Source organism: Pseudomonas sp. 14A, assembly GCF_018132745.1.
Taxonomy (GTDB): Bacteria; Pseudomonadota; Gammaproteobacteria; order Pseudomonadales; family Pseudomonadaceae; genus Aquipseudomonas; species Aquipseudomonas mercuritolerans.
The window spans coordinates 228,911-344,253 of sequence record NZ_JAGRQJ010000010.1; the positions used below are offsets into that span (position 1 = coordinate 228,911).

92 protein-coding genes, 3 tRNA genes, 3 pseudogenes and 2 riboswitches (2 of these 100 running past the window's edge) are annotated in these 115,343 nt (G+C 58.4%); of the genes and pseudogenes, 47 read left to right on the top strand and 51 right to left on the bottom strand.

Features of this window, described 5'->3' with window-relative positions; all coding sequences use genetic code 11:
• Positions 1-1,982 carry the 3' portion of a fatty acid cis/trans isomerase gene (locus PS14A_RS11170; protein WP_212616179.1) on the top strand. Its footprint begins 313 nt before the window's first position, so only the last 1,982 of its 2,295 coding nucleotides appear in the window; its start codon lies off the left edge, out of view; the stop codon is at positions 1,980-1,982.
• A gap of 124 nt (positions 1,983-2,106) precedes the next feature.
• Here the strand turns inward: PS14A_RS11170 and PS14A_RS11175 are convergent, their stop codons facing one another.
• Positions 2,107-6,573: an SET domain-containing protein gene (locus PS14A_RS11175; protein WP_212616180.1), complete on the bottom strand. Its 4,467-nt coding sequence runs from the start codon at positions 6,571-6,573 to the stop codon at positions 2,107-2,109.
• A 266-nt stretch (positions 6,574-6,839) separates the two neighbouring features.
• Here PS14A_RS11175 and nfuA point away from each other — a divergent pair, with 266 nt between their 5' ends.
• Positions 6,840-7,424, top strand: a complete 585-nt coding sequence (gene nfuA, locus PS14A_RS11180) for a Fe-S biogenesis protein NfuA (protein ID WP_003225494.1) — start codon at positions 6,840-6,842, stop codon at positions 7,422-7,424.
• 139 nt (positions 7,425-7,563) lie between these two features.
• Here the strand turns inward: nfuA and cobM are convergent, their stop codons facing one another.
• From cobM to PS14A_RS11200, 4 genes are all read right to left on the bottom strand, one after another.
• On the bottom strand, positions 7,564-8,310 hold the full coding sequence (gene cobM / locus PS14A_RS11185; RefSeq protein ID WP_130911563.1) for a precorrin-4 C(11)-methyltransferase: 747 nt from the start codon (positions 8,308-8,310) through the stop codon (positions 7,564-7,566).
• 77 nt (positions 8,311-8,387) lie between these two features.
• Positions 8,388-8,801: a cobalamin biosynthesis protein gene (locus tag PS14A_RS11190; RefSeq protein ID WP_130911562.1), complete on the bottom strand. Its 414-nt coding sequence runs from the start codon at positions 8,799-8,801 to the stop codon at positions 8,388-8,390.
• Entirely contained in the window at positions 8,798-9,499 is a 702-nt protein-coding gene (locus tag PS14A_RS11195) for a CbtA family protein (RefSeq protein WP_212616181.1), read from the bottom strand. Before PS14A_RS11195 ends, PS14A_RS11190 begins: the two co-directional genes overlap by 4 nt.
• A gap of 11 nt (positions 9,500-9,510) precedes the next feature.
• Positions 9,511-9,708, bottom strand: a complete 198-nt coding sequence (locus tag PS14A_RS11200) for a CbtB domain-containing protein (RefSeq protein ID WP_137213437.1) — start codon at positions 9,706-9,708, stop codon at positions 9,511-9,513.
• A 122-nt stretch (positions 9,709-9,830) separates the two neighbouring features.
• Positions 9,831-10,050, bottom strand: a riboswitch (cobalamin riboswitch).
• 842 nt (positions 10,051-10,892) lie between these two features.
• A riboswitch (cobalamin riboswitch) is annotated at positions 10,893-11,105 on the top strand.
• A 98-nt stretch (positions 11,106-11,203) separates the two neighbouring features.
• On the opposite strand from PS14A_RS11200, the gene cobW reads away from it, so the two are divergent.
• From cobW to PS14A_RS11225, 5 genes are all read left to right on the top strand, one after another.
• On the top strand, positions 11,204-12,268 hold the full coding sequence (gene cobW / locus PS14A_RS11205) for a cobalamin biosynthesis protein CobW (RefSeq protein WP_249121250.1): 1,065 nt from the start codon (positions 11,204-11,206) through the stop codon (positions 12,266-12,268).
• Positions 12,269-12,271: 3 nt separating this feature from the next.
• Positions 12,272-16,120: a cobaltochelatase subunit CobN gene (cobN, locus tag PS14A_RS11210; protein ID WP_212616182.1), complete on the top strand. Its 3,849-nt coding sequence runs from the start codon at positions 12,272-12,274 to the stop codon at positions 16,118-16,120.
• A gap of 216 nt (positions 16,121-16,336) precedes the next feature.
• Positions 16,337-17,347, top strand: coding sequence for an AAA family ATPase (locus PS14A_RS11215; RefSeq protein WP_212616183.1), 1,011 nt, complete (start codon positions 16,337-16,339; stop codon positions 17,345-17,347).
• Complete coding sequence (locus tag PS14A_RS11220; protein WP_249121272.1) at positions 17,320-18,012, top strand: VWA domain-containing protein; 693 nt, start codon at positions 17,320-17,322, stop codon at positions 18,010-18,012. The genes PS14A_RS11215 and PS14A_RS11220 overlap by 28 nt, the downstream gene beginning before the upstream one ends.
• Before the next feature lie 357 nt (positions 18,013-18,369).
• Positions 18,370-19,929: a TerC family protein gene (locus tag PS14A_RS11225; protein ID WP_130911296.1), complete on the top strand. Its 1,560-nt coding sequence runs from the start codon at positions 18,370-18,372 to the stop codon at positions 19,927-19,929.
• Positions 19,930-19,964: 35 nt separating this feature from the next.
• On the opposite strand, the gene PS14A_RS11230 is transcribed toward PS14A_RS11225, so the two are convergent.
• Both PS14A_RS11230 and PS14A_RS11235 read right to left on the bottom strand, forming a co-directional pair.
• Positions 19,965-21,041: a GGDEF domain-containing protein gene (locus PS14A_RS11230; RefSeq protein ID WP_212616185.1), complete on the bottom strand. Its 1,077-nt coding sequence runs from the start codon at positions 21,039-21,041 to the stop codon at positions 19,965-19,967.
• Between the two features lie 115 nt (positions 21,042-21,156).
• The gene (locus tag PS14A_RS11235; protein ID WP_137213441.1) at positions 21,157-21,588 is read right to left on the bottom strand and encodes a thioredoxin family protein; all 432 of its coding nucleotides are present in this window, start codon (positions 21,586-21,588) and stop codon (positions 21,157-21,159) included.
• Positions 21,589-22,046: 458 nt separating this feature from the next.
• Between PS14A_RS11235 and PS14A_RS11240 the strand changes: the two genes are divergently transcribed.
• From PS14A_RS11240 to PS14A_RS11275, 8 genes are all read left to right on the top strand, one after another.
• Complete coding sequence (locus PS14A_RS11240) at positions 22,047-22,895, top strand: transporter substrate-binding domain-containing protein (protein WP_016774493.1); 849 nt, start codon at positions 22,047-22,049, stop codon at positions 22,893-22,895.
• Positions 22,896-22,946: 51 nt separating this feature from the next.
• Positions 22,947-23,609, top strand: a complete 663-nt coding sequence (locus PS14A_RS11245; RefSeq protein WP_024012746.1) for an amino acid ABC transporter permease — start codon at positions 22,947-22,949, stop codon at positions 23,607-23,609.
• Positions 23,610-23,618: 9 nt separating this feature from the next.
• Positions 23,619-24,281, top strand: coding sequence for an amino acid ABC transporter permease (locus tag PS14A_RS11250; RefSeq protein WP_212616186.1), 663 nt, complete (start codon positions 23,619-23,621; stop codon positions 24,279-24,281).
• The gene (locus PS14A_RS11255; RefSeq protein WP_130911292.1) at positions 24,278-25,069 is read left to right on the top strand and encodes an amino acid ABC transporter ATP-binding protein; all 792 of its coding nucleotides are present in this window, start codon (positions 24,278-24,280) and stop codon (positions 25,067-25,069) included. The genes PS14A_RS11250 and PS14A_RS11255 overlap by 4 nt, the downstream gene beginning before the upstream one ends.
• 31 nt (positions 25,070-25,100) lie before the next feature.
• On the top strand, positions 25,101-25,487 hold the full coding sequence (locus PS14A_RS11260) for a RidA family protein (protein ID WP_130911291.1): 387 nt from the start codon (positions 25,101-25,103) through the stop codon (positions 25,485-25,487).
• 210 nt (positions 25,488-25,697) lie between these two features.
• Positions 25,698-26,462, top strand: a complete 765-nt coding sequence (locus PS14A_RS11265) for an IclR family transcriptional regulator (RefSeq protein ID WP_110646502.1) — start codon at positions 25,698-25,700, stop codon at positions 26,460-26,462.
• A gap of 38 nt (positions 26,463-26,500) precedes the next feature.
• Positions 26,501-27,715, top strand: a complete 1,215-nt coding sequence (locus PS14A_RS11270; RefSeq protein WP_212616187.1) for an amino acid deaminase — start codon at positions 26,501-26,503, stop codon at positions 27,713-27,715.
• 134 nt (positions 27,716-27,849) lie between these two features.
• On the top strand, positions 27,850-28,773 hold the full coding sequence (locus tag PS14A_RS11275; RefSeq protein ID WP_212616188.1) for a sugar kinase: 924 nt from the start codon (positions 27,850-27,852) through the stop codon (positions 28,771-28,773).
• Positions 28,774-28,898: 125 nt separating this feature from the next.
• Here PS14A_RS11275 and PS14A_RS11280 read toward each other — a convergent pair whose 3' ends face one another.
• Entirely contained in the window at positions 28,899-29,174 is a 276-nt protein-coding gene (locus PS14A_RS11280) for a peptidylprolyl isomerase (protein ID WP_007912322.1), read from the bottom strand.
• A 52-nt stretch (positions 29,175-29,226) separates the two neighbouring features.
• Positions 29,227-31,764, bottom strand: a complete 2,538-nt coding sequence (locus tag PS14A_RS11285) for a PAS domain-containing protein (RefSeq protein ID WP_212616189.1) — start codon at positions 31,762-31,764, stop codon at positions 29,227-29,229.
• Between the two features lie 110 nt (positions 31,765-31,874).
• On the opposite strand from PS14A_RS11285, the gene PS14A_RS11290 reads away from it, so the two are divergent.
• On the top strand, positions 31,875-32,984 hold the full coding sequence (locus tag PS14A_RS11290; protein WP_137213445.1) for a PilT/PilU family type 4a pilus ATPase: 1,110 nt from the start codon (positions 31,875-31,877) through the stop codon (positions 32,982-32,984).
• Between the two features lie 131 nt (positions 32,985-33,115).
• Positions 33,116-36,871, top strand: a complete 3,756-nt coding sequence (locus PS14A_RS11295; RefSeq protein WP_212616190.1) for a hypothetical protein — start codon at positions 33,116-33,118, stop codon at positions 36,869-36,871.
• 48 nt (positions 36,872-36,919) lie between these two features.
• Here the strand turns inward: PS14A_RS11295 and PS14A_RS11300 are convergent, their stop codons facing one another.
• The 10 genes from PS14A_RS11300 to PS14A_RS11345 form a co-directional block, all read right to left on the bottom strand.
• Positions 36,920-38,875 carry an acetoacetate--CoA ligase gene (locus PS14A_RS11300; RefSeq protein ID WP_212616191.1) on the bottom strand — a complete coding sequence of 652 codons (1,956 nt, stop codon included), beginning with the start codon at positions 38,873-38,875 and terminating at the stop codon, positions 36,920-36,922.
• 150 nt (positions 38,876-39,025) lie between these two features.
• On the bottom strand, positions 39,026-39,799 hold the full coding sequence (gene hbdH, locus PS14A_RS11305; RefSeq protein WP_212616192.1) for a 3-hydroxybutyrate dehydrogenase: 774 nt from the start codon (positions 39,797-39,799) through the stop codon (positions 39,026-39,028).
• Between the two features lie 7 nt (positions 39,800-39,806).
• Complete coding sequence (locus PS14A_RS11310; RefSeq protein ID WP_212616193.1) at positions 39,807-41,198, bottom strand: GntP family permease; 1,392 nt, start codon at positions 41,196-41,198, stop codon at positions 39,807-39,809.
• Positions 41,199-41,471: 273 nt separating this feature from the next.
• Positions 41,472-42,887: a sigma 54-interacting transcriptional regulator gene (locus PS14A_RS11315; RefSeq protein WP_212616194.1), complete on the bottom strand. Its 1,416-nt coding sequence runs from the start codon at positions 42,885-42,887 to the stop codon at positions 41,472-41,474.
• Between the two features lie 144 nt (positions 42,888-43,031).
• Complete coding sequence (locus PS14A_RS11320) at positions 43,032-44,606, bottom strand: ABC transporter ATP-binding protein (protein ID WP_212616195.1); 1,575 nt, start codon at positions 44,604-44,606, stop codon at positions 43,032-43,034.
• A gap of 9 nt (positions 44,607-44,615) precedes the next feature.
• Positions 44,616-45,638, bottom strand: a complete 1,023-nt coding sequence (locus PS14A_RS11325) for an ABC transporter permease (RefSeq protein WP_212616196.1) — start codon at positions 45,636-45,638, stop codon at positions 44,616-44,618.
• Positions 45,638-46,699, bottom strand: coding sequence for a microcin C ABC transporter permease YejB (locus PS14A_RS11330; RefSeq protein ID WP_212616197.1), 1,062 nt, complete (start codon positions 46,697-46,699; stop codon positions 45,638-45,640). The genes PS14A_RS11325 and PS14A_RS11330 overlap by 1 nt, the downstream gene beginning before the upstream one ends.
• Entirely contained in the window at positions 46,699-48,567 is a 1,869-nt protein-coding gene (locus PS14A_RS11335; RefSeq protein WP_212616198.1) for an extracellular solute-binding protein, read from the bottom strand. Before PS14A_RS11335 ends, PS14A_RS11330 begins: the two co-directional genes overlap by 1 nt.
• Positions 48,568-48,698: 131 nt before the next feature.
• Entirely contained in the window at positions 48,699-48,980 is a 282-nt protein-coding gene (locus tag PS14A_RS11340; RefSeq protein ID WP_016774509.1) for a peptidylprolyl isomerase, read from the bottom strand.
• A gap of 94 nt (positions 48,981-49,074) precedes the next feature.
• Positions 49,075-49,944 carry a triacylglycerol lipase gene (locus PS14A_RS11345; protein WP_130909668.1) on the bottom strand — a complete coding sequence of 290 codons (870 nt, stop codon included), beginning with the start codon at positions 49,942-49,944 and terminating at the stop codon, positions 49,075-49,077.
• A 334-nt stretch (positions 49,945-50,278) separates the two neighbouring features.
• Between PS14A_RS11345 and PS14A_RS11350 the strand changes: the two genes are divergently transcribed.
• Complete coding sequence (locus tag PS14A_RS11350) at positions 50,279-51,358, top strand: hypothetical protein (RefSeq protein WP_212616199.1); 1,080 nt, start codon at positions 50,279-50,281, stop codon at positions 51,356-51,358.
• Positions 51,359-51,410: 52 nt separating this feature from the next.
• Here the strand turns inward: PS14A_RS11350 and PS14A_RS11355 are convergent, their stop codons facing one another.
• Positions 51,411-52,484, bottom strand: coding sequence for a 3-deoxy-7-phosphoheptulonate synthase (locus PS14A_RS11355; RefSeq protein WP_130909662.1), 1,074 nt, complete (start codon positions 52,482-52,484; stop codon positions 51,411-51,413).
• Positions 52,485-53,090: 606 nt separating this feature from the next.
• Here PS14A_RS11355 and PS14A_RS11360 point away from each other — a divergent pair.
• From PS14A_RS11360 to PS14A_RS11385, 6 genes are all read left to right on the top strand, one after another.
• Positions 53,091-53,534, top strand: coding sequence for a GNAT family N-acetyltransferase (locus PS14A_RS11360; protein ID WP_212616200.1), 444 nt, complete (start codon positions 53,091-53,093; stop codon positions 53,532-53,534).
• Positions 53,535-53,661: 127 nt separating this feature from the next.
• Positions 53,662-54,303, top strand: a complete 642-nt coding sequence (gene uvrY, locus PS14A_RS11365; protein WP_212616201.1) for a UvrY/SirA/GacA family response regulator transcription factor — start codon at positions 53,662-53,664, stop codon at positions 54,301-54,303.
• A 2-nt stretch (positions 54,304-54,305) separates the two neighbouring features.
• Positions 54,306-56,129 (top strand): excinuclease ABC subunit UvrC, encoded by a 1,824-nt coding sequence (uvrC, locus tag PS14A_RS11370; protein ID WP_024012762.1) that lies wholly within the window; start codon positions 54,306-54,308, stop codon positions 56,127-56,129.
• A gap of 32 nt (positions 56,130-56,161) precedes the next feature.
• Entirely contained in the window at positions 56,162-56,722 is a 561-nt protein-coding gene (pgsA, locus tag PS14A_RS11375) for a CDP-diacylglycerol--glycerol-3-phosphate 3-phosphatidyltransferase (RefSeq protein WP_041478738.1), read from the top strand.
• Between the two features lie 60 nt (positions 56,723-56,782).
• Positions 56,783-56,858 (top strand) — tRNA-Gly (locus PS14A_RS11380).
• 46 nt (positions 56,859-56,904) lie between these two features.
• A tRNA-Cys gene (locus PS14A_RS11385) sits at positions 56,905-56,978 on the top strand.
• Positions 56,979-57,061: 83 nt separating this feature from the next.
• Here the strand turns inward: PS14A_RS11385 and PS14A_RS11390 are convergent.
• Positions 57,062-57,601 (bottom strand): GAF domain-containing protein, encoded by a 540-nt coding sequence (locus PS14A_RS11390; protein WP_016774514.1) that lies wholly within the window; start codon positions 57,599-57,601, stop codon positions 57,062-57,064.
• 488 nt (positions 57,602-58,089) lie between these two features.
• Here PS14A_RS11390 and PS14A_RS11395 point away from each other — a divergent pair.
• A tRNA-Leu gene (locus PS14A_RS11395) sits at positions 58,090-58,176 on the top strand.
• A 93-nt stretch (positions 58,177-58,269) separates the two neighbouring features.
• Here PS14A_RS11395 and PS14A_RS11400 read toward each other — a convergent pair.
• Positions 58,270-58,755, bottom strand: a pseudogene (locus tag PS14A_RS11400) (tyrosine-type recombinase/integrase); the annotation flags it as partial.
• Here PS14A_RS11400 and PS14A_RS11405 point away from each other — a divergent pair.
• Positions 58,755-59,356, top strand: a pseudogene (locus PS14A_RS11405) (terminase small subunit). The pseudogenes PS14A_RS11400 and PS14A_RS11405 overlap by 1 nt on opposite strands.
• A gap of 191 nt (positions 59,357-59,547) precedes the next feature.
• On the opposite strand, the gene PS14A_RS11410 reads toward PS14A_RS11405, so the two are convergent.
• From PS14A_RS11410 to PS14A_RS11425, 4 genes are all read right to left on the bottom strand, one after another.
• Entirely contained in the window at positions 59,548-59,940 is a 393-nt protein-coding gene (locus PS14A_RS11410; RefSeq protein ID WP_009049394.1) for a RidA family protein, read from the bottom strand.
• 232 nt (positions 59,941-60,172) lie between these two features.
• Positions 60,173-60,826: a hypothetical protein gene (locus tag PS14A_RS11415; RefSeq protein WP_110599395.1), complete on the bottom strand. Its 654-nt coding sequence runs from the start codon at positions 60,824-60,826 to the stop codon at positions 60,173-60,175.
• 46 nt (positions 60,827-60,872) lie between these two features.
• Positions 60,873-61,205, bottom strand: a complete 333-nt coding sequence (locus PS14A_RS11420) for a chorismate mutase (protein WP_042609810.1) — start codon at positions 61,203-61,205, stop codon at positions 60,873-60,875.
• 34 nt (positions 61,206-61,239) lie between these two features.
• Positions 61,240-62,091 (bottom strand): NAD(P)-dependent oxidoreductase, encoded by an 852-nt coding sequence (locus PS14A_RS11425; RefSeq protein WP_042609811.1) that lies wholly within the window; start codon positions 62,089-62,091, stop codon positions 61,240-61,242.
• A 118-nt stretch (positions 62,092-62,209) separates the two neighbouring features.
• On the opposite strand from PS14A_RS11425, the gene PS14A_RS11430 reads away from it, so the two are divergent.
• On the top strand, positions 62,210-63,070 hold the full coding sequence (locus PS14A_RS11430) for a LysR family transcriptional regulator (RefSeq protein ID WP_122704478.1): 861 nt from the start codon (positions 62,210-62,212) through the stop codon (positions 63,068-63,070).
• A 1-nt stretch (position 63,071) separates the two neighbouring features.
• Here PS14A_RS11430 and PS14A_RS11435 read toward each other — a convergent pair whose 3' ends face one another.
• Positions 63,072-64,583, bottom strand: coding sequence for an MFS transporter (locus tag PS14A_RS11435; RefSeq protein ID WP_249121251.1), 1,512 nt, complete (start codon positions 64,581-64,583; stop codon positions 63,072-63,074).
• 168 nt (positions 64,584-64,751) lie between these two features.
• Here PS14A_RS11435 and PS14A_RS11440 point away from each other — a divergent pair, with 168 nt between their 5' ends.
• Positions 64,752-65,510, top strand: a complete 759-nt coding sequence (locus tag PS14A_RS11440; protein ID WP_039760604.1) for an SDR family oxidoreductase — start codon at positions 64,752-64,754, stop codon at positions 65,508-65,510.
• A gap of 79 nt (positions 65,511-65,589) precedes the next feature.
• On the top strand, positions 65,590-66,096 hold the full coding sequence (locus PS14A_RS11445; protein WP_042609814.1) for a nuclear transport factor 2 family protein: 507 nt from the start codon (positions 65,590-65,592) through the stop codon (positions 66,094-66,096).
• Here PS14A_RS11445 and PS14A_RS11450 read toward each other — a convergent pair.
• Positions 66,068-67,456 carry a heavy metal sensor histidine kinase gene (locus PS14A_RS11450; protein WP_212616202.1) on the bottom strand — a complete coding sequence of 463 codons (1,389 nt, stop codon included), beginning with the start codon at positions 67,454-67,456 and terminating at the stop codon, positions 66,068-66,070. The two genes, PS14A_RS11445 and PS14A_RS11450, sit on opposite strands and share 29 nt — an antisense overlap.
• Entirely contained in the window at positions 67,429-68,124 is a 696-nt protein-coding gene (locus tag PS14A_RS11455; RefSeq protein ID WP_039760267.1) for a heavy metal response regulator transcription factor, read from the bottom strand. The genes PS14A_RS11450 and PS14A_RS11455 overlap by 28 nt, the downstream gene beginning before the upstream one ends.
• Positions 68,125-68,339: 215 nt before the next feature.
• Here PS14A_RS11455 and PS14A_RS11460 point away from each other — a divergent pair, with 215 nt between their 5' ends.
• From PS14A_RS11460 to PS14A_RS11475, 4 genes are all read left to right on the top strand, one after another.
• The gene (locus PS14A_RS11460) at positions 68,340-68,948 is read left to right on the top strand and encodes a hypothetical protein (RefSeq protein WP_042609816.1); all 609 of its coding nucleotides are present in this window, start codon (positions 68,340-68,342) and stop codon (positions 68,946-68,948) included.
• Positions 68,949-69,019: 71 nt separating this feature from the next.
• Positions 69,020-69,640 carry a cytochrome b/b6 domain-containing protein gene (locus PS14A_RS11465; RefSeq protein ID WP_125926835.1) on the top strand — a complete coding sequence of 207 codons (621 nt, stop codon included), beginning with the start codon at positions 69,020-69,022 and terminating at the stop codon, positions 69,638-69,640.
• Positions 69,637-70,407 carry a molybdopterin-dependent oxidoreductase gene (locus tag PS14A_RS11470; RefSeq protein ID WP_212616203.1) on the top strand — a complete coding sequence of 257 codons (771 nt, stop codon included), beginning with the start codon at positions 69,637-69,639 and terminating at the stop codon, positions 70,405-70,407. The genes PS14A_RS11465 and PS14A_RS11470 overlap by 4 nt, the downstream gene beginning before the upstream one ends.
• 1,044 nt (positions 70,408-71,451) lie before the next feature.
• Positions 71,452-75,330, top strand: a complete 3,879-nt coding sequence (locus PS14A_RS11475; RefSeq protein WP_212616204.1) for a hypothetical protein — start codon at positions 71,452-71,454, stop codon at positions 75,328-75,330.
• 132 nt (positions 75,331-75,462) lie between these two features.
• On the opposite strand, the gene PS14A_RS11480 is transcribed toward PS14A_RS11475, so the two are convergent.
• The 3 genes and pseudogenes from PS14A_RS11480 to PS14A_RS11490 all read right to left on the bottom strand — a co-directional run.
• Complete coding sequence (locus tag PS14A_RS11480) at positions 75,463-76,887, bottom strand: HEPN domain-containing protein (protein WP_212616205.1); 1,425 nt, start codon at positions 76,885-76,887, stop codon at positions 75,463-75,465.
• A gap of 261 nt (positions 76,888-77,148) precedes the next feature.
• Complete coding sequence (locus PS14A_RS11485; RefSeq protein ID WP_212616206.1) at positions 77,149-77,943, bottom strand: DUF6615 family protein; 795 nt, start codon at positions 77,941-77,943, stop codon at positions 77,149-77,151.
• 203 nt (positions 77,944-78,146) lie between these two features.
• Positions 78,147-78,338: pseudogene (locus PS14A_RS11490) on the bottom strand (IS30 family transposase); the annotation flags it as partial.
• Between the two features lie 205 nt (positions 78,339-78,543).
• Between PS14A_RS11490 and PS14A_RS11495 the strand changes: the two are divergent.
• The 9 genes from PS14A_RS11495 (at position 78,544) to PS14A_RS26765 (ending at position 90,497) form a co-directional block, all read left to right on the top strand.
• A complete protein-coding gene (locus PS14A_RS11495; RefSeq protein WP_212616207.1) occupies positions 78,544-79,665 on the top strand; it encodes a hypothetical protein in 1,122 nt (373 codons plus the stop codon).
• Positions 79,666-79,840: 175 nt separating this feature from the next.
• Positions 79,841-80,242, top strand: coding sequence for a hypothetical protein (locus PS14A_RS11500; RefSeq protein ID WP_169857510.1), 402 nt, complete (start codon positions 79,841-79,843; stop codon positions 80,240-80,242).
• A 617-nt stretch (positions 80,243-80,859) separates the two neighbouring features.
• A complete protein-coding gene (locus tag PS14A_RS11505) occupies positions 80,860-82,494 on the top strand; it encodes a Shedu anti-phage system protein SduA domain-containing protein (protein ID WP_212616208.1) in 1,635 nt (544 codons plus the stop codon).
• A gap of 451 nt (positions 82,495-82,945) precedes the next feature.
• Positions 82,946-84,289: a GTPase-associated system all-helical protein GASH gene (locus tag PS14A_RS11510; RefSeq protein ID WP_212616209.1), complete on the top strand. Its 1,344-nt coding sequence runs from the start codon at positions 82,946-82,948 to the stop codon at positions 84,287-84,289.
• Positions 84,290-84,498: 209 nt separating this feature from the next.
• Positions 84,499-85,242: a hypothetical protein gene (locus PS14A_RS11515; RefSeq protein WP_249121253.1), complete on the top strand. Its 744-nt coding sequence runs from the start codon at positions 84,499-84,501 to the stop codon at positions 85,240-85,242.
• Between the two features lie 2 nt (positions 85,243-85,244).
• Positions 85,245-86,102, top strand: coding sequence for a hypothetical protein (locus PS14A_RS11520; protein ID WP_212616210.1), 858 nt, complete (start codon positions 85,245-85,247; stop codon positions 86,100-86,102).
• A gap of 664 nt (positions 86,103-86,766) precedes the next feature.
• Positions 86,767-88,566 carry an effector-associated domain EAD1-containing protein gene (locus tag PS14A_RS11525; RefSeq protein ID WP_212616211.1) on the top strand — a complete coding sequence of 600 codons (1,800 nt, stop codon included), beginning with the start codon at positions 86,767-86,769 and terminating at the stop codon, positions 88,564-88,566.
• Between the two features lie 31 nt (positions 88,567-88,597).
• On the top strand, positions 88,598-89,713 hold the full coding sequence (locus tag PS14A_RS11530) for a caspase family protein (protein WP_212616212.1): 1,116 nt from the start codon (positions 88,598-88,600) through the stop codon (positions 89,711-89,713).
• A 655-nt stretch (positions 89,714-90,368) separates the two neighbouring features.
• Positions 90,369-90,497: a hypothetical protein gene (locus tag PS14A_RS26765; protein WP_282961466.1), complete on the top strand. Its 129-nt coding sequence runs from the start codon at positions 90,369-90,371 to the stop codon at positions 90,495-90,497.
• Between the two features lie 7 nt (positions 90,498-90,504).
• Here the strand turns inward: PS14A_RS26765 and PS14A_RS11535 are convergent, their stop codons facing one another.
• From PS14A_RS11535 to cyoA, 10 genes are all read right to left on the bottom strand, one after another.
• Complete coding sequence (locus PS14A_RS11535) at positions 90,505-91,842, bottom strand: MFS transporter (RefSeq protein WP_343287057.1); 1,338 nt, start codon at positions 91,840-91,842, stop codon at positions 90,505-90,507.
• 288 nt (positions 91,843-92,130) lie between these two features.
• Positions 92,131-92,805: a polysaccharide lyase family 7 protein gene (locus PS14A_RS11540; RefSeq protein ID WP_212616213.1), complete on the bottom strand. Its 675-nt coding sequence runs from the start codon at positions 92,803-92,805 to the stop codon at positions 92,131-92,133.
• Between the two features lie 27 nt (positions 92,806-92,832).
• Positions 92,833-94,008, bottom strand: coding sequence for an MFS transporter (locus PS14A_RS11545; protein ID WP_212616214.1), 1,176 nt, complete (start codon positions 94,006-94,008; stop codon positions 92,833-92,835).
• Between the two features lie 40 nt (positions 94,009-94,048).
• Complete coding sequence (locus PS14A_RS11550; RefSeq protein WP_130909772.1) at positions 94,049-94,291, bottom strand: DUF2934 domain-containing protein; 243 nt, start codon at positions 94,289-94,291, stop codon at positions 94,049-94,051.
• A 47-nt stretch (positions 94,292-94,338) separates the two neighbouring features.
• Positions 94,339-94,599: a metallothionein gene (locus PS14A_RS11555; RefSeq protein ID WP_130909773.1), complete on the bottom strand. Its 261-nt coding sequence runs from the start codon at positions 94,597-94,599 to the stop codon at positions 94,339-94,341.
• The gene (gene cyoE / locus PS14A_RS11560) at positions 94,592-95,617 is read right to left on the bottom strand and encodes a heme o synthase (RefSeq protein ID WP_212616215.1); all 1,026 of its coding nucleotides are present in this window, start codon (positions 95,615-95,617) and stop codon (positions 94,592-94,594) included. The genes PS14A_RS11555 and cyoE overlap by 8 nt, the downstream gene beginning before the upstream one ends.
• Positions 95,575-95,913, bottom strand: a complete 339-nt coding sequence (gene cyoD / locus PS14A_RS11565) for a cytochrome o ubiquinol oxidase subunit IV (protein ID WP_212616216.1) — start codon at positions 95,911-95,913, stop codon at positions 95,575-95,577. The genes cyoE and cyoD overlap by 43 nt, the downstream gene beginning before the upstream one ends.
• Position 95,914: 1 nt before the next feature.
• Positions 95,915-96,529, bottom strand: a complete 615-nt coding sequence (locus tag PS14A_RS11570) for a cytochrome o ubiquinol oxidase subunit III (protein ID WP_110599448.1) — start codon at positions 96,527-96,529, stop codon at positions 95,915-95,917.
• Positions 96,530-96,531: 2 nt separating this feature from the next.
• A complete protein-coding gene (gene cyoB / locus PS14A_RS11575) occupies positions 96,532-98,505 on the bottom strand; it encodes a cytochrome o ubiquinol oxidase subunit I (protein ID WP_039760284.1) in 1,974 nt (657 codons plus the stop codon).
• Between the two features lie 3 nt (positions 98,506-98,508).
• Complete coding sequence (cyoA, locus tag PS14A_RS11580) at positions 98,509-99,438, bottom strand: ubiquinol oxidase subunit II (RefSeq protein ID WP_110646534.1); 930 nt, start codon at positions 99,436-99,438, stop codon at positions 98,509-98,511.
• 320 nt (positions 99,439-99,758) lie between these two features.
• Here cyoA and PS14A_RS11585 point away from each other — a divergent pair, with 320 nt between their 5' ends.
• Positions 99,759-100,073, top strand: a complete 315-nt coding sequence (locus PS14A_RS11585; RefSeq protein ID WP_212616217.1) for a hypothetical protein — start codon at positions 99,759-99,761, stop codon at positions 100,071-100,073.
• A gap of 13 nt (positions 100,074-100,086) precedes the next feature.
• Here PS14A_RS11585 and galE (PS14A_RS11590) read toward each other — a convergent pair whose 3' ends face one another.
• Entirely contained in the window at positions 100,087-101,112 is a 1,026-nt protein-coding gene (gene galE / locus PS14A_RS11590) for a UDP-glucose 4-epimerase GalE (RefSeq protein WP_212616303.1), read from the bottom strand.
• A 319-nt stretch (positions 101,113-101,431) separates the two neighbouring features.
• Between galE (PS14A_RS11590) and PS14A_RS11595 the strand changes: the two genes are divergently transcribed.
• The 4 genes from PS14A_RS11595 to PS14A_RS11610 are packed head-to-tail and all read left to right on the top strand — an operon-like array spanning position 101,432 to position 106,708.
• The gene (locus PS14A_RS11595; protein ID WP_212616218.1) at positions 101,432-102,601 is read left to right on the top strand and encodes a glycosyltransferase family 1 protein; all 1,170 of its coding nucleotides are present in this window, start codon (positions 101,432-101,434) and stop codon (positions 102,599-102,601) included.
• Positions 102,589-103,761 (top strand): UDP-galactopyranose mutase, encoded by a 1,173-nt coding sequence (gene glf, locus PS14A_RS11600; RefSeq protein ID WP_212616219.1) that lies wholly within the window; start codon positions 102,589-102,591, stop codon positions 103,759-103,761. Before PS14A_RS11595 ends, glf begins: the two co-directional genes overlap by 13 nt.
• Positions 103,758-104,951, top strand: a complete 1,194-nt coding sequence (locus PS14A_RS11605; protein ID WP_212616220.1) for a beta-glucosidase — start codon at positions 103,758-103,760, stop codon at positions 104,949-104,951. Before glf ends, PS14A_RS11605 begins: the two co-directional genes overlap by 4 nt.
• Complete coding sequence (locus PS14A_RS11610) at positions 104,948-106,708, top strand: ABC transporter ATP-binding protein (RefSeq protein WP_212616221.1); 1,761 nt, start codon at positions 104,948-104,950, stop codon at positions 106,706-106,708. The genes PS14A_RS11605 and PS14A_RS11610 overlap by 4 nt, the downstream gene beginning before the upstream one ends.
• An 8-nt stretch (positions 106,709-106,716) precedes the next feature.
• Here PS14A_RS11610 and PS14A_RS11615 read toward each other — a convergent pair whose 3' ends face one another.
• The 8 genes in view from PS14A_RS11615 to PS14A_RS11650 are tightly spaced (at most 31 nt apart) and all read right to left on the bottom strand, a layout consistent with a single transcriptional unit that may run on beyond the window.
• On the bottom strand, positions 106,717-108,195 hold the full coding sequence (locus PS14A_RS11615; RefSeq protein WP_212616222.1) for a family 16 glycosylhydrolase: 1,479 nt from the start codon (positions 108,193-108,195) through the stop codon (positions 106,717-106,719).
• 30 nt (positions 108,196-108,225) lie between these two features.
• Complete coding sequence (gene galE / locus PS14A_RS11620; protein WP_212616223.1) at positions 108,226-109,281, bottom strand: UDP-glucose 4-epimerase GalE; 1,056 nt, start codon at positions 109,279-109,281, stop codon at positions 108,226-108,228.
• A 31-nt stretch (positions 109,282-109,312) separates the two neighbouring features.
• On the bottom strand, positions 109,313-110,731 hold the full coding sequence (locus tag PS14A_RS11625; RefSeq protein ID WP_212616224.1) for an oligosaccharide flippase family protein: 1,419 nt from the start codon (positions 110,729-110,731) through the stop codon (positions 109,313-109,315).
• A gap of 16 nt (positions 110,732-110,747) precedes the next feature.
• Positions 110,748-111,677, bottom strand: a complete 930-nt coding sequence (locus PS14A_RS11630; protein ID WP_212616225.1) for a glycosyltransferase family 2 protein — start codon at positions 111,675-111,677, stop codon at positions 110,748-110,750.
• Complete coding sequence (locus tag PS14A_RS11635) at positions 111,671-112,978, bottom strand: O-antigen ligase family protein (RefSeq protein ID WP_212616226.1); 1,308 nt, start codon at positions 112,976-112,978, stop codon at positions 111,671-111,673. The genes PS14A_RS11630 and PS14A_RS11635 overlap by 7 nt, the downstream gene beginning before the upstream one ends.
• 1 nt (position 112,979) lies before the next feature.
• Positions 112,980-114,086: a glycosyltransferase gene (locus tag PS14A_RS11640; RefSeq protein ID WP_212616227.1), complete on the bottom strand. Its 1,107-nt coding sequence runs from the start codon at positions 114,084-114,086 to the stop codon at positions 112,980-112,982.
• Complete coding sequence (locus PS14A_RS11645) at positions 114,083-115,162, bottom strand: glycosyltransferase (protein WP_212616228.1); 1,080 nt, start codon at positions 115,160-115,162, stop codon at positions 114,083-114,085. Before PS14A_RS11645 ends, PS14A_RS11640 begins: the two co-directional genes overlap by 4 nt.
• 11 nt (positions 115,163-115,173) lie before the next feature.
• On the bottom strand, positions 115,174-115,343 hold the final stretch of the coding sequence (locus PS14A_RS11650) for a WecB/TagA/CpsF family glycosyltransferase (protein ID WP_137213482.1). 538 nt of this gene lie beyond the right edge of the window; only the last 170 of its 708 coding nucleotides appear in the window; its start codon lies beyond the right edge, outside the window; its stop codon occupies positions 115,174-115,176.

Genomic DNA, 115,343 nt, shown 5'->3' on the forward strand with positions numbered 1-115,343 from the left:
TCGACGCGCAGGGCAGTCAGGCTGCGCTGATGGCACGGATGCTCGAACTTGGCCACAAGACGCCGCTGACGCCCAATGCCAAGCTGCCCGAAGACATTGTGCTGGGTCTCAATCGCAACAATCTTTGCGCAATGCCTGCCGAGTTCGACGGCTACGCCGGTGCGCACCCGAAAGAGGGTATGCCGCTGGCGGTCACCGGCCTGACCGATCAGCAATATCAGACCTTGCAGCGCTGGCTGGCGTCTGGCGCGCCGATTGACGAGCAGAGCCTGGCGCCGAGTGCGCAAGAGGCGCTGCAGATCACGCAGTGGGAAAACCTGCTCAACGCTCCCGGCGCGCGGCAAAGTCTGGTCGGGCGCTGGCTGTTCGAGCATTGGTATCTGGCGCACATCTACTTCAAGGGCGGCGAGCCGGGGCATTACTTCCAGTGGGTGCGTTCGCGCACGCCGAGCGGCCAACCGATCGACCTGATCGCCACGCGCCGCCCCAACGACGATCCGGGCACGCAGGTGTATTACCGCTTGTGGCGGGTGCAGGGGGTGATCGTGCACAAGACGCACATCACCTATCCGCTGAGCGCGGCGAAAATGGCCCGGATCAAAAGCCTGTTCTACAGCGGCAACTGGCAGGTCAACGCGCTGCCGGGTTACGGGCCGCAAAGCCGGGCCAATCCGTTTGCCACCTTCGAGGCGATTCCGGCGCAGGCGCGCTATCAGTTCATGCTCGATAACGCTGAATACTTCGTCCGCACCTTTATTCGCGGGCCGGTGTGCCGTGGGCAGATCGCGACCGACGTGATCCGCGACAACTTCTGGGCGCTGTTCCAGGCGCCGGAACATGACCTCTATATCACCGACCCGAACTACCGCGGCCAGGCCACGCCGCTGCTGGCGATGCCGGGGCAGAACGACGATGTCGGCAGCGTGCTGAGCCTGTGGCGCGACTATCGCGACAAGCGCAACGAATACGAAGCCCTGCGCCGCGACAGCTACGCCGATCTGCCGGCGCCGAGCTGGTCGACGCTGTGGGCCGGCAACGACAACGCCTTGCTGAGCATTTTCCGCCACTTCGACAGTGCTTCGGTGACCAAGGGTTTGATCGGTGAGGTGCCGCAGACGATGTGGCTGTTCGACTATCCACTGCTCGAGCGCACCTATTATCAGCTCGCGGTCAACTTCGACGTGTTCGGCAACGTCTCCCATCAGGCGCAGACCCGCCTGTATTTCGACCTGATCCGCAACGGCGCCGAGCAGAACTTCCTGCGCCTGATGCCCGCCGACTCGCGCGAGGATTACCTCAACGATTGGTACCAGGACGGCGGCCAGTTCAAGATGTGGCTCGATTACGAGGCGATCGACGACGACAAACCGACCGCGCTGAAACTCGACGAAAAAGACCCGAAACACGATTTCGCCATGCAGTTGCTGGCGCGCTACGGCGATCTGAATGCACGACCGGACCCGATCAACCGCTGCGACGGTGCTTATTGCTCACGGCCCAACATCGATCCGGCCCTGCAGAACGCCGAGCAGGCCTTGAGCCGTCTGGCCTCGCGACCGGCAGCGGGGCTCAAGGTTATCGACCAGTTGCCCGAAGCGACCTTGCTGCGTGTCGAAACCGCCGGTGGCAAGCGCGAGGTCTACAGCCTGCTGCGCAACCGTGCGCACAGCAACGTGGCGTTTTTGCTCGGTGAGTCGCGGCGCTATCAACCGGGGCTCGACACCTTGACGATCTATCCGGGCGTACTCACCAGTTATCCGAACTTTATGTTCAACGTTCCGGCACAGCAGGTGCCAGCGTTTGTCGATGCCATGGAAAACGCCAGGGATGCCAATCGGTTCGAAAAGATCGTCGAGCGCTGGGGCATCCGTCGCAGTCATCCGCAGTTCTGGCGATATTTCCACGATCTGAGCCAGTACATCCACGAAACCGATCCGGTGGAAGAGGGCGTGCTGGATATGAACCGGTACGAGAATCTGTGACCAGGCAAGAACAGGCTGTGAGCCTTGAGCTGTGGGCTACGTTGCCGCTGAGGATTGTTCATGTTGAATCGGGCGCCGACGATTCCTTCCAGCGCCCGAGCCTCAGCGGTCCGGACTACCGCGTTCAGGGCGTCAATGTTGGCCAATAAGCGGGGCCGTAATCAAGCAACAGCTCGGTGCCTGCCGGAATCTTTTCCCAGGCGACCAGAAAAACCATGTATTTGCCGACGTAAATCGCGCCTACGTTCTCAGTGCCTGTCCTGGCGGCACCGGGGACTTCGGGGGCGTTGATCATGCTCAAGATGTTGCTGTTGCCATGACCACTGACAGTGGCGTTTTTGGTTTTGGTTCCATACGAAAATGTCCTGACTTGCAAATTGGATTTTTCGAGTATTTCTGCGTCTAGCGATCTGACGGTGCGGTGCAGTTTGCCGCTGTAGGGCCCCAGCACTTCATAAGGATTGATCTCGACTTTGGCGAACACTGACAAACCCCGTTCCGGGCCATCGACTGGCCGTCTGAGCTCGAAACGCTCGCTCAACCTGTGGTGATGCCGTCCCTCTTCCTCGATCCATTCGTGGATGTCCTCAGTCATGTCCCGGGCCAGAGTTTTGGCCCGGGTCTCTGAAAGGTGCGCGAAAAACCGGTTGCTATCGGTGATCTCGATTTTTTCGATAGCGCCTTCCAGCTTGTGCGTCAGACTGACTCTGAGGTCTGTCGGGTCTTGCAGAATGGGCGCGTTGTTATTGATCTTGTGCCCCAATGACGGTGTCAGATCTTCGCCTGCAGCATCGTCTGCAGGTGCATTTTCGATTCGGGCACGTTTGGAAGTACCAGCCGTAGCTTGCGATGCTGTCCTTGTGCTTTTGCGTGTTGTCGGCAGAGAAGACTGCACGGGGACGGATTTTATCGCTGTCCCGCGGGGAAGTGTTTTACGCGCGAGCAATACATCCGAGCCGGATAGCCCCATCAACGCCAGGCACTCGCTTACCGCACTGCGCAATACCCCGCGATCATTGACATAGGTCGACCAGAGCACTGGATTGAGATTGTTCTCTTCAATGAAGGAGTTCATTGAGCTCGCAGACCGGGTTGCGTTGAAGCGCCTCTGCCATTGCTCAAGATGTCTGGGCTCCAAAGGAGTGAATACTTGGTTGCTTGCGTACTTTTCCAGTACTTTTCCTCGCGCTTTGAAACTGCCGTCGGTTTCAACGTGGGCGATGAATTCCTTGGGGTCCAGATTATGCTGTGCGGCAAACCCTTCCCGGGTAAGGCTGTTGCGGTCTTGCTGCGGCAGCGCACGCCAGCGATCGAGGTTTTCGAAGGTAACCGCCGTCCTTGCAGTATCGGCCCGGTCCAAGACTTGTTGCCCGAGAGGCGTCAATTGCCCTTGCGCATGAACGTATTGCTGAAGATCCGCCCGATTCAGCCGGTGCTGTTTCGCGAAATCCTCTATGGCTTTGCCCAGCGCCAGTTCGCTGAACTGCGACCATTGCTTGAGAATCAGCGGCGTTACTTCGCCTGGGCCGTCGGGCGCTCCGCCTCTCATCCTGATTTCGTTGGTGTACCAATGGCCGGGTCTGACTGACGACAGATTGATCGACAGGTCGCGGTTGTTCTTTGGGTTGACCAACACGACAGAGAAGCTGTTTTCCCCGGTCTGCGCGGTTTCGTTGATAAATCCGTAGGAGTTTTCCCGTATCTGATAGACGGCGATGGTGCCTTGCTCATCGACGTTGCAGATGAATTTCTGGTTGTACTCCGGTCGAAAGAATATGCCCCGCGAATCAGCTTTCAGCCCGGAAATCCACTGCGGTTCGACGGCATAGCGGCGCAGCAGGGGGCTGTTGTTGCTTACCACCGTCAGCGGTTCGCGATAGCGCGGGCCAAAAGCCTGGCCTGACAACGCGTCGATCAGCCGATAATCCACCGCGTCGACGCTGCCGACGTTGCGCATGGGAATATTGGCAATCCCCTCGACTGTGCAAAGCCGGTCGCCAGGCTGGCGCGGTACCCAGCTGCTGGGGTCGACGGCCATCAGATGGTGCGCGGCAATCGTTCCATCACGCAGATGTGCCACCGCCCGGCGCGCCTGATGCATTGTCGCTGCGCCAATCTTGCGCAGGGTGAATCGGCCTAGCCTGAGCAGTGAGAGCACCGAATCCAGTGGATTGACTTCCTGAATCACCGAGATCACCAGAGTTCGGGTCAGGCTGGTGAACCTGGGCAGGGCCAGACGGATGCCGATCTTGCCAGCCTGGGTCGCCAAGCGGGTACAGCCGGCAATGTATTTGCCAATGGGCAGGGCAAAGGAAACGATGTCGGTGAACAGACCAAGGCCGCCGCTCTCGATGCGCTTGGGGTCGCCGGAGGTCAGATCGTCGATGGAACCCCAGAAGGGCACGAACATTTTTCCCCAGAACGTCAGATCCTCAAGGAAATCTCTGCCGATATCCATGCTGCGGGTGGCTTTGCGAGTCTGCTCGAGCAATGCCGATTCATCTTTGAAAAACAGCTCTCGGGCGATCATGCCGGCCAACGCGTCGGCCCGGGCAGAGGTGAGATTATTGGCAGCGAAAGGCCGGGTGCGTGCAGCCACGTCGGGGGAGCGTTGCTCAATGGGCACAGCGGCAAACGTGTCGCCGACCTGTTCCACAATCAACGTCGCATGCTGTTGGTCTCTGGGCTTCGAGCCGTCGCGATAGGCTTCCCAGTCAAATGGCAGTTCGGTACCTTTTCTGAACGAGCCTCGGCTGGTGCGGCTGCTGGAACCGATCTTTTCTACCTTGATCTCTCCGCCAATGCGCAGCGACTGGATGTCGCTGCGCAGGCGCACTACACCCGCGCGAGGGAAGACTTCGATGTAGCGGGATTTTGTCGGGTAGGTCGGATTGATCATTCGCAGAATGAACCCGCAGCGGGCACGAACCGCGTCGGTGTCTGCCTTGTTCTCATGTTCGACCTGCGTATCGTGAAGGGGCAGCCGCAACGAATAGACAGTCACCTCGTCCGTCTCAAGATGGCCGCGGCATGCGGGCAGGTATTGCGCCAACAATGCTTTGATCAGGGTTTTGTAAGCGGCGCGTGGAGTACTCAGCCAGGCATGAAACGCTTCATCGAACGCGGCTTCGGATTCATACCTGAAACGGCTCGGCGGGGTGAGCGCCAGATTTGTCGTGGCAGCAGCCATCGTTTGCTCATGCTGTTCCAGTGTGCTCAACGCGAGTTCTATTTCGCTGATCGGGTGGGCGTCGTGACGCATTCCGAACAAACCCATTGCTGCTGCCCATTGCACTGTCGGGCGGATTTTTGCGGCGGCGACCAGTCGCTGTTGCTCGACATCATCCGCATACGTTCGATGATGCTCCGCCGGCAGGTTGAGCAATTGTTCGAATGTCATGTGTCGGGATGAACCGGGCGCGATGGATTCGGCGAGGATAAAACCGCTTTTGAAATTGACCCATGTGCTGGATGTCGCGTACGGCAGATCGTCGGGAATATCCTGAACCCACGCTTCACAGGCGACATGACTTTTGAGGATGGCTACCGCCAACAGAGCAAGTGACCGGTCAACGGCAAGTGACCGCTGAAAGTGTTTGATCAGCGACTTGTGGATCGACGAATAAGCACAACCCGATTCGATCAGTATCTGCAATTCGTTCTGATAGATACCGTGCGGGTCTGGCTTCACGGTCAACCAGAGCGCGCGCCACAATAACTTCGTCAAGACGCTGGTCGGACAGTTCTGGTTTTGCTCTGCGCCGTACCAGTTCAGTCCTGTGGCAATCCGTTGAGCCAATTGCTGGTTGTGTGCCGATTGCAGAATGGTTTCCAGTAGCGCTATGGGTGTGGTTTTTGCGAAGGCTTCAAGTTTGGTATTGAGTGTCAGCGGTACGACATTGGCCAACAGACACCGTGACGTTTCGGCTTCGATCTGGCGGACAACCTGCATGATCGTTTCATCGCCAGCAGCTCCGAGCAAATGCTCAAGGTCACTGATATGCCCCTGATGCCCCAGCAGCCACAACGCACGGTGCTCGACGAGATTGTGCAGCAACCGCTGCCAATCGGCGAAAGCGGCGGGGCGCGAAGGGACAAGCGAGTAGTAGGCGAGAACCAGATCGAAACGCACGGAGCCGTCGCTTTTCAAGCCATTGCCGACCTTGCGGTGAATATCCAGCAAGACATCGACATCGATGGACCAATACGTCGGGACATCTCTTAACGTTACCGAATGCCCGGCAATGGTGAAGACTTCCGCCGGTACAGGGGTTGGTGTTCGGGTGGAACTGATCTGGAAGGACACGAAGTCGTAGAGAAAGTCGTTGCCCAAGGGCGAATGGTCAGGCTTCTTCGGTTTGCAAAGGTCGGTTATGAAGTCTTCATCTTCTTCCAGCTTTCGTAAAACACGAAACGCTTCCTTGCACTCGCGGCCCAATTCAGAGCCGACAGGCGGATGATAGTAGAGCTGGCTGGCATCAGTATTGAAGTTGTCGCCGATGAGCGCGTGCAGGTAATCGATCAGATGATTGAGATCCTGGAGCCTGCGCGGCGGTGTCTTGTTGTAGAACGTGGATAACCCTGTAGTCATTTGAGGCCTTTGAATGAGAGCGGCTGGCAAATAGTCGAAGGCAACGAATATAAGGAGGAGGGGAACAGGGGGAGATATACATATATATATGCCGCGGGTCGTTTGGTATCCGGTTGTTAACGCAGCATGGACGTCCAGGCGCAGTACCGGCGGGGCGGGAGAACGCCGTCCGAGGCGACAAGACGGGCGTTTTCCGACAAAAATACTGGGACTTTGTCCCGCGCGCTGATTGGCGTAAACTGCGCCCAAGCCTGCGAGGAGTTTTTATGACCGCTATTACCATTACCGACGCCGCCCATGATTACCTGGCCGATCTGCTCTCCAAGCAGAACACCCCGGGCATCGGCATCCGTGTCTTCATCACCCAGCCTGGCACCCAGTACGCCGAAACCTGCATTGCCTACTGCAAGCCGGGCGAAGAGAAGCCTGAAGATACGGCGCTGGGGCTGAAAAGCTTCACCGCGTACATCGACTCGTTCAGCGAAGCGTTTCTTGACGATGCCGTTGTCGACTATGCCACCGACCGCATGGGCGGCCAGCTGACCATCAAGGCACCGAATGCCAAAGTGCCGATGGTCAACGCCGACAGCCCGGTCAACGAGCGCATCAACTATTACCTGCAAACCGAGATCAACCCGGGGCTGGCCAGCCACGGCGGTCAGGTCAGCCTGATCGATGTGGTCGAGGACGGCATCGCTGTGTTGCAGTTTGGTGGTGGTTGCCAGGGCTGCGGCCAGGCTGACGTAACCTTGAAGGAAGGCATCGAGCGCACATTGCTCGAGCGCATTCCGGAGCTCAAGGGCGTTCGCGACGTGACCGACCACACGCAGAAAGAAAACGCTTACTACTAAGGCGTTCGCTGCGAATATGAAAAACGGCGCCCCGTGAGCGCCGTTTTTTTATGGGCAACTTTTGCCGCCCGATTCGCGAGCAGGCTCGCTCCCACAATGAAATGCAATCACCTGTGGGAGCCTGCTCGCGAAGGCGTCTTCAAGGGCGATAAAGATGCGCATGCCCGGCGCGATACAACGAAGACTCGCTGAACACCTCGCTGCCCAGCACCCGTCCGACCAGAATCAGCGCCGTGCGCCGAAACCCTTTGGCCTCGACCTTTGCGGCAATGTCCGCCAATGTTCCCACCACCCAATCCTGATCCGGCCACGTTGCCCGGTGAATCACCGCAATCGGACAATCCGCACCGTAATGCGGCAACAATTCAACCAGTATCTTTTGCAGATGATTGACCCCCAGATGAATCGCCATGGTCGCGCCATGCTGCGCCAGACTGGCCAGTTCCTCGCCGGCCGGCATGGCGGTCTTGTCGGCGTAACGGGTCAGGATCACGCTTTGCGAAATGTCCGGCAGGGTCAGCTCGGCACCCAGCAGCGCTGCGCATGCCGCTGTGGCCGTGACGCCCGGAACGATTTCGAAAGGAATGTCCAGCTCACGCAAATAGCGAATCTGCTCGCCAATCGCGCCATACAGACTTGGATCACCGGAATGCACGCGGGCGACATCCTGGCCTTTGGTATGGGCAGCCTTGATCAGATCGATGATCTGTTCCAAGTGCAGTTCAGCGCTGTTGAACACGATTTCGGCCTGGTGACCTTCCAGCACCGCTGCGGGTACCAGCGAACCGGCATAAATGATCACCGGGCAGCTGCGAATCAGCCGTTGGCCTTTGACGGTGATGAGTTCCGGATCGCCTGGGCCAGCGCCGATGAAGTAAACGGTCATCGTTGAATCCTTGTGAAGAGGCGCAGCCCCACTGCAGATGAAGCGTGCTCATGATCGATGGCGGGGATTATCGAGGTTTATGCAGCGCCGGCCAATGCCAGTGTGGCCTGCGCATATTTCTGCCGCGGAATCATTAGCTTCGCCGGCGCCTGAATCAGTAGCTCGGCCAGCGCCAGCGCGGCGCTTTCCGCCACGCCGTAGCAACCGGTGCGCTCAAAGGCGATCTGCGATTGATGGCTGAGGCGCTGCTGGAAGGGCGCCAGCTCTGCACTGTTGAAATACTGCAGGGGCAGGTTCAATTGTCTGGCCAGTTCCAGCAACCCCGGTTCGTCGCGCTTGAGGTCGATACTGGCCAAAGCCTTGACTGCTCGCAGTTCGATGCGGTGTGCCTGCAACGCCTGATCGAGTAGTGCACGCAGCGTACTGGCCGGGCAGCCACGCTGGCAGCCGAAGCCGACCACGAAGGTCGGCGCTGCGCGGTCATCGGTCATGCCTGATATTGCTCTGCGCTTTTGCGGCGGAACAACCACGCACTGATCAGGCCAAGAGCCAGCCAGAACGCGACGTTGGTCAGCTGCGAAGCGATTTTGAACTGGGTTTCCAATGCCTCTGGAGCAAGCATGGAATGCACCTGCGGTTGCGGCGCGCCGATCACGTGCGGTACCGCAAGAATCGCGACACCGAGAAGCTTCATCAACCAGTGGCGGCTGAAGGCAATCAGTGCCAGGCCAACCGCGGTCGAAGCGGCGGTGCCGATCCACCAGATCTGCCGCGATGCCAGATCGGCAGCCGCAGTGCCCGGCAATTCAGGTGGCAGGCCCAAGGTCGGCGCGAGAACGAACGTCGCGTAACCGGCCAGACCCCAGAGTAGCCCTTGCGAGGTCTTGGTTGGCGCGCGCAGGGTATACAGGCCGGCGAGCATCAGGGCGAAACCCACCGCCACCACCAGATTACCGCCAGTGGTCGAGGCCACACGCTGCCAGCCATCTTCCGGCTCCCAGGCTTCGCCATCATGGCTGTGCGCCGCGGTGCCGGCAGCGTGTTGGTGAACTTCGGCGACCGGTTCGGATTTCTCGAAGGTTTCGGCCTGCAGAATCAGTGGCGAAACCCAGAAACTCTGCAGCAGGGTCAGGAGCAGTGCGGCCAACAAGCCGGTGAACCCTGCGGTTTGCGCGATACGCTTGATCATCTCGGCAGGCCTCAGTGGCACGGGAATGCGGCGCTGTGGCGGGTATCGTGAGCGGCGTTGTGCACCGCTTCGATGTGCGAGAAACCGGCGAACCAGACCAGACTGGCACCGAGGATCGAGGCGAAGAGGGCGGCGGCCACGCGTTGGCCCAAGGTGGTGCTGCTGGAAATGTGGTCAGTGTGGCTGACGGTATTGCTGGTGATCGACATAGCGCTTCCCTCTGAAATGTCAGCGGGTGAATAGAGCGCAGGAAAATCCCTGCGAGCCGGGCACGCAGGGATTTCGAACAGCGCCCGCCCACCGCGGGTTTGTTTGTGGTCAGCGACGCTTGCGCGCGCTGGGTGTTGCGGGCCGGTCTCCGGGCTTGCGAGGGGTTGGCTTGGCGCCGACCTGCAAGCGTCACCTTCCCATGCCGGGGCACAGTGGATCTGACGCTTCGCTCGCTTACCGTTGCGGGGGCAGCACCGGACTGACATGGCTTTGAGTAAAGCACATGATTCACCGGTTTCCCGTTTCACCCTGTGAAGGGCACCCGTAACAAGGTGGGCAGGAGAACATGGGTTTGGGTTTTTAGTCAATTTCCGGGCGTTTTTGGTGCTGCGGTGGGGGTGTTTTTCTGATGTTTTTGTGTGTATATCCGTTGCTGCGGGTGTTGCTGATTACGGTTTCGCCCTTACGGCGAGGCACTTTTTCCAAACGCCGAAAAAGTACCCAAAAAGGCTTGCTCCTGCGTTCGGCCCTCGCAGGCTCGGGTTCCTTCGCTGCGGGACTGATCCGGGCGCAGCGGCTACGGTTTGCTTCGCTGCACCTCCTTCCGCTGTGTTCGACTTCGTCGAACGGTCGCTGCGCTCCCACCCCCGGATCAATCCCTCCGCTCAGCCTTCCGACGTCGCCGGTGGATCAAGATCAAAAGCGGTACTCGAGCTTGCGCTCATTGTTGAGTGGTGAAAAGCGTGTGGTCTGCTTTGGATCTGTGTTGGATTCGCCCCTCACCCCAGCCCTCTCCCGAGGGAGAGGGAGCCGATTTGCGGGCTTTTCAGAATCTGCATTCGACTCGATATCGCAAGTCGGCGTATTTCGCCTGAACACCTCGGTCAGTCCCCTCTCCCTCCGGGAGAGGGCTAGGGTGAGGGGCTTTTGCTCTGGCTCTTGATCTTTTGCCCCTTCGGCAGGCTTCGTTACGGGATCGGTCCCGTAACGAAGGTACCCCGAGCCCCAGCGAGCGGGCCGTACGCCGGGGCAAAGCCTTTTGGTTCCTTTTTGCTGGGCCGGCACTCCGGCGTTTGAAAAAGGGACTCGCTGTAAGAGCGAAACCATAGGAAGCCGTTACCGCAGCAACGGATATACCCCCAGTTTCAGACTCACCGACCATTGACCCACGACGGACCCATGCGTAGCCTTGCGCTTTCGAGGTTCTTCGGCACTTGCCGAAGCTAAGAAGGGAACGCGGTCAAAGCCGCGGCTGCCCCCGCAACTGTGAACGGTGATGTTCGTTGCCACGCCACTGCCAGCTCAATCGATGAGCCAGCGGGAAGGCGCAATGAACGCCAGGCCCCGCGCCTGAACGCCGTCAGCCAGGAGACCTGCCTCGTCACAGATTCTCACTACAACCGGGCGGGGTGATCCGGTGGCGAATGCTTCCGGCGTGCACGCGCGCTGCCGGTTCTCGTCCCGTATGCCCGCCGCTTGCCAAAGGGCATACCGATGAAAACACTGGCCAAACTCCCCGTCACCATCGTCACCGGTTTCCTCGGTTCGGGCAAAACCACGCTGCTGCGGCACATGCTCGACAACGCTCAGGGCCGGCGCATCGCGGTGATCGTCAACGAGTTTGGCGAGCTCGGCATCGACGGTGAAATCCTCAAGCAATGCACCATCGGCTGCACCGAAGAAGAGGCCAGCGGCCGCGTTTATGAGCTGGCCAACGGCTGCCTGTGCTGCACGGTGCAGGAAGAATTCTTCCCGGTAATGCGCGAACTGGTTGCCCGTCGCGGCGATCTCGACCACATCCTTATTGAAACCTCGGGCCTGGCCCTGCCAAAACCGCTGGTGCAAGCCTTCCAGTGGCCGGAAATTCGCAGTGCCTGCACCGTTGATGCGGTGATCACCGTGGTCGACAGCCCGGCCGTCGCTGCTGGCACCTTCGCAGCGTTCCCGGATCAGGTCGACGCCCAGCGCAAACTCGATCCGAACCTTGATCACGAGTCGCCGCTGCACGAGTTGTTCGCCGATCAACTGGCCAGTGCTGATCTGGTCATCCTCAACAAAGCCGACCAGACCAGCGCGGAAGATCTGGCTCGCGTGCGCGCTGAAGTCGCCGAAGAGCTGCCGCCGGCAGTCAAAATCATCGAAGCCAGCAACGGTCGTCTGCCGCTTGACGTGTTGATCGGCCTCGGTGCCGGCTCCGAAGAGCATATCGACAGCCGCCACAGTCACCACGATCATCACCACGACGGTGATGACGACGATCACGATCACGACGCCTTCGATTCGATCTCCATCGAACTTCCGCAAGCCGACGAAAGCCTGCTGCTCGACGCGCTGACGCAATTGGTGGTGCAGCACGGCATCCTGCGGGTCAAAGGTTTCGCGGCGATTCCGAACAAGCCGATGCGCCTGTTGATCCAGGGCGTGGGCACGCGTTTCGACAAGCATTTCGACCGTCAGTGGGGCGCCGAAGAAGCGCGCGTCACGCGTCTGGTGCTGATCGGTCAGGAACTCGATGCCACACAACTTGAAGCGCAATTGCGCGCTGCGCTCAGCGTTTAAGCCATGCACCTGCTCCGGACCCAGCCCGGCGGATTCGTCTCGGACGACAACATTGCCGACCTCGGACAAACCCCCGCCGAGCTGGTGATCCTGTGCAGCGGCGATTCCAGCCTGGCGCTGCTCGCCGAGGCTGCGCAGCAATTGCCGGATGACTACCCGAGCCTGCGCCTGGCCAATCCGATGCAGGTGCAGAATCATGCCTCGGTCGATCTGTATGTCGACGAAGTGCTGCGCCACGCCAAGGTCATTCTGATCTCCCTGCATGGCGGCATTGCCTATTGGCGCTACGGCGTCGAGCGGCTGGTGGAGTTGTCGGAGCGCGGCGTGCAACTGATTCTGGTGCCCGGCGATGACCGCCCGGACCCCGAGCTCAGCGACTTGAGCACGGTCAGCGCCGAAGCACGCGATCGACTCTGGCAATTCCTGCGTCAGGGCGGCATGGGCAATGCACTGGATTTCTTCCGTTGCCTGGGCAACCAATGGTTCGCCCGCGATTACCCGTGGAGCGAGCCGCAAACCCTGCCGCGCACGGCGATTTATCACCCACAGAAAAACAGCGCCGCCCTGAGTGACTGGCAGGCCGAATGGCTGCCCGATCAACCCGTGGCGGCGCTGTTGTTTTATCGCTCGCATTTGCAGGCGGCGAACACAGCGTTCATCGATGTGTTCTGCCAGCGTTTGCAGGCAGCCGGACTCAATCCGCTGCCGATCGCGGTGGCCAGTCTGAAAGAGCCCGGTTGTCTGTCGGTGGTCGAGGACTGGCTGGATGAAGTCGAGGCGGGGGTGATTCTCAACACCACCGGTTTTGCCCAATCGAGTCCCGAGGCGCCGCATCTGCGCCCGTTTCGCCGCAACATCCCGGTGATTCAAGCGATCTGCGCACAGGACAACGAACCCGGCTGGCGCGACAGCGAACAGGGTCTCGGGCCGCGTGATCTGGCGATGCACATTGCTTTGCCGGAGCTTGACGGGCGCATCATCAGCCGGCCGATCAGCTTCAAGGATCTGGCCTGGCGCAGCGAGCGCAGCCAGTCCGATGTGGTCTGCTACCGCGCCCAGCCCGAACGCATGGATTTCGTCGCCGAACTGGCGCGGCGCTGGGTAGCTTTGGCACGCGTGCCGAACGGCGAAAAACGCATCGCGCTGATCCTCGCCAACTACCCGACCCGCGACGGCCGCATCGGCAATGGCGTCGGCCTCGATACGCCGGCGGCGGCGCTGAATATCCTCCGCGCATTGCGTGCCGAAGGTTATCCGATCACGGCCGAGTTGCCCGACAGCGGCACCGAACTGATCCAGCAACTGCTCGGCGGTGTCAGCAACGACCTCGACAGTCTCGACTTGCGCCCGTGCCAGCAGAGCCTGGCGATGGACGATTACCTGGCAATGTTCAATGCGTTGCCGGAAGCGAATCGCGCCGCGGTACTCGAGCGTTGGGGATCGCCACACAACGATCCGATGTGTCGCGACGGTCGCTTGATGATCGCCGGTCTGCGTTTCGGTCTGACCTTTGTCGGCATCCAGCCCGCCCGCGGTTATCAGGTCGATCCGAGCGCGGTGTACCACGACCCGGATCTGGTTCCGCCGCACGGTTATCTAGCGTTCTATTTCTGGTTGCGCAACACCTACGGCGCTCACGGCGTGATCCACGTCGGCAAGCATGGCAATCTCGAATGGTTGCCGGGCAAAGGCGTCGGCCTTTCGGAGAATTGCTGGCCGGACGCGCTGCTCGGGCCGCTGCCGAATATCTATCCGTTTATCGTCAACGATCCGGGCGAGGGCGCTCAGGCCAAACGCCGCACGCAAGCGGTGATCATCGACCACCTAATGCCGCCACTGACCCGCGCCGAAACCTACGGACCGCTGCGCAATCTGGAGTTGCTGGCCGACGAGTATTACGAGGCGCAACTGCTCGATCCGCGCCGTGCCCGCGAGTTGCAGCGCGACATTCTGCAACTGGTGCGGGACACGCAGATCGACAGGGAACTGCAACTGGACGCAGCGCTGGACAGCGATGCCGATGCGGCGATCTGGTTGCCGCGTCTGGACACTTATCTGTGCGATCTGAAGGAATCGCAGATTCGCGATGGATTGCACATCTTTGGCGAATCGCCGAGCGGGCGCTTGCGTATCGACACCTTGCTGGCGTTGCTGCGCATCCCGCGCGGTGACGGCAAGGGCGCGCAGTCGAGTCTGTTGCGAGCACTGGCCAAAGCGTTTGCTCTCGGTTTTGATCCGCTGGATTGCGCCTTGGCCGATCCGTGGAGCGGCCTGCGTCCGACCGAGTTGCAGGCCATCAGCGAAGAAGTCTGGCGCACCGCCGGCGACACCCGCGAACGCCTCGAATTGTTTGCCGCAGACCTGATCTCCCAAGCACTGAATGTCCCCTGTGGGAGCGAGCCTGCTCGCGAAAGCGGTGTGTCAGTAAAAGAACAGTTGTCTGACCCGACGCCTTCGCGAGCAGGCTCGCTCCCACAAGGGTCAGGGTGGGCCGAGGTTGATTCGATACTCGAGCATCTGCGCGAAGTCGTCGCCCCACGCCTCGACGCTTGTGGCCCGGCCGAAATGCGCGGTCTGCTTGACGCCCTCAGCGGTCGCTTCGTCCCCGCCGGCCCCAGCGGTGCTCCGAGCCGTGGTCGTCTCGATGTGTTGCCCACCGGTCGTAATTTCTATTCGGTGGACGTTCGCAACCTGCCGACCACCACCGCGTGGCGCATCGGATTCCAGTCGGCAACGCTGATTCTCGAACGACACTTGCAGGATCACGGCGATCACTTGCGCCAGCTCGGCCTGTCGGTCTGGGGCACCGCAACCATGCGCACCGGCGGCGACGACATCGCCCAGGCCATGGCGCTGATGGGCGTGCGTCCGGTCTGGGCCACGGGCAGTCAGCGTGTGGATGATTTCGAGATTCTGCCGCTGAGTCTGCTCGATCGTCCAAGAGTCGACGTGACGCTGCGCGTTTCGGGGTTTTTCCGTGATGCGTTTGCCAATCTCATCCGCCTGTTCGACGCCGCCGTGCAAGCGGTGGCCGCGCTGGACGAGCCGGACGACTTGAACCCATTGGCCGCCAAGGTGCGCGCCGAACGCCAGGCGCTGTTGCAGTCGGGCGTCGATGAAGATACCGCGCGGCGTCAGGCCGGGTGGCGCATCTTCGGCGCGAAACCGGGGGCGTATGGCGCCGGAGTGCAAGGCGCGATTGACGGGCGTTTGTGGCAGACCCGCGAAGACCTCGCCGAGGTTTACCTGAACTGGGGCGCCTACGCTTACGGCGGCGCCGACGAGGGCACGGCTGCCCGCGAGCAGTTCAGCCAGCGCCTGAGCCAGGTACAGGCAGTTCTGCAAAACCAGGACAACCGCGAGCATGACTTGCTCGATTCCAACGATTACTACCAGTTCCAGGGCGGCATGCTCGCTGCGGTGGAGACGCTGCGCGGCGAAGCGGCGGCCAGTTATCACTGCGATCACAGCCAGCCGGATCTGCCGAAGATTCGTACTTTGAAGGAAGAGCTCAATCGCGTGGTGCGCTCGCGCGCGGCGAATCCGAAGTGGATCGACGGCATCAAGCGTCACGGCTACAAAGGCGCGTTCGAACTGGCGGCGACGGTTGATAATCTGTTCGCCTTCGATGCGACTACGCAGTTGATTGATGACCATCAGTACGCGTTGCTGGCGGAGGCATATTTGCTCGATCCGGCGACCCGGGATTTTGTTCGTGAACATAATCCCCACGCGTTGCGCGACATGACCGAACGCATGCTCGAAGCGCAGCAGCGCGGGATGTGGCAGGAGCCTGGGGCTTATAAAGAGGCGCTGGAGAATTTGCTATTGGATATCGAGGAAGATATGTAGCCGCTAAAAAGCTGCCCTCACCCCGGCCCTCTCCCGGAGGGAGAGGGAGCCGATCTCTAGCGCTGTCGAAATTTGCGTCGACCCGATGCATCACGTCGACAGAACTCGAGAGGCCATCACGGTCTGTTCCCTCTCCCTCTGGGAGAGGGCTAGGGTGAGGGCAACAACTGACACACCACAACGTCATGACCATCCACGACCACGAAAGAGAAACCCATGACCGACACCCCGCATTTCCCACTCTCCGCCGTGGTCGGCGCCAATGACCTGAAGCTAGCCCTGTGCCTGACCGCCATTGACCCGAAAATCGGCGGCGTACTCATCGAAGGTCCGCGCGGCATGGCCAAGTCGACGCTGGCGAGGGGCCTGGCGGATCTGCTCGCCAGCGGCCAGTTTGTCACTTTGCCGTTGGGCGCTACCGAAGAGCGGCTGGTGGGCACCCTCGACCTCGACGCTGCCCTGAGCGACGGTCGCGCGCAGTTTTCGCCCGGCGTGCTGGCCAAGGCTGACGGTGGCGTTCTGTACGTCGACGAGGTCAATCTGCTGCCCGATCACTTGGTCGACCTGCTGCTCGATGTCGCCGCCAGCGGTACCAATCTGATCGAGCGTGACGGCATTTCCCATCGGCATTCGGCCAAATTCGTCCTGATCGGCACCATGAACCCGGAAGAGGGCGAGCTGCGGCCGCAACTGCTTGACCGCTTCGGCTTGAACGTTGCTCTCAGCGGCCACACCGCGCCCGCCGAACGCGGACAGATCATTCGCCGGCGGCTGGATTTCGACAGCGATCCACAAGGGTTTTGCGCGCAGTGGGCGAGCGAGCAACACATCCTGCGTTCGCGCTGTGAAAGCGCCCGCGAGCGTTTGGCAGCCATCCCACTGGATGACGCGGCATTGGCGTTGATTACCGAGCGTTGTTTCGCTGCTGGCGTCGATGGCTTGCGTGCCGATCTGGTGTGGTTGCGCGCAGCTCGCGCCCATGCCGCGTGGCGTGGCGCGGATGCGATTGCTGATGAGGATATCGACGCGGTGGCCGAATTTGCCCTGCGCCATCGCCGTCGCGAGCAGCCCTTGGCCGGCGCGGAGCCACAAGCGCAATCTCCGTCAGGCGCAGACAGCAAGCCCAGCGAAGGGCAGGGCCAGTGGGGCGAAATGCCGGCGACGGCGCAAGCCACCGGTGCCCGCCGCGAAGTTCCGAGCTGGCCGCCACTGGCAAAAAAGCCCTAGGCATTCGCCCCCGATCCGACGCGGGGGCGAATGCCAGACCCCGTGCCGGACAACTCGATAATGGCCGCCAGGGCCAGCGGCACGTAGCCAGCAGCGGATCGGTGAACTGGCCGGGCACGCTGCTCAATGGCCGCCCCCAGCGCCGCGCCGATCTGCTGTTTCAACAGCGCACCCGCTCGCCCCATGAAGTCTGGCTGGTGATCGTCGACGCGTCGGCTTCGACCCGTCGCCATCAGGCCTTGAGCGACGCCAAGGGCCTGCTCGCGCAGTTGTTCGACGATGCTTACCACCAGCGGGCGCGGCTGGCCTTGCTGACGGCCAGCGGTGCTGCGCCGCAATGGCAGGTGCAAGGCTTGAAGGCCTCTAGCGGTCTGCGTGTCTGGCTCGACAGTCTGGGCGCCGCTGGCGGAACACCGTTGCTCGCGGCACTGGAGCAGGCGCAGCAATGGCTGACGCTGCGACGCAAGCGCTTTTCTGCCGAACAGCAACGCTGCCTGATCGTGACCGATGGTCGCGTGAAAGAACTGTCGGCGTTGCCAGTGCTGGCGTGTCCGGGATTGCTGATCGACATTGAGCGCGGGCCGATTCGACTGGGCCGGGCGAAGGATCTGGCGACCGCGCTGCAAGCGCAGTATCAGCATATCGATGAGCTGGGTCTGCGCTGAAATCCGCCGCGCCGCTCAAACCTTGTGGGAGCGAGCCTGCTGGCGAAGGCTTCTTCAGCAACGCTGAAAGTCTGCGATCAAGGTCATTTATACAGATTTTGAAATGATTTACCGCTGTGGAGCAGGCCAGCCGACCCTGTACGCTCCAAGGCCATTTTTCATTCAGGATTTACATGAACACCCTCTCGGAGCCTCCCAGTCAGCACTCTCCAGCGCAACGTTGCGCGGTCTTGATTCTTTCGCAGCACCCCGTCTTCCGACTCCCGACTATGGTTGATAACGCGGCTCTTGAGCCTCCGCGTTGCACTTCGCCGTGTCTGGCCGCCTGAATTCACTGAAGAGAGATCGAGACGTTTTATGGAATGGTTAGCGGATCCCACGGCCTGGTTAGGCCTGTTGACTCTGATCGTGCTGGAACTGGTACTGGGTATTGACAACCTGGTGTTCATCGCAATTCTTGCCGACAAACTGCCGCCGCATCAGCGTGATCGCGCGCGGATCATCGGTCTGTCCCTGGCGCTGATCATGCGCCTGGGCCTGTTGGCGAGCATTTCCTGGCTGGTTACGCTCACGCAGCCGTTGTTCGAGGTGTTCGACAAGAGCTTCTCCGGCCGCGACCTGATCATGCTGTTCGGTGGCGTGTTCCTGTTGTTCAAGGCGACGATGGAGTTGCATGAGCGCCTCGAAGGCCACGTCGGCGAGCGCTCGACCAACACGACCTACGCATTGTTCTGGCCAATCGTGGCGCAGATTGTGGTGCTCGACGCGGTGTTCTCCCTCGACGCGGTGATTACCGCCGTGGGCATGGTCGATGAACTGGCGGTGATGATGATCGCCGTGATCATTTCCATCGGCCTGATGATCGTTGCCAGCAAGCCGCTGACCCGCTTCGTCAACGCGCATCCGACCGTGATCATGCTGTGTCTGGGCTTCCTGATGATGATCGGTTTTGCCCTGACCGCAGAAGGTCTGGGCTTCCATATCCCGAAAGGTTACCTGTACGCGGCTATCGGTTTCTCGATCCTCATCGAAGTCTTCAACCAGATCGCCCGGGCTCGGCGCAAGCGTTCGATGCAGGGCGTGCGCCCGATGCGCGAGCGCACAGCCCATGCGGTGATGCGTCTGCTCGGTGGGCGCAAGCTGGCGGTGGAGGAGGTCGGCGAGGAAATCTCCGACCTGCTGGACAACGGTGAAGCGCCGGTGGCCGAGCTGTTCGACCGTCGTGAACGGGTGATGATCAGCGGTGTGCTGCAACTGGCGGAGCGGCCGATTCGCAACCTGATGACGGTGCGCGCCGACGTTGACCTGATTGATCTTGCCGATGATGCCGAAACCATTCGCACCAAGCTGATGCATTCGTCGTACTCGCGCTTGCCGTTGATTCGCGATGGCGCGGTGGATGAGCCGCTGGGCTTCGTACACAAGAAGGAATTGCTCAAGGAGTATCTGGCCGGCAACGAGCCGAACCTGGAGCATCTGGCACGCAAGACCGTCAATCTGCTCGACAGTTACTCGATCCTCAATGCCCTGGAGCAGATGCGCGCGGCATCGACGCACATTGCCTTCGTGGTCAATGAGTTCGGCGATTTTGTCGGCGTGCTGACCATGACCGACATCCTCGAATCGATCGCCGGTGAGTTGCCCGATGCCAGTGAAATCGAAGGCCCTGATGTGGTCGAAGAGCGCGGCGGGTTTCTGGTCAGCGGCGCGCTGCCCTTGGCTCGTGTACGCCAGCGTACCGGCTTCGATGCCGAGCCGACCGAGGATTATCAGACCATGGCCGGGTTGGTCATGAGTCTGCTGGATCGGTTGCCGATGACCGGTGATCGGCTGGAATACGAGGGCTGGCAATTGACCGTCAAAGCGGTTGAAGAGCGACGGGTGACGCGGGTGTTGCTGGAGCGTGAGGTGGCTTGAGCATTCGCGGAATGGCGCAGCGGTCGCTGCGCTTGTTACTGATGAAAAGTGAAGCGGTCCTTGCCCGTATGCTTTGATTCGTACAACGCCGCATCCGCCTTGATCAGCGCCTGATTCAACGAGTCACCCTCAGCCACCCGGGTAATGCCGATGCTGATGGTGACCGGGTGCTGGGTGGGCTGTTCACGCACTGACTGGCACAGTTGCGTGGCAAGGCTTTCAACATCCTCGCGCCGCACTCCCGCCAGATAGATCGCGAACTCCTCACCGCCCATACGCGCGTAGTCAAACGCAACCATCACTGCCTTGATATCGGCCGCGACGCGAATGAGCACCTCATCACCGATGTCATGCCCGTAGGTATCGTTGACCTTCTTGAAGTTGTCGATGTCGATCATCATCAGGTAATGATCGCGCTCGCGCGGGCTTGCCAGCAGCCGTTGCCCTGCGTGGGTCATGAACGAGCGCCGGTTGGGAATCTGCGTCAGCGGGTCGTTATAGGCCTGCTCCAGCAGTAACCGCGACATCAGGTAGTTGTTCAGCTTGGCCTCACGGAACTTCAAAAAGGTGTACACCGTGAGTGCGCAGAGGAACACGCTGTAGCAGGCAGTCAGGACGCCGCGCAGTTCAGTGATTTCGGTAGTGGTGGCGAGAAACGGGTTGAGGATCACCCAGATCACAACTTGTACCGCAAAGAACGCCCAGCGCCGCAGCGGCAGTACCGACACGCTGTACAACATGCTCGCTGCTGCCAGCACCAGCCACAAGCTGTGCGAAGCAGGCGCGAGGCCGTCGACGATCATTCGCACACCGACGGTCAATCCCAGAACCAGAAGCAAGGTGAGCACATCGAAATGACTGGCTCTGCGAGTGAAGCCGAGCACCACCGTCAACAGCGCGAAACCAGCGAGAAACGCCATCGAGCGCCACGTGAAACCCTGGCCGCCGAGAAAACTGACGATCAGATCAAACAGTAGCCACATGAAAATGCTGACCACATAGATCAACAGGCTGAACGGTTTGAGCCGTTCGAATTCGCGCTGGAGAAACTCTTCCCTCAACTTGTCAGACGCGGTTTCCTTCAACGCTTGCGCTTCAATGGTTTCGAACATGCTTATCCCGCTGTCTGCGCCGATCCTGGCAACCACCCGAACCGGCGGGCGGCGCGCAATGTGTTCGCTCAACAGCAAAGCAGGCAGACCGCGGGTTGTCCAATCCCGGTCGGGTTCAGCGCAGAAGCCGGTGGCGCGAACGCGAGACCGTGCGCAATGAACTGAGCGTCCGCCTCAGCCATGCCAGATCATGGTGATGTTTGCGTGGCGCTGCGGGCGCCTTCGTTCTGCCGACATGCCGGGCCATATCCTTCGCCAGGGTTTCCTCGGTGCCGATACCTTTGAGCTTTTTCAGCAGCCTGCCGTTTTTATAGAACAGCACTGTTGGCGTGCCCGTGACGTTCGGGTGCTTGGGCGATTGGCTGGTGTTGAGCATATAGATGTTGGCGCGCAGTCGGTAAGGCTCGGCAATCTGCCGAAAGATCGGCCCGGCCCATTCGCACGCAGGGCAGTGTTCATTGGCGAAATACAGAATGACCGGACGCCAGGTTTTCAGGGCTTTGCGGTAAACCGGGTCCAGCGCGGAAGTTGTGTTTGTAGCGTTCATCGAAGGATCCTTTTCAACGAGCGGGTAGGCACCTTGACGTTAAAGGAGCAGGGGTGTCGCGGTCTACTGTCAGAAATTACAGGTGGGGTGCGTAAACACGAGAAGTGCTGTCGTGACGGTGATAGCCGTCGGGAAACGGCAGGGTGGGGATGTCTACAGGCAGGCGCTAAAGCGCTGATACCGGGTCTTGTTCAACTGTCACCCTGATTCGCACCACAACGGCGCGATCTGACCCAAGTTGGGAACGCATTTCCCCTTTAATGGCTGTGTCAGCTATTTTCTTCGTTCTAGTTCGGGCCAAACCCTTTGGTCCACGAACCATATCTTGTTGATTCCAATAGCATTCAAAGCAGTTACAGATTTCGCGAGATTCCTGTGGCACACTTTCTGCTGTCTATTCCGTAGTAACAAACCGTGTTCCGGTATAGCGGAATAAACACAATTATGGAGTGCTTGCCATGCATCGCCGTCCTTCGTTGTTCAAAGCGTGTGTTTTTGTTCTTGCGGCTTCTTCCTCGGTCATGGGCCTGGCCCAGGCTGCCGACAGCAAGCTCGACAGTGTTCTCGCCCGTGGCAAGTTGATCGTGGGCACCGGCAGCACCAATGCGCCGTGGCACTTTCAGGGCGCGGACGGCAAGTTGCAGGGTTTTGATATCGACATCGCCAGGATCGTGGCCAAAGGGCTGTTCAACGACCCGAGCAAGGTCGAGTTCGTGGTGCAGTCGTCCGATGCGCGGATTCCCAATCTGCTGACCGACAAGGTCGACATGAGCTGCCAGTTCATCACCGTCACCGCCAGCCGCGCACAGCAAGTCGCGTTCACCCTGCCGTACTACCGCGAAGGTGTTGGCCTGCTGTTGCCGAACAACAGCAAGTACAAGGAAATCGAAGACCTGCAGGCGGCGGGCGATGACGTCACCGTTGCGGTGCTGCAGAACGTCTACGCGGAAGAACTGGTGCATCAGGCATTGCCCAAGGCCAAGGTCGATCAGTACGACAGCGTTGACCTGATGTACCAGGCGGTGAACTCCGGTCGCGCCGATGCCGCCGCTACCGATCAGTCGTCGGTCAAATACCTGATGGTGCAGAACCCGGGCCGCTACCGCAGCCCAAGCTACGCCTGGAGCCCGCAGACTTACGCCTGCGCCGTCAAACGTGGCGATCAGGATTGGCTGAACTTCGTCAACACCGCGCTGCATGAAGCCATGACCGGGGTTGAATTCCCGACCTATGCCGCTTCGTTCAAACAATGGTTCGGTGTAGATCTGCCGTCGCCCGCGATCGGTTTCCCAGTCGAATTCAAATGATCCCGTGAGAGTGGGGCGATGACCGTCGCCCCGCTCAAGGTACTGCTGACCATGAACTATCAGTTGAACTTTGCCGCCGTATGGCGCGATTTCGACACCTTGCTGGCGGGGCTCGGTCTGGGCTTGCAGCTGGCGCTGGTGTCGATCGCCATCGGCTGCGTGATCGGCCTGCTGATGGCGTTTGCCTTGCTGTCGAAGCATCGCGCCTTGCGGGTGCTGGCCTCGGTGTACGTCACGGTAGTGCGCAACACGCCAATTCTGGTTTTGATTCTGTTGATCTACTTTGCACTGCCGAGTCTCGGGATTCGTCTGGACAAGATCCCGTCGTTCATCATCACCCTGTCGCTGTATGCCGGCGCGTACCTGACCGAAGTGTTCCGTGGCGGCTTGTTGAGCATTCCCAAAGGCCAGCGCGAAGCCGGGCTGGCAATCGGTCTCGGTGAATGGCAGGTCAAGGCTTACGTCACCGTGCCGGTGATGCTGCGCAACGTGCTGCCGGCGTTGTCGAACAACTTCATTTCGCTGTTCAAGGACACCTCACTGGCGGCCGCGATTGCGGTGCCGGAGCTGACCTATTACGCGCGCAAGATCAACGTCGAAAGCTACCGGGTGATTGAAACCTGGCTGGTGACCACGGCGTTGTATGTCGCGGCCTGTTACCTCATTGCCATGCTGCTGCGTTATCTCGAGCAGCGTCTGGCGATCCGCCGATAGGAGGCTGCGATGTACCAATCTCCCAGTTGGTTACATGAATTGTGGGTCGCGCGCGAGCCGTTGTGGCAGGGCTTTCTGACCAGTGTGCAGGTTTCGGCACTGGCCATTGTCCTGGGCACCATGCTCGGCGTGGTTGCCGGTCTGGTGCTGACTTACGGCAGATTCTGGATGCGCGCGCCGTTTCGTCTGTACGTCGATCTGATTCGCGGCACGCCAGTGTTTGTATTGGTGCTGGCCTGCTTTTATATGGCGCCGGCGCTCGGTTGGCAGATCAGCGCGTTTCAGGCCGGCGCCCTGGGCCTGACGCTGTTTTGCGGCTCGCACGTTGCCGAGATCGTCCGTGGCGCGCTGCAAGCCTTGCCGCGCGGGCAGATGGAGGCGGGGAAAGCCATCGGCCTGACGTTCTACCAATCCCTCGGCTACGTCCTGTTGCCTCAGGCATTGCGGCAGATCCTGCCGACCTGGGTCAACTCGTCCACCGAGATCGTCAAGGCTTCGACCTTGCTTTCGGTGATAGGCGTCGCCGAATTGCTGCTCAGCACGCAACAGGTCATCGCCCGGAACTTCATGACCCTGGAGTTCTACCTGTTCGCCGGTTTTCTGTTCTTCGTCATCAACTACGGCATCGAATTACTCGGCCGGCACATTGAAAAGCGGGTGGCCCTGCCATGACTCAAGCTCAAGTTGCTTCACAGAATCAGGCATTGCTGGACATTCGCGGCCTGCACAAACAGTACGGCGCGGTGGAAGTGCTCAAGGGTGTCGACCTGAGCATGCAGCGCGGCAACGTCGTCACGCTGATCGGCTCCAGCGGTTCGGGCAAAACCACGCTGCTGCGTTGCGTGAACATGCTTGAAGAGTTTCAGGGCGGGCAGATCCTGCTCGACGGCGAGTCCATCGGCTACGACGAGGTCAACGGTAAACGTGTGCGCCATGCGGAAAAGGTTATTGCCCGCCATCGTGCGATGACCGGCATGGCCTTCCAGCAATTCAACCTGTTCCCGCACCTGACCGCTTTGCAGAACGTCACCTTGGGCCTGCTCAAGGTGAAAAAGATGCACAAGGATGAAGCCGTAGTGCTTGCGGAAAAATGGCTGGAGCGCGTCGGCCTGTTGGAGCGGCGCAATCACTTTCCCGGCCAGTTGTCCGGCGGTCAGCAACAGCGCGTGGCGATTGCCCGGGCCATTGCGATGAACCCGAGTTTGATGCTCTTCGACGAAGTCACCTCGGCCCTCGACCCGGAGCTGGTCGGCGAGGTGCTCAACGTGATCAAGGGCCTGGCCGAGGACGGCATGACCATGTTGCTGGTGACCCACGAAATGCGTTTCGCTTTCGAGGTCTCGGACAAGATCGTTTTCATGAATCAAGGGCGGATCGAAGAGCAGGGACCTCCCAAGGAACTGTTCGAACGCCCGCAATCGCCGCGTCTGGCGGAATTTCTCAAGAGCACGCGGTTTTGAATCTGTACTTTTGCAATCAGGAGAAACACCCATGAGCATTACGCGTTACGGCACCGGCAGCACCGCCGCCGGCGGCCAGCCTCGTCCATTCGCCCGCGCAGTTGAAGCGGATGGCTGGCTGCATGTGTCCGGCCAGGTTCCGGCGGTGGATGGCGAGATCATCGTTGGCGGCATCGTCGAACAGACCCACCAGACCATGAAGAACCTGATCGCCATTCTCGAAGAGGCTGGTTATGGCCTAGAGGATGTGGTCCGCGCTGGCGTCTGGCTGGACGATCCACGGGATTTCAGCAGTTTCAACAAGGTCTTCGCCGAGTATTTCAAACCCGAACACGCCCCGGCGCGCGCCTGTGTGCAGGCGAGCATGATGGTTGATTGCAAGGTTGAGATCGACTGCATTGCCTACAAGAAGATCTGAGTGAAGCTTTCCCCTCACCCTAGCCCTCTCCCGGAGGGAGAGGGAACTGATCTTTATCGATGCAGAGTCAGCGTTTATCAGTGATTTATGCATTGACACGATCAGGCTCCCTCTCCCTTTGGGAGAGGGCGGGGGGTGAGGGCAGCAATGTCACTGACATGGCATCAAGGGCCAGTTACCATCCGGCGACTTTGAATGGAAACCACTGACATGACCGAAGACACCATCAAGCGCCGGGCACGCGGTCTGGACCGGGCGTTCGATATCCTCGATTTTCTCAAGGAAATCGGCCAGCCCCTGCGCCCCAATGACATTGCCAACGGCATCGGCAGTCCGAAATCGACGGTCTACGAACTGGTCGCGTCCTTGCTGGAGCGACGGATTCTGGAGCCGGTGGGCAAGGATGGCCACGTCTACCTTGGCCGCCAGTTGTACTTCCTTGGTCAGGCGCATCTGCGGCATTTCGACCTCAGCCGCGAGGCCGATCACGCTTTGCAGGAGATCGTCAGCCAGACCCGTGAAACTGCGCAGATGTGCCTGCTCAACGGGCGCAAATACACCGTGGCGTTGATGAAAGAAGGCGAGCGGCATTTCCGCATCTCGTCCGACATCGGCGAAAACGCGCCGATCCCGTGGACGGCTTCCGGGCGTCTGCTTCTCGCGCATTTGAGCGATCAACAAATCATCGATCTGATCGACGAGGATGACTACATCCTGCCCGACGGCGAACGCCTGCCGCTGGAACGCTTTCTGGCGGAGATTCGTCAGGCCGGCAGCGATGGTTTCTTCTCCTTCGACAGCGTCGCCGACACCTTCACCCATTGCTTCGCCGCGCCGGTCAAAGACCCGCAAGGCGTGGCCATTTGTACCCTGTGCATCGTCGCCCCTCGGGCCGATGCGAAAAACAATTACAACGACTATCGCCGGGTATTGATCGAGAGCGCCAACAGCCTCGCCCGGCGGATCAACGAATAACCGCGGCTGCCTGCGGCCGCGACTGTGAGGATTGGATCATGACCACTGCCATCAACTCTGCCGTAGAAAAAGGCGACGCCGCCATCGGCGCGCAACTGACCCGCGACGTCAGCCTGCCGGCGCTGGTGCTGCACCGCGAGGCGCTGGAGCACAACATTCGCTGGATGCAGAAATTCGTCAGCGACAGCGGCGCCGAACTGGCGCCTCACGGCAAAACCAGCATGACTCCGGCATTGTTCAAGCGCCAGCTCGACGCCGGCGCTTGGGGAATCACCCTCGCCAGCGCCGCCCAGACCCGCGCCGCTTATGCCCACGGCGTGCGCCGGGTATTGATGGCCAACCAGTTGGTCGGCACGCCGAACATGGCGTTGATTGCCGATCTGCTCGCCGATCCGACGTTCGATTTCTATTGCATGGTCGATCACCCGGACAACGTCGCCGACCTTGGGGCTTACTTCGCTTCGCGGGGAGTGAAGCTCAACGTGATGATCGAATACGGCGTGATTGGCGGCCGTTGCGGTTGCCGCAGCGAGCAGGAAGTCATCGAGCTGGCCAAGGCCATCGATGCGCAACCGGCGCTGGCCCTGACCGGCATCGAAGGTTACGAAGGCGTGATTCATGGCGATCATGCGGTCAGTGGCATTCGTGAGTTCGCCGCGTCGCTGGTGCGCCTGGCGGTGCAGTTGCAGGACAGCGGCGCCTTTGCCATCGCCAAACCGATCATCACTGCGTCGGGTTCGGCCTGGTATGACCTGATCGCCGAATCCTTCGAAACCCAGAACGCCGCTGGCCGTTTCCTCAGTGTGTTGCGCCCGGGCAGTTACGTGGCGCACGACCATGGCATCTACAAAGAGGCGCAGTGCTGCGTGCTCGACCGTCGCAGCGACCTGCACGAAGGCCTGCGCCCGGCGCTGGAAGTCTGGGCCCACGTGCAGTCGCTGCCGGAACCGGGTTTTGCGGTGATCGCCCTGGGCAAGCGCGACGTCGCCTTCGATGCCGGTTTGCCGGTGCCGTTGTTGCGCTACAAGGCCGGCGTGGTGCCGGCGGCGGGGGATGATATCGGTGCGTGCAAGGTCACAGCGGTGATGGATCAGCACGCGTTCATGACCGTAGCGCCGGGTGTCGAGTTGCGGGTCGGCGACATCATTTCCTTTGGTACGTCGCATCCATGTCTGACGTTTGACAAGTGGCGGGTAGGGTTACTGGTGGATGAGCAGTTGGCGGTCATCGAGACCATGGAGACTTGTTTCTAAGGCTTGAGATTGCGTTGCGGCGGCTATTCGCGAGCAGGCTCGCTCCCACAAGATCAATGCGTTCCATTGTGGGAGCGAGCCTGCTCGCGAAGACGCCCGCTTAGCCACCACCGAACCCCCAGAGATCCCGCCCAATGAAAATCCTCCGCAACACCCCGCGCATCGCCCTGATCGGCGAGTGCATGATCGAACTGCAGCAACGCGCCGACGGCAGTCTGCAGCAAAGCTTCGGTGGCGACACCCTCAATACGGCGGTGTATCTGTCCCGTGCGCTGGACGACAAGGCGCAAGTCGACTACGTCACCGCGCTGGGCGATGACAGTTTCAGTGACGCCATGTGCCAGATCTGGCGCAGCGAAGGCATCGGCCTCGATCTGGTGCAGCGTTTGCCCGGTCGGCTGCCCGGTTTGTATTGCATCCAGACCGACGCCCACGGCGAGCGGCGTTTCCTGTACTGGCGCAACGAAGCGGCGGTGCGCGATTGCTTCACCACCCCTGCGGCAGAGCCGATCCTCGCGGCCCTGCCGGATTACGACGTGTTGTATTTCAGCGGCATCACCCTCGCGGTACTCGGCATGCAAGGCCGCGCCCGGTTGATCAAGACGTTGAGCGAAGCCCGACAACGCGATGCGCGCATTGTGTTCGACAACAACTACCGCCCACGCCTGTGGGCGTCGGTGGACGAGGCGCGAGCGGCGTATCGCAGCGTCTTGCCTTATGTTGATCTGGCGTTGCTGACCGTGGATGACGAACAGGCGCTGTTCGGTTTCGGCGATTGCGCCGAGGTTTTTGCGACGTATGCGCAGATTGGCACGCCAGAAGTGGTGCTCAAGCGTGGCGCCGAGGCGTGTCTGATTCGTTGCGACGGTGAGGCGTTTGAAGTGCCGGCGCAAAAGGTCGACAAGGTTGTCGACACCACGGCGGCAGGGGATTCGTTCAGCGCGGCGTACCTGGCCAGGCGCCTGCTCGGCGGCAGTCCGGCAGAGGCCGCGCAAGCAGGACATGAATTGGCCAGTCGGGTGATTCAAGTGCCCGGAGCGCTGATACCCCGAACTTGAAATGCATTCCCCTGTAGGAGCTGACGAGTGCAACGAGGCTGCGATCTTTTGATCTTGATCCGAAAATGCAGAGTCAAAAGATCGCAGCCTCGTTGCACTCGTCAGCTCCTACGCAGAAGCAGCAATCAATCCCGATAAAACACCTGCACCAGGTGATACCCAAACTTGCTCTTGATCGGCCCATGCACGGTACGCAGCGGTTTCTTGAAAATCACCGCATCAATCGCGCCGACCATCTGCCCCGGGCGTACTTCGCCCAGATCGCCACCGCGTTTGCCGGACGGGCAGGTGGAAAATTTCTTCGCCAGCACATCGAACGCTTCGCCCTTGGCAATGCGCTGTTTGAGTTGTTCGGCCTCTTCGGCGGTTTTCACCAGAATGTGGCGGGCTTGGGCTTTCATCGTGCAATACCTGATAACGGGGTGACGGCGGGGCGCGCGATTATGCCTCAAGTCACAGGGTCGGGTTGCTCAACTTGCGGATCTTGCTCGCCAGCACTTCAAGGACAAAGGGCTTGGCGACCATGTCCATGCCTTCTTCAAGGAAGCCCTGGCGCTCGGCAGCAATCTGCGCGTAACCGGTCATGAACAGCACTTTAAGCCCCGGACGATGCTGGCGAGCAATCTCCGCCAACTGGCGTCCGTTCATGCCCGGCAGGCCGACATCGGTAACCAGCAGATCGACGCGTTGCACGGACTCGAGCACGGGCAGGGCGGTCTTGGCGTTTTCCGCTTCGAAGGTTGTGTAGCCCAGTTCCTTGAGCAGATCGAGCACCAGCATGCGCACTGCCGGATCATCCTCGACCACAATCGCGGTCTCGCCTGAAGATGAAGCGGCAATCGGTTCGGCTTTCTCCACAGACGAGGATTCGGGCGTCGGCTCAAGCAAGCGCGGCAAGTACAGACGTACGCAAGTACCTTGCCCCGGCACACTGTCGAGGCTGACATGACCGCCGGACTGCTGGGCGAAACCGTAGATCATCGACAGCCCGAGCCCGGTACCCTGGCCGATCGGTTTGGTGGTGAAAAACGGGTCGAACGCCTTGGAGCGGATTGACGGAGTCATGCCGGTGCCGTTATCGCTGACCGCGAGCATCACGTATTCGCCGGCCTTCACCGGCTCAAGAATGGTGATGTCGCTGCTGTCGAGATACACGTTCGCGGTCTGGATCAGCAACGTGCCGCCTTCGGGCATCGCATCGCGGGCATTGATCACCAGATTGAGCAAGGCATTTTCCAGTTGGCTGACGTCCGTACTCACCGGCCACAAGTCTTCCGGCAAGCGCAGATGCAGCTCGATGGCATCGCCCTTGGTGCGGCGGATCAGGTCTTCCAGTGAATGCACCAGTTCGTTGACGTGCAGTTGCTTGCGGTCCAGCGACTGACGCCGCGAAAACGCCAGCAAGCGATGGGTCAGCGCCGCCGCGCGATTGGCCGATGACACGGCCGCCTCGGTGAAACGGCCGATCTCGTCGGCGCGACCATTGGCAATGTAGCGCTGCATCAAGTCCAGGCTGCCGATAATGCCGGTGAGCATGTTGTTGAAGTCATGGGCGATGCCGCCGGTAAGCTGGCCGACGGCTTCCATCTTCTGCGCGTGGCGCAAGGCATCTTCGGCGCGCTCGCGTTCGAACATTTCGTTCTGCAAGCGCTCGTTGGCCTGAGCCAGTTGCTCGGTGCGCGCGCTGACCCGCTCTTCAAGCGTCTCATTGAGATTGCGCAGGGCTTCTTCGGTTTTCTTGCGCTCGGTTTCGTCGATGACAAAGATGTAGAAGCCGTTGACCGCACCGTCCGCGCCATGCCGGGGCAGATAGTTCATCAGCGCATGACGGGTACTGCCATCGCGGTGCGGCGTGTAGAAACTGAAGGAACAGGAGCGTCCGGCCAGCGCTTCGGCGATATAAGGCGCGCGCAGGAAGTAGGCCTCTTCGCCGATGACTTCGCGGATCGTGCGCCCATACAGCTCCTGCGGCGTCAGGCCGTACCAGTCGAGATAGGCTGCGTTGTTCAGGCGGAAACGTTCCTCGGCGTCGACGTAGCTGATCAGGATCGGCATGGCGTTGATGATCAGTTGAAGTTCGGTCTGGCTCTGACGCAACGCCTGTTCGGTGTGTTTGCGTTCAGTCAGATCCAGCGCTGCGCCGAGGAAACGCATCGGCCGACCATGATGGTCCTTGTAGCAACGCCCTCGCGCGAAGATCCAGCGCAGCGTGCCGTCGGCCTGCAACAAGCGATATTCTTCAGCGTACTCGGTGCCGTGGGTGATGCAGTGCTTGATGCCGCGCGCAACCATGGCGCGGTCTTCGGGATGCACGCCGTGCAGGTAGTCGCTGATCGGCAACTGCCCGGCCCTGGCCGGATCCACGCCGTGCAACTCGGCAAAATGCGCATCGGCGATGAAACGGTCTTCGCCAATGTCCCAATCCCAGGTGCCGACGGCGTCGGTGGCGGCGAGGGCCAGTTGCAGACGCTCCTCGGACTGGCGCTGGGCCTTGAGGCTTTCTTCGGAGCGACGCTGCAATTCCAGGGCAATGCGTCGGCGCTCGTTGGTTTCGATGGCGGTGATCAGAATCCCGGCCACCTGTGCGGTTTCATCGCGAATCGGGCTGTAGGTCAGATCCAGCCAGAAATCGGTTTTTTTGCCGTCGCGTTGCACGCTGAACCGCTGCTCGCTGAAGCTGCGCACCTGACCCTGCAGCACCGCCTGGTAAATCGGCTCGGAAAAGTCTCGTACTTCCGGCCAGACCTCATGCGTCGGTTGCCCGAACGCTTCGGGATGCTTGCTGCCAGCGAGCAGGGCGAAACCATTGTTGTAGATCTGCGTGAGTTGCGGGCCCCATAACAGCAGCATCGGCATCGGCGAATGAATCACGATGTCCACCGCTGTGCGCAGGCTCTGCGGCCAGGTGCCGGCAGCGCCCAGCGGGCTGCGGCTCCAGTCGGTGCGGGCAATCAGGGCCTGGGCGTCGTCAACGGCGGATACAGCGTTCATTACTTCAATCCTGAGCGTGGTTCGGTGAGACGGGGTCTATCATTGTTGCAGGAGCCGCGCCAAGCGTAGGCCAAATCTGCTCATTCAATGCTTCGCGGGTGCTTTCAGCCATGGAAATCGATGCACTGTTGTCAATATTGTCGCAAAAAAACGGCTCGGATCTGTTCCTCTCTACCGGCGCGCCCCCGAGCGCTCGCATTGACGGTGTGCTGACGGCGTTGCGCGAGCAGCCATTCAAGCCCGGTGAAACCGCAGCCATCGCCACCTCCCTGATGGACGCCGAGCAGCGCCGGGAGTTCGACCGGGATCTGGAAATGAACCTGGCAATCTCCCGAACGGGCGTCGGGCGATTCCGGGTGAACATTTTCAAGCAGCGCAATGACGTCTCGATCGTGATCCGCAACGTCAAGGTCGACATCCCGCGATTCGAAGACCTGAAGCTGCCGCCAGTGTTGCTGGAAACGGTGATGCTCAAACGTGGCCTGATTCTTTTTGTCGGCGCGACCAGTTCAGGCAAATCGACTTCGCTGGCGGCACTCATCGATCACCGCAACCGCCACAGTGCCGGGCACATCGTGACGATCGAAGACCCGATCGAATATATCCATCGGCACAAGCGCTCGATCATCAATCAGCGTGAAGTCGGCGTCGATACCCGAAGCTTTCATGCGGCTTTGAAGAACACTCTGCGCCAAGCTCCGGACGTCGTACTGATCGGTGAGATCCGTGATCGCGAAACCATGGAACATGCGCTGTCGTTTGCCGACACCGGCCATCTTGTCCTGTCGACGCTCCATGCGACGAACGCCAATCAGGCACTGGATCGCATCATCAATATGTTTCCCGAGGAAAAGCGCGATCAGCTCTTGCAGACATTGGGCAACAACTTGAAAGCCTGTGTTTCGCAGCGTCTGCTCCGCACTGTCGATGGGCAAAGGCGCGCGGCAGTTGAAATTCTTCTGGGTACGCCGACCATCGCTGACCTGGTCCGACGCGGCCAGTTCGAAGAACTCAAGCCGATGATGGAAAAGTCAGCCGAACTCGGTATGCAGACATTTGACGCGGCACTGTTTGCGTTGTATGCAGAAGGCGCAATCAGCGAGCAGGAAGCACTCAAGAATGCCGATTCGGTGAATAACCTGAAGTTGCGAATCAAACTTCAGGGCGATCAAAAAGGCGCGGGCGATTCAACTTCAGGAGAATGGGGTTTGATCGACTGACGAGTAGCTTGCAGGGATTCAAGTTGCATGTCGAAACACTGCTTTATATTTAACCTATGGATCGCTGGCGTTGAACTGGATAAAACCTCATCAGGCTGAATGGTCAGCTAGTTGGTTTGATGAGGCTTTTAATGATTGACTTGAAGAAAGACAAGATATTCCGCCCTGCAAAAGTTACTTTGGCAGGCTGGCAATATCAATCCGCAGCAGATGCGATGGAACGTGAGCAGGTATTGGCTCATCTTGAGCAAGCGCTGGATGAATACAGCGACGATCAAATAATCAACTGGTATGCGCGTGAAGTAGAACTGCAGCCGGGCTCTTCACTTCACGATATCTATAACCCCGGCAGGCTTCTGCTTGCGGAGTTGCTCGAAACTGGCCCTGTCGTCGGCGCACTTGCCCGCGAAGAGGCGCGCGATCATGACGGACTGCTACGAGTGTCGCCAGAGGGCAAGATGGAAGTCCGCGCCGACAGAGGTTGGGTGGATCTGGTCGCGGCGCGTCACTTTGAAATCAGTCAGCCGACAGGATCTGCGTTGATGGTGATTGCGGATATAGCAGATGTAGCCGGTGGTTTCATATGGCCTGATCTGGATGTCACTCTCGATCAATGGTTCAAGTTTCATGACATCGACTTGCCTGACAATAATGCCAAGGTCAGGAATCTGCTCGGTTTGTTCAGGTTTGCGCCTGAAGTAAAAGAGCCCGGGGATTACTGGGAGCACTTTCAAACGACCGATGATGTATTGGTAGCACTATCTGAAGAGCAGTTCTCGGAGATTCGCAAGGCCACGGCGAAGTTGATGCCCAAACGCAAATTACTGACCGCTCTGTACAACGTCTCCGGCCGCGCCGCTATATCCGCTGAAAACGCAGCGCAGCGCATTGCCGAATGCGTTGAACATCCAATCGCGCTGGCGCTCGCTGGCAGTTATTTGAAAGAACTGAATTGGTATGGCGTTAATGAGGGACAAGCGGTCTGCGCAAATACCCTTCACCAATTGTTGATAACCGCAGTGTTGCTTGATCTCGATCCATCCATTGGCAACAGTCACTCAATCAACCGCCGCGATCTGTATTCGCCCGGCAATCTTGAACGTCATCCTTCAGAAATTCGCGACGAGTACGTCGAGTTTGTTCGCAACAAGCGCTGGATTGATCCGGAGCTGTCGCCCCTGGTCGCCCATCTGCTTCTGGCTCGCAACGCGCCGGAGTTTCTGGTCATTGAAGTGCCGGCCACGGTTACGCTCGGCTCGATCGCCTGGATCAACCTTACTCGTGCGGTTGCGCTGGTTGAAGCGGCAAAGGCTGGAGCTTCGCGAGTCATGACCTATGCGCAGATCATTGCCTATGGCGAGCTGGAGGCAGTCAGTGAAGCGCAGAAACATCTGCGCGATCTGGCGATGATCGACCCGATTGTCGATTGGGCATTGCTGAACCGGATTATCGCCAGGACTGAGCTCGAACAATCAGAGGAGGCCAGTACACGGCTTGCACTTGATGCCTTCGAGCGACATTCGGAGCAATTCGCGCAGGTAGCCCGTGCGTTCTCGACCCCGTTGCCCAATCGTGCAGAAATAGCCCGGACTCAATTGAAAAAAGCCGCGCCAGGTTGCGACACCCTCGACGAGAAAGCGCTTTCCGAGCAAGGCGGGCAGCAAGTCATGTCAATGGTCGATCTGCATCAATCGGGAGACATGGCTACCGGTGAATGGGACAGACGCACCGTACGCCTGGTGAATCAAGGGCTTCTTCTTCCCGCCATTGATTACAATCCGTCGCGTATCAGCCTGTACACGCGTTATCCGGGATTACTCAAACTCGAATCCTGCGAGCTTGAGCTGGACCGGCAGTTGGCTGCGCATTTCAAGGCGTTGAACAGCGGCATGCTGTCCGCTGTAAAACTGGCCCTGGCGCAGATGCCGGAAGCCGATCTGCAGATATTCATGAATGCAGGCATCAACTTTTTCACTGTGCGCGAATCTGCCGTCTATGTCGTCACGCGTCGGGCCGGCGGCCCCCTCGGCATTGGCCTTGAACAAGAGACGCTGCAAAGCCGGGATGCCGCCACAGGACGTTTCGGCATAGTGATGTATGCGTCACATGAAAACGCCGAGCTCTGTTATGAGTTATTCACCTCGCGTGCAGAAACCCGAAAAAATGATGCGCTGGGAGCTCTCATCAAACGCGAGCGCAAGTTCCTGCAACGTTCGCGGATCAGTGCCAGCGCCAACATGACGCTGCCCCTGACTCGCACCGCAACTCAACGCCTGCCGTTAAACATCAAACGCTATACCCATGCAGCGGCCGAAGACACTTCGGTTACCAGCAGCATGGCGATCATCGATTACTTCGGTGAACTTGCAGCGCCGATGCAGTCTTCGGAACTGAAGCCGGGCTTCTATCAGAAATTCAATGATCCGGCGATCGCGCGCATCGCTGAATTTCTGGTGAATAACCGTCCGTTTTTGAACAGGAGCGAACTAAGAGAACTCGTGCGCATACCGACTCCACTGGAACTTTCCAAAGAAGAGGGTGAGCGACTGCTGACTTACTTCATCGACCTGCTGGTTCCGTTCAAGAAATGCATCGAGGACATCGTTTCGGGCGACCACAACAAAATGGTCGACGGGTTTTACGGATGTCTGATGGATGGCATCGGTCTCGTGGGAACCGTCGCTGGCGCCAGCTCGAAGGCGCTGAGCATTTGCGCCAAGGCTATTTCCACGACGGCCAAAGCCGCGCGCTTCACCCGCCTGGCGCTGACTTCGGCCATTTCACTTTTCAATCCGTTCGACGGTGTGCCATCCGGCCTGCAAGCGGGCGGCAAACTGCTGCACAAAGGGTTGTTGCGGTTCAATAAAAACAGTCACGACCTGATCCTCAAAGCCAGTGGGCAGTTGCACAAGATCAGTGGCCGCCGGCAATCCTGGGATCTGCTGGAGGCTGCCGATAATGTGCAACTGGGGCTGGGGAGCTGGCGACCCCGCGCAACCGCTGATGCCGTTGGCGTACTTGCTGCCCGCCGTGGTGACAAATGGTACGCACTGAACCGACGCGGCAACCTCTGGGGCCAGCCCCTGGATGGTTTCGCGTATCACGCCCCGGTGCAGTTACCCTATTCGCAACGCACATTGCCGCTCAGCTATACGCGCAAGTTTATCGAGCGAAGTCTGCCGCGCGCGCGGGCCAAGATCGATAACGCGATCGAAGTCTTCAACCGTCATGATTTCAAACGCGATCGCGAGTCACTGATGAAGATCGTGTTCGGCAGTGCCTCACAGATATCCACTGATCGCCTGGTGAACTACCTGCGTTTGATTCGTTTCGATTTCGCCGGTTTTTCCTTGAGCAACATGGTTCTGGACGGGCTCAAGATCAACGACACCCTGGCATCGTTCGATGCGGACAATTACCAACGCTGGAAAGACGCGGGGTCAGAACAAGGCGCCGACATCGCGTTTGTGCAGGTCTATACAAAAAACCTAAACAGACATTTCGTCAGCATGGGCTTCAACCACGACGTGGTTGCCGACGACCTGATTCATGAGCTGTTCCACGCCAGTGCGCAAACCGATGATGTCGGCTATGCCAGCGACGCCGTGCACACAAGTGACGATGGCCAGCGCCTGGACGTGACGGAACTGCTGAATCTGGCTGCCGGCTGCCTGCGTGAGTCGGACACCGGGACAAACTGCCACGCGCCGTCCAGAGCCTTCGAAAACGCCGACTCGCTGGCCTTGGCGACCTCGCTGTTGAGTCAGTTGGCTACCGATAAAGCTACCTTCGATGAAAACATGACGATCCTGCGCGGCGCACTCGAGGCCAATGCAGGCAAGGCCATTGGCGAGCCAATCGTCATTACCCTGAACAAACCTCGCTGATGAAAAGCACTGCCGCCAACCTGTTGGATGGAGGCGCCAGTGTCGTTTTCAATCAACAAGCTCCGGCCGGTCCCGAAACTGTTCCAGCGCTTCGGGATTGGCCAGCGCATCAGTGTTCTTGACCTGTTCGCCGTGCACCACATTACGCACGGCCAGTTCCACGACTTTGCCGCTGATGGTGCGCGGTATGTCCGTCACTGCAACGATCCGCGCCGGGACATGCCTCGGCGTGGTATTGGCGCGGATGACATCGCGGATGCGCTGCTCAAGCCCTTGATCGAGTTCGACGCCATCGCGCAGACGCACGAACAGCACGACACGCACATCATCCTGCCACTGCTGGCCGATGGCGACGCTGTCCAGCACTTCGCTGATTTTCTCGACCTGACGATAGATTTCCGCCGTGCCGATACGCACGCCGCCCGGGTTCAACACCGCATCCGAACGCCCATGGATCATCATCGCGCCGTGCGCCAACTGCTCGGCATAATCACCCTGCGCCCAGACGCCGGGAAACAGGCTGAAATAGGACTCGCGCAGTTTTGTGCCCTCCGTGTCATTCCACAAACCGATCGGCATTGCCGGGAAATGCCGTGTGCACACCAGCTCACCTTTCTCGCCGATCACCGGCCGGCCAGCGTCGTTCCAGACCTCGACGGCCATGCCCAGGCTTTTGCCGATGATTTCCCCGCGCCGTACCGCTGTCAGCGGATTGCCGTTGACGAAGCACGAGACGATGTCGGTGCCACCGGACATCGAGGCCAGGCACACGTCGGTTTTGACGTCGCGGTAAACGAAATCGTAGCTTTGTGGTGACAAAGCCGAGCCCGTGCACAGCAGCGTTTTTAAACTGCTCAACTCATGGCTTTGCCGTGGTTTGGCGCCGCTGCTTTCCAGCGTGGCGAGAAACTTGGGGCTGGTGCCGAACACACTGATGCGTTCGTCGTCGATCAGGTCGAGCAAACGCTGATGGTCCGGATGAAACGGCGAGCCGTCGTAGAGCACCACGGCGCTGCCAACCGCGAGCGCTGAAACCAGCCAATTCCACATCATCCAGCCGCAGGTCGTGTAGTAGAACAGGCGATCACCGGGGCCGAGGTCGCAATGCAACCCGTGCTCCTTGACATGTTGCAGGAGCACGCCGCCGGTGCTGTGGACGATGCATTTCGGCACGCCAGTGGTGCCGCTGGAGTACAGCACGTAGAGCGGATGATTGAACGGCACCGGGGTGAAATCCGGTTGGCCGCCAGGTTGATAGAAGTCTTCCCACAAGGCGACGTCGGCCTGGGTTTGATAATCCTCGATACGCGCTTGCGCACGGGCGTACGGCACAATGATCAACTGCTGCAGCGAGGGCAGCTGTGCCAGGATTTCGTTGAGCTTGGCACTCTGATCGAGGGTTTTCCCGGCGTATTGATAACCGGCGCAGGTGAGCAGCACTTTCGGTTCGATCTGGCCGAAGCGATCGATCACGCCGTGGGTGCCGAAGTCTGGCGACGAGCATGACCAGATTGCGCCGAGACTGGTGGTAGCCAGCATCGCCACCAGGGTTTGCCAGGTATTGGGCATGCACGCGGCTACACGATCGCCTTGAGCCACGCCGGCCGCGCGCAGGCTGGCCTGGAAACCGGCGACGTGCTCGGCCAGTTCGGCCCAGGTCAGTTGTTCGCGCTGGCCGTTCTCCGCCACAGCAACCACCGCCACGGCATCATCGCGACGGCGCAGCAGGTGTTCAGCAAAATTCAACGTCGCGCCGGGAAACCACTCGGCGCTGGGCATCTCTGCACCTTCACGCAAGACGGCGTCGGGCTGAGTGCGAAAGCGGATGTCGAAGAAATCGACGATCGCCTGCCAGAACGCCGGGCGCTGATTGATGCTCCATTGGTGCAGGGCGGGATAGTCGTCGAGGTGTAGCGAATGCCGCTGATTGATCTCGCGCCGGAAGACGTCCATACGAGAACGGGCGATACGCTGGGCGTCGGGTTGCCAGAGGATATCGGACATGGGGTTGCCTCTTCTTGTCTGATTCGTACAGGCCAGGGAGATCAATCCCTTTGGGAGCGAGCCTGCTCGCGAAAGCGTTGTGTCAGTATCCCGAACTGTGCCTGATACACCGCATTCGCGAGCAGGCTCGCTCCCACAATGGCCAGATGTTTATTGCGCCAACCACCCACCATCAATATTCCACGCCGCGCCGCGCACCTGGCTGCCGGCCTCGGTGCACAGGAACAGCACCAGCTCACCCAGATGCTGCGGCGTGACGAACTCCAGCGACGGCTGTTTCTCCGCGAGCAGATCATGCTGCGCCTGCTGCGGATCGACGCCCTTGGCGGCGCGATCATCGATCTGCTTCTGCACCAGCGGCGTCAACACCCAGCCAGGGCAGATCGCGTTACAAGTCACCTGACTGGTCGCAGTTTCCAGCCCGACCACTTTGGTCAGGCCGATCACGCCATGCTTGGCGGCGACGTACGCGGCTTTGCCGGTGGAGCCGACCTGGCCGTGCACCGAGGCGATATTGATGATGCGGCCCCAGTTCTTGCGGCGCATGCCCGGCAGGCTCAAACGGGTGCTGTGGAATACCGATGACAGGTTGATCGCGATGATCGAGTCCCAGCGCTCAACAGGAAACTCTTCTACCGCCGCAACGTGCTGAATCCCCGCGTTGTTGACCAGAATGTCGACGCCGCCAAACTCGCGCTCGGCGTAGGCGACCATGTCGGCAATCTGCGCCGGGTCGCTGACATCGGCGGGATGATGGCCAACCTTGCCGCCGTACTGAGCGACGTCGGCGATCACTTTCGAGGCGTCGCCGAAGCCATTGAGAATCAGGTTGGCGCCGGCTTTCGCGAGAGTCAGCGCGATGCCCAGGCCGATGCCGCTGGTGGAGCCGGTTACCAAGGCTGTCTTGCCGGAAAGAGTGGTCATGAATACCTCACACAATGCCAGTGGCGTAGAAAGTGCCGATCACCACGAAAACCGCCAGGGTCTTGATCAGCGTAATACAGAAAATGTCTTTATAGGCTTCGCGGTGGGTCAGCCCGGTCACCGCCAACAAGGTAATTACCGCGCCGTTGTGCGGCAGGGTGTCCATGCCGCCACTGGCCATTGCTGCCACGCGGTGCAGCACTTCCAGCGGAATATTCGCCGCGTGCGCCGCGCTGATGAACTGCTCGGACATCGCCGCCAGCGCAATGCTCATGCCGCCCGAGGCCGAACCGGTGATGCCCGCCAGCAGCGTCACGGTGATCGCTTCGTTGACCAACGGATTGGGAATCTGCTTGAGCCAGTCGGCCAGCACGAGGAAACCCGGCAGCGAAGCGATCACTGCACCAAAGCCGTATTCAGACGCCGTGTTCATCGCCGCCAGCAAGGCACCGCTGACTGCGCTTTTGCTGCCTTCGGCGAGCTTGCTTTTAATCGCCTTAAAGCCGAACGCCAGCACCATGAGGATGCCGACCAGCAACGCCGCCTGCACCGCCCAGATCGCCGTGAGCTTGGCGATTTCGGTAGTGACAGGCGCGGCCATGCCCGGCAGCGCGAGGCTGTGAGTCTTGCCGTACCACTGCGGAATCCACTGGGTGAAGAGCAGGTTCATGATGCCCACGGCCAGCAAAGGTGACAGGGCAATCCAAGGGTTGGGCAGCTTCAGGTCTTCGGCGGTTTCCGGTTCGTTGCGCAGTTCAGTGCCGTAACCTTCACCGGCACGCTGTGCCTTGTTGCGTTGGCGCTGGAGAAACAACATGCCGGCGCAGAACACGAAGATTGTGCCAATCACACCTAGCCACGGCGCCGCCCATGCGGTGGTGTTGAAGAAGGTGCTGGGGATGATGTTCTGGATCTGCGGCGTGCCGGGCAGGGCGTCCATGGTGAAGGAGAATGCACCCAGGGCAATGGTCGCCGGGATCAAGCGTTTGGGGATATTGCTCTGGCGGAACATCTCCGCTGCAAACGGGTAAACGGCGAAGACCACAACGAACAACGACACGCCGCCATACGTCAGCAGGGCGCAGACCAGTACGATCACCAGCATCGCTTGTCTGGTGCCAAGCAGGCGAATCGCAGCGGCGACGATCGAGCGCGAGAAACCGGACAATTCGATGAGCTTGCCGAACACCGCGCCGAGCAGGAATACCGGGAAATAGAGCTTGATGAAACCGACCATCTTGTCCATGAACACCCCGGTGAACGCAGGGGCAACGGCGGACGGATCGGTGAGCAGGACCGCGCCGAGGGCGGCGATCGGGGCAAAGAGGATGACGCTGTAGCCACGGTAGGCGGCGAGCATCAGCAGCGTCAGGGCTGTCAAGGCAATGATCACACTCATGGTGTGTCTCTCCAGGATTGTTATTTTTGTGGGTGGAACGGGTGTGGAGAGGTGTTAGCGATTACTGTGCCAAATACCTAACATGTTGATATCTATAGACATTTCATGAAGGAATGAGATTGTGCCGGAGAATTTGTCTCGTTTGTGAGACCGAAAAGATCGCAGCCTTCGGCAGCTCCTACAAGGAAATACGTATCTTCCCTGTAGGAGCCGCCGAAGGCTGCGATCTTTTGATCCTTAAAAAACTATCCAAGATATGAGATCAGTGTCTCTTTATATAGACTCGGCAATCCCGAGCGCAGCCATTTTCTTGTACAGCGTCGACCGCCCAAGCCCCAACCGAACCGCCGCCTCCGGCACTTTCCCCGCGCATTGCGCCAGGGTCGACTCGATCAACTGCCGATCAAACCGCGCCCGCGCCTGTGCAAATGTCTCCCCAGCGGAGGCTTGCATGCTCGGCTCGGCCGTTCGCTCAACCGGAGTAAACGTGCCAATCGCGCCGCGAATATCCTGCTCGGTCAGGATCAGATCATCACTGAGCAACGCCGCCCGCTCCAGCACATTGCGCAACTCACGGATGTTGCCCGGCCACGCATGCTGGCCGAGCAACGCCAGCGCGTCGCGGTGCAGTTCATGCTGGCTGCGCAGTTCTTCGAGAATCGCCTCGCTCAGCGCCGGCAGATCATCGAGACGTTCACGCAGCGGCGGCACCTGGATCGGCAGTACGTTGAGGCGGTAGTACAAATCGGCGCGAAATTCGCCACGCTTGATCGCAGCCTGCAAATCCGTCGAAGTCGCGGCGATTACCCGCACATCGCTCTGTATCACTTCGTTGGAGCCGACCGGCTCGAACTCCTTTTCCTGCAACACGCGCAGCAGTTTGCTTTGCAGGGGCAGCGGCATATCGCCGATCTCATCGAGAAACAGCGTGCCGCCCTGAGCGATCTGCAATTTGCCGGTGCGGCCCTTGCGATCAGCGCCGGTAAAGGCGCCGGGTGCCGTGCCAAAGAACTCGGCCTCGAGCAGGGCCTCGGGAATTGCTGCGCTGTTAATACTGACGAAGGCTTTGTGCGCACGGGGCGAGGCGCTGTGAATGGCTTGTGCGAGTAACTCCTTGCCGGTACCAGTTTCTCCCAGCAACAAGACGGGCGAATCAGCGCTGGCACTGCGGCGCGCACGGCGTTTGACTTCAAGGCTGGCAGCGCTGGTACCGATGAAGTGGGCAAAGTTGTATTTGGTTTGCCGCGCACGTAGCAGCGAGCGCGTCGAGGCGAGTTCTTCCTGCATGCTCAGGTAGCGCTTGAGCATCGGCGACAGCGTACGCAACTCGTCGAACAGGGCAAAACCGATGGCGCCGATCACGCTGCCGGCATCGTCGTGGATCGGCAGGCGCATCACCACCAGCGGTTCCTTTGGCGTGTCCTGCATGTCCAGCAGAATCGGCCGACCGGTGCGCACCACCTCGCGCAGCAGGCTGCCGGGGATCACGCTTTCGCAGGGTTTGCCGATAGCGCCTGCCGCTGAATCGAGACCGAAGCGCCGGGCGTAGCGTTCGTTCATCCAGACGATATTCGCATCGCGGTCAACAATCACCGTGCCTTCGCTGGATTGCTCGATGATCTCGAACAGCGAACGGATCGCCAGGGTGCGCACCCGTTGGTAGTCCTTGAGGCTTTCGGTGGTGTTCATGGAGGCTGATCCTGATTGTTTGTTGCCGGTACCGGTACCGGTACCGGTCCCTTCGCGAGCAGGCTCGCTCCCACAGGGGGCTGCATTCCAATGTGGGAGCGAGCCTGCTCGCGAATGCCGCGCCGCGAATTAACAGAAAAAAATCTACCCCGGATGCGCCGCCGCCAACAGCTCTTTGGTGTAGGGATGTTGCGGGTTGTCAAACACGTCGTGACTGGCACCACGCTCGACCACCTGACCGTCCTTGATCACGATCATGTCGTGTGCCAACGCGCGCACCACCGCCAGATCATGGCTGATGAACAGGTAGGTCAAACCGTATTTTTCCTGCAGATCACGGAGCAGGGCGACCACTTGTTTCTGTACGGTGCGGTCGAGGGCCGAGGTCGGCTCATCAAGCAAAATCAGCGCCGGTTTCAGCACCAAGGCCCGGGCGATGGCGATGCGCTGGCGTTGGCCGCCGGAAAATTCATGCGGGTAGCGATGGCGGCTTTGCGGGTCGAGACCGACTTCCTTGAGCACGCGGATCACTTGCTCATCGCACTCATTGGCCGTCGACTCGCAGTGCACTTCCAGGCCTTCGCTGATGATCTGTGCCACCGACATGCGCGGGCTGAGGCTGCCGAACGGATCCTGAAACACCACCTGCATCTGCCGCCGCCACGGGCGCAGTTGCTTCTGATTGAGGCCGTCCAGCGCTTCGCCCTGAAAGCGAATGCTGCCCTCGGAATCCAGCAAACGCAGGATCGCCTGGCCCAGCGTTGACTTGCCCGAACCGGATTCGCCAACAATGCCCAAGGTCTTGCCGCGCTGAATATTCAGACTGATGCCATCGACAGCGCGCAGATACTGCTTGCGCCTGAACAACCCGCCGCCGACCTGGAAATCGACGCGCAGGTCAGCGACCTCCAGCACATTTTCGCGTTCGTCACGGGGCAGGGCTTCACCTTCCGGCTCAGCATTCAACAGCACGCAGCTGTAAGGGTGTTTGGGTTCGGTGAACAGGGTTTCGCAAGGGGCCTGCTCGACAATCTCACCGGCCTTCATCACACACACGCGTTGCGCGATGCTGCGCACCAGATTGAGGTCGTGGCTGATCAGCAGCAGCGACATGCCGAGCCGCTGTTGCAGGGACTTGAGCAGCAAGAGAATCTTGCGCTGCACAGTCACATCCAGCGCCGTCGTTGGCTCGTCAGCGATCAGCAACTCCGGTTCGCAGGCCAGGGCCATGGCGATCATCACCCGTTGCCGTTGCCCGCCAGAGAGTTGATGCGGATAGGCTTTCAGACGTTCCTTGGGCTTTTGAATGCCGACCAGTCCGAGTAGTTCGAGAATGCGCTGCTGCGCTTGCTTGCCGCCGAGGCCACGGTGCAGCAACAGGGTTTCGCCAATCTGCTTTTCGATGGTGTGCAACGGATTGAGCGAAGTCATCGGCTCCTGAAAGATCATCGCGATGCGATTGCCGCGCAGCTCACGCAGGACTTTCGGGTCGGCACCGAGCAGTTCCTGCCCGCGATAACGGATGCTGCCTCCGGTTTGCGCATCAGTGTCAGGCAGCAGTTGCAGGATCGAATGCGCAGTCACCGATTTCCCCGAGCCTGATTCGCCGACCAGCGCCAGGCACTCACCGGGGCGGATATCCAGGCACAGGTCACGCACCACGGTCTGGCCATGGAAGGCGACATTGAGGTTGCGGATTTCAATCAGGTTTTCAGTCATGGTCACGCTTCAGGATCGAGGGTCAAAAGCGTCGCGCAACGCTTCGCCGATGAATACCAGCAAGGAGAGGATCAGCGCCAGGGTAAAGAACGCGGTCAACCCGAGCCACGGCGCTTGCAGGTTCTGCTTGCCCTGACCGATCAGTTCGCCCAGCGAGGCACTGCCGGCCGGCATGCCGAAGCCGAGGAAATCCAGCGCGGTCAGCGTTGAAATCGCCCCGGTCAAAATGAACGGCAGGTAGCTCAGCGTCGCGTTCATTGCGTTCGGCAGAATGTGCCGGAAAATCACCTTGCGGTCAGTCAGGCCCAGCGCTCGCGCGGCTTTGACGTATTCCAGATTGCGCCCGCGAAGGAACTCGGCGCGCACCACGTCCACCAGCGCCAGCCAGGAAAACAGCGCCATGATGCCCAGCAGCCACCAGAAATTCGGCTCGACGAAACCGGAGAGGATGATCAGCAGATACAGCACCGGCAGCCCCGACCAGACTTCCAGCACGCGCTGTCCGAGCAAGTCGACCCAGCCGCCGTAGTAGCCCTGTAACGCGCCGGCGGCGATGCCGATCAACGCGCTGACGAAGGTCAACATGAGGGCAAACAGAATCGACACCCGAGCACCAAAGATGACCCGCGCCAGCACATCCCGCGCCTGATCGTCGGTGCCCAGCCAATTGACCGAAGTCGGCGGGCTCGGCGCCGGTTTGTTCAAGTCGTAGTTGGGTGTGTCGGAGCTGAACGGAATCGGCGGGAACACCAGCCAGCCACCGTCCTTGCGAATCAGGTTCTGCACGTATTCGCTGCGGTAATCGGCCTGAAACGGCAGTTGCCCGCCGAACTCCTGTTCGGTGTGGCGCTTGAGCACCGGGAAATACCACTGGCCCTGATAACTGACCATCAACGGTTTGTCGTTGGCGATCAGTTCGCCACCCAGCGTCAGGATGAACAGGCCGATGAACAGCCACAGCGACCACCAGCCGCGCCGGTTTTTCTTGAAGCGTTCGAAACGGCGACGACCCAAAGGCGAGAGCTTGAACATCAGGCATTCCTCGCGGCAAAGTCGATACGCGGGTCGACCAGGGTGTAGCAGAGGTCGCCGATCAGTTTTATCAGCAGGCCGAACAGGGTGAAGATGAACAGTGAACCGAACACCACCGGATAGTCCCGCGATACCGCTGCTTCGTAACTCATGCGCCCAAGGCCATCGAGGGAGAAGATCACTTCGATCAGCAGCGAGCCGGCAAAGAACACGCTGATGAACGCCTGAGGAGTTCCCGAAACCACCAGCAGCATGGCGTTGCGAAATACATGTCCGTACAGCACACGGCGTTCGCTCAAGCCTTTGGCTCGGGCCGTAACGACGTACTGTCGGGTGATTTCATTGAGGAACGAGTTTTTTGTAAGGATCGTCAAGGTCGCGAATCCACCGATCACCAGCGCGGTGACCGGCAGCACCAGATGCCAGAAATAATCGGCGATCTTGCCCAGCGTCGATAGCGATTCGAAGTTGTCGGAGACCAGCCCGCGCACCGGAAACCAGTTCAGCGAAGTGCCACCGGCGAATACCACGATCAGGAACATCGCAAACAGAAAGGCTGGCATGGCGTAACCGATGATGATCGCCGTGCTGCTCCAGATGTCGAAATGGCTGCCGTGGTGCACAGCCTTGCGGATGCCCAGCGGTATCGACACCAGATAGGTGATCAGTGTGGCCCACAGCCCGAGTGAGATGGTGACCGGCATCTTTTCCAGAATCAGGTCAGTGACTGTCGCGCCGCGAAAAAAGCTCTTGCCGAAGTCCAGTTGCGAGTAGTTCTTCAGCATCAGCCACAGGCGCTCATGAGCCGGTTTGTCGAAACCGTACTGTTTCTCGATGTCCTTGATCAGTTGCGGATCGAGGCCACGGCTGGCGCGCGAAGCGTTGCTCGATGTCTCGCTGGCACCACCGCCAACACCGGCGCCGCCAATGCCTTGCAGGTGGGCGATGGCTTGTTCGACCGGTCCGCCGGGCGCGGCTTGAATGATGACGAAATTGACCAGCAGGATGATCACCAGCGTCGGAATGATCAGCAGCAGGCGCCGCAGTATGTAACCCCACATCAGTGCGGTCCTCCTGGTCTGCCGCGACTGATTTTCTCAGCGGTCATCTGCTGATTGGTCAGTGGCGTGCGGCTGATTTCCCACCAGCTCTCGATGGCTTCGTCATTGCTCGCCTGCACCGTCGGAATGCCAAAGCGGTTCCACCATACGGTCGAGGTGCCCGGCGGGTAGTAATTGGGAATCCAGTAGTAATTCCATTGCAGGACCCGGTCCAGCGCATGGGCGTAATGCAGCATGTCCGATTGAGTAGAGGCGCGGATCAGCCCGTTGATCAAGGTGTCGACCGCCGGGTCCTTCAGCACCATGTAATTGTTCGCCCCCGGATCGTTGGCCGCAGCCGAGCCGAAATAGTTGAGCAATTCACCGCCCGGCGAAGTGGTGACGGGGTAGCCAGTGACGATCATGTCGTAGTCGCGGCTCATGAGGCGATTGACGTATTGCGAGGAGTCGATGCGGCGGATATTGAGCTCGATGCCGATCTGTTTCAGCGTGCGCTTGTAGGGCAGCAGCAGGCGATCCATGCCGTTCTGGCTGACCAGAAAAGTGAAACTCAGCGGCTCACCGGCGCTGTTGACCAGTTGATCGCCATCGGGCTTCCAGCCGGCCTGTTCGAGCAAGTCCAGGGCTTGCAATTGCTTGTCACGAATAATGCCGCTGCCATCGGTCTTCGGTGCCTCGAAAACCTTGCTGAATACTTCCTCAGGCACCTGACCGCGCAGCGGTTCAAGGATTTTCAATTCCTGCGCATCGGGCAACTGCCGGGCGGCGAGATCGGTATTGGAAAAGTAGCTCTGCTGGCGGATATAGACGTTGCGCATCATCTGCCGGTTGCTCCATTCGAAGTCCCAGAGCATCGCCAGCGCCTGGCGCACGCGACGGTCCTGAAACATCGGCTTTTGCAGGTTGAATACAAAACCCTGGGCCGATTGCGGCGCTTCGGTGGCGAGGTGGGCTTTCTGCAAACGGCCATCGCTGAGGGCAGGGCTGTCGTAGCCGATCGAATATCCCGTCGCGGAAAACTCGCGGTTGTAGTCATAGGCGCCGCCACGCAGCACCTGGCGGGCGACGTCGGTGTCGCCGAAGTACTCGATGCTGAAATGATCGAAGTTGTACAGGCCGCGACTGACCGGCAGGTCCTTGCCCCACCAGTCGCCATTGCGTTCAAAGGTGATGCTGCGCCCGGAGTCGACCTTGCCGACCCGGTAAGGCCCACTGCCCAGCGGTGGTTCATAACCACCGCCGCCGGCGAAATCGCGGCTCTTCCACCAGTGTTCGGGGAACACCGGCAGGGTCGCGATATCCAGAGGCAGGGTGCGGTTTTCGTTGCTTTTGAAGTCGAAGCGCACGGTCAGCGGTGCCTCGATTTCGACGCCTTTGACGTCGGCAAACTGGGTGCGATAACGCAGGCTGCCCTGGTTCATCAGCAGGTTGTAGGTGTAGCGAACGTCTTCGGCGGTAATCGGTTTGCCATCGGCAAAACGCGCCTTCGGGTTGATGAAAAAGCGCAGCGACAGACCGTCTTCCGAGCGTTCCATTTTTTCTGCTACCAAGCCGTACACCGTGTAAGGCTCATCCAGCGAGCGCTGGGCCAGTGGCGAATACAGCAGACCGTCGATCTGCGTCACGCCGATGCCTTTGTCTATATAAGGCAGCAGATGATCGAAGTGGCCGATTTCGATTGCCGAGCGCCGCATCGTCCCACCCTTCGGCGCCTGCGGATTGGTGTAGTCGAAATGGCCGAAGCCGGCGGGGTATTTGGCCGGTTCGCCGTAAACGGTCAGTGCGTGTTGCGGGGCAGCGGTCGCACCGGCGGCACCCGTGAGCAGGGCGAGGGCGGTGAGCATCAGTGTGGGAAAAACCAGTCGCATCGTCAGCCTTGGAACGCAAAATCGATAAGCGCAAGTTGTACGCGAGCCGCGCGCCACTCGCCAGCCGTATATGTAACTGAAACACAACGGCCCACCAAAGGGTGGGCCGTTGTCAGCAATCGGACGACGAATCAGTCCTGACGGCTGGTGACTTCCAGCAGGTGATAACCGAACTGGGTTTTTACCGGGCCTTGCACGACGTTGATCGGCGCGCTGAACACCACGGTGTCGAATTCCTTGACCATCTGGCCTGGACCGAACGAACCCAGATCACCACCCTGACGGCTGGACGGGCAGCTGGAGTTGGCTTTGGCGACTTCAGCGAAATCGGCGCCGGCTTCGATCTGAGCCTTGAGTTCGTTGCACTTGTCTTCGCTGGAAACCAGGATGTGGCGGGCAGTGGCTTTAGCCATGGGAATTCTCCGAACTGTTTCAATAAAAGGTGGAGCCTACCGGAATCAGTGGGCGAATTCTCGGCAAAGTTCCATTCTGCGTCCCTGACGCTATTCAAAGATCTGCGATCCGCAGACGCCGGGCGTGCTCGACATACAGTTCAATCGGATCAGGAGATGGCCCGTTTGCGCAAGTGGTACGCCGCAGGCTAGCCAGATGATCCATTGGATAATCTGAGCAGATAACCTGGCCGAGATGGCTGCTGAAGCGTCCGACGAAACCGTCATTCTGCTGGGCTTCGGTGGTGAAGTATTGCGCCAGCACACCGCATATACGCTGAACCGGATCCTGCGCTGGGAACGTGGACTGCGGGACAATGCCGCTCCACGAGTAATAGCGCACGCCATTGACTTGCTCGGCGCCGTGGCCGCCCCAGGTTTGCGGCAATCCCTGGGGAAACTTGTCATTGAATTGACCAACGCCGACTGTCGTCAGTGCGTTGAGTGCGGCCAATGCATTCTGCGGCAGTGCCACGCTGCCGCTGAGCAGCGACAGCAAGTCAGCAAATTGCGTCGCCACGTTCTGTGCTACAGCTTCGGGGAGCTTGCCCGGGATCAGCGCCTTGCGCAGGAAGTCGGCAAGCTCCGAGCCATGGTTCGGGCCGCTGACGGAGGTGACTGAAGCAACGACGTTTGGCGCAAGCGCCGCCGCATAGCGCGCAGCGAGTGCGCCTTGACTGTGTCCTATAAGGTTGACTTTCTTCGCGCCTGTGCCTCGCAGTACGCAGGCCAGCTGTGACAGCAGTTGCTCACCCCGCATTTCATTGTCGTGGGTGGCCGAAAGGTGTGGAACAAACAATCGACAGCCAGCCGCTTTCAGCGCGGACTTGACGTCATGGAACAGCTCGAAATGACCGATACGCTCGAACCCGAACAGACCGTGGACCAACAGGATGGGATAACGAGTTGTAGCATTCCTTTGCATGTTCTTACCTTTTTCGTAGAAGTTCATCGGGAAATCACCGAGCCACTCTAAAACACCCATATCGCCGAGGAAGTACGAAGAGGCTTCGCGTTGTGTTTGAAAATGGACTACGAGGCGTACGAAATTTCGGAGAGCTGTGAAATCCGAATCGGAAGTTCATAGGGTCGTTTGTCGTTGGGAACTCACCGTGAGGGTCCTTGCCTACTTCAGGCGGCGCGTTTGCCGCGTCATCGCGGTGTCTTGAGCTGACATCTAAATCGTGTGGAAAGATGCTCAATGTAGATGTCAGTGTCGTCATTCGGGGCGGCACGTTTTCCAGGGAGTGGAAACGAAAATGAATAGCCATGAAGTCGAGTTTTGCTGGCGCATGCGTCAGCCGATGGTTGCCGAGCTGTCCGTCGACCCTCTGATCGCGCCGACGATTGACGGGCTAAAAGGGAGCGTGTTGGATCCTTCGCTGGTCAGGGCCATCGTTCGCATTTCTCCTTATGCCAACATGAGCTGTGGCGATCAGCTGGTGCTGTACTGGGAGGGGCTGGATATCGAAGGCTTTGCCTATCAATACGAGAGCGTTCGATTCATCAGCCAGGCGCAGATTGGCAAAGACGTAATTTTCGTCATCAAAGGAATGCATGTGGCCGCGCTGGATGGAGGTTCGCTGGAGGTTTACTCGACACTTCGAACTGCGTCCGCACCCAAGGCAATGGAATCTGCTCGCCTGCAACTGTCTGTGGGTGATGTCCGTACGCAACTGTTGGCACCGCAGATAGAAGGCTCGGTAAACGGAGCGCTGGATCCGTCGCGAGTGGCCGAGGGCACCCTGGTGACTCTGCAGCCTTACGCGAGAATGTCTGCGGGAGATCGGGTGACGGTGTCCTGGCACGGAGATACCTCGCCAGAGATCTTTACCGACTCGTTGAACGTTGAGGCCTACGCCGTCGCCCAAAGCCTGTCGTTCTGGGTGCCGGGCAGCTACATCGAAGCGCATCGTGGTGGTGAAGTCGTCGTCGCTTATCGTGTCGAACAGCGCTGTGGAACGATTCGAACGTCGGAGCCTGCAACGGTTTTCCTCGGGCCTGCGGTGCGTGCGCAACTGATTGCGCCGGATGTCGTCGAAGCGGTTGAAAACGTGTTGTCACTGAAGGATTCGCTCGACGGCGTTTCCATTCGCATGGAAGAGGCGCAGGTGCAGGCGGATGAATTGGTCTATCTCAAGTGTGACGGCGAGTTTTTCAGTCATCGCGATGATCTGGAGATCACTCAAGAGACGGCGGGGCAACCGGTGCGTTTCATTGTTCCCCATCGGTTCTGGCGCGAGCATCACGGCACGACAGTCGATATTGCCTACACCATCGAACGTCTGGACGATGTCAGTCAGCAATCTGCTGTCAGGCGGATCAGCGTAGTGGCATAGCCTGGGCGGTCGGCCCTCCGCACTCTGTACGGAGAGGGAGGGCGATCTGATATCAGGCTCTGGCTTGTGCGAGGCGCTGCGCAGCGTCGGTCAGCAATTGTTCCGTTGCGGCGAATCCGAGGCATCCATCGGTGACCGATACGCCGTAGCGCAGAGAGGTGCTCAGCGGCTGGCAGCCTTCGAACAGGTGAGACTCCAGCATCATGCCGATCAGCGACTGGTTACCACGCAGGCGTTGTTCAAGCACATCGTTGAACACCGCTGGCTGACGCAATGGGTCTTTGCCGCTGTTGGCATGGCTGCAGTCGACCATGATCCGGCTGGGGATATTCAGTCGGCTGAGCTCGGCCCTGATTTTCGCTACGCTGGTTTCGTCGTAATTTGGCCCTTGATGGCCACCGCGCAGCACGATGTGGGTGTCAGCGTTGCCGGCTGTTTGCACGATCGCCGGATGCCCTTGGCTGTCAACGCCGAAGTGCCGATGCGGATGGGCTGCCGAGCGCATGGCGTCGACAGCGATGGCGGCGCCGCCGTCGGTGCCGTTCTTGAAGCCCACCGGCATGTTCAGGCCGCTGGCCATTTCTCGGTGAATCTGCGATTCGGTGGTGCGGGCACCAATGGCCACCCAGCTCAGCAGGTCATCAAAGTAGTTGGCGGCCATGGGTTGCAGGAGTTCGGTAGCGACCGGTAGCCCGAGCCGGATCATTTCCAGCATCAGTTCGCGCGACAGCGTCAGGCCGGCGGCCATGTCGTCAGTGCCATCCAGGTGTGGATCGTAGGCCAGCCCTTTCCAGCCGACCGTCGTACGCGGCTTTTCGACGTAGGCGCGCATGACCAGAAGCATTTCACTGCTGACATCCTCGGCCAGGCGAGCGAGTTTGCCGGCATATTCGATCGCCGATTGCGGATCATGGATAGAGCAGGGGCCAACGATGACCAGCAGGCGCGGGTCTTCACCGTTGAGGATGGCGCGCACCGCCTGGCGATGGGCATTGACCTGCTGATGCAGGGAATGGCTGAGCGGTAATTGCTGTTTGAGCTGCAACGAGCTGGGCAGGCGCAGGGTCAGCGCTTCGTTGGCAGAATCGAGGGTGGACAGCGGCAACGCGGAAACTGAAGAGTTCATGTTTGGTCTTCCTGGGCGGATGGCGGGTTTTTCCCGCGCACTCGGCCCTATTGGGGTGTTCGACAAATGGCCGTACTGGCTAGGCGTGTGTGTTTGCCACCTGTAGGTGACCGATCGGAGGCGGCAGGCTGTCCCGAGCGGAGGCTGGTAAATCGCCAGGCGCTAAAGCTGTCGTAACGGTAATAAGTGGCGTAGTTCATGGTGTATTCCTCGAAGTGTCTGGTGTGGTGCTGAAAATTGTGGGCCTGAAAAAACAAAACCCCCGGTCGGGAGGCCGACCGGGGGTTGAGAAATCTCTGGTAGGCGACCCGTTATCATGGGCGCCGTGTGGGTATCAGGCGCGCCAGTGGCTAAACCAATACCCAAAATAGAAATTGACCGGAGCGCAGGTGACATTCGCCCGGGCAGCCGCCACCGAGCGCGAGGCGCTGGCGATGCAAGACTGTGAAAGGGCGTTGAACATGGTCTGTCTCCGATGAATGCGCCGAGCTTACTCGACGCTGATACGCGTCAGCAATCAGAAAATGCTATTGCTCGCCGAGCAAAACGGCTATCAGTGGCAAACGATCCGGTTAAAGTACATTTTTGCGCTTGGAGAAGAGCTGAATGAGTTACCGAATTCGGCATGCCACCGATCATGATCTTGCTTTTGCACGGGACCTGACCTGTCGCACCATGCTGCGCTATTACATTGACCACGATCTGTTGTGGCAGGACGAGGCGTTCGACGCCGGCTGGCGGTATCGTGACAACTGGATGATTCTGGGGGATGAAACGCCGATCGGCTTTTTCAGTCTGAGCCAGGATTCGCGAGCGCTCTATATGCGCGAATTGCAGATTGATCATGCCAGGCAAGGGCAGGGCGCGGGTTCCTGGGCCATTGATCAGGTTATCGACATGGCTCGTCAGGCAAGACGACCGGCGCTACGGCTGACAGTGTTCGATAACAACCCGGCGCAGAAACTGTATGTACGCAAGGGACTGCGCATCGTGGGCAGGGATGAGTGTTTCCTCAGGATGCAGCTCGATTTAAGTACAGCTGTGCTCTGAAACCCACGGCTGGCAAGCCCTGAATGATGAATTGAAACTTTTTAAATGCGGCTTTCCGCTAGGTCTGTCGGGCACTTTTTGCTAAGGTGTCGGGCATCCCAATAAGACCATATCGCGAGGTGTCTGCTTGATTAGGGTGCTAGTGGTCGACGACCATGATCTCGTTCGTACAGGCATTACACGGATGCTGGCCGATATCGATGGCCTGCAGGTGGTGGGTCAGGCCGAGTCAGGTGCAGAGTCCCTGATCAAAGCCCGTGAGTTGAAGCCTGACGTAGTGCTCATGGACGTCAAGATGCCCGGCATCGGCGGCCTCGAAGCCACACGCAAACTGCTGCGCAGCCATCCGGATATCAAGGTGGTTGCCGTTACGGTGTGCGAGGAAGACCCTTTCCCGACGCGTTTGCTGCAGGCCGGCGCCGCCGGTTACCTGACCAAGGGCGCGGGCCTGCCGGAAATGGTCCAGGCCATTCGGCTGGTTTTCGCCGGGCAGCGTTACATCAGTCCGCAGATCGCTCAGCAGTTGGCGATCAAATCATTCCAGCCAACCAATGATTCGCCATTCGACGCGTTGTCCGAGCGGGAAATCCAGATTGCCTTGATGATTGTAGGCTGCCAGAAGGTCCAGATCATTTCCGACAAGTTGTGCCTGTCGCCGAAAACCGTGAACACCTACCGCTACCGCATTTTCGAGAAACTTTCGATCAGCAGCGACGTTGAGTTGACCCTGCTCGCGGTGCGTCACGGCATGGTGGATGCCAGCGCCTGACCATGACCGAGACATTCGATTCCAGTGCTTTCCTGTCGACCGTCAGCGGTCGGCCCGGCGTCTATCGCATGTTCGACAGCGAAGCGCGCCTGCTGTACGTGGGCAAAGCGAAAAACCTGAAGAAACGTCTGGCGAGCTACTTTCGCAAGACCGGGCTGGCGCCGAAAACGGCTGCATTGGTCGGGCGTATCGCTCAGGTCGAGACGACCATCACCGCCAACGAAACCGAAGCGCTGCTGCTTGAGCAAACGCTGATCAAGGAGTGGCGCCCGCCGTACAACATCCTGCTGCGCGACGATAAGTCCTATCCGTACGTGTTCCTCTCCGACGGGCAGTTTCCGCGCCTGAGCATCCATCGCGGCGCCAAAAAGGCCAAGGGCAAGTATTTCGGGCCGTATCCGAGTGCCGGGGCCATTCGTGAAAGCCTGAGCATCCTGCAAAAAACCTTTTTCGTCCGTCAGTGCGAAGACAGTTATTACAAGAATCGCACTCGTCCATGCCTGCAATACCAGATCAAACGCTGCAAGGCACCATGCGTGGGTTTGGTCGAGCCTGACGTCTACGCCGAAGACGTGCGCCACTCGGTGATGTTCCTCGAAGGTCGCAGCCACGCGCTGACTAACGAGCTGTCCACCGCGATGGAAGAGGCAGCGATCAATCTCGAATTCGAACGCGCGGCCGAATTGCGCGACCAGATTGCCTTGCTGCGTCGGGTGCAGGACCAGCAAAGCATGGAAGGCGGAACCGGCGATATCGACGTTATTGCCGCATTCGTCAATCCCGGCGGCGCCTGTGTTCACTTGATCAGCGTGCGCGGTGGCCGAGTGCTGGGCAGCAAGAATTTCTTCCCGCAGGTGGGCATCGAGGAAGACGTTTCCGAGGTCATGGCAGCGTTCCTCGGCCAATACTACATCAGCAGCCCCGAACGCGATCTGCCGAGCGAACTGATCGTCAACGTGGTTCACGAAGACTTCCCGGCGTTGATCGAAGGGATTCACACATTGCGCGGCCGTGAGTTGGCTATCAGCCATCGGGTGCGCGGTACCCGTGCGCGCTGGCAGCAACTGGCCGTGACCAACGCTGAGCAAGCGTTGGGCGCGCGTCTCGCCAACCGTCAGCACACCGCCGCGCGATTCGACGCGCTGGCCGAAGTGCTGAATCTGGATGAACCGCCGCAACGCCTGGAATGCTATGACATCAGTCATTCCAGCGGCGAAGCCACGGTGGCCTCTTGCGTGGTGTTCGGGCCGGAAGGCGCGATCAAGTCGGATTACCGCCGCTACAACATCGAAGGCGTCACCGCCGGCGACGACTACGCGGCCATGCACCAGGCGTTGACTCGCCGCTTCAGCAAACTCAAGGACGGCGAGGGCAAGTTGCCGGACATCCTGCTGGTCGACGGTGGCAAAGGCCAATTGTCGATGGCCCGCGATGTGCTCAACGAACTGGCCGTACCGGATCTGATCCTGTTAGGCGTCGCCAAGGGCGCCACGCGCAAGGCCGGTTTCGAAACGTTGTATCTGAATGATGCAGCGCACGAGTTCACATTACGCGGCGATTCACCTGCCCTGCACCTGATTCAGCAGATCCGCGATGAGGCACACCGCTTCGCAATTACGGGGCATCGCGCTCGTCGCGGCAAGACCCGCCGAACCTCAACGCTGGAAGGCGTGGCAGGGGTAGGGCCGACACGCCGCCGTGACCTGTTGAAACATTTTGGTGGATTGCAGGAGCTGTCTCGTGCAAGCATCGAAGAGATCGCCAAAGCCCCGGGGATCAGTAAAAAGCTCGCTGAGTCGATTTATGCGAACCTGCATAGTGAGTAGAATGCCCCTTCACCTCGTAGCCAGTTGTGCCGATGAATATCCCTAATCTGATTACCGTTCTACGCGTCCTGCTCATCCCGATCTTCATTTTGCTGTTCTATCTGCCTTACCAATGGAGTTACATGGCCTCCGCCTCGGTGTTTGCCTTTGCGGCCGCAACTGACTGGCTCGATGGTTACCTGGCGCGCCGACTGGAGCAGAGCACTCCGTTCGGGGCGTTTCTCGATCCGGTCGCCGACAAGCTCATGGTCGCTGTTGCCTTGGTCCTGCTGGTGCAGGAACACGGCAATCTTTGGCTCACGCTGCCAGCGGCGGTCATCATCGGTCGCGAGATCGTGATTTCGGCCCTGCGCGAATGGATGGCCGAACTCGGCGCCCGGGCACAGGTGGCTGTTTCCAATCTGGGCAAATGGAAAACCGCTGCGCAGATGCTCGCATTGGTGATTCTGCTGGCCCATCCAAAGGCTCTCAGCTTCTGGGTCGTGCTTGGTTACACATTGTTGATCGTGTCGGCAGGGCTGACCCTATGGTCGATGGTTCAATACCTTCGCGCCGCCTGGCCGCACCTGAAGACCGATGTCGAAAAGAAATAAAAGTTTTTTGAATCAAGGGGTTGACGGGGCATCTTAATTCTATAGAATGCGCCACACCAAGCGGGAATAGCTCAGTTGGTAGAGCACGACCTTGCCAAGGTCGGGGTCGCGAGTTCGAGTCTCGTTTCCCGCTCCAATTTGTACAGTGTTTGTTGTTGTGCTACTGACAGCAAAGACTTTGAGGCCGAGTAGCAAAATGGTTATGCAGTGGATTGCAAATCCACCTACGCCGGTTCGATTCCGACCTCGGCCTCCACTATCAAAAACCCCGTAGATCAATGATCTACGGGGTTTTTTGTTGTCTGCAGAAAAATGTGGTGCTCACCTGTTTGCGGAGGGTCAATCAGTCAAGCACGATCCGGTCTGGATGTGGCTGGCACCTTCCACCGTGAGATTCGAGAAAAAGATGCAGCCAATGAGCCGCGCGAACAGCGTCAATGTCTCTGCAAGATCGGGGTTGTCAAACAGAACAGCCCTTGAGTCCAGAGCACATAAGGCACCCCAGAGTCTCCCGTCCGGCAGGAAAACAGGCGCGCCTGCGTAGCTTTCAATCGAATATTGCTTCACCACAGGACGTGACGAAAGTCGTCCATCCTGGCTGATTTGTGGAAGGAAGAGGGCTTGCGGATTTCGTCGAAACTCACTGCAAAGGGTGGTTTCCAGATCCAGCGTATCGCCGACATTTATTCCCAGTTCAATCGGATCGTACGCCGAACAAACGATCCACTCTGTTTCAGTGAATTTTGCGATGCCGGCAAAGCGTGTACCGGTCAGACGGGTGACAAGTTGCAGGATATTGGTGGTCGCTTCGATCTCGGCGATCGCCGAGCGCTCCTCTTGGCTTAAAGACGCTTTTAGAACGGTGTCACTCATTTGCATGGAATCAAATCTCCTGATTGCTTGTACATCCCTGAGCACTGCTCTGGTGACGTTCTGTGAGGCGTGATCGTGGTTGAAGGGGGGGGCGTGCTGATTACCCTTTGATTATTGATTTCGGCGCCATCCTTTAGCGTAGACATCCCGTCCAGTCCTGGGTTGCCTGCTCATAATCTCAATCGATGAAACATCTGTCACCCGTGCAGCTAAGGTGATGGTGAGCGTCTGAATCTTTTGAGTTTATCGTCTCAATTTCCAGTCGGGTTGCTGCGATTTGCCAGTAACCTCGGCGTCTACTTCAAGCAAACTCCGTAGCTCCCTGATTTCTGAGGCTTTTTGATTTTCCTCGGTCAGCGATATTTAGTTCTCAAATCGCGCACTCCAAACTTGCTTCACCGGGACGTGATGTATATATTCCCCGCTCGGCTTTTCAAGCGGCCATCCTGTCAGGATCGCAACCGCAAGGCTGAGCAAAGCAACACCGCGCTACCGCCCGAATGGCGAAACTGGTAGACGCATGGGACTTAAAATCCCCCGCTCGTAAGGGCGTGCCGGTTCGATTCCGGCTTCGGGCACCATGAATATCAAGGGCTTGCATGACATACCTCATGCAAGCCCTTAGTTCTTTTTTCCGCAATCAAAAAATCTTTTCCGCAATTCGTGACCGTTAGTCACCTCGTAGGGGTGACCTTCATGCCCTTCCGCATACGGATGTACTGTTCTGTCATCCCTACGGTGGTGTGCCCAAGTTGGTCTCGAGCTTCTCTGATGTTCCCTGTTGACTCCTCTTTATCCGTGGCCGCTTTTGCTCGTAGGTCGCGCATCTGAAATTCTGCTTTTGGAATCCCGGCTGCTTCCCTGGCGTCATCGAACCTTTTTCTGAGCATGCTGGTCGTCATCGGCTGCCCAGAGTCGATTACTACCAGGCGTGTTGATCTGATTTTCTGTCCGGTCTTTCGCGCCATGATTCGATCTATTACGACTTTGAGCTCACCAATGATTTCGATCCTTCGTTTAGCCCCAGTTTTGCCTTGCTGGACGGAGAGCTTTCCGTCCTTTATGTCGCGCTCATCCATCTTCAATGTGTCAGCGACCCTCTGACCTGTTAGATAGAACAGGTCCAAAGCATCTCTTAATGGTTGATCGGCATGCTGGTATGACCGCAGCCACGTACCTATCCAAGAGCGCCTTCGCCGCACACATCGGCCGCTCACCGAGTTACATCACCTGGCTGAAGGAAAACGGTCGACTGGTCCTGTCCCCAATGGCAAGCAGGTCGACGTTCTGGCCACCGAAGCATTGATCCGCGATACCGCTGACCCGAGCAAGGCTGCCGTCGCTGCTCGCCACCAACAGGAGCGGCTTCAGCGTAATGTGTACAGCCACGTCGCTACACAATCCGAACCGACCAACATGGCTGCGCCGCCGCCCGTTGATCCCGCGCAAGGGCAGTCCCCGGACTTTCAGAAAGCGCGTGCACATCGCGAGCACTACTTGGCGCGGATGGCTGAGATGGAGTTTCGCAAGGCGCAGGGGGAGCTGGTGGAAATCAGCTTTGTGCAGAAAGCCGCTTTTGAAACGGCGCGATCGCTTAATCATTCGCTAATGAGCCTGTCGCCGCAATTGGCGCCACAACTCGCCGCGCTGTCGGATCCGTGGGTGGTGGAGAGGCAGCTAACGGCTGCGCTGCGCCAACGACTTAACGAAGCGGCACAAGTGTCAAGCGATGACTTTGGATTTGCGTTTAGCGAGTGCTAAGGATATCCGCTGATAGGCATTTTTCTGCTCGCATCGGAATTGATTGGCGCCTGCTTCCAGTCAGTATTAGCCGTCGGCGTAAAGTGTTATCACGCGCCTACCGATGCAGCAGGCAAGTGTAATTTTGAATCTACCACCGCATGCGTAGTCACCCATTTTAAGACCTGGATATGCAGGTTCTTGTCAGAGGGTTATCGCTCTACTGCGACGCACTTGATCTCCACGAGAAGGCCAGGTCGAGCTAATTCACTGACACCAATGCAGGTCCATGCACAAGTGCTTCTCGGAAATACTTTATCCTTTACGCGTCTGAAAATTGGCATGTGACGGTGCATGTCGACGTGGTAAGTTGTCATTTCTACGACATCTTCAAATTTACAGCCACCTGCCTCCAAGACGATCCGGAGATTGTCCCATGCAGCTAAAAACTGCTGCTCAGGTTCTTCAATGACGGATAATTCCGGCGTCCTGCCTACCTGACCCGCGCAGTAGAGAGTTTTTCCTACCTTTACTGCTGGTGCATAACCCGCGCGCTCGTAGATCAATCTCATGCCATCTGGAACAATGATCTGACGGTCAGTCATGATTGCGGAGCCCCAAGTTAGAACGGTTACGAAAGCTAACTCAGGGGCCAGAGCCGCATCCACTCAGTTCACTTCTCATCTATTAATCAACCCCACAGGTGCTTTTAGCCGCTGCTGAGTCTTTTTGAACTCATTACCTAATGTGGCTACCTCGATCGATGCAAAAGGCGCGAGCCGGTAGCGTTACTGATCAGAAGCATTTCGATGGTTGGTTCGCTGCTAGGCTGGCTCGTCAGTTCGTGTCGTCATCACCTTGAAATATATCTGCGTAAAGTCGCGCGACTGTAGGGGTAAGGTTATGACCGGCAGGAATGAGAAAGTCGGCGTGTGGTGCGAGCCGTTTTACGTAGATGACTTCGTAAACCCTGCGCACGATTCCAGGTGCTGTTTCTTCCCGGTCCAAGCCAGGCATTATCCCTACCGCTTTGTAACCGGCTTGCTCCAGTGCTTGTTGCATATACGGCGTGCGGGTTGTTGCCATGCCATAGATCAGCCCCGCGCCCATGAACGTGCCGATTTTTTCTCCCAGGTCCTGGGCCGCAACGGCTAGTCTGGCTTGTCTGTGCGGTTTGGCTACCGCGCCGACCCGCCCGAAAATAACGTCAGCACCGTCAATTTTTTCCCACGTGGCGATAGCGACAATCTCATCGTTCTGGCGGACGACGGTAGCGAATATGCCTCGATCCGGATCGTCTTCGAGCACCACGTTGTCTGCGTAGAACTGCTGGTCCAGAAACGGGCTTGCCAACCCCACCGAAATGGAGGGAAACCATGTCCGGAAAAAATCTGTCGCGACATTGATCTCCTCACGTTTCAGGTAATCCCAACTGTAGCCATAGGGTAAATCGGTGAAGCTGCGAATTTGCTCGATCGTTGGCCATTTCATGCGGTTCTGCTCGTTTGTCTGATTGCTTCGATAAGTGGCGCCGGGGTCAGGCCCGAGGGTCAGGGTTATTGGCGGGTGCCGGGGCATGCCTGGCGGCGATCTGCCTGTGGCGCTCGACCACTTCGCCAATGACCAACTGCATCAGCCTCTGCACGATGGCCGTATCCAGCTCGGCCTCCTGAGCAAGTGCTGCCAGACGCTGGTATTGCTGCTGCTCTCTGGCCTCGTCTACCGCAGGCAACTGATATCGGGCCTTGAGCAATCCGACCTCATCGGTACAGCGAAACCGTTCCGCGAGCAGGTGGATGAGGGCGGCGTCGATATTGTCGATGGTTTTCCTGAATGTTGAGAGTTGACGCGCGATGTCGGAGTTTTCCATGAATGACCTCGTGACAGGTGTTCGAAAGAGCTTCTCAATGATTCGTCTGCTGAGCAAAAACCGACCAGTCCTTGTCGCCATCTCCCCTGGCTACCGCCGACGTCATTTTCAATCGCACGGCATCCGCCGCTGGCAACTCCAGCCCCTTGAGACGACCCGCATCGATCGCCAGATTCATATCCTTGAGGCCAAGCGACAGTTTGAATCCCGGTTCAAAATTGCTGCTGACGATGTTCTGCCCATAACGTTGATAACTGGGGCAGGCGAACAGGGTCTGGGTCATGAGCTTGATGAAAATCGAAGGGCTCAGTCCGTGGCGTTGAACGAGTCCGCTGGCTTCGCCCAGCGACTGGATGGCTTGGGTGATCATCATGTTGCCGGCGATTTTCGCGATACAGGCCTGTTCAGGTTGGTCGCCCAGATACCAGGTTTTTTTCCCGAGCAGGTCGAACAGCGGTTGGACGGTCGAGACAGCGGCCTGCGATCCGGCCGCCAGGATATTCAACTCGCCCTTGGCCGCCACGGCGGGCACGCCGAAGACCGGCGCCGCGATCAATGGCATGCCGACGGCTTCATGTTCGCGCTGCAACTCCAACATCAGCGAAGGCGACAAGGTCGACATCACGACATGCACGCAAGCTTTGTCTGCAGTTTCCAGAACAGCGCTGGAGAGCAGCACTTGCCTGACGGCGGCATCATCGGCCAGAAGAGTGATGACTACCTCTTGCTGGAACGCCGAGGCCGGCGTTTCGATAACGCTGATGCCTTCGAGATCCTTGATCGCCGCCTGACTGCGGTTCCATGCCGAGACGTGATGGCCAGCGCGGACGAGCAGTGGAATGATGGCTCTGCCCATGCATCCCACTCCGATAAAACCAATCTTCATTTGCAGTCTCCGGTTGGTATTCGACGACGGTGAATGCAGACAAGTATGTCGGGCACGGGATTGCTACGGCACTGCCATTGCTGCACTCTCACTGTTCATTTTTGTACGGGGGCGGAGCATGGACTGGAGTGATGTGCGGGTCTTTCTCGCGATTGCCCGCAGCGGGTCATTAGGGGCTGCCGCCAAGCTGTTGGGGGTCAGCCATCCGACCGTGGGGCGGCGCTTGCAGGTGCTGGAACAGTTCAGTGGCCAACCCGTTTTCCTGCGTACCAACCAAGGTCTCGTGTTGACCGACAGCGGCGAGAAGCTCCTCAGCCTCGCGCAGGAAATGGAGCAAAGTGCGTTGGCCATCGAAAGGCGCCTCGCGGGGGACAGCGCACAGCCCGAAGGTGTGCTGCGCATTTCCTGCGCTGACTGGTTCGCCTGTTATGTGCTGGCCCCGGTGCTGAGTGAACTGGGCCGGCGTTATCCATTGATCGTGCCCGAGGTCATTGCCGGGCATCGATTGTTTGATCTGGCTCGCCGCGACGCCGACATCGCGTTTCGAATCGTTCCGTTCACCGAACCCGATATCGTGCACCGCAAGCTGATCTCCCTGACTTACGGGTTATACGCAGCCGTTGGATCTGCTGACCCTGAGCCACAGGGCGCCGGGCTGGGTCTGATCACCATGAGTGTTGCCCAGTCTCATTATCCCGATGTGCAGTGGCTGCAGCAGCGTTACCCTCTGGCGCGTACCGTGTTTACCAGTAGCAGCCGCACAGTCCAGGCGCAAATGTGTGCGCAGGGGCAGGGCGTCGCGGTATTGCCCCGCGCTTTGGGCGACCAGTTGACGGCGCTGCGTCTGATCGATTCAGATGAACCGCCACCAGGCCGCGACATTTGGATGGGCTACCACCAGGACATGCGCCAGATGGACAGTCTGCGCGCGCTTGCCGACCTGGCCTCCGTCATGATTGGCACTCAGGCAGGCGGTTGATTCACTCTGCCGGCTGCATGGCCGCCGTTTGCAGCTCTGCAGCAGATTGGCGCGCCAGACTCAGACTCAGTCCTGCGCCTACCACCAGACACGCAGCGATGCACAGTATGGCGACGGTGAAGGCGTGGGTGATGGCCGCCGCGTCCGTGTCCTTGCCCAGAAGCGTGTAAAAAATGCCACCGATGATCGCTACGCTCAGTGCCGTGCTGATTTGCAGTGTGGAACCGGTGATGCCCGCAATCATGCCGGAATACGCCGGTGCCACGCGTCCAGTGATCATGCGCATCAATGTCGGAAGGGCCAGTCCTTGTCCGAAACCGATCAGAAAGAGAATCACGGCAAGGGACAGCGCAGAGGGCGTGACGGCGGTTGGCGTGTGCGCCACGAGCCAGGCCAATAGCACGAACCCCAGCACTTCGAGTGCCATTCCGAAGGGATTCACATAAGACCCCAGCAAACGCCGGAATAGATGGGTGGCGAGCGGCCCCAGCAAGAAACCAGCGCCGAATGGCAGAAAGACCAGACCTGCACTGAGCGGGCTCGTATGCAGCGCTCCCTGTAAATAGATGGAAAACAGCAGGAAGAACACGCCGATCACGTAAAAAGTCAGCGCCACCAGCAATGCCCGGCCCAGCCCGGGCGCACGCAGTGCAGCAGGGTTCAGCAACGGCGCGCCTTGCGCTTGATACAAGCGGGCTTCGTAGCGCCAGAACAGCCAGGCCAGCAGTGGCACCGCCGCCAGCGACAGCCAGGCCCACCACGGCCAGCCCGCTTCACGTCCCTCGATCAGTGGAACGATCAGCGCCGCAAGCGTCACCATCGACAACAGCGTTCCACCCAGATCCAGCTTGCTGGTCTGGGGTGCGCGGGTTTCCTTGACCACGGGGATGGCGATCAGAATGACCAGCAACGCAATCGGTAGATTCACCAGAAATATCGACCGCCAGCCCAGGTTCATCAGGTTGAGCGAGATCAGAATCCCGCCAAGTGCCTGGCCGACTACCGACGCCAAACCAAACACCGCACCGTACAGGCTCAACGCCAAGGGTTTTTCCGACTCAGGGAATATCGCCTGCACTGAAGCGAGTGCCTGCGGCGCCATGACAGCGGCCGTCACGCCTTGCAGCGAGCGTCCGGCGATCAACACCCAGGGTGACTCGGCGACACCGCAGATCAGTGAGGCGACGGCAAAGCCAATCAGGCCAACGAAGAACATTCTCATGCGGCCAAAGATGTCGCCAAGCCTTCCGCCGGTGATCAGTGTCACGGCATACAGCGCCGCGTAAGAAGAGATGATCAACTGTTCGGCAGAGGAGGCCGTGCCCAGCGATTGCTGAATCGAAGGCAGCGCTACGTTCACGATGAAGAAATCCAGCGGCGGCAAGAATGCACCGACCAACAGGATGGCGAACATCAGCCAGCGCCGCTGTTCCGGAAGGGCTACTATTTTCTCAGGCATAAGGTCTCCTTTCTGAAACCCTTCGGCTCCAGAATATTTTCGATTGCGAGTCATGCTTTGAATAAGCTGACTTCAATCTAAACGATCAAACCCTGGCTGACGCCTCACATAAATGAACGGCCAATGTTCATTTATGGCAGTGCCGCTGCGCCCCTGCCTCCTCGCAAAATGGCCGCACTGTGGTTCCAGTCGAGCCACACAACCGAAATCGAGGAGTCAGTTATGTCAGGTAAATTCGCTGATCAGGTCGCAGTCGTCACCGGCGCGTCCACCGGGATCGGATTTGCGATTGCACAGGGTTTGATTGCCGAGGGCGCCAGGCGCGTTTACATCACCGGGCGTTCTGCAGCCACGCTGGAGGCTGCGGTGGCCAAGCTTGGCGACAGGGCGGTCGCGGTCATTTCCGATGTCGCGCGCCAGGTTGATCTGGACGAGCTCAAGGCGACGATTGAGGCGCACGGCGATCAACTGGACTCAGTGTTTGCCAATGCGGGTATTTGTGAAAAGAACCCGCTGGGCGAGACCACCGAGGCCGCCTATTTCAACATGTTCGACATCAACGTAAAGGGAGTCTTTTTTACTGTACAGACGTTGATGCCATTGTTGAAAAATGGCGCTTCGATCGTGCTGACGGCCTCTATCTGTTCCAGCAATGGCATGGAAGGACTGAGCCTCTACAACGCCTCCAAAGCCGCGGTACGTTCCTTTGCCAGGACGTGGGCCAACGAACTCAAAGGTCGCAAGATCAGAGCGAATGTCCTGAGCCCTGGCTTCACCCGCACACCGCTGATGGATAACGGCTTGAAGATGAGCGAAACCGACGTCGCCGCGCTGCGTCAGCACGTCGAGCAGATCACGCCATTGGGGTACATGGCCGAGCCTGAGGAAATCGCCTCGTCGGCGCTGTTTCTTGCGTCTGCCGATGCGAAATATGTCAACGGTGTGGAGTTGATGGTCGACGGCGGCCTGTCGCAGATCTGACCACGTGCTCAACCGTAGCGCAGCCCTCGCGCAGGGCTGCCTTCCTCGCTTATGCGCAGCCCCTGCAGGAAACCTCATCATGAACAATGAACAACTGACAGCCCGACTGGACGCCCTGGAAAGTCGCGCCGCCATCGAGTCGCTGATCAGCGCCTACGCCAATGCTTTCGACCGCATCGACGCCTCGCTTCTTAGCTCAATCTGGCACGAAGAGTCGACACTGGATCTACCGGGTTTTGGCCAGGCTGGAAACCGTGACGAAATCCTGGCGATGGCGCAAAACAGCTGGCGCCAGATGCCCCATATGCACCACTGGATGGCCAACCCGCTGATTGAAATCGAGGGTGACAGCGCAGTGGGCACGGTAGCTGCGGATTGCCTGTTTCATGACATTGAAAAAGGCCCGGTGCAAGTCAGCGGTCTTTACCACGACAGGTTTGAACGTCGGGACGGAAAGTGGGCGTTCCTGTCACGTCGTTTTGAAATGCATTTCCTGACGCCGTTAAAAGATTGGGTACCCGCAGCGGGCGAAGAACAGTTTGCACCGTTCGAGCAGCTCAAGGGAACGACAGCGAAAAACGAATAGTCCCGGCCCTTGGCTGTTCGACACCCACGTGGCCGTCATGCAGTTGCATGATGGCCACGACAATGGCGAGGCCAAGCCCGTAGGAGTCGGAATTCTGGTGCCGAGACGCATCGCCACGGTAAAAGCGGTCGAAGAGTTTGCCCAGGGTTTCGTCGCCCAGCACCGGCCCTTGGTTCTCCACCTCAATCCGGGCACCTCCGTGGGTTTCCAATACCCGTATCAGAATCTCGGTGCCCTCGTAAGCGTAGCGAACAGCGTTCGCCACCAGGTTGCTCAACGCTCTGCGCAGCAGCAAGGGGTCAGCGAGCACGATACCATCGCCCGTTATTTGGAAGCTCATTCGCCGCTCTTCAGCCAAACCCTCAAAATACTCAGCGATGCGCTGTGATTCGTCATGCAGCGACAGTTGCTGGCGCCCCACTACGGCTTGCGCTTCATCGGCGCGCGCCAGAAATAGAATGCTTTCGACGATGCGCGAGATCCGTTCGAGTTCTTCAAGGTTCGAAGCGATCAGCGCCTGATATTCGTCCTCGCTACGGCGTTGGCGAAGGGCAACCTGACAATGTCCCATCAACGACCCGACCGGCGTGCGGATTTCATGGGCAAGGTCGGCGGAAAATTGCGTCAGTCGCTGATAACCCTGAGCAAGACGATCAAGCATCGCGTTATAGGCGTCACTCAGCTGTTGCAATTCAACCGGCGTATCGGCGCTGTCCATACGGCTGTGCAGACGCTCAGGCGTTATGGCTGCGGCATGGGCGGCCATTTTGCGCAGCGGACGCAGCCCGCGACGCAATAACAGATAACCCAGCAACGCGGTTGCCAGAAAGGCAAGGGCCACGGCCAGGTAGATGCGCTCGCGATACGCTGCAAGCATCGCCATTTCCTTGCCCATAAGGTGGGCGGCCGTCAATCGGACTACACGGCCACCCGACGTCGTGACTACGGAGGCGGCGCGCAGCCTTGTTCCCGAGTCGGTCACGCCGCTGCGCAGATCACTGACGCTCAGCTTTGTGTCCTGGCCGATCACCGGCAGTTCAGGCAACGTGACGTTGAGTGGATTGACCTGGATGACCGGTGGCTGCCCCGGCTCTTCAATGATGAAGATGTCGTCTTCGCTGTCGAGCATGTTCTTGAAAATCTGCGGGCTGTCGCGCAGCTTTTCGATGGCGAGTTCGTAATGCAGGAGCTTGCGAAAATGCTCCAGACGGCCCATCACCGCGTGATCGCTGTAGACCAATACCGAGGCCTTCATCGTCTGATACAGATAGAAGCCCGCGCCGGCCACGGCCAGCATCGCGACCATGGCAAACGCCACGGTCGATCGCAGCGTCAGCGAGGGTTGGCGTCGGGACCGCATGGCCTCACCTCGCAGACATAGCCGATACCGCGAATGGTATGGATCAGCTTGATCGGGTAGGGCTGGTCGACCTTGTTGCGCAGGCGCTTGACAGCGACGTCCACCACGTTGGTATCGCTGTCGAAATTCATGTCCCAGACTTCCGAAGCGATTTGTGTCCTGGACAACACATCGCCGGCTCGACGGAGAAACAGATGGAGCAGGGCGAACTCCTTGTTGGTCAGCACGATCACCTGTTGTTGGCGGGTCACGCGGCGCCGGACCAGATCCAGTTCGAGATCGGCAAGGTGGAAATGGTCGGCTTCGCGCACGACACCGCGGCGCAGAATAGTGCGGATGCGCAACAGCAGTTCGGTAAACGAAAAAGGTTTGATCAGGTAATCATCGGCGCCCAGTTCCAGACCGCGAATGCGGTCTTGCAACTGGTCGCGCGCGGTAAGGAACAGCACGGGTACGTCTTGTCTGGCGCGCAACAGCTCGATGATCTGAAACCCGTCAATCCCGGGCAACATCACGTCCAGCACGATCAGGTCATAGGTCGTATGCAAGGCCATGTGCAGGCCGTCGGCGCCATGCTGGGTCCAGTCGACGTTGTAACCGGACTCACCGAGCCCCTTTTTCAGGTACTCACCTGTTTTGGTGTCATCTTCGATCAGCAGGATATGCATCGTCAGGCGCGCTCGGGTTTCTTCATGACGGGATTCAGTCCGCGACATCGGTATCTCGGCTGTGCAGTGTAACGGGATGAGCGGGCGCAGTCGGTTACATTTCTGTCATTCATGGTCAGGGTTGGCGAATGACAAAAATGTCATTCGACGGTCATCGTGACGTCCCGGTCTGCGGTTGAGGATGGCGACACATCAACCCATGAGGAATCGTCGCCATGCAACTCAAAAACGCCCTGTCTACCACGTTCGGTTTGGTGATGCTCAGCGCTGCCGTCATTGCCACCGCCGCCGACATGCCGGTCATCAAACCACTGCGCGGTACGGTGGAAAGCGTCAGCAACAACACGCTGACCTTCACTGTCCGCTCTGGCGCCCAGCAGACGATCGGACTGACTGACAAGACCGGTATCAGCCGGGTATCGAAGGCCAATATCGACTCGATCAAATCCGACAGCTTCATCGGCTCGGCGGCCATCCCGCAGGCCAACGGAACCTTGAAGGCGCTTGAGGTCACGGTATTCGACGCCAGGCTCAAGGGCAGCGGCGAAGGTCATTACGGTTGGCAGAACGCAGACGGTAGCACTGGCACCATGACCAACGGCACCGTGGGCAAACTGTCCAAAACCGACGGCCGCACGTTGACCGTCAACTACCAGGGCGGCGAGAAACAAATCGTCGTGCCGGATGACGTGCCTATCGCCTACGTCGAGCCAGGCAAAGCCGATGAGCTGGTTAAAGGAACGAAAATCGTCGTGTTCCCCGCTGCAGATGGCACCGCACGCGGCATTGCAGTCGGCAAGGATGGCTTCCAGCCACCGATGTAATCATCTGAGAAAGCTTGAGCGTTGCCGTCTGGCAACGCTCCGCTAAACGGAAGGCTTGCAAGGGGAAACACGTGAGACAGAAAAAGCTGCATCCCTGGCCGGTTCGCCTCACCCACTGGCTCAACGCTGCCTGCATGGTCTGCATGTTCATGAGCGGCTGGGCCATTTACAACGCCTCGCCACTGTTCGGCTTCAGATTTGCGGCGGCGCTGACCGTGGGCGGATGGCTGGGCGGGGCGCTGGCCTGGCACTTCGCATTCATGTGGCTGCTGCTGATCAACGGCGCAATCTATGTGCTGTACGGGTTGGCCAGTCGCCATTTCAAACGTGAGCTGCTGCCCATCGGCATTGCCGCATTGAAGCATGATCTGACCGATGCCTTGCGCTTTCGGCTGGTGCATGAAAAGGGTGTCTATAACGCAGTACAGCGCCTGATGTACTGGATCGTGCTGGCGGCAGGTGTACTGATCGTGATCTCGGGTGTAGCGATCTGGAAACCGGTTCAACTTCAAGAGCTGGTCGAGTTACTGGGCGGCTATGACGTTGCTCGTTACGTACATTTTGCGGCCATGGCGATGATTGCAGCGTTTGTGGTGATTCACCTGGTCTTGGTGATTCTGGTACCAAAAACCCTGTTGCCAATGATCACGGGTGGAGTGCGGACGCCTGATAACGAGAAAAATGGGTCATGACTGAATTTACAAAAATAATGCGTCAGCGCGTCAGGATTGAACCTGCGCAACAGCTTGAACTGGAAAACATTCAGCGCCGGAATTTTCTTCGGGCCGGCCTCACGGTGGGCGCGATGTCGATGCTGACCGGTTGCAACCTGCAGGACGGCGATCAGGTCGACAAAGTGCTTTGGGCCATGTCGCGTTGGAACGACCGGGTCCAGGCGTGGCTGTTCAGTGGACGGAAACTGGCGCCGACCTTCGCCCGCGCGCAGATCACCAAGCCGTTTCCGTTCAACGCTTTCTATGGTCAGGACGATATCCCTGAAGTAGACCTGACCAGTTACTCGCTCGCCGTCTCCGGCCGGATCAGGGACAAGGCGCCGTGGACACTCGAAAGCTTGCGCAAGCTACCGCAACGCAGCGATATCACTCGGCTGATCTGTGTTGAGGGCTGGAGCGCGATCGGTCAATGGGGAGGTGTACCGCTGAAAACCTTCCTGGAACACATCGGCGCCGACACCACAGCGAAATTTGTCGGTTTCAAATGTGCCGATCGTTACTACTCCAGTCTGGACATGCCGACTGCCTTGCACCCGCAGACGCTGTTGGCACTGGATTACGCTGACGTGGCGCTGCCGCCCGAGTACGGCTATCCGCTGAGGGTTCGGGTCCCCACCAAACTGGGATTCAAAAACCCCAAGCATGTTGTCGAGATTTTCGTCAGCAACGACAACCCGGGCGGGTATTGGGAAGACCAGGGCTACAACTGGTTCAGCGGGATCTGATGAAGCAAAGAACGGAACTGTCACGCCAGGAACACTGGCGAGATTCATGACACCAAGCGTGATATGAGGCATGCCGATGACCGGTATTTCTGCAGTACCGCCAGCACCATCCGACTGGCCAACATCAGAACCCAGGATGCGGGCAACGAGTGATGGAGCAGATTTCCAATCTCTCTTGCAGGCTCAGTCCAGGCCACCTTTACAACAGTCAGATAAAGCTCGCACTCGGATGCTCTTTGATAATCTTGCCGCATGTACCTTCAATGGCGAAAAAAGGGCTATCTGCTCTGATGTTATCGGCACAGGGGGACTGAATGCGTTCGCCATTGCAGTGGCTCTTTCGCCGCTAACCGTCACCTGGGTACCGACCGAGATTGTTCGAGCGCCACTGCGTTCGCCTGGGATACGGACTTTTCGCCGTCGCAATCCCTCTTCAGCCGAGAGCTCCTTCCTCAACCGGTCAAGCTCGGAGGATAGGGGTTATGATTAGACGTGTCTCGAGAGCTTGCTCGCCGTAGGCCAGTATTATTAAGGGAGAAGCACATACCGCCAATTCTCACCTGTAGCGTTGAATGGTCTTTCGGTCGCCTAAAGTAGAAAGCCCGATGGCTTCTCTACCGTGGCGAAGGTGGTGTTATGAGGCAGCGTCGACTTACAGCCTATTTTTCCACCCCGCTGTCATCCCCCGTTTATTCTGAGCATCAGAGAATTATAGCCCGCCATCAGGGCTACTTTTGGCCGAAGGTAGTCGTTCGTGAACGGCTGCTTTCGGCCAAAAGCGGACATCGGCAAACTGCCGCTGTCGGCCAAAAACAGTCATCCAGGTTTCCAAGCAGTGGCACCCGAGGCAACCAGCCTAACCACGTGGAGGGTTCTACCGGCCAGAGATGAATACCCGAAGGACTCTGGATTTCCAGTTTGGCTTGCAGCCATGCCAGCCGGATGAAACCAACCCTCAACTGTTTCGTCTTGCCAGTCCTTGCTGTATCAAAAGGCCTTCAGGCTATAAGCTAAGGCTTCAGTCAGCCTGACGCCCCCCCTAAAATGCACACACTATTTCACGTAGATACTTCGGACATAAAATCCCTGAACGACGAGCAAGCGCGCGCACTGATCGCAAGATTGTGTCGGGCTGAAATTCGCAAGCACGGTGGCTCCGAATCGGCCGTCGCCTGGGGGGGCGATCAAAGAGCAAAAGATGGGGGGGTGGACGTCAGGGTAGAGATAGATCCGCCGCTGGGGATGTCTGGCTATCTACCCAATGACAATACAGCCTTTCAGGTAAAGGCCGAGGTGTTCCCCCCCGGCAAGATACTTGGGGAAATGGCGCCCAAGGGAGTGCTAAGGCAAGCAATACGCGACCTGGCTACGACCAAAGGAAGTTACGTCATCGCCGCGACGCGAGACGACACCTCCGAATCCGCGCTCGATCTTCGACTCAATGCGATGAGAGATTGCTTGTCGGCCAACGGCCTTGGCTCCTCGCCGCATATTGCCTTCTATGACGCGAGAAAGATTGCAGACTGGGTGGAGCAACACCCAGCGATCGTCGCCTGGGTAAAACACCAGCTAGGTAAGCCACTTTTGGGTTGGCGTCCATACTCGGGATGGGCCTACCAAGAGACGACCGTCGACTCCGAATATCTGATCGATGATCGAGTCAATGTGTTCACGCCTGACGCAGAGAAGGGCATTAACATTTCGGCCGCCATTGATCTTCTGCGTATCGACCTGTCGAAGGGGGCAAGCGTACGCATTGTCGGCTTATCTGGCGTCGGCAAAACGAGACTGGTACAGGCGCTCTTCGATCCGCGTGTGAGGGCGCATCAGGCTGCGCTGAGTGCTGACGACGTGCTGTACACGGACCTTTCAGATGGACCTTCACCTCAACCTTCAGCGATGCTCGAAGCACTGATTGAAGACGGAAATCAGTGTGTTCTCGTCGTGGACAACTGCGGAGCTGACACTCATCAGAGGCTCACCGAGCTGCTGAAAAAGTCTGGCAGCAAGATAGGCTTGGTTACTGTTGAGTACGACGTTCGAGACGACTTACCAGACGCCACAAAGTGCTACCGTCTCGAAGGCTCCTCCGATGACGTAATCAAGCAACTTCTTCAGCGGCGTTATCCAGTCCTATCGTTCAGTGATGTCGATACCATCACCGCATTCTCCGACGGTAACGCTCGCGTCGCGTTTGCGTTGGCAGCGACGGTTACGACGACTGGTGAGCTGGCGCGGTTGCGAGACTCCGACTTGTTCAAGCGCCTATTTCATCAGAAGAACGCCGAGAATGAAGATCTCCTTAGCTGCGCGGAAGCGGCCAGTATCTTGTACTCGTTCGACGGCGAGGACGATGGCCCTGGCTCAGAGCTCAACAAAATTGCCGCTGTTGCTGACGTTTCATTGATCACCCTCCAGCGGAAAGTGGTTGATTTACAGCGAAGAGGTCTCGTACAGGTGCGTGGCAAATGGCGTGCTGTTTTGCCACACGCGATTGCTAATCGACTCGCAGCCCAGGCACTAGAAGCGTTACCCAAATCGCAGATCGTGAATATCTTTGTCGATAACGCGACAGACCGTGTTGCCCGGTCGTTCTCGCGGCGACTTGGTTACCTACATGAAAGCGCAAAAGCCGCCGAGCTTGTACGGGACTGGCTCTCGCCATCCGGGCGCTTGGGCGATCTAACGGCTCTCAATGACATTGGCCATGAGATCTTTAACAACATCGCGCCTGTATCTCCAAAGGTCGCTCTAGCGGCAATTGGACGGGCTGCCAATATCCCTAGCTTTCTTTCGGACGAAAACAGACAACGTGCTCAGTATGCGCACACGTTGAAAGCCATCGCGTTCGAAGACGAAGACTTCGATATTGCCGCCGATATTCTTGTCCGGTTCGCCTTGGCGGAGTCCCAGGAAAATGGGGGGCACGAATCTATTGGAGGAATCTTGACGTCTCTGTTTTTTTGCGTGCTATCCGGGACGAATGCCCCACCCAATAAAAGGGCAAAATTCGTCAGAGAACTGCTTGAATCCGGGGACTCCAAGAGAGAGCAACTGGGGCTTTTGGCGCTCGATACGGCGCTTGAGACAGGGTATTTTACCTCCGTGTGCAGATTCGATTTCGGAGCTCGAAAGCGGAGCGAGGGATGGGCTCCAGCATCCCGCTCAGATGTCAATGCGTGGTACATGCAATTCATTCGCATCGCACTAGACATTGGTAAGCAGACGTCCGACCTTTCTGAAAGTTGCAGATCTATTTTGGGACGCCGCTTAAGAGGACTCTGGGTTGACACGAATCTGAGGTCAGAAGTGTGTGCAGCAATAGAAGAACTGGCTTCAGTCGTGAGCTGGCCTCAGGGTTGGTTTGGGGTCAAAAGCATTCTCGGCTTTGACTCCGGTCAACTCGATGAGTCGGTTCAAAACGAGCTGCGCGATCTGGAGGAACTTCTCAGGCCGAAGGCTATACCTGACATGATTCGAGCTCGACTTCTAGAATCGAATCAGTTCGACCTAGATCTTGATGACGATGATGCAGATCAGAGCGCTGAAACGACTGCTGAGCGCATCCGCAGATCAAACCAGGCCGTGGAGGAACTTGGGGAGGCTGCTGCCACCATTGAGGGCCTTCTCTTGGAGTTACTCCCGCAATTGATCTCAACCAAGTCAGGAGCCAGTGCATTTCATTTGGGGATTGGGGTTGGAAAACAGATTGGGGATCCGAGCTGGTTTTTGGATGCGGCAAAAGAACATATCGCCACTGCCATGGCCGGAACCGTCGGTGTCTTGTTCCTTCGCGGCTTGCTTAACGGCTGGCATCACTCATCTCCCGCTTCTGTCGAGGCGTTTCTCGACAGCGCGGTGAGTGATGCAATTTGGGTCAAATGGATCATGGACCTGCATTGCAGCATACCGATGAATCAAGCGGCTTACGCTCGAATCCACCGATCAATCAAGGCTGGAAATACTCCTGCCTGGCAATTCTCCTATCTCGGGATGGGCAGAAAAACTGACTCATTCTCTGTTGCAGAGATTGGCGAGCTGCTTTCTGCGATAGCACTGCTGCCAGATGGTGGCATCGTGTTTCTCGACGTCCTTGCCATGGTCGTCCACTGCGCATCAGATCACGATGATGCGTATAAGGAGTCACTGGCGGCAACCTGCCTCAATCTTCTGGGCTCAGCCGAATGGGAAAAAGTTCTTGGGGATCGTGCCAATAGTGGTTACCGCCTTAAGAGCATATTGGAGTTTTCGTTGAAGCGATTAGCTTCTTCCGAAGCAGCGCTGGAGGTATTGAGCGGTCTAGTTGCCTTTGCGCGCACGAAGGAATGTAGTTACCTCAATAGGGACGTCATCAAAACCGCTATCTCGCCGTTCCTCAGGCACATGCCGCGACGAGCGCTCGACTCGATCTATGTTCCCGGTGAGGACGCTTACTACCGTCAGGTGTTGCCGGTGATTGGGCGCGCTTACAGTGATCGGAAAGAGACAGCACTCAGCGTAGTCCCAGTGGACATGTTGATCGATTGGTGTAATGCCTCACCGTCTGATCGTTACGTGTTCGCGGCGCGGAGCTGCAAGCTATTCGACACCCGAAGTCAAGCAAGTGAAGAGCATACCGATACCTCTGTGGACGATTCTGAGTTGGTTATTTCGGATGCCGCACTGGCTGTGCTCGCAAATGCTCCTGATAAGAAGGCCGTAATCGAAGCCTATTTGAAGCGATTTACGCCTTCAGGCTGGTCCGGGTCTTTGGCCGAAATCCTGAAGAAACGGATTCCGCTCCTCGATGCTCTAAGTCTCGGTGACGAAGAACAGCTGAAGCCAGTATTGGCGACGGCTAGAGCGAGCCTTGAACGAAGAATCGCAGCGGAAGAGCTTCGAGAGGACGAAGAGGAGCGCGAGCGTACTGGGAGCTTCGAATAGGCTAGCCCGAAGCCCCCATTGGCCGGTAACTGCCCGTCCTAACCGGCAGCTATTGGTTGGAAGCAGACGCTTATGAATGACCGCTTTCGGCCAAAAGCGGACCATCAGCCCTAATGGCGGCAGGCAAGAAGGTTAAATCGGCTCAAGCATTTGCTCAACGTTATCTTCCGGTAGTAATCCAGCCTGCACGAATGAAAGTTTAAAAACACTCGAACCCGGATCCCTGTACATAATTCTTTTAATCTCATCGACACTTACACCCAAAATGCGCAATATGACAAGAAGATAGAGTTTGGAGAGTGCTTCACTATTGCTCAAGATTCCTGCCAGGAACGTCTCATACTCTCCAGGCATCCGTTCTCCGCCATGATGTGACAAGTCATTCCTTAGGTCTGCACATCTCTTACAAAATCTCCTTAGATTTTCATCAGGGATATTAATGGCAACAGGGCTTAACTCTTCGAAAAGCCGTTCCGAAAGTGGACGTTCACCTGAACGCTTCATTAAGCCTTTTAGCCAGTTGCGATCTCCCGAGTTCAACCCTTCGACAGATCTTATTATCGAGGTGAATTTCTTGATTTTTTCGTTAACTTTAGTTTCGTCGGATTCGGATGGATCGCTCCGCCTTCCTAATGCTTCCAAGCCCCACACCAAATTCACAAAGCGGTGCTCAGCATACAATCTGAAATTCCTTCTTGTGCCTAAATAAAGGTTTATTCCTGGACCTAGACTTTTCCGAGCAATAATCCATTTATCGATCATTGCCCCAAAAATCTCACGAATCCTTGAAAAAGGAAGCAGGGTTTGATGCCATGCAATCTTATTATCAATTGGCTCATGACGGCGAAAATAGTATTGAACTACTAGATCGTCGCCTTGGCAGCTCCAAATAAGTTGCGGCCATTTAAGCGTCAGTGTGCAATTAGTCAGGATTAAAAGCAGGTCCTGAATAGCGCGATACCATTCGATTATGGCTTGGCTAGATACTGCTAACACCGGAGTGTAGGTAAGTTCAGAGACCAATCCAACATTTAGAGTACTGCTGTATCGGCTGGGCTTATTTCCTGTAAAGTGATGCCGCAACTCAACGTGACCTGTGTCGGTTTTCCACGTTTCTGTCGAGTTACATTCAAGCTCTATCGATATCTTATTATTCAGCGGCCCCTCGCAAGTAACTTTTCCGGGCCGGACCCACTCCTGCAAACCGTCTAGCGAAACTTTTAGCTTTGTAAAATTTTCCGAGTCAATTTGCTTCTGGCAAATAAAGCACTCTTCAGCGGTAAAATTTTCATAGGAAATCAAACCGCTTCGGCCACCGTTTGTTTGTAGCCCCTTGAGCAGTACGTAGTGTCCCGTAGCTTTCAAGCAGCCAACAATCCCGACCTCCGATGCTAGCTCCTGCCTAAATATTGCTTCCGCACCGCTGCGCCCTGGTAAGGTCTGATGTAACTCAAGGCTAATAATGCCGGAGGCATCTATTGTTAGCAGTCCGGCTGCATATCCGTCGGTGTACTCACTTCCCGCCCACCAAAACAATCCGTGGTCATTGACTTCCATATGTCCCTCGTGCTCATCTAATTGATTATGACTGATAACAGTAGCACCAAGACTAGACATCCTGAAACTGATAATAGCTTTGGTATTAAAGCCGGTAGGGTTTTTCAGTGTTCGTAAGGCCTCCTAGAGACGGCTGATAATTGCTATATTGTTGCCGTTAAGATTGGAGGAGTGCAGTGTGAACGGAGTGGAAAGTCATTCCTGCTCCGTTCAGTGCCTTATAGTCTTCAAGCAGGTCCGGAACGACAACCATACCCACAGTCAATTATCGCGATTGATTTTGCTTGTGTCTATAATCAATATTCGTTTTGGATAATAGCCCAGCTCGTGATCGTAATACTGCTGAGGCATTTGCTCGAAAGTCTGAAGGTGCCCCATTTCACTAATCCACCCCCAAGGATTTTTGTAGACTTTAGCTTCTACCCCCAGACGGTGTACCTTTGTTTTTCCGCTCAGCACTGAAGTAGAAGATATATTTGGACATACAGCAAGGCAGCGCAGTGGAACGGTCTCTGGAAATGAATGTATCTTCTCGAATGTGCGCCAGCCTTTGTTTGAAATGGCTTTTTTTACATTTTCAAGCGGTGTAACGGTACATCCAAATTTTGAATGATCTAGAGGCAAGGGGCAGTTCCAGCTTTTGGGTAAGTCCGGAGTATCCAGATGATTGTAGAATGCATACAAAGGAATGGCATTATTGGCCTTCGCATAATCCTCAAGTATTTTGTGCTGAAATTCTGCTAATGCTCCTGCACCAACCTTATGATTGAGCGAGGCGTAACGGCCAGTTCTTGCATCCAATTTTTTGGCTTGGACTGCATACCGAAGGAAGCCATTTGTACTATTCCCGATCCACCACTCCCAATCAGTCCCTTTGATACTTTCCTTATGTTTCGGGGTTTGAATTATCTTGATTGTTGATAATTTTTGGGAGGCTAGATAAAGCAGAAGATTATCTGTGAGGGTTTCCTCCCCTTGAGATATTCCGAACCTCTTAGAGTTTTCGAGACGCTGCCAGACATCATCGCAAACTATATTCAAATGATGGTTTAACATTCACTATCCTTGTAAATCTAATTATAAATAGGCGACACATATCTGGGGGCGCCTCCCTGAACGAGTATTGTCGTCTTTCAGAACCGCGATATAGCAGAGGAGAAAAGGCGACAAGACCTGCCTCAAGGTTACGAAGTCGTTACGAATGTGTCTATGGTTAAACATGCGCCCTCGTCCATGAATGGCCGCTCGTGGCTGTGGATTCAACCGGTCGACGCAACAGATTGGCGAAATCGTTCGGGGGGTGTTTCGTAGTCTAGTGTTTTCCGAGGACGGCTATTGAGCTGCCTTGCGACTTCATTTAGCGTGGCTTGCGAGTGACCCGCAAGGTCGGTTCTTTTCGGGAAATACTGCCTTAACAACCCGTTGATGTTCTCATTCGATCCCCGTTGCCACCAACGTTGAGGATTTGAGTGTCCAGTACTTTAGGCGTCCCCGAAGCTAATGACTCACCTAGGGAGTTGGCTGGCCTGAATTGATGAGGTAGTGTCAGTCTGATATCGAGTAAAACCCTGGCAGGGACGAATACTCGCCATTCCAGGTGCAGCAAGCAGCTGCACCGTCGCTGTATGGTTCGCAAGTTGGGAGTGGGGAATAGAAATGGGACAGGCGAAATCGCGAGGCAGCAAACAAGAGCGAGTTGAACAAGCATTAAATCGCCAGAAGGAGGCAGAGCGCGCAGCCGCAGAGCGTCGGCGAGCCGTGGGCCAGCAGATTGCCAGGTTCAACAAGCTTTATCAGACCAAGGTGTGTCTTGCACCACACCAAAATCATGAAGGTCCAATTGTATCTGCGCATACTCTGTCCCTCGAAGCATTTTTAAGACCGATATCAAGAGACGGTCGCGTTTATGCTATGCGCGGAAACATCAGTGGAGACCACCTAAAATTTCCCCTGAATCTCGAATTGCAAGGTTTGCGAGATGTTTCTGTTTTTAACGGCTTCTGCCGTGCACATGACCGAGATCTATTCGCGTGCATTGAGACTCGGGCATTCGAATTTACCTCTGAGCAACTGTTTATGCTTGCATACCGGGCCGTAGCTCGTGAAAGCTATTACAAACGAAAACAGTTTGAGTCCACCCCCTCTCTTGAACAGTACGCTGCGATGCATAGCATCCAAGAAGAAGTACAATTTTCAGAGCAATTTGAAAAATATCTTTCAGAGGTTCTCGAAAGCGCGTCAGACATTGAAGCGCTGAAGAGCCGACTCGATGAAATACTGATAGCCAAGGATTGGAAAAGGCTTGTGTCTCGGGCATTGATCTTCCCTGAGCCGCCAACGGTAGTAGCGTCCTTCGCTGTCGAGCCAACCGTCGACTTTAACGGAAATCGGCTTCAAGACCTAGCAGACAGGACTGTCGAAATATCCCATCTAATGGTTTCGATTATTCCCCTGAAATCTGGTAGCGCAGCAATTTTTTCTTGGCTCAATACAGCGAATGACGCGCCATTGAGACTTTTTGAGTCATTGGCGCATTCAGGCTCACCCACATTAGCCGTGATACACGCAGCACTAGATCTCAGTGAAAACGTTGCGCTTTCTCCTGAGTGGTACGAGTCATTGAAGCCGGCGACCCATAAATACATCGAGTCACGGATGTTGAATTTCGCCCAAGACGAAATTTATGCAACCCATGGGAACCCGTTGACGCGCTCCCCGAACCTTGGTGATTGGGGAAAACCAGCTCATTTTAAAGACTCAATAAGTGGGGACAGATGAATCGACCCTAGTTTCGTAGACATCTTTGAGTGTCCAATGCTGGCCGATTTCTGCCTGTTGCGACGGGCCGCAAACGATCCTAAGCGGACCTTCGGCAGCACATCTGACAATATGCTTCTCTGACAAAGCCTGTCCTGGATCCATGGCAAAACTGAATTGGCGAGTGGTGTTCCCCATGAACAAAGGTCTAAGTGATTACAACCTTGATTACGTACTTACGGTCATTGAAAAGGCCCCAAACACGGAATTGAGTGTGATGTGTGAGCACCTACAGATCGACAGTCGCGATCTTTTGAATCAGTTGGCGATCTCAGTTGCAAGATTGTTTATTACAGGCACCCGCGATTTTCATTACTGTGATGAGGTGATGAATACTGTCATCAGCGATATCATCGACTTGTCCATGCACGCGGATATGCCCCAGCCGGCATTCTCTATCTATCAGGCATTTGACGCAGGCGAGTATTGGCACACCGGTGATGACCGGGATGTATTTCCTTGGGAGCAGTGGTCGCGACCTGAGCTCGAGCGGATTTTGTGTGAGATCGACGACGGCGCAAACGGGCTTTCGAAGTAGGTGCGACTTGAGCCTCCAAAGGGCTGCTTTTGGCCGAAAGCAGGTGTTCGTGAGCGGCAGCTAATGGACGAAAGCGGTCTACTGAGCATTCAATGCTACCGTCGCGCTGTGCTTAGTTTTGTTGAGCACTTAACGGTGTCAGAAGGGTAGGGTTGCGGAAATGCCCGAAAAGATGCGGAAACGATCCAAAGAGAGAGGAGCAAATTTCCTGAATGCCAGGAACGACAAAGCCCTGAATAATCAGGGCTTTGTCGGTACAAAATATGGCGGAGGCGATGGGATTCGAACTCATGGACCTGTTACAGTCGACGGTTTTCAAGTCCATGACTAAAGCAAGTATTTTCAATGGGTTATGGCCCAAAGTATTCCGCTTTGATTGTCTGCAAACTTCACTCGGCACGGCCGCTGAAAGCCAGTAGTTGCCTTTCGTCACCGTCAGCTATCGGCCAAAAGAGGATGCCCCCCTGTTGTATGCTGGTTCGGCTATCTTTCAGAATTATCCTCTTACGGAACTACGATCCTAGCGCGAAGGATAGTAGGCAATGTAGCAGGCGGCGGCAGAGGTGATACATCAATGGCGTTTCGTACCCCGCGTTCAATACCTAAGGAAAGCCGAGATGCAAGAGCTAGAAGCACATTACATGGACGGTTCGCTGGCAACGGATACCAGGCTATCGTTTAGCGAAAACGACCTTCCACCTGGTACCGAACCCATGCTGCAGCAGGTCCGCCAAGGCACTCTGCGTGAAATCGTGCAAGGCGAGCATCGTACGCCCCATGTTGATGAGATCGTCAGTTGGGTGCGTAACTGTTATCGCGAGAATCCCCTAATCGGCGATATAGCCCGTGCGATGTTCGTGATCAACGAAGATTTGGTGGTGGCCGATTCGGAGTTGCCTAACCCCGACGAAGTACTGCGCGATCTTCATCGCCTCGAAAAGTTGAAGCTGGATCGCGAGTTCTTTGTCTCCTCCACCTTCGAGGGCCGGCCCTGTGGTGTCCTATTCAGGCGCTCGGAAATGGTGGATGGCGGAGTTCTGTTCGAAATTACGGTTTTTGGGCGCGAAGGGTTGTCTGGCAAGGTGGGGCAATTGAACCTGCAGCTATCGAGCACTCGACCGGAGCCATTCATTTCGATGTGCACGGAAGAAGGCTGGGTCCGGTTTGAGCGCGAGTACGCCGTGCAGGTGGCGCACTTCATGTTCCTTCTACAATGCCTGTATCAATACAAGAAATACCTTTATCCGGTACTGCCGCTGAATTCCATCGTCGATAACCGCAAGGACCGCCCCCGCGACAACCCGTACCTAGTGCGGCTCATCGCCCGTGCTTACCATGGTCAGGTGGCGTGTACGCGGGTCAGGGTAGACCTTGCCATCGTGCAGCCCCGGGACATTGACTATGCACTGCGGATCCCGAATGAGGACATTAGCCGGTTCATCGCCCATGCTAGAACTACCGATATCCTATTGTACGAAGAGAACGGCGCGCTGGTCATGGACGATGACTATATCGTCTATATGGCATGCAGGGCGCTTGGCCTGACGCGAGTGAAAGCAGTAATTGTAGGTGCATTCGACCAGCCGCTTGCCCAGGTAATAGAGGTAGGGGGGCGTGAGCTAATACCGCCCATCGGCGTCACTCGCCGTGACAATCGCTCACGCCGGGGCAGTGTTGACAAGCAACATTTGCTGCAACGCAAAGTATCAGCGCTGGGGCCAAAGGTCTCTCAATCGGCAAGGTTTGAGCGCAACTTCATCGAGTTGTGCCATCTACTGGGCCGGGTCGGCACGCGTGAAAGAGATCTGCACCGTTTCCTCAAGCAGCATACTCAAGTGCTGGATTCCCATGTAGCAGCGGTCTACAGCGAAGTTCGCATCGGCAAATACCGTGCGGACCTGGTGCTGCAATACCTCCAATCGGACAAGCGTGTTGTGCTGGTGGAGCTCGAACCCCACAGCGCGCAGATATTCACCAAGCGCAATAGTCAGCGGCACAAGGTGACCCACGCAGTACAGCAGGTGCAGGACTGGATCAGGGAGATCCATAACAACGCGAGCAACCTGCCACAGTGGCTGGTGGGCAACTATGCCGCAGAAGGTATGGTGGTGATCGGGCGCTCTAAGGATTTGACGCAGGAGCAGAAAGACACCTTGATGATCCATAACGCAAAGTCAGATATCAAGATTCTCACTTACGATGATCTTTTGGAGCGCTTTCAGCGATTGATCGAGGTGCTCGACAAGCGATGATCACAGCCTTGGTTTAATACAGACTGGTCTTCAAAGCGCCATCCCACCGCTTGAGCGCGAACTTGAGATTTGGGTGGTGTGGTGCTCTGTTAACTTGATGAATTACGGCAACTTTATGCCAGTTTTTATCTAGATCAGCCGCCCAGTGGTTCGTTGAGTAGTGCAATTCATCGCGACGGTCTACTGCCGGCCAGAAGTAGCCGTTCATCGGCGGGCGCTTTCGGTCAGAAGCGGTCCTTCATATTTGTATCGCTCCGACTTTTATTATCGGTCCAAGCGTAAAGCTCCCGCTCTTGGGCCAAATAAATAGCTGGAGACACGGATAAACTAGGCGCTACGACTGCTATGCATTTTTGCTAGCAGCGTCGAGGTCATGATGATGTCCAATTGCTCTCACCTTCGCTAGGGATTTAGTATAGGTTTAGTCCTCCGCCCAGTGGTGGCTGAGGCCATGATCAAGGAAGAGATTCAGCCTATTATGAGCGACCAAATCCTACTTCGTTTTCTGGGTGCAGGGCTGATTGACGTGGGCGGCGATGACGCTAAGCTCGCGAAGCTCAGAGAGACTGCCTCCGATCTAGCTGCTGCTTTAAAAAAGGCGCCATCCAAGACCTCCTCGTATGCCCTCATTGCCTTTGATCCTGCGTCACCCGAGGAGGATCCAGTCATCGCAGAGGTGTGTGATGCGCTTCAGAAGCGGTGGCCGACCTACATCAATACTTTCTCTGCTACACCCATGATGGTGCTGCGGGCTCTGCTGCTCGATGCCCTCGTCCAGGCTGCCAGCGACGAAAAGGTGGGTGTTGCGTTTGTCACTTCAGCTCGCAATGCACTGCCCTTTATCGAAGCTGGTAACGAGCAAAAGATCTGGGTAGAGGCAGTGCTGGAGATTGAGCGTCGAGTTGACGCTCGCGCCGAGACAGAGTGGGCGACCCCAGACTCTATCGATGCCCCTGAGTTAAAGTACTCGGCTCCGCCTGCAGTTGAAGTTTCCTCGCAGGCTCTGACCATCGATACTGAAAGCCTGACTGCCACTTTACAGGCTGCGGCGGGACCTAACGGAGCTGGCCCGAACAAAAACCGCTTTTGGCCACACGGAGACCCTCAGAATTGGGCAATTGATTTTGGACGTTTGGCTGCTAATGCGATAGCCGAAGCGATTGATGCCGCCAGCGAAGATGTTCAGAGCGCCCCGATAGATATTTCTGGGCCGCTGAGAGCACTGTCAGCAGCAGTGGCAACACACGTTGGGGATACGCTGAGGCTTGTAAGTGCGGCAACTGCGGGCCTGCAGCGAAGAACAAATCTGATTTGGTGGAAAGAGACTCTATACTCCCCCAGCGCTCGCGTCAGCTATCGTGCGCTCCCAGTATCGACTGTGGGGGCACTGATGGCCTTGGACCTGCACCAACAGGTACCCACCTTCTCGCCCGTAAGTGTTGCCGCGTTTCTCAGCGAGACCGTATTGAGCCTAGCCTCCGTGGATCCGGCGAAAAAACAGTCTATACGTGAGCTCGTTTGTGAGGCTGTTGAGTCAGCAGAGCTGAGCCCATTGCGAGCGGTTGCGCGTCAGCTCGTTCCGCAGCTTAGTGGGCGAGGTCCTATTTTGGGTTTGCTTGCAGAACAACAGGGTAAGTTTACGATAGACGATGCCCATTTTCACGCAAGAGTCGGCGTACCTGCTGATGCGGTCCTGACCATCCCTGAGTGGGCCGCTTGGATTTTCAGGGAGTTGCAGGCCGCTCGGGCTACGCAAGAGGCTGTGAAGGCTAAGAAGCCTGGAAGTAAAGCCTAATGAGTGCTTGCTCGCGCCCTTCATGTTTTGCCCCTGATTGCAGTTGCGACTTGGGCTTTGTGAACCACACTAAGTGCCCAAGTTGGGGGGCTGGGGACGAGGAGGTATCAGCATCCGCGGTGGGGGACGCTAATAGCTTGCTGCTTCCTTGGTCGGGAAGTGCGCTGGGGCTCTCTGATTTGAGCTTTGTCGCGGGCCCAGGAAAGCCAATGGTCGTCGGGGTGGTAGGGCCTCAGAACGCTGGAAAGACTACGCTGCTCGCGGCTTGGTACCTGTTTATCGGGCGCGGTCTGGCTTGCTCTGAAAAACGCCGCTTTGTCGGTTCCTATTCATTAGCAGGTTGGGAAGCTCTGGCAGGTTCGTTGCGATGGAGCCCAGGTAATCCCCCCAATTTTCCACCGCACACCTCCAGCCGAGGCGGGAGAGCTCCGGGGCTTTTACATACTTCATTTAGAGGTGGCTCAGGTGATGTCCGCAGCTACCTATTTACCGATGCCCCGGGCGAATGGTTCCAAAAATGGTCCATGAACCGTGATGCGCCTGATGCACAGGGTGCACGCTGGGTGGCAGAGCATGCGGATTTGTTCTTGCTGATTGCAGATCGCCAAGCACTTGCTGGAGAGAATAAAGGATCAGCACGTAGTGCCCTTCAGGTATTGGCTCGCAGACTTGCAGCAGAGCGTTCTGACCGTCCAGTTGCGCTCGTTTGGACCAAAGCTGATGTGACCATCGCACCAGAAATTGAAACGGCTGTCCGCGATGCAGTACTGAAGTTAATGCCTGATGCACGTGAGTTTCTGGTCAGCATCTCTGGCTCGGGTGATGACGAGAATAAAGGGCAGGGGCTTCTCGAATTGCTCGATTGGACCCTTGATATCCGGAGAGCTCGCCTTTCCTTGCCACCGCCCCAAGCGGCTAGCTCGGATCTTCTGTTCATGTTTGGGGTGAAGTAGCCATGAGCGTTAGTGATAACTCGATCCTGCTCCTCGGTGAGTCAGGTGTCGGCAAAACCCACTATGGTGCGCAGCTTCTTAACCGTTTAATGAATGGTGCTGGCAAGTTGCGGATGGATGGGGCAGCGACGAACCTTCAGCCTTTCGAGTCCGCTATGGGGCGCCTGAACGAGGGTCTTACTGCGGATCACACGCCTACTACCACCTACGTTGATAGCCTTTGGCCAATCAGTGACGACAACGGACTGAAGGCCGAGCTGATATGGCCGGATTACGGCGGTGAGCAGATTAAGACCATGTCCTCAACCAGGCAAATTCCTGCTGCCTGGCGCGATCGTGTCGTGGTCTCGCCGGCCTGGCTACTACTGGTTCGCCTCCAGCAAACTCGGGTGAGTGAAGACATCTTCTCCCGCCCGCTGAACGATATCACCGTTGCGAGCGTTGATAATCGAGAGGTGCAGGTCTCCGATCAGGCGCGTCTCATCGAGTTGCTGCAGATGCTGATTTACATCCGAAATGAAAGCACCTCGAAGCCGCTTGCAAGCCCTCGCCTAGGAATACTTTTGAGCTGCTGGGATGAGCTAGGCGCTGGTGAGCTCACTCAACCACCTGCGCAGGTCTTGGAGCGCAGGCTTCCTATGTTCTCCAGCTTCATTCACGGTCTTTGGGCTGAGCCTTTCGTGCTAGGCCTTTCTGCGTTGGGGCGAGCGCTCGCGCCCAATTGCAGTGACATGGACTACGTTGCTCAAGGCCCTGAACACTTTGGCTACGTGGTGTTGCCGAATGGGCAGCACACTTCAGATCTCACTCAACCGATCCAATCCCTCTTAGCGGCTAGCGTTCTAAAAGTGGCAGGGTAATGCTGTGATAGTTGAACAGGCCGTATTTGGTGAAGCTCTTGGCGGGCACGCTCTTCGTATGGCCAGTGATGCCTCGTGCATTCCTCCGGAGCTGGCGGCCCGTCTAGACCTGCCTGATACAGCACCGCCGGGAGTCGTATGGTCTCCTTATGTAAGCGGCTTTGCCCTCGGTGAGTGGTATGTTTTGGCACGCACCTTTGCAGACCCTTCTGCAAGCAGGCCTGGAATGGTCATCTCGCATGCCGTCCTAGCTCCGCTTCAGGAAATGCTCTGCTGGAGTGATCTGAGACCTCTGTTTGGGCTTCTTATTAACTCACCCAAGCCTCCGGATGTGCTCACCTCGATAGAGTTGTCGCCCTCAAAGGCAGTGCAGAGAGCTACATCGGACTTGATTGCTACGGCGCAAGCGTTGGTTACTCGTGGCAAAGGACCCGTTGTGAAAATTGGTCTTAACGGTTACGAGGAATTGATAACGGCTCTTTGGGCTAACTGCTGGCCAGCCATCCGCACACGCTTTGCTTTTCGGCTCAGCTTTGGTCCGCATGATGTTGTTGAGCTACCAGAGCCTACAATTGTGTGTTCGCCTTCAGTGCTAGCTGCGCGGTGGGGCGGGCATCGCATCGTGGGGGGCAATAGCTCGGGCGCATTGACGCGTGCGGCAGCCATGCTCAGTGACAATACCGAAGCCGCACCCATCCTGCGTTATGCGCAGGAAATTGGCGCTCAGGTTACACAATTCGCGGATTTGCCAATGCTAGAGCGTGTCTTTGATGCTAGTACCTCAATGAGCTCGACTTTTGAGCAGTGCGTAGCAACTATTCGATTGGTAGAACGGCTGTCCCCAGAGTGTTCGATTGGGACGGCGGCGAAAGAAATAGTGATCGAGAAATTTTTGCTGCAGCTAGGCAGCGCGACTGTAGCGCAGGTCTTGCAACTGCGGAATTTAAATGCAGACGGCTTTGCTTCATCGAGCAGGATCTGGGTTGCTCTAGAGTCTTGGGCTGCAAAGAAGAAGTTCGAGCCTCACGAAGATGCGCAGATGCTATCCGTTATCAAGGATGCGCTGTCCGCACTGGATGCGGTTGAACCCTGGCGTAAAGCGATTATCGCCGGTATCTACGGGGCTTCACGTCTGATTGCTAGTGAATTCCCCGCTGCATTCTGGCGCTGGGTAGTGGAGGGTGGTGACATCCTACAGGTTCTTTCCAGGCATTTACCTGTAGACGTTGCGTTGGAGGACCGGCTCGTCAATGCCGTGCCGAGGAAGGTGACTGAAAGTGTTGGCGATGTAGTAATGCGAATCGCCAAACAAAAGCAGTGGTACGCGCTTCACGGCGCAGCGGCAGGGGCGTGTCTTGACGTGAGGGATGCAGTCGAACGCCAGCTTTCGGTCGATGTGGCTGTGGACTATCTCGACGGGCTTCGGGCAGTTTTACATCCCGTGGTCTCCGCGCAGTTGCTTGAGGTGACTCTGAATATAGAGGAACCGCGGCTACTGCTCATTGCTGCTGAGCGGGTCGCTAAGAACCCCAAGCTTCTGATCCACGTCAACATTGCTGAAGCTCGAGTACAAGAGCTTTGGCTCAGAACGTTAGAGCTCAATGCGGCCGCATGGGACGGGCCGCAAGAGCCATGCGAGGCATTCTTCTGCGTCCTGGAGAATCTATTGGACGGTCGGGCAGCTAACCGTCAGTTGATTACCACGCTTTCCACCACACCTCTGGCCGATCTTAGCGAGTATCCGAGGCTGGCGGAGGTGTGGGGACGAGTGCATGAGCCCGCTCTTGAAAATCTACTGCGTGCGACTAGTTTGGGTTGGCTCAAGCACGCTTCGGAGGGTCGAATTTCGCCCCCCGATGCCCGACTTCAAGCCTTCATGCTTGCTGGATCTGAGCTATACCTCGCGCTTGAAGGGCAGACGCCTCCTGGATACTGTATTCAGATCATGGCGATCTTGCATCAGTTCAACGAGTCGCGATTGATTCAGTGGCTCGATGTCTGGTCCAAGTCGCCAAATGTATTGTCAGCATCAGAGGCTGAAGCGCTTGGTCACTTGATCTTGAAGAGAAATTGGACCAGGGCCGCAGATACGATGTTTAAGTTTCGCTCAAGCCGCAGCGATATCTGGCCCGCGCTGAGACTTTGCGCCGACCTACTTGGAACGATCAATCGTTGGAGAATTCGGTTATCGTCGCGCTCGGCGCAGGATGATTGGGACTGCCTGGAGGCGGTGGCCGTAGATATGTATCCAGAAGGGCCAGATTACGAAGAGCTTTGGAGTCGTGCGGGCGGTCGTAATGCTGACCTACAGCACGGCGGAAGCGGGCGAAGTCGTTGGCACCACGCACTTGTCCAAATTAAGAACGGAAAGGGTCCGCACGTCAGAAACCTGCTGAGAGAGATGCGGCGCGAGTATTCGTCGAATGAGCTTCTCAGAGAGTTGGATAATGACGCCCATTTTTAATGGTGCCAACTAACGGAGCATTGGAGTAAGGATGAATACGCGAGAGGTAATCGAGGTGGATGAGAAGACACCTTCTGCAAATCGGCATGCGTTAGTCGTTGCTGTAGCAAATTATGCGCAGGCCCCTGTGCTACCGTGTTCTGTTCTCAACGACGCCCAAGATGTTGTTGCCACGCTCACTTCTGCTTCTCACTGCGGGTACGCTCCGCAGAACGTCAAGCTGCTACTGGACACACAGGCGACACTGGATGCGATCCGTCAGGAACTCGACGCGCTGGCGGCCCGCGCTCAACCGGGCGATACCGTTCTGATTTTCTTCTCAGGCCATGGTGCCCGTTTGGGCGATGAAAGCGCCTTAGTGCCCGTTGATTGCGACTCGCACCGTGTCGCTCAAACCACATTGGCAGAGCAAGAGTTCTCCGTTGCGCTTGCCCGTATTAAGGCTGAGCGTTTGGTTGTCCTGATTGACGCGTGCCATGCAGGCGCCGCCGCGAGCTTTAAGAGCATCAGCGCTACGCTGGATCTTGGCTTCAATGAGAAATCGCTTAATCAACTGGCTCAAGGCACCGGGCGCGTAATGATCGCATCGTCTAGGGCGACTGAGTACTCGTATGCTTTGGGGGGAGCGCGAAACAGTCTCTTCACGGAACATTTGTTAGCAGCTTTAAAGGGGGGCGCACGTACTCAAGGCGATGGGCTGATACGTATTTTTGAGGTGTTTAATTACGTCAGCGAAAGAGTGCGTCATGCCATGCCAGGCCAGCAGCATCCCATTTTCAAAGCTAGTGATTTGGAAGATAATTTTCCGATTGCGCTTGAGCTTGGCGGAGTGAAACGCCTCGATGCTACGTCTGCGGCAGCAGAGAGTGGCAAGGTGTGGCGCCAACTCGAAGAAATTTTATCGGACCTTTATCCGGCAGGGCCTCAGGATCAAGAAATTTGGCTGCGTGCCGGTGGCGATATTTCCCGCTTGCGCTTGGGGGGGACCGGCCGCGCTAGCTGGTTCGCTGCGCTGCGTACACTAAGACAAGGCGGCGGTGGGGCTGAAATAAATCAAAACTCCTTAATCGACTCGGCTTTGCAGGATTTTCCACATCACCAAGAGCTAAAGAATTTTGCCATCGGCATGGCCGATAGCGGCCTTTGAAGACTGACAGGTGGGATTCCTGCCTATGTTCAATAGGCCCCTACACCTAGCCCAGGCATGGGCACCCTTTCTTGCCACTTCGGAAACCGGCCCCCCCCTGTGAGCTGGGTCCACCAGTCCATTCTGCGTAGCTAGACGAGGGGACAGTTAGCAGTGATAGCTTCATGTCAATCTGTAGAATATCTAACACGTCCAGTCCGTCATCCTTGACCCTCGCTCAGTACTGCTGGCTGATCGTCTTTCCATGAGTATGGCCCAACTGATCGGCGATCCAGTCGACCGGCGAGCGGTGACGGCCAGGCCTCTCTACAGTCCGATTTCGTTCCGCAATTTATTTTGAGGTGCTGATTTTGCTGTCTTAGATCGGATAAGAAATGTGAGCGATGCGGAAAAATCATGTACCTAAGTGCTTGATTTAAAAGAAGAAGAATATGGACTTAAAATCCCCCGCTCGTAAGGGCGTGCCGGTTCGATTCCGGCTTCGGGCACCATCTTTCAACAAAGGCCTGCTAGCGAAAGCCAAGCAGGCCTTTGTGCGTTTACGCTTCGAGATGTTCCTGGTTTTTGCCGCGTCGATGGCTTGGGCAAGGTGCGAAATCCGGAACCACCAGCGCTCCGCCGATGCCGAAATAGCATCGACAAAGAGGGCAGAACCATGACTGAGGAAAAAACTGAAGTGCCGCAAGAAGTACCCGATCAACCGACCCCGGCGCATTCCACCGAAGAAGAGCGCGAGCGCTTGAAGGACTTCAACAAGGACGGCATCCCGCCGGGCAGTTGCTGATCAGCGGTCACCGTGGCTGCGTCACCAGTTCCCCGCTGATCGCATCCATCATTGCCGGATGCTCCTCAGCGGCGACGCGCAAATCCTCGGTGACCCGCAACTCCGCACCCGTCGGCGAATAGGTGGCTGCCGCCGTGAACGGTGCGGGGTTGGCCGGCACCGGGCGTTTGCCACGGCGCCAGAAGAAAAAGCTGACCATGCTCAAATTGACCACTGCGAAGACCCAGAACAGGCCGTTGGCGCCGAACGAGTTCATCACCGGCGAGATCATCATCGGGCTGATGGCCGAGCCCAGCGAGTTGATCAGCAGCAAACCCTGAATCATCGGCACCAGCGCTTCGGCCGGGGCGCGGTCGGCTGCGTGGCTGACGGCCACCGGGTACAGCGCGAAGACACCGCCACCGAGCAGAAACAGCATCGCCGCGAGCATGTCCGAGGACAGCGGCAGCAGAACAATCACCAGCGACAAAGCGGTGCACGCCACCGTCAGCAGCGTCAGCACCTGCAAGCGATCGGTGCGGTCGGACCAGCGCCCGACCGGATACTGCAGCAACATCGCGCCGAGAATCGTCCAGGCCATCATGCTGCCGACTTCACCGACGTCCAGACCTCTGCGTTGCAGATACAGCGGCAACAAGGTGTAGATCGCCGCTATGGTCACCCCCGAGCCGAAACAGCCGACCAGCCCGGTCGGCGTCACGCCCAGCAGTTGGCGGGGCTTGAGCGGCTCGACCTGATCGAGCAGCGGCGACACCCGCGGCAGGATCACGATCGGCAGCACCGACAACGCAGCGAGCATGCCGGCGACCATGAACGGCGCGCTGTCGCTCATGCCGGTGATGGTTCCCAGCGTCGCCTGGCCCAAAACGCCAGCGCCATAAAGGACGATCATATACAGCGCGAGCAAGCGCCCGCGAATCTTCTCGTCACCCGCCAGCAGCAGCCAGCTTTCGATCACCAGAAACACACCGACCGTGGCCCAGCCGTTGATCAGGCGCAGGACCAGCCAGCCCCAAGTGTCATAGAACAAACCCTGCAACAGAATCGTCACCGCAATCAGCGAGGCGAAGCTGCCGTAGGCGCGTATATGGCCGATGCGCAGAATCAACCGGTCGTTGAACACCGCTCCCAGCGTCAGGCCGATGAAGTAGGCCGACGAAACAATTCCGATCATCGTCGCCGAGGCGCCGGCGGCGTCCAGGCGAAGGGTGGTCAGGGAAGACAGAAAACCATTGCCCAGAGCAATAATGAACAGCCCGAGCAGGGGCGCCAGCGCCATGGCCAGCAAACGCGGAGACATAAAAACCTCAAGGAATCGTACAGCGCAACGTGCGCCTCTGCGCATGCGGTTGCCAGGCTGGAACAGGTGTTGTGCAAATGTCTGCCGATCGGGCAGGGCGGTGGCGTCGGACGACATGGCCAGCCCTGCAAGTTCGCGTCTGTGACCAGACGCGCGCTTGCAAGAGCGCGCGGGATTCTACGGTTTGCGCAGGATTTGCCAATAGCCGAAGGCTGCGACGTTAGGACGCAGGCAATTTTGAAGTCGAAGAGGAGGCTGAAAACCCACCATCGAGCTCAGCTCTGACAAGGGCCTGCCAGCGAAGCTGACGCAGGCCCTTGCTCGTTTCAGCGCCTAGGTATGCGAAATCAACAAGTCACTAATGATGCAGATCGAGCCATCCTCGGGCGGCGTGGCGTCGGTGTAGTCGATCTGGTTGTAGACCCCGCCGTGGAAATTGAACACCTGCGAGTTCCAGGTTGAATCGAGCTGCAGATCACCTGATGTGCCGACAACGCCGTTGTAGTCGACGGTGACTCGGGCCACGCCGGCAGAGTTGGCGCGAATGGTGATCTTGAACTTCGCCCCCAGCGGTACGCCCTTGAGCACCGTGGTGTTGACCGGGGTGGGCTGGTTGAAGCTCTGGCGGAAGCCCATGGTGATGTTGCCTTTCTGCCAGAACACTTTGATTGCAGGGCTGTCGTCGTTTTTCACATGCATCTGCGAGATAACGACTTTCTGCGCAGAGTTGACCTTGGTCACGGTCATTTCCTGATAGTTGAGGTGGTCAGCGGCGCTGCCCAGCGACCAATAAAAAGATTCTTTCCATTCGCAGCGGGTGCGGTGAGTGCTCTTGCTCGAGGCGCCTTTGGTCGGCGCGGACAGTTGCAGCGAACCGTCCGGTAGCACCGTGACGATGCTGGGGAACTGCGCAATGGCCTCGGCGCCGTTGAGCTCAAGTGCGACCGGATTGGTTGCCGAAACGGGTACCGGGGTGGAAAGGGTGAGATTGCTGATGTTTACGGCCATGGTTTGTACTCCTGACGATAAAAATCATTAGCGACCCAAGCCTTCGGTGGATTGGCACATCTGTCTGCGCGGACTTTCACCATCTCTTGGGCACAGCACCATGGCGGCGCAAGCGGCCGCCGCGAAAACACACAGGGCAAAGGTCACGCCCGTTGCCTCCAGCACTGCGCCGAAAATCGGCGTGCCGGCGGTTTGGCCGAGTGCCAGAAGCAGAAACGGTATGCCCAATCCCAAGTCCGGACGATCCGCAAACAGGCGGATGCCTTGCAGCAGATAAACGCCTGAAGAAACGATATAGGCCGCGCCAAACAGGCACATCGCGGCGAGGCCGTAGATGGCAGAAGCGCCGGTGGCGGCAAGTCCCAGCGTGCCGACGGCGATCCCTGCAAGCGCCAGATGCTGCATGCGTACGACACCAAACCGGTCAGTCAGTACTCCGGTTGCGCAACCACTGATGCCCGCGGCCCCCAACACTATCCACGCCCCTGCAATCGACCGATCGGAGAACCCAGCCTCGCTGCGCAGAATGTCGGCACCAAATGTCCAGATCGCCGTGCTCGCCAACCCCATCAAAAAAGCACTGGCGCACAACGGCAGTACGCCCGGTCGACGCAACATTGCCAGAGAAAAATTCTGCCCGACGTCATGTACGATCCGGCGCGGTATCGCAAACCAAAGCCAGAACGTGACGCCGATGCCGATCAAGCCGAACAGCGCGTAGAGTTGCCGCCACTGCCCGGCCGCCAATATCGCCGCCAGGCCGGAAAAAACGATACCCGCCGCCGTCCCGGCATTGATAAAGCCATTGGCGCGCGGACGGTCGGTATCGTCAAGACGCGCCGCAACCGCGCTGGCCAACGGCGGCGAGGTCAGTCCCGTGCTCAATCCCGCGAGCGCCACGCCGCAACCCAACGCCAAACCGGATGAAGCGATGACAATCAACGCCATCCCGAGCGAAGCGGCGGCTCCGGCCATCACCGTCAACCCGCGCGGACTGACCTTTGCGCTGAGCACGAATGTCGCAACGATGCCCAGACAATAAGCCGCAAAAGCACCGCCACCGATCCATCCCGCAGCGGACACACTCAGTGCCAGATCCTGACGAATCTGTGGCAGCAGCAATCCATAGGCGAAGCGCGCCAGTCCATAGGACAGCGCCGTCAGCGCGAAGGCTGCCAGTACCAGGTTTATGCCGCGCCTCACGAGCCCTTTGCTCCGGCAGTCACGCGGCTTTCAAGACCGGTCATTTGGCCGCGGAGGTGTTTTTCTTGCGGGTTCTGGTGGTAGGAGCAGTGGTCGCAGCCTTGGCCTTTTTGCGTGGTGCCGGCGGCGCTACGCTGCTGGCTACCGAACCGGGCAAGCCATCGGAATCGAACGCATCGAGCTCGGCGCGCGCCTGCAACCAGTGCTCGAAATCATTACCGTGCGGCCGGCCTTGCTCTTCCCAGAGCCGATAGGCGATTTTGCGGATGGTTTCCTCGTCCATTTCATTTTCTCCTGCAGATGAAAAAATCAGTGCCTTCGGGCAAAGGGTCAAGGCGAAATCGGATCGCTGGCGGGAAACGTTTCCTCAACCGCTTGATCCAGTTTCGAGTCACTCACATTGCGCTCATCAGCCCCAAGGTTTTGCTCGCAATGACAGGAGGACGAGGGGCAGGGCTGGCCTTTTGGGTGAAGATCCGCGCAGGCCTGGCTGCAAAACTGCTTGCCGTCACGCTCGAAGGTTTGCTCGCCGCTGCATTTGCAGGTGCAGCCGGGGCAGGCGCAATCGGCTGTTGAAAGATCGTTAGCCATGGGTTTGCTCCAAGTAGTCTGTAGGTGCAGTCGTTACCGATTCTGATAACCCGCCCCGCACCTGCGTTTGATGATTCTCCCCGGCGCCCGATGAGCGGTAGAACGCGGAGGGCGAGGGCAACACAGCGTTCAACGACAGAGAGAGATTCAGCGCCAGGATCAGCACGATCGACACGCTGAACAAGCGCCGCGCCCAAGGCTTCGAGGTAGCGTTTCGCACCGGGCGCAATGCCAGATAAAACCAGTACCCGCCCAACCCGACAATCACCAGCGGATAGGAAGCATTGATATCCGCCACCCAGCCCAATATCGCCGCGCTGACCAGGAAGGCGACCATGTAGATATTGATCTCTCGTTTCGCCTCGCTGAGCGTCAATGTCGGCAACCCGGCGGCACGAAAATCTTCATGGCGCATGACGGTGATCGCGTGGGAGTGAGGCATCTGCCAGCAGCAAAACACCATGATCAGCATCAGCGCCGTGGCATCGAAGCTGGCGGTCACCGCGCAATAACCGACCACCGGCGGCATGGCCCCGGACAGGCTGCCGACCAGCGTGCCCCAGTGCGAACGGCGTTTCATCAGGCAGGTGTAAACGCCCGCATAAACGATCAGACCGACTGCGGCCATGGCGCAGGCCAGTCCTGTGGTGCCGACCCACAGCAAACCGAAGCCGATCACACCCAGCACCGCCGCATAGCACAACGCGCTAGGCAGCGAGACTGCGCGAACCGCCAAGGCCCGATGACAGGTGCGCACCATGCGCCGATCGATATCGCGGTCGACGCAGTTATTGATCACGCATCCGCAAGCGATGACCAGTGCGGTGCCGAGCAGCGAGGCCAACAGGTGCGCCAGGGAGACCGGACGCCCGTCCGCAGCAAGCAGATAGCCACCGAACACCGAAGCCAGATTGCCGACGATAATGCCGGGCTTGGTCAGTTCCAGCCCGACATTCAGCGACAGCCGCCATTGCTTCAGTGCGCCAGCATGTTGTGGTGAATGCTGTCCATGATCCATAGCGAAAGCCCAACCAGCAGAAGAATGATCACCACTGAAAAAATCAGCGCTCTGAGGTTCCAGCGCTGCTCCTTGGCAGTGTCCAGATGCAGGAAGTATTTGAGGTGGGCGAAAACCTGTACCACGCCGAGCGCGACCACCACCCAGGCAGTGACGCTACGCGGCAACGTCGGGTACATGACCAGGCCAAAGGGAATCGCCGTCAGGATCACCGAAATGATGAAACCGACCATGTATGAACGACTGGTGCCATGGCTGGTGCCGGCACTGCTGTGAATCGGACTCTGGTTATACATGTCACACCACCCCCAGCAGATAAACCACGGTAAACACGCAGATCCACACCACATCGAGGAAGTGCCAGAACAGACTCAGGCAGCTCAGCCGCGTGGTGTTGGTATTGGTCAGGCCCCGGCTGCTTACTTGCAGCATCAACACCGCCATCCACACCAGACCACTGAGCACGTGCGCGCCGTGGGTGCCGACGAGGGTGAAGAACGCGGTGAGGAAACCGCTGCGATCCGGCCCGTAGCCTTCTGCGATCAGATGATGGAATTCGTTGATCTCCATGGCGATGAAGCCGCAACCCAGCACGAAGGTGACGCCGAGCCAGCGCAGCACATGGGCTTTGTCATTACGGTTCATCGCCAGCATCGCGTAGCCGTAAGTGATGCTGCTGAGCAGCAGCAACGCGGTTTCGGCAAGGACGTAGGGCAATTCGAAAATGTCGACGGTCGAAGGCCCGCCAGCGACGCTGTCACGCAGTACGGCATAGCCTGCGAACAGCGTCGCAAACAGGATGCAGTCGGTCATCAGGTAGATCCAGAAACCGAAAATGCGCATCGAGCCCGCGTCTTCATGGCCATGTTCATGGCTGTGGGCGATGTCTTTATCCAGAACGATATTGGACATGATCAGGCCTCCGCCAAGTCTTTGAGACGTGCTTTTTCAATCCGCGCCACTTCCTGCGCAGGGACGAAATAGTCGATGTCTTCGTCATAGCTGCGCACAATCATTGCCACTACCGAAGCGACCAGGCCGAAGATCGCCAGCCACCAGATATGCCAGACCAAGGCGAAGCTGCAGATCAGCGCGAAGACACTGATCACCAGGCCGGCGGAGGTATTGCGCGGCATGTGAATGGCGCGGTAGTCGGTGTGGCTGAGGGTGCTGACGCCGCGCTCCTTCATGCCCCAATAGGCGTCGAGGTCGTTGACTTTCGGTTGCTCGGCGAAGTTGTAGAACGGCGGCGGCGAGGCCGTGGCCCATTCCAGCGTACGGCCGTCCCACGGGTCGCCAGTGAGGTCGCGCAGTTTCGCGCGGTTGCGAATACTCACGTAGAGCTGCAACGCCTGCGCGGACACGCCACAAAGAATGATGCCGACGCCAAACAGTTCCAGCAGCAGCCACGGTTGCCAGGCCGGGTTGTCGAAATGGTTCAGGCGCCGGGTCATGCCCATGAAACCCAGCACGTAAGACGGCATGAAGGCGAAGTAGAAACCCACCAGCCAGCACCAGAACGCGATGCGCCCGAGCCGATCATTGAGGCGGAAACCGAAGGCTTTCGGGAACCAGTAAGTCAGCCCGGCCATGTAGCCGAACACCGCGCCACCGATGATCACATTATGGAAGTGGGCGATCAGGAACAGGCTGTTGTGCAGCAGGAAGTCGGCCCCGGGCACCGCCAGCAGCACGCCGGTCATGCCGCCGATACTGAACGTGACGATAAAGCCCAGCGTCCACAGCATCGGCGTTTCGAAGCGCACGCGGCCGCGATACATGGTGAACAGCCAAGTGAAGATCTTCACCCCGGTCGGCACTGCAATGATCATCGTCATGATGCCGAAGAACGCGTTGACGTTGGCCCCCGCGCCCATGGTGAAGAAGTGGTGCAGCCAGACGATGAACGACAGGATGGTGATCGCAATCGTCGCCCACACCAGCGAGACATAGCCGAACAGGCGCTTGCTGCTGAAGGTCGCGGCGATCTCCGAGAAGATCCCGAACGCCGGCAGGATCAGGATGTACACCTCCGGATGGCCCCAGGCCCAGATGAGGTTGACGTACATCATCGGGTTGCCGCCGGCCTCGTTGGTGAAAAAATGCATGCCCAGATAACGATCGAGGGTCAGCATCAGCAGGGTGGCGGTAAGGATCGGAAACGCAGCGAGAATCAGGATCGAGGTGCACAGTGCGTTCCAGGTGAACACCGGCATCTTGAACAGGGTCATGCCTTCGGTGCGCATCTTCAGAATGGTCACGAAGAAGTTAACCCCGGTTAACAGCGTCCCTATGCCGGATATCTGTAATGACCAGATGTAGTAATCCACCCCGACCCCGGGGCTGTAGCCAAGTTCGGACAGGGGCGGGTAGGCGACCCACCCGGTGCGGGCGAATTCACCGACGCCCAGCGAGATGTTCACCAGTGCCGCACCCACGACGAACAGCCAGAAACTCAGCGCATTGAGGAACGGGTAGGCGACGTCGCGAGCGCCGATCTGCAGTGGCACGACGATGTTCATCAGGCCGACCACGAACGGCATGGCCATGAAGAAAATCATGATCACGCCGTGGGCAGTGAAGATCTGGTCGTAGTGTTCCGGCGGCAGATAACCCGGGCCGCCGCTCGAAGCCATGGCCTGCTGGGTACGCATCATGATCGCGTCGGAGAAACCACGCAGCAGCATGACCAGCGCGACGATGATGTACATGCAGCCGATCTTCTTGTGGTCGACCGAAGTGAACCACTCGCGCCAGAGGTAACCCCACTTGCGCTTCCAGGTGACGGTACCGACCAGGGCAAAACCCATCAGGCCGACGATAGCCAGGGTGTACATGACAATCGGCTCGTGCAATGGAACCGCGTCCCATGAAAGTTTCCCGAACATGATTTAACGCTCCTCGGCCAGCAGACTCGGTTGTTGATTGACGCGCACATCGTCGCCGTTGCGTTGCACCTGGGTTTCCTTCTTGCGCGGTGCTTTGTTCATTCCTTCGTACTTGTCGACGATGTCGAGAAACAGTCGCTCCTGCACAGCCGAGTAATAAGTGATCTTGTGCGCCACTGAAGGCTTGGCCAACTCGGCATAACTGGCTTGATCAAGTTGCCCGGGCGCCGCTTTGACTTTGTTGACCCACGCCTCGTAATCAGCGCCACTGAGTGCCAGGGTGCTGAAGTGCATGTCGGAAAAACCGTGGCCGTTATAGTTAGCAGCAATCCCGCGATACTGGCCGATTTCATTGGCGATCAAATGCAACTTGGTCTGCATGCCGGCCATGGCATATATCTGCCCACCGAGTGCCGGAATAAAGAATGAAGTCATGGCCGCGTCGGAAGTGACGGTAAAACTTACCGGCGTATTCACCGGTATCGCCAGTTCATTGACCGAGGCAATGCCCAGATCGGGATAAATGAACAGCCATTTCCAGTCCGTTGCCACCACTTGCACATTGAGGTGCGGCACGTCGGAATCCAGCGGGCGATAGGGATCGAGTGCGTGGGTGGTTTCCCAGGTCACCCAGCCGAGTACGCAAATAATCAGGAACGGCACGCCCCAGACCACCGCTTCGATCTTGTGCGAACTGGCCCAACGCGGCGAATAACGGGCCTTCTTGTTGGTCGCGCGGTAGCGATAGGCGAACAGGAAGGTCATGACGATGACCGGGATCACCACCAACAGCATCAGGCCCGTGGCGAGAATGATCAGGTCGCGTTCATCTCGGGCAACATCGCCCTTGGGGTTGAACACCACCAGATTGCAACCGGCGAGCAGAACGCTGGTAGCGAGATAGACCAGGCAATAGCTGATTGTTCGCTTCATACATGCTCCTGTTCTTTATATCGATCCTTGTTTTCTTCGGGCAACAGTTGGCCATGGACAGAAAACCCTGTTTCTGTACCGGCTAATCGCACTGGGCTGAATAACGAGTTGTACTTGAGCTCGCCTGGGCCACGAACTTTTTGAATGAGCATTCCGGCGTTGGTTTTACAGAATGTTACGCAAGCTGACGAACGGTTGAACTAGCGAAACGGCGGGCGCGAATCAACGCGCTATGCTGAAAATGCCTCTTGGCAATCCTTGGAATTATTCCGCCAAAGGAAAGATCTTTGACGTGAGCGAGTTGAGTTCAGGAGTACGACATGTTCAAACGCGGCGAAACCTACAACAAATGGAAGGCGACGGAAAAGGCCGAAAAGTGCCATACCGAAGAGGTTGAAAACGGCTGTCATATCGAGGTACGGGCACGGGAAGCCGATGATGGCGACGTCGAAATGTTCATCAGCGTTTACACCGCAACCGGCGAGTGCGCCTACGAGCGCATCAGGACATTGCCCGGCGTGGAATGGGAAGTCGAGGACGCGCTCAAGCGTGGCATCGATCAGGCAGAACGAATCGCCGGCGGCGAGTCCGGACGATTGTCCTGTGCCGATGCGCACGGTCACGATAATGAGTGACCGTGCGCAGCTTTCAATTGGCCTGGCGAACCTCAACCTGGCCGAGTTGATTGCACTGCCAGCGCCAGGCATCGGCGAGCATGCACGGCAGTGAACGGCTCGCCTGCCAGCCCAGTTCTTCGAGGGCTTTTTGCGGGTCCGCCCAGCATCGCGAGATGTCGCCGGGGCGCCTTGCTTCAATCCGCAAAGGGATCTTGATACCGGTCACTTGCTCGAAGGCGCTGATCACCTCCAACACCGAATAGCCGCGTCCGGTACCGAGGTTCCAGATGCTCACACCATGGCGATCGCGCAAGGCGTCGAGCGCGCAGACGTGCCCGAGCGCAAGGTCGACGACGTGCAGATAATCGCGAATGCCGGTGCCGTCCGGGGTCGGGTAATCGTTGCCGAACACTGACAGTTGCGCGCGCTGGCCACTGGCAACTTCCAGCAGATAGGGCAGCAGATTGTTGGGCGTGCTGGTGGGTGCCTCGCCGAGCAGGCCGGAAGGGTGCGCACCGATCGGATTGAAATAACGCAGCAAGCCGATCGACCAGCGCGGGTCGGAACTGACGACACTCTTCATGATGTTTTCCGACATCAGTTTCGACATGCCGTAAGGATTGTTCGGCTGGCCGGTGGCGCAGTTTTCGTTGATCGGCAGGGTGGCGCAGTCGCCATACACGGTGGCCGATGAACTGAACAACAGGTGGAACACCCCGGCCTGAGCCATGGCCTGGCACAAGGTCAGGCTGCCGCCGACATTGGTGTCGAAATAGCGCAGGGGTTCACGCACGCTTTCGCCGACCGCTTTCAACCCGGCGCAATGCACCACGGCGTCGATCGGATAGTCCCGCAAAAGGTTGTCGAGCAGTCGTCGATTGCGTACATCGCCCTGGATGAACTCCGGTCGTTTTCCGGCCAGCGTACTGATGCGCTCGATCGCCGCGCGTTGGCTGTTGCACAAGTTGTCGAGGATCACCACATCCTCGCCGTTGCCCAGCCATTGCAGTGCGACATGCGCACCAATGTATCCCGCACCACCCGTAATCAAGATCATGCGCCCGCCCTCACAAGTGACGCCATCGGCGATGGCTTCGTAGATGGTTTCGATGCGCCTGTGCGGCGGCAAAAACCATGGTTGTTCTGGACGGTAGGGGCTGGATTGATCGGCAAGTTCAACCTTGTTTGCCAGCCGGTATGTGCAGTTCATCGGCTGTGTTCAAGGTTGGGCTGAACGTCGTGTGAACGCCGTGATTCCAACCTTCAAGAGCCTTACGGCCTCATCGAGAAATGCCCTGCACTTGCAGTGTCGACAAGTGTGACGGCCCGGTGGCTCGGCACTGAGTCGTCTTGTTTTTTTTGATGAGGAGCTGGCTATGAACCTGGCAGAACAACCCGAGGCCCTCGCACTGGCGAGTGCGCAAAATGCTCTCGACGCATCTCTTCAAGTGCGGCCCACACTGGTGTGCCTGTCGCATCTGCGCTGGGGATTTGTCTATCAACGGCCGCAGCACGTCATGTCGCGATTGGCCAAACACTACGACGTGGTGTTTTTCGAAGAGCCGGTATTTGCCGAAGACGCCACGCCCAGACTCGAGCTTTCGAATCCGGCGGCGGGAATAGAAGTGGCGGTGCCGCAATTGCCGATCGGCATGAGTGGCGAGGCGATCGAGCAGGCGCAGAGACAATTGCTCGATGAGCACCTCGCCGGACGCGTTCAGGGCGATCTTTTGCTGTGGTATTTCACGCCGATGAGCCTGCTGTTTACCGAGCACCTCGACGCTCGGGTCACCATCTACGACTGCATGGATGAACTGTCGGCGTTCATGGGCGCACCGGCGCGCTTGATCGACATGGAGCAGCAACTGCTCGCCCGGGCTGACGTGGTGTTTACCGGTGGCTTCAGTCTGTGGGAGGTCAAGCAGCGCCAGCACGGCAATGCCTATCCGGTACCGAGCAGCGTCGACATCGCGCATTTCGCGGCGGCGCGGCAGGCACTGCCGGAACCGCCCGATCAAGCATCCATAGCGCGGCCACGCCTGGGCTTCTTTGGTGTGATCGACGAACGCTTCGATATCGAATTGATTGACCGCGTGGCGGCAATGCGTCCCGACTGGCAGGTCGTGCTAATCGGTCCGGTGGTGAAGATCGATCCGCAGACGCTGCCGCAACGGCCGAACATTCATTATCTGGGCGGCAAGCAATATGCCGAGCTGCCGGACTACCTCGCTGGCTGGGACGTGGCACTGATGCCGTTCGCCCTCAACGCCTCCACGCGTTACATCAGCCCGACCAAGACTCCCGAATACCTCGCTGGCGGTTGCCCAGTGGTGTCGACGCCGATTCACGATGTGATCAGCGGCTACGGCCAGAGTGGTGCGGTGTTCATTGCCGACACCGCCGAGGCCTTCGTCGAGGTGATCGAAAAAGCTTTGCCACTCAAAGGCACCATCGAATTTTTGCAGCGCGCCGATGCCGCAATCGCCGGCATGTCGTGGGACAACACCAGCCGCTTCATGCAGGAGCAGATCGAATGCCTACGATAAGCCTTGAGCGCGCAAAGTCCGGCCAGGCCTACGACTATCTGATCGTCGGTGCGGGATTCGCCGGCAGTGTCATCGCCGAGCGACTGGCCGAAGGATTGGGCCGCCGGGTATTGCTGATCGACCGGCGCCCGCACATCGCCGGCAATGCCTACGATCACTACGACGCCGCCGGCGTGCTGGTGCATCGTTATGGCCCGCACATCTTTCACACCAATGCCCAGCGCATTGTCGATTACCTGTCGCGCTTCACCGAATGGCGACCTTACGAGCATCGAGTCCTCGCTCGGGTCGACGGTCAACTGGTGCCGATTCCAATCAATCTGACCACATTGAATAAGCTCTACGGCTTGTCGATGTCCTCCGCGGAAGCCGAGGTTTTCCTCGCCGAACGCGCCGAACCGGTGGCGACCATTCGCACGTCCGAAGACGTCGTGGTCAATCAGATCGGCCGTGAACTCTACGAGAAATTTTTCCGTGGCTACACGCGCAAGCAATGGGGGCTGGATCCTTCGCAGCTGGACAAATCGGTGACCTCGCGCATCCCCACGCGGACCAGCGAAGACGACCGCTATTTCGGTGACACCTTCCAGATCATGCCCTCGGGCGGCTACACGCAAATGTTCGAACGCATGCTCGATCACCCGAACATCGATCTGTTGCTCGGCACCGATTTCAAGGCTGTACGCGACGAGGTGCAGTACGCGCATCTGATCTACTGCGGCCCGATCGACGAATACTTCGATTTCCAGTTGGGCCGTTTGCCGTATCGGTCCTTGCGCTTCGAACACCAGACCCTCGAGCAGGAACACTATCAGCCAGTGGCGGTAGTGAATTATCCGCACCCGGATGTGCCGTATACGCGCATCACTGAATACAAACACCTGACCGGGCAAACGCACCCGTGCACCAGCATCACTTACGAATATCCGTGTGACGATGGCGACCCGTATTACCCGGTGCCGCGCGCAGAAAACGCTGAGCTGTACAAACGCTATCGCGCGCTCGCCGAGCAGATCCCGAACGTCACATTCCTTGGCCGACTGGGCACCTACAAGTATTACAACATGGATCAGGTGGTGGGCCAGGCGCTGGCCTTGTATCGGGATATCCAGGCCGCGCAGGCAGAAACCACGGCTGAAACCGAGGTCGATATTCCATGACCGCGCAGCCGAAAGGCGACGAGCCCGGCGCAGATGCTTCTTCGATCTTCAGCAGCTTCGTCATGGCCGGTTTCGAATGTTCCAGCCAGCGCCGCCAGGACGGTCGGCGCCTGGATCTGCTGGCCGACACCGGGCATGCGCGCTGGGTCGCCAAGGACTACCAGCGACTGAGCGGGTTGAACATTCGTTGCGCCCGCGACGGCTTGCGCTGGCACCTGATCGAGCGCAGCCCCGGGCGCTATGACTGGAGCAGTTTTATGCCGATGCTCAAAGCGGCGCAAGCGCAGCAAGTGCAGGTGGTCTGGGATCTGTGCCATTACGGCTACCCGGATGATCTGGATATCTGGCGCCCGGCGTTCGTCGAGCGCTTCGCCCGTTTCGCCGCTGCTGCAGCGAAGCTGATGATGGACGAAGGCGTAAGCGTGCCGTTCTACTCGCCGATCAACGAGATTTCCTTCTGGAGTTGGGCGGGAGGCGAGGTGGCGTACTTCAACCCGAACGCACGCGGGCGCGCGCAGGAACTCAAGCATCAACTGGTGCGGGCGAGCATTGCTGCGATCGAAGCGATTCGCGAACAGGCGCCGAATGCGCGATTCGTCCAGTGCGACCCGTTGATCCATGTAATCGCTGGCTCCAGGCGCAGCGACGATATCGAAGCGGCGGAAGCCTATCGATTGTCGCAATTCCAGGCGTGGGATCTGCTCACCGGCCGCGAATGGCCGGGTCTGGGTGGGCAGGAGCATTACCTGGATATCGTCGGCGCCAATTTCTATGCGCATAACCAGTGGTATTTCCACGGCCGACGGATCCTTCGCGGCGAGCGCGACTTCCGGCCGTTGTCGGGCATGCTCAAGGAACTGCACCAGCGTTATCAGCGGCCAGTGCTGATCGCTGAAACCGGTGCCGAAGATGAAGAACGCCTGCCGTGGCTGGCTTACATCGTCGAGCAGACGCTGCTGGCCCTTGAACGCGGTGTGCCGGTGCAGGGGATTTGCTGGTACCCGTTTCTCGATTATCCGGGCTGGGATAACGGCCGTTATTGCCCCACCGGTGTGTTTGGCTACCCAGATGGCGAGGGCGAGCGCGCGGCGTTTCATCCCCTGCACGTCGAGCTGGCGCAGGTGCCAGAACGGGTTGCCGAGTGTTTGCCCAGGGTCAATGGCCGGCGTGTTGAGGGGCAGGGGAGATGAACTTTCAGCGCAGGCGCGATGAACCGTTGCCGGCGTCAGCCGCCGCGTTTCTATGGCGCTACATAAGCATCCGCCCGGCGCACTTCATCGCCATGGTCGGCCTGGTGATCGGCGCGGCGTGCTGCGCGGTAGTAGTGCAATACGGCATGAAACTGCTGGTCGATGCCATGGCCGCCGGGTCGGCGGCGGAACAGGTCTGGCACGCGTTCGGCCTGTTCATGGCATTGATCGTGATGGAAAACCTGCTGTGGCGCCTCGGCGGTTGGGTCGGTTGCCACACCATCGTCGGCAGTTGTGCGGATCTGCGCGTCGACCTGTTCCATCATCTGACCGGCCACCCGATGCGTTATTTCCGGCGGCATTTCTCCGGTTCGCTGGCCAATCGCGTCTCGGCGATCGGTGCCGCTGCCGACAAAGTGTATGGCGGGCTGACCTGGCGTATCGTGCCGCCATGCGTGGATTTCATCGGTGCCGTGGCCTTGCTGTTGGCGGTGCACGGTGCGATGGCGCTGGCGTTGGTCGGTTGCGTGATCGTTGTCGCCGCGCTGATTACCCTATTCGGCGTGCGCGGCCGCAGCCGCCACATCGCTTTCGCTTCGCAGTCGGCGCGGGTCGGTGGCGAGATTGTCGATCTGGTTTCCAACGTATGGACGATCAAGGCTTTTTCCGGGCGTGAACGCGAGCGCCTGCGCCTGGAGCGCGAGATCGGCATCGAGGCCGATTCGCACCGCAGCAGCTGGATGTACATGGAAAAAGCCCGGGTACTGCACGACATCTGCCTGACCGTTATGGCCGGCGGCATGCTCGGCTGGGCGATTCTGCTCTGGCGAGCGGGACAGGTGACGGCGGGGGATGTGGTGATGGTCAGCGCATTGACCTTCCGCATCCTGCACGGATCGCGCGAGCTGGCGCTGGCATTGGTGGAAACCAGCCAGCAGATGGGCGTCATCAGCGAAACCCTGGGCATCGTCGCCCAGCCCCACGAGCTCAGCGACGCCTTGGAGGAACTGGCACCGACGCGCGGGCACATCAAAATGCTCGACGTCAGTTACGCCTACCCGGACGGGCGCAAAGTCTTCGAGCATTTCTTTCTCGATATTCCGGCCGGGCAAAGCGTCGGCATTGCCGGCACCTCGGGCTCGGGAAAATCGACCTTGCTCGGTTTGCTGCAACGTCTGGATGATGTGCGCAGCGGGGTGATCCTGATCGACGACCGCGACATCCGCTCCGTCAGCCAGGACAGCCTGCGCCGGCAGATCGCGGTAGTGCCGCAGGAGCCAACGCTGTTCAATCGCAGCATTCTGGAAAACATCGGCTACGGCCAACCGCACGCCACCGAGCAGCAGATCATCGATGCGGCGCACCAAGCGTTTTGCGACGAGTTCGTCCAGGCGCTGCCGCAGGGTTATCACACGCCGGTCGGTGAGCGCGGGGTGACCTTGTCCGGTGGGCAGCGCCAGCGTCTCGGGCTGGCGCGGGCATTTTTGAAGGACGCACCGATCCTGATTCTCGACGAGGCGACCTCGGCACTGGATTCCGATTCCGAAGCGATCATCCAGCGCGCACTGAGCAACCTGATGCGCGGCCGCACGGTACTCGCCGTGGCCCACCGCCTCTCGACCATCGCCAATTTTGATCGGGTGCTGGTGCTCGAGGACGGTGAGATCGTCCAGGACGGCACTCCCGAAGAACTGCGCGAAAGCCAAGGGCGATTCCGCACGCTGTGGCAGATGCAGGCGATGGTGCACAACCGTTGAAGGCGCTGCTATTGCGCTGAGCGCGTCCAGACCCTGACGTAATCAATGCGGAACACCGACGGCAGGTCAGCATCGTCGACCACGCCGAACCAGTCCCACATCGCTTCGCTGTCGAAGACGATTTGCATGGGGAAGTGCCAGTAGTTGTTCTTCGCCTCCCGGACCAGCACGCCGTCGACGTACCAGCGCAAGGTCTCGGGTTGCCAGTCAAAGCCGTAGACATGAAAGGTATTGGCCAGCCGCCACGGTGCAATCCAGGTACTGCCGGAACTCAGGTGTTGATCATTCTGCGGTCTGGCCCAGACATGCGCGTTCATGTTGTACCGATAGTCGAACGCTTCATTGCGGGTCTTGCCGCCGATTTCGAAGATGTCGATTTCCGTGGCGTTGTCCGGCAGCCCGGTCCACGCCAGCCAGAACGCACTGGAACCGGCAGAGTTCATCGGTTTCGCCCGGGCTTCGTAATAGCCGTACATCCCGCGCTCGTTGGTGCGCACCATGGCCGAGCTGTAATCCTTGTAGCCCAGCGCCACGTATTTTTCCGGGAGGGTCTGCTTGCGAAAAGTGATGTTCAGGTTGCCGCTGCCGACCTTGGCATTCTCCGGCAAAAACAGCGCCGGTTTGCGCCCGAGGGAATCAGTGCCGGTGGCGTTGTTGACGTGCCAGCGTTGGGCATCGAGCGCGCTGCCGTTGAATTCGTCGGACAGACGCGTATCGAGCTTCCAGCCGCCGGTATTGGCCTGATCCGACAACGGCAGGTCGGGGGTAACGTGAGTCGGGGTCGGGCCTAATGGGCCGACGCGGGTCCACGCATCGGCCTGTTGCGGAACGGTGACCGCCCATTTTTGCGCGAGGTAGTCGAACACGTTACGGCGTTCGTCCTGGTTGCTGAATGGGCGGTCATAAACCAGCACTTCGGCGATGTCGCCACGCAGGATCTCCGAGGTGCCAACCACATTGCGCGCCACCGCGAACGGGCCGATCGGCACGTCACTGGTTTCCAGCAACGCCAGCGCCGGTTCGTACGCGGTGGTTTGCTGCACGCTGATGCCGAAGTTCGGTGCGACGTTATCGTTATCCGCCAGTTGCGGCCGCGAGCTGAACAGTCGTTGCCAGGCCTTGCCGCCGGCCTGCTCCGGCAAGCGCCGCGAGACAACGAACACCGTCACCGGGCCTTTGCTCGTGCGGATCGCCTGGCCCATGAACGCCGCCGTGCCGCTGAAACGCACCACGCCGTGGCCGTTGAGGGCGTTATCGACCCGCGTCGGCAAAGTCGTCGCCGCGCGATTGTCGACGAACACGTCATTGCCCTTGCCGGATTTATCCAGCCAGCGCACGACCTGGTTTTGCCCTTCGAGGCTCATCGAGGCCGGATCATTGCCGTCCAGCCACAGCACCAGTCCGTCAGCCACCGGTTGGGGAATATTGGCGCTGGCGCCAGCGCTCAGCAGCAGCAAAACCAACAGCAAGCAACGTGATCTGTTCATGAGTCGTCCCTAACGTGGATTTGCCCCGGTTCAAGTGCCCACCGCCAGCAGCAGCGCCGGTTGCGGGCGGTAGCCCCATGGGTTGTGGGTCTGCCAGCGCCAGCTGTCGACGAGCATTTGCGTCAGTTCGCGTTGCGCCCGCCAGCCCAATTCGCGCCCGGCCTTGCTCGCGTCGGCGCGGCACTCGGCGATATCACCGGCGCGGCGCGGGGCGAAGCGGTAGGGAATGCGCAGGCCGCTGACATCTTCGAAGGCGCTGATGATCTGCAACACGCTGTAGCCGGTGCCAGTGCCGAGGTTCCATACGTGCAGGCCATGCTCAGTGCCTTGCAAAACCTGCAGTGCCTTGAGATGACCTTCGGCCAGATCCAGCACATGGACGTAATCGCGGATACAGGTGCCGTCGACCGTTGGATAGTCGTTGCCATAAACGGTCAACGCCGCGCGCTGGCCGCTGGCAACCTCGGTCAGGCACGGCAGCAGATTGTTCGGCCGACCGTTGGGCGCCTCGCCGATCAGCCCACTATCGTGCGCGCCGATCGGGTTGAAGTAGCGCAGCACTGCGATGCTCCAGCGCGAGTCGGCAAGGGCGAGGTCGCTGAGCAGTTCTTCGATCACCAGCTTCGAGCGCCCGTACGGATTGGCCGGTTTGCCGGTGCCGTGGTCTTCGATGATGGGCATGCGGGCGGGCTCGCCGTACACCGTCGCGGAGGAACTGAACACCAGATTGAACACGTGGGCGCGGGCCATCGCCTGACACAGGTTCAGCGTGCCGACCACATTGTTGGCGTAGTAATCCATGGGGCGGCGCACGCTTTGCGCAACCGCTTTGAGCCCGGCGAAGTGCAGCACTGCATCAATCGCGTAGGTGCTGAAAATCTCGTCCAGCAGTGCGGCGTCGCGTATATCGCCTTCGATGAAGTCGATGTGCGAATGACTCAACAGTTCCAGGCGTGCGATGGCCTCACGGCTGCTGTTGCACAGGTTGTCGAGGATCAGAACCGAGTGTCCAGACTCGATCAATTGCAGTGCCGTGTGCGAACCGATGTAGCCGGCACCGCCCGTGATCAACGTGGTTTTGCGCATGACGACGTGCTCCATTGCGAGGAAATCCGGCTCAGCGGGCGGTGAATACCAGCTTGAATTCTTGCGGCCAGCGCGGGTGCAGCAGGCTGTAGGCCAAGGCGTAGGTCAGCGTGCCGATGGCAATGTCGCCGGCCAGGTGCGCATAACCGGACAGGCCGGTCTGCCGCGACAGCCACATCACCACGACGACCATCACGAGAGATGCAAGCAGGCTGCGGTAACTGGACTGAAAGAAGCTGCGCCAGTCGTAACCGATCGCGGCGTGCAGGCCGCGTACCTGCAACGGCGTGATCAGCAGCATGCGCAGCAGCAATGCCAGCGCCGCCGCCATGCCGCCGTAGCTCGCCCCGAGCAGATACACCAGCGCCAGCGCGAGCAGGGTGGTGGCGACTTCGGCCTTGAGCGTCAAGTGCGTGCGATTGACCGCCACCAGCGCGGTGGTCGCGTACAGGGCCAGATTGCCCAGCGCTGCCGTGCAGGCGAGCACTTGCAGCAAGGGAATCGCGTCGGCCCATTTCGCGCCGAAGATCAGCAGGATGATGTCTTCGGCGATCAGGGCGATGCCGAAGAACAGCGGTGTCAGCACGAAACCGCTGATCGCCGTGGAATCACCTATCACGCCGATCAGGCGCGACGGTTCAGCGCTGCGCCGGGCGAACACCGGCAAGGCGTAACTCATCAAGCCGTTGTAGATCGCCGAGCGCGGCAGGTCGATGATGCGCATGGCCAGGTTGAACATGCCCACCGCATGGGCGCCAGCGGTGAGACCGAGAATCAGGTTGACGCCGCGTTGCAGGGTTTGCGAACTCATCACGTTGACGCAAACGGGGAGACCGGCGCGCAGCAGTTCGCCCAGCACTTGGCGGTCGATAAGAAAGGGAATGCGCCGACGCTCGCTGCGCATCAACACCAGCGTGGAAATACCGTCCATGATCAGCGCCTGCGCGACCACCGCCCACGGACCGAAACCCAACAGCGCCACGGCCACGCCGCCGACCCCGCCAGCGACTTTGCCGAGCAACGTGCGCGAGGCCAGCAACTTGAAATTGCCGCTGCGGCGCATCTGCGCCACATACACCCGCGCCATCAGGGTGAAAAGGATTTTCACCGAGGCCACGGCGGTCATCCAGCGCAGCGCGGTGGACGGCGTATACAGCACCACCGCCAGCGTAATCAACGCAATCGACAACAGACTGACCAGCACGGCAAACCAGAACACGCTGCTGATGTGTTTGTCCTCGACACGTTGCAGGCGCACCAGCGGGTCTTCCAGCATCGACGAAAACAGAATGCCGACCACTTCGACCACGGCGATGATCAGCGTGCCGATGCCCAGCTCCGTCGGCGTCAGCAGATGCGCGTAGACGACAAAGGTAATCATCGACAGAAAGATCAGGCCGAACTTCTCGGTGAAAATCCATATGAGGGTCATGAAGCGGCGGTTGGCCATGGCGCGATCCCGACATTCAGCGGCTGTTGCCGAGGCTTTTCAAGCAGGCATAGAGGTAGCGCAGGGTTGGTTTGCCCTGGAAGAAAAACAGCGTCTGCCACGAATGCCCGAGCATCTGCCGGAACACTTCGATGACCCGCCGATGATCGCCGCGCCGGGAAAACGCATTGAGAAATTCGGCGTGGTTGGCGAGGACGAAATAGATTCGCTGCTGTTTGTTCAGACGGGTGCCGTAGCGCGCCAGGTACAGCTGGATGAAACGCAGCTTGTGCGGGTAATACTTGTGCGGTTGCGCGGTGATGTTGGCGGCGTTGACGGCGCGCCAGTGCAGAATCTGCGGCACGCTGTGGATCTCGCTGATTTCGGCGATGCGCGTCCACAGCAGGCGATCCTCAGCAAAACGCAGGCTCTGATCGAAGCCGCCAATGGCGACGATGATCTCGCGCACGGCCAGCACGCCGGAGGTGCCGTTGATGATGTTTTCGCGCATGAAATCGGCAAAGTGCTCGCCGTGTTTGCAGCGATCTTCCAATTGACGTTTGCCATCACTGAATTCACTCATCTGAAAGCAATCGATCAAGCCGACTTTGCGTCCCTGTCGAGTCAACTCCGCGTGCAGCGCCAGTTGTTTTTGCAGTTTCTCAGGATGCCAGCGGTCATCGGCATCGAGGAAGGCGATAAAGGTTTCTTCGGCACTGAACACGCCGCGATTGCGCGCACTGGCCGGGCCTTGATTGGGCTGCTGCAACAGCACGATGGGGAAGGGCGCGGCGTAGTGCTTGACGATCTCTGGCCCGGCATCACTGGAACCGTCATCGACGACGATGACTTTGTCCGGCAGGCGGGTCTGCGCGCACACCGAGTCCAGTGTGCGTTGAATGCTGGCGGCGGCGTTGTACAGCGGAATCACCACGCACACGGTGACGGCTGACGGATCATTCAGCATGGGCGTTGCTCCCGGAAAGTGGCGCGCATCGGCCGAGCCTTGGCGCCTGGCAACGGCTGCGTGCGCGCAACGAGGTGATGACGGAAGGTCAGGCTGAGCACGCAGAAAATCAGGAACTCGCCCGAGCGATAGTTGGGGATCACGTAGGCGACGTAATTGGTAACGACGAACAGGCCGATGATTACCAGCGCACAGGCCTGATAGCGCGCCGACTGGTCGGCGGTGATTGCCCGGTAGCGCTTGCTCAGGGTCTGGGCAAACATCAGCAGCAGGGCGATCAACTGAATCAAGCCGCCATTGAGCAGGGTTTCGACGTAGCCACTGTGGGCATTGCCGATGTAGCCCCAGCGGGTAATGAACGCATCGGCATCGGCACTCGCCCAGAACGCACCGAAGCCGTAGCCCTTGAGGAACTGGTCATCGATCAGCGGCTGGAGCAGTTCCCAGATCAGCGTGCGGTCGGTAAGCGACGGGTCACGGCCCACCAGTTCCAGCAGCATCGCGTAGTTGGCATAGAGCACACCACACAGAAGGAAGAACACCAGCGTCGCCGCCGTGAAAGCCAACAGTGAACGGTTGATGCGCAAGCGGATCAGCGTGATGAAGTAGGCGTAACTGGCAGTGCCGGCGACGATCAGCGCAATCGCCGTGGCCGACTGCGCCAGGCCAACGGCAATCAGCGCGAACAATCCGTAGAGCATGGCCATCGGGTTGCGCTGACGGATCATCGGCAGCAGCAACAGAATCGCAATAGCGTTCAGGCGTGCACCGGCATTCTTTTCTGCGAACACCCCGCGAAACGCACCGTCACGGATGCCGCCGGAAATAAAGGCAATATCCGGGCGAATCAAAGCGAAGATCAAGCCGACCAAAGCCGCCGCGCCGATCACGCAGCCGAACAGAAACGCGATCCGTTCGATGCTGTAGCGCCAGGCGATGAAACCGGCAAAGAACAATACGCTGAGCAGCGCAACGAAACGCTTGAAGCTGAGCATCGGCTCGCTCGACCAACTGATCGACGCCGCCACGCAGCCCAGGAACAACAGCAAAAACAGATTCTGACGGTAGAAGCTCTTGCTGAGAAAAACCTTGTGGCGGATGAAAAAGAACAGCGGCACCAGCAAGGTCAGCAAGCCGCAGACCTGATTGGCCAGATTGCCTTCCAGATCCTGCTGGGCATCGTCCAGGGTGCTGACATTACCCAGGCGCAGAAAGAAGCCGATCACTTGCGTATAGAACAGCACGCCAAACAAGGTGAAGGCGTCGGCCAGCGTCGAATAACGCACTTGCAGGCGGTTCATCTCAGCGCCTCCCGAGTAACGCCTTGAGGTAGGTCTGCACCGCGCGAGCGTTGACAAAGCGCGCGGCGGCCTCGATACGGCGCTGGCGATGCACGGCTCGCGGCGTGGCCATTTGTGCACTGATCGCGGCGGCGAGGGCGGCCGGATCGTCAACCTCGACCAAGGGCGCCACGGCGCCATCGGCGAGAATTTCCTGCGGGCCATACGGGCAGCGGGTCGCTACCACCGGCGTGCCGGTCGACAGCGCTTCGACCAAAGCGTTGGGGCTGCCTTCGAAGCGTGACGACAAGACAAAACAATCTGCCCGGGCAATCTCGGCGATAGGGTCACTGGCGTAACCCGGTAGATCGCAACGCTCCGCGACGCCAAGCGCCGCCGCTTGGGCGAGCAGTTCAGCGCGCAATGCGCCTTCGCCGAAAATGATCAGGCGCGCATCGCGTTGCGGCAGGCGGGCGAAGGCGTCGATCAAAGTGTCGAAGCCTTTTTGCTGCGCTAGCCGACCCACGGCGACGATCACCGGGGTGGTTTTGTTCTTCAGCCAGGGATGGCTGGGCGCGGCGGCAGGCTTGTCGCGAAAATCGTTGTCGAGCACCGGGTTGTCAGCGGTGGTCACATCGCGAGGGCGGGCGATGGTGGTGTCGACCAGATCCTCGGCGACGCCTTGCGACACGCAGATCACCGGGTTGGGAATCAGCCGGTACAGCCATGGCGCGAGCCAGTAAGCGAGCTTCACAGACAGGGCCGGGTTGACGTGCTTGTCCCGCGAAAAGGCATTGCGCTCGCTGACATGCAGCCGCGCCAAGGTACCGGACAGCGCGGCGGCGGCAATCGCGACGACGTTGACGTGAGTGAGCACCGCCAGTTGCGCGTCGTAGCGGTTGCTGCGCAAAAAGCGCATCAGCGCCGGCACGGCGGCGGCGCTGCGCGGGCTGTCGAGCAACACTTGCCTGACCCGAGGATCGAGCGCCGGTTGATTGATGCCGGCACCGGTGAGCATCAGCAATGTCACTTCATTACCGGCCTCGACCAAGGCACCGGCGAGGCGCACCATCATTTTCTCCGCGCCACCGGCGCCGAGGTCCTGGAGGATGATCAGCAGCTTTTTCATCGGTTCCACACCTGGTAATAAGCCTGCGCGGCGTACTGGCTGGTATAGGGCTGGATCGCTTCGCTGACTGAGCGTCGCGGCGGTGGCGCGGATTCGCGGCTGGCCAGGCTGTCGAGCAGCGCCTCGGCCAACGCCTGCGCATCATTAACGTTGACCAGGCGCCCGAGGCGTCCGTCGTCGAGCAACTCGCGCGGCCCGCTGCCGCAATCGGTGGAAATCACCGGCGTGCCCAGCGCCAGCGCCTCGACCAGTACCGTCGGCAAGCCTTCGTGCAATGAGCTGAGCACCAACAGCTGCGCATGGCGGATCAGCGGATAGGGATTGCGCAGATGCCCGGTGAAATGCACCAAGCGTTCGATGCCCAGCCGTTGTGCCTGCGCTTCAAGCTGCGCGCGCAAAGGGCCGTCGCCGGCAATTACCAGATAGGGCAGCGTGCGTTGTTGCGCCGCCAGCGCGTACGCCTCGAGCAGCAAATCGAAGCCTTTGGTTTCCACCAGCCGGCCGACCCCCAGCCAGTAATGATGGGGCACGCCACCGGGCAGCGGCGCTTGTGCCGCGCGCAGTAGTTGCTCGGTGATGACCGCGTTCGGGCAATAACGGATGCGCGGTTGGCCCCAAGGCATCAACCCGGCAAGCGACTGGCGCAATCCCTGGGACACCGCGACCACCTTGCCGCTGCCGCACAGATACAGCGCGTACAACAGCCGCAGGCTGGCGCGCCCGGTGTTCTGCTCGGCACAATCCAGCGCGGCATGGCGGGTGTAGATGACTTTGCAGGCACTGCCCAGGGTGGCGAACCAGGTGCAGAGGTTGGCCTGCTCCTTGGCGCCAATCAGATGCGTCACTCCCTCACGGCGAATCAGCCGGCGCAGCAGCACGATCGACTTCAGCCAGCCAGCGAGGCCGCCACCGCCACCGGCCATGCTCGGCGCGCCGTCGACGTTGGGCGAGTCGCCGTTCATGACGAAAAAACTCACCCGCCGACCGTCCGCCAGAAACTGTTCGGCGAGGCGTTGCTGCACGCACTCGACGCCGCCGCCAGTCTGGTAATCCTTGAGCGTGAACAGAATATGCATCGGCACAATCCTCATGGGGCAGTGACATTGATTGCCACTTGCTGGCGCAGAATCAGTTCGGTCAGGCGCAGGGCATTGCTCGGGTAGTCGAGCAGGTAACGCTTGATCGTGTGCGGCTCGCGATACATGCGGTAAAAGGCGCGCAGGTGCAGGCGATTGATCGCGTCGGGGTAGTAACGCT

Bases quoted from the DNA above. Each gene is read 5' to 3' on its own strand.
- PS14A_RS11175 (WP_212616180.1), bottom strand. From the start codon at position 6,573: ATGACTACAGGGTTATCCACGTTCTACAACAAGACACCGCCGCGCAGG.
- nfuA (WP_003225494.1), top strand. From the start codon at position 6,840: ATGACCGCTATTACCATTACCGACGCCGCCCATGATTACCTGGCCGAT.
- cobM (WP_130911563.1), bottom strand. From the start codon at position 8,310: ATGACCGTTTACTTCATCGGCGCTGGCCCAGGCGATCCGGAACTCATC.
- PS14A_RS11190 (WP_130911562.1), bottom strand. From the start codon at position 8,801: ATGACCGATGACCGCGCAGCGCCGACCTTCGTGGTCGGCTTCGGCTGC.
- PS14A_RS11195 (WP_212616181.1), bottom strand. From the start codon at position 9,499: ATGATCAAGCGTATCGCGCAAACCGCAGGGTTCACCGGCTTGTTGGCC.
- PS14A_RS11200 (WP_137213437.1), bottom strand. From the start codon at position 9,708: ATGTCGATCACCAGCAATACCGTCAGCCACACTGACCACATTTCCAGC.
- cobW (WP_249121250.1), top strand. From the start codon at position 11,204: ATGAAAACACTGGCCAAACTCCCCGTCACCATCGTCACCGGTTTCCTC.
- cobN (WP_212616182.1), top strand. From the start codon at position 12,272: ATGCACCTGCTCCGGACCCAGCCCGGCGGATTCGTCTCGGACGACAAC.
- PS14A_RS11215 (WP_212616183.1), top strand. From the start codon at position 16,337: ATGACCGACACCCCGCATTTCCCACTCTCCGCCGTGGTCGGCGCCAAT.
- PS14A_RS11225 (WP_130911296.1), top strand. From the start codon at position 18,370: ATGGAATGGTTAGCGGATCCCACGGCCTGGTTAGGCCTGTTGACTCTG.
- PS14A_RS11230 (WP_212616185.1), bottom strand. From the start codon at position 21,041: ATGTTCGAAACCATTGAAGCGCAAGCGTTGAAGGAAACCGCGTCTGAC.
- PS14A_RS11235 (WP_137213441.1), bottom strand. From the start codon at position 21,588: ATGAACGCTACAAACACAACTTCCGCGCTGGACCCGGTTTACCGCAAA.
- PS14A_RS11240 (WP_016774493.1), top strand. From the start codon at position 22,047: ATGCATCGCCGTCCTTCGTTGTTCAAAGCGTGTGTTTTTGTTCTTGCG.
- PS14A_RS11245 (WP_024012746.1), top strand. From the start codon at position 22,947: ATGAACTATCAGTTGAACTTTGCCGCCGTATGGCGCGATTTCGACACC.
- PS14A_RS11250 (WP_212616186.1), top strand. From the start codon at position 23,619: ATGTACCAATCTCCCAGTTGGTTACATGAATTGTGGGTCGCGCGCGAG.
- PS14A_RS11255 (WP_130911292.1), top strand. From the start codon at position 24,278: ATGACTCAAGCTCAAGTTGCTTCACAGAATCAGGCATTGCTGGACATT.
- PS14A_RS11260 (WP_130911291.1), top strand. From the start codon at position 25,101: ATGAGCATTACGCGTTACGGCACCGGCAGCACCGCCGCCGGCGGCCAG.
- PS14A_RS11265 (WP_110646502.1), top strand. From the start codon at position 25,698: ATGACCGAAGACACCATCAAGCGCCGGGCACGCGGTCTGGACCGGGCG.
- PS14A_RS11270 (WP_212616187.1), top strand. From the start codon at position 26,501: ATGACCACTGCCATCAACTCTGCCGTAGAAAAAGGCGACGCCGCCATC.
- PS14A_RS11275 (WP_212616188.1), top strand. From the start codon at position 27,850: ATGAAAATCCTCCGCAACACCCCGCGCATCGCCCTGATCGGCGAGTGC.
- PS14A_RS11280 (WP_007912322.1), bottom strand. From the start codon at position 29,174: ATGAAAGCCCAAGCCCGCCACATTCTGGTGAAAACCGCCGAAGAGGCC.
- PS14A_RS11285 (WP_212616189.1), bottom strand. From the start codon at position 31,764: ATGAACGCTGTATCCGCCGTTGACGACGCCCAGGCCCTGATTGCCCGC.
- PS14A_RS11290 (WP_137213445.1), top strand. From the start codon at position 31,875: ATGGAAATCGATGCACTGTTGTCAATATTGTCGCAAAAAAACGGCTCG.
- PS14A_RS11295 (WP_212616190.1), top strand. From the start codon at position 33,116: ATGATTGACTTGAAGAAAGACAAGATATTCCGCCCTGCAAAAGTTACT.
- PS14A_RS11300 (WP_212616191.1), bottom strand. From the start codon at position 38,875: ATGTCCGATATCCTCTGGCAACCCGACGCCCAGCGTATCGCCCGTTCT.
- hbdH (WP_212616192.1), bottom strand. From the start codon at position 39,799: ATGACCACTCTTTCCGGCAAGACAGCCTTGGTAACCGGCTCCACCAGC.
- PS14A_RS11310 (WP_212616193.1), bottom strand. From the start codon at position 41,198: ATGAGTGTGATCATTGCCTTGACAGCCCTGACGCTGCTGATGCTCGCC.
- PS14A_RS11315 (WP_212616194.1), bottom strand. From the start codon at position 42,887: ATGAACACCACCGAAAGCCTCAAGGACTACCAACGGGTGCGCACCCTG.
- PS14A_RS11320 (WP_212616195.1), bottom strand. From the start codon at position 44,606: ATGACTGAAAACCTGATTGAAATCCGCAACCTCAATGTCGCCTTCCAT.
- PS14A_RS11325 (WP_212616196.1), bottom strand. From the start codon at position 45,638: ATGTTCAAGCTCTCGCCTTTGGGTCGTCGCCGTTTCGAACGCTTCAAG.
- PS14A_RS11330 (WP_212616197.1), bottom strand. From the start codon at position 46,699: ATGTGGGGTTACATACTGCGGCGCCTGCTGCTGATCATTCCGACGCTG.
- PS14A_RS11335 (WP_212616198.1), bottom strand. From the start codon at position 48,567: ATGCGACTGGTTTTTCCCACACTGATGCTCACCGCCCTCGCCCTGCTC.
- PS14A_RS11340 (WP_016774509.1), bottom strand. From the start codon at position 48,980: ATGGCTAAAGCCACTGCCCGCCACATCCTGGTTTCCAGCGAAGACAAG.
- PS14A_RS11345 (WP_130909668.1), bottom strand. From the start codon at position 49,944: ATGCAAAGGAATGCTACAACTCGTTATCCCATCCTGTTGGTCCACGGT.
- PS14A_RS11350 (WP_212616199.1), top strand. From the start codon at position 50,279: ATGAATAGCCATGAAGTCGAGTTTTGCTGGCGCATGCGTCAGCCGATG.
- PS14A_RS11355 (WP_130909662.1), bottom strand. From the start codon at position 52,484: ATGAACTCTTCAGTTTCCGCGTTGCCGCTGTCCACCCTCGATTCTGCC.
- PS14A_RS11360 (WP_212616200.1), top strand. From the start codon at position 53,091: ATGAGTTACCGAATTCGGCATGCCACCGATCATGATCTTGCTTTTGCA.
- uvrC (WP_024012762.1), top strand. From the start codon at position 54,306: ATGACCGAGACATTCGATTCCAGTGCTTTCCTGTCGACCGTCAGCGGT.
- pgsA (WP_041478738.1), top strand. From the start codon at position 56,162: ATGAATATCCCTAATCTGATTACCGTTCTACGCGTCCTGCTCATCCCG.
- PS14A_RS11390 (WP_016774514.1), bottom strand. From the start codon at position 57,601: ATGCAAATGAGTGACACCGTTCTAAAAGCGTCTTTAAGCCAAGAGGAG.
- PS14A_RS11410 (WP_009049394.1), bottom strand. From the start codon at position 59,940: ATGACTGACCGTCAGATCATTGTTCCAGATGGCATGAGATTGATCTAC.
- PS14A_RS11415 (WP_110599395.1), bottom strand. From the start codon at position 60,826: ATGAAATGGCCAACGATCGAGCAAATTCGCAGCTTCACCGATTTACCC.
- PS14A_RS11420 (WP_042609810.1), bottom strand. From the start codon at position 61,205: ATGGAAAACTCCGACATCGCGCGTCAACTCTCAACATTCAGGAAAACC.
- PS14A_RS11425 (WP_042609811.1), bottom strand. From the start codon at position 62,091: ATGAAGATTGGTTTTATCGGAGTGGGATGCATGGGCAGAGCCATCATT.
- PS14A_RS11430 (WP_122704478.1), top strand. From the start codon at position 62,210: ATGGACTGGAGTGATGTGCGGGTCTTTCTCGCGATTGCCCGCAGCGGG.
- PS14A_RS11435 (WP_249121251.1), bottom strand. From the start codon at position 64,583: ATGACTCGCAATCGAAAATATTCTGGAGCCGAAGGGTTTCAGAAAGGA.
- PS14A_RS11440 (WP_039760604.1), top strand. From the start codon at position 64,752: ATGTCAGGTAAATTCGCTGATCAGGTCGCAGTCGTCACCGGCGCGTCC.
- PS14A_RS11445 (WP_042609814.1), top strand. From the start codon at position 65,590: ATGAACAATGAACAACTGACAGCCCGACTGGACGCCCTGGAAAGTCGC.
- PS14A_RS11450 (WP_212616202.1), bottom strand. From the start codon at position 67,456: ATGCGGTCCCGACGCCAACCCTCGCTGACGCTGCGATCGACCGTGGCG.
- PS14A_RS11455 (WP_039760267.1), bottom strand. From the start codon at position 68,124: ATGCATATCCTGCTGATCGAAGATGACACCAAAACAGGTGAGTACCTG.
- PS14A_RS11460 (WP_042609816.1), top strand. From the start codon at position 68,340: ATGCAACTCAAAAACGCCCTGTCTACCACGTTCGGTTTGGTGATGCTC.
- PS14A_RS11470 (WP_212616203.1), top strand. From the start codon at position 69,637: ATGACTGAATTTACAAAAATAATGCGTCAGCGCGTCAGGATTGAACCT.
- PS14A_RS11475 (WP_212616204.1), top strand. From the start codon at position 71,452: ATGCACACACTATTTCACGTAGATACTTCGGACATAAAATCCCTGAAC.
- PS14A_RS11480 (WP_212616205.1), bottom strand. From the start codon at position 76,887: ATGGAAGTCAATGACCACGGATTGTTTTGGTGGGCGGGAAGTGAGTAC.
- PS14A_RS11485 (WP_212616206.1), bottom strand. From the start codon at position 77,943: ATGTTAAACCATCATTTGAATATAGTTTGCGATGATGTCTGGCAGCGT.
- PS14A_RS11495 (WP_212616207.1), top strand. From the start codon at position 78,544: ATGGGACAGGCGAAATCGCGAGGCAGCAAACAAGAGCGAGTTGAACAA.
- PS14A_RS11500 (WP_169857510.1), top strand. From the start codon at position 79,841: ATGAACAAAGGTCTAAGTGATTACAACCTTGATTACGTACTTACGGTC.
- PS14A_RS11505 (WP_212616208.1), top strand. From the start codon at position 80,860: ATGCAAGAGCTAGAAGCACATTACATGGACGGTTCGCTGGCAACGGAT.
- PS14A_RS11510 (WP_212616209.1), top strand. From the start codon at position 82,946: ATGATCAAGGAAGAGATTCAGCCTATTATGAGCGACCAAATCCTACTT.
- PS14A_RS11515 (WP_249121253.1), top strand. From the start codon at position 84,499: ATGGTCGTCGGGGTGGTAGGGCCTCAGAACGCTGGAAAGACTACGCTG.
- PS14A_RS11520 (WP_212616210.1), top strand. From the start codon at position 85,245: ATGAGCGTTAGTGATAACTCGATCCTGCTCCTCGGTGAGTCAGGTGTC.
- PS14A_RS11525 (WP_212616211.1), top strand. From the start codon at position 86,767: ATGCTCAGTGACAATACCGAAGCCGCACCCATCCTGCGTTATGCGCAG.
- PS14A_RS11530 (WP_212616212.1), top strand. From the start codon at position 88,598: ATGAATACGCGAGAGGTAATCGAGGTGGATGAGAAGACACCTTCTGCA.
- PS14A_RS26765 (WP_282961466.1), top strand. From the start codon at position 90,369: ATGACTGAGGAAAAAACTGAAGTGCCGCAAGAAGTACCCGATCAACCG.
- PS14A_RS11535 (WP_343287057.1), bottom strand. From the start codon at position 91,842: ATGCGCAGAGGCGCACGTTGCGCTGTACGATTCCTTGAGGTTTTTATG.
- PS14A_RS11540 (WP_212616213.1), bottom strand. From the start codon at position 92,805: ATGGCCGTAAACATCAGCAATCTCACCCTTTCCACCCCGGTACCCGTT.
- PS14A_RS11550 (WP_130909772.1), bottom strand. From the start codon at position 94,291: ATGGACGAGGAAACCATCCGCAAAATCGCCTATCGGCTCTGGGAAGAG.
- PS14A_RS11555 (WP_130909773.1), bottom strand. From the start codon at position 94,599: ATGGCTAACGATCTTTCAACAGCCGATTGCGCCTGCCCCGGCTGCACC.
- cyoE (WP_212616215.1), bottom strand. From the start codon at position 95,617: ATGGATCATGGACAGCATTCACCACAACATGCTGGCGCACTGAAGCAA.
- cyoD (WP_212616216.1), bottom strand. From the start codon at position 95,913: ATGTATAACCAGAGTCCGATTCACAGCAGTGCCGGCACCAGCCATGGC.
- PS14A_RS11570 (WP_110599448.1), bottom strand. From the start codon at position 96,529: ATGTCCAATATCGTTCTGGATAAAGACATCGCCCACAGCCATGAACAT.
- cyoB (WP_039760284.1), bottom strand. From the start codon at position 98,505: ATGTTCGGGAAACTTTCATGGGACGCGGTTCCATTGCACGAGCCGATT.
- cyoA (WP_110646534.1), bottom strand. From the start codon at position 99,438: ATGAAGCGAACAATCAGCTATTGCCTGGTCTATCTCGCTACCAGCGTT.
- PS14A_RS11585 (WP_212616217.1), top strand. From the start codon at position 99,759: ATGTTCAAACGCGGCGAAACCTACAACAAATGGAAGGCGACGGAAAAG.
- galE (WP_212616303.1), bottom strand. From the start codon at position 101,112: ATGATCTTGATTACGGGTGGTGCGGGATACATTGGTGCGCATGTCGCA.
- PS14A_RS11595 (WP_212616218.1), top strand. From the start codon at position 101,432: ATGAACCTGGCAGAACAACCCGAGGCCCTCGCACTGGCGAGTGCGCAA.
- glf (WP_212616219.1), top strand. From the start codon at position 102,589: ATGCCTACGATAAGCCTTGAGCGCGCAAAGTCCGGCCAGGCCTACGAC.
- PS14A_RS11605 (WP_212616220.1), top strand. From the start codon at position 103,758: ATGACCGCGCAGCCGAAAGGCGACGAGCCCGGCGCAGATGCTTCTTCG.
- PS14A_RS11610 (WP_212616221.1), top strand. From the start codon at position 104,948: ATGAACTTTCAGCGCAGGCGCGATGAACCGTTGCCGGCGTCAGCCGCC.
- PS14A_RS11615 (WP_212616222.1), bottom strand. From the start codon at position 108,195: ATGAACAGATCACGTTGCTTGCTGTTGGTTTTGCTGCTGCTGAGCGCT.
- galE (WP_212616223.1), bottom strand. From the start codon at position 109,281: ATGCGCAAAACCACGTTGATCACGGGCGGTGCCGGCTACATCGGTTCG.
- PS14A_RS11625 (WP_212616224.1), bottom strand. From the start codon at position 110,731: ATGGCCAACCGCCGCTTCATGACCCTCATATGGATTTTCACCGAGAAG.
- PS14A_RS11630 (WP_212616225.1), bottom strand. From the start codon at position 111,677: ATGCTGAATGATCCGTCAGCCGTCACCGTGTGCGTGGTGATTCCGCTG.
- PS14A_RS11635 (WP_212616226.1), bottom strand. From the start codon at position 112,978: ATGAACCGCCTGCAAGTGCGTTATTCGACGCTGGCCGACGCCTTCACC.
- PS14A_RS11640 (WP_212616227.1), bottom strand. From the start codon at position 114,086: ATGAAAAAGCTGCTGATCATCCTCCAGGACCTCGGCGCCGGTGGCGCG.
- PS14A_RS11645 (WP_212616228.1), bottom strand. From the start codon at position 115,162: ATGCATATTCTGTTCACGCTCAAGGATTACCAGACTGGCGGCGGCGTC.